Origin of the sequence: Oenococcus kitaharae DSM 17330, assembly GCF_000241055.1 — a bacterium.
Lineage (GTDB): Bacteria > Bacillota > Bacilli > Lactobacillales > Lactobacillaceae > Oenococcus > Oenococcus kitaharae.
On record NZ_CM001398.1, the window covers coordinates 1613055 to 1728397 of the forward strand.

111 protein-coding genes, 4 tRNA genes, 3 rRNA genes, 1 riboswitch and 1 other annotated feature (2 of these 120 cut by a window edge) are annotated in these 115343 nt (G+C 43.5%); of the genes, 27 read left to right on the forward strand and 91 right to left on the reverse strand.

The genetic code is table 11. The annotated features are described in order from the left end of the window. The 4 genes in view from fmt to OKIT_RS08150 are tightly spaced (at most 2 nt apart) and all read right to left on the reverse strand, a layout consistent with a single transcriptional unit that may run on beyond the window. Window positions 1-706, reverse strand: the 5' portion of a protein-coding gene (gene fmt / locus OKIT_RS08135) for a methionyl-tRNA formyltransferase (RefSeq protein ID WP_007746825.1). The gene continues 245 nt to the left of window position 1, outside the view; only the first 706 of its 951 coding nucleotides appear in the window; it begins with the start codon at window positions 704-706; its stop codon lies off the left edge, out of view. Continuing rightward, window positions 706-3117 carry a primosomal protein N' gene (gene priA / locus OKIT_RS08140; protein WP_007746826.1) on the reverse strand — a complete coding sequence of 804 codons (2412 nt, stop codon included), beginning with the start codon at window positions 3115-3117 and terminating at the stop codon, window positions 706-708. The genes fmt and priA overlap by 1 nt, the downstream gene beginning before the upstream one ends. Beyond that, complete coding sequence (locus OKIT_RS08145) at window positions 3114-4454, reverse strand: bifunctional metallophosphatase/5'-nucleotidase (protein WP_007746827.1); 1341 nt, start codon at window positions 4452-4454, stop codon at window positions 3114-3116. Before OKIT_RS08145 ends, priA begins: the two co-directional genes overlap by 4 nt. Window positions 4455-4456: 2 nt before the next feature. Next, a complete protein-coding gene (locus tag OKIT_RS08150; RefSeq protein WP_007746828.1) occupies window positions 4457-5071 on the reverse strand; it encodes a metallophosphoesterase in 615 nt (204 codons plus the stop codon). A 111-nt stretch (window positions 5072-5182) separates the two neighbouring features. Here OKIT_RS08150 and OKIT_RS08155 point away from each other — a divergent pair, with 111 nt between their 5' ends. The 4 genes from OKIT_RS08155 (at window position 5183) to OKIT_RS08170 (ending at window position 8583) form a co-directional block, all read left to right on the forward strand. Further along, entirely contained in the window at window positions 5183-6481 is a 1299-nt protein-coding gene (locus OKIT_RS08155) for an NCS2 family permease (RefSeq protein WP_007746829.1), read from the forward strand. Between the two features lie 134 nt (window positions 6482-6615). Then, window positions 6616-7575 carry a thymidylate synthase gene (locus OKIT_RS08160; protein WP_007746830.1) on the forward strand — a complete coding sequence of 320 codons (960 nt, stop codon included), beginning with the start codon at window positions 6616-6618 and terminating at the stop codon, window positions 7573-7575. Window positions 7576-7599: 24 nt separating this feature from the next. Then, window positions 7600-7671, forward strand: a tRNA-Gly gene (locus OKIT_RS08165). A 30-nt stretch (window positions 7672-7701) separates the two neighbouring features. Further along, the gene (locus OKIT_RS08170) at window positions 7702-8583 is read left to right on the forward strand and encodes a YitT family protein (RefSeq protein ID WP_007746831.1); all 882 of its coding nucleotides are present in this window, start codon (window positions 7702-7704) and stop codon (window positions 8581-8583) included. Here OKIT_RS08170 and OKIT_RS08175 read toward each other — a convergent pair. The 9 genes from OKIT_RS08175 to lysA all read right to left on the reverse strand — a co-directional run bounded on the left by OKIT_RS08175 (window position 8566) and on the right by lysA (window position 17486). Beyond that, window positions 8566-9114, reverse strand: coding sequence for a 5-formyltetrahydrofolate cyclo-ligase (locus tag OKIT_RS08175; protein WP_007746836.1), 549 nt, complete (start codon window positions 9112-9114; stop codon window positions 8566-8568). The two genes, OKIT_RS08170 and OKIT_RS08175, sit on opposite strands and share 18 nt — an antisense overlap. Window positions 9115-9119: 5 nt before the next feature. Next, window positions 9120-10364: a serine hydroxymethyltransferase gene (glyA, locus tag OKIT_RS08180; RefSeq protein ID WP_007746837.1), complete on the reverse strand. Its 1245-nt coding sequence runs from the start codon at window positions 10362-10364 to the stop codon at window positions 9120-9122. A 69-nt stretch (window positions 10365-10433) separates the two neighbouring features. Beyond that, window positions 10434-11618 carry an aminotransferase class I/II-fold pyridoxal phosphate-dependent enzyme gene (locus tag OKIT_RS08185; RefSeq protein WP_007746838.1) on the reverse strand — a complete coding sequence of 395 codons (1185 nt, stop codon included), beginning with the start codon at window positions 11616-11618 and terminating at the stop codon, window positions 10434-10436. Beyond that, window positions 11618-12718, reverse strand: a complete 1101-nt coding sequence (locus OKIT_RS08190) for an aspartate-semialdehyde dehydrogenase (RefSeq protein WP_007746839.1) — start codon at window positions 12716-12718, stop codon at window positions 11618-11620. The genes OKIT_RS08185 and OKIT_RS08190 overlap by 1 nt, the downstream gene beginning before the upstream one ends. Continuing rightward, the gene (gene dapB, locus OKIT_RS08195) at window positions 12719-13489 is read right to left on the reverse strand and encodes a 4-hydroxy-tetrahydrodipicolinate reductase (RefSeq protein WP_007746840.1); all 771 of its coding nucleotides are present in this window, start codon (window positions 13487-13489) and stop codon (window positions 12719-12721) included. Beyond that, complete coding sequence (gene dapA, locus OKIT_RS08200; protein WP_007746841.1) at window positions 13486-14364, reverse strand: 4-hydroxy-tetrahydrodipicolinate synthase; 879 nt, start codon at window positions 14362-14364, stop codon at window positions 13486-13488. The genes dapB and dapA overlap by 4 nt, the downstream gene beginning before the upstream one ends. After that, window positions 14361-15509, reverse strand: a complete 1149-nt coding sequence (locus tag OKIT_RS08205; protein ID WP_007746842.1) for an N-acetyldiaminopimelate deacetylase — start codon at window positions 15507-15509, stop codon at window positions 14361-14363. Before OKIT_RS08205 ends, dapA begins: the two co-directional genes overlap by 4 nt. Then, window positions 15509-16210, reverse strand: coding sequence for a 2,3,4,5-tetrahydropyridine-2,6-dicarboxylate N-acetyltransferase (dapD, locus tag OKIT_RS08210; RefSeq protein WP_007746843.1), 702 nt, complete (start codon window positions 16208-16210; stop codon window positions 15509-15511). The genes OKIT_RS08205 and dapD overlap by 1 nt, the downstream gene beginning before the upstream one ends. Further along, window positions 16203-17486, reverse strand: a complete 1284-nt coding sequence (gene lysA / locus OKIT_RS08215; protein ID WP_007746847.1) for a diaminopimelate decarboxylase — start codon at window positions 17484-17486, stop codon at window positions 16203-16205. The genes dapD and lysA overlap by 8 nt, the downstream gene beginning before the upstream one ends. Before the next feature lie 55 nt (window positions 17487-17541). Next, window positions 17542-17715, reverse strand: a riboswitch (Lysine riboswitch). 120 nt (window positions 17716-17835) lie between these two features. On the opposite strand from lysA, the gene rpmF reads away from it, so the two are divergent. After that, window positions 17836-18018, forward strand: coding sequence for a 50S ribosomal protein L32 (gene rpmF, locus OKIT_RS08220; RefSeq protein ID WP_007746851.1), 183 nt, complete (start codon window positions 17836-17838; stop codon window positions 18016-18018). Between the two features lie 73 nt (window positions 18019-18091). Here rpmF and OKIT_RS08225 read toward each other — a convergent pair whose 3' ends face one another. From OKIT_RS08225 to OKIT_RS08245, 5 genes are all read right to left on the reverse strand, one after another. Then, window positions 18092-19753, reverse strand: a complete 1662-nt coding sequence (locus OKIT_RS08225) for a formate--tetrahydrofolate ligase (RefSeq protein WP_007746852.1) — start codon at window positions 19751-19753, stop codon at window positions 18092-18094. A gap of 80 nt (window positions 19754-19833) precedes the next feature. Continuing rightward, window positions 19834-20556 (reverse strand): YebC/PmpR family DNA-binding transcriptional regulator, encoded by a 723-nt coding sequence (locus tag OKIT_RS08230; RefSeq protein ID WP_007746853.1) that lies wholly within the window; start codon window positions 20554-20556, stop codon window positions 19834-19836. 99 nt (window positions 20557-20655) lie between these two features. Beyond that, window positions 20656-21459 carry a YitT family protein gene (locus OKIT_RS08235; RefSeq protein ID WP_050804108.1) on the reverse strand — a complete coding sequence of 268 codons (804 nt, stop codon included), beginning with the start codon at window positions 21457-21459 and terminating at the stop codon, window positions 20656-20658. Window positions 21460-21549: 90 nt separating this feature from the next. Further along, the gene (locus OKIT_RS08240) at window positions 21550-23169 is read right to left on the reverse strand and encodes an ATP-binding cassette domain-containing protein (RefSeq protein ID WP_148126033.1); all 1620 of its coding nucleotides are present in this window, start codon (window positions 23167-23169) and stop codon (window positions 21550-21552) included. 230 nt (window positions 23170-23399) lie between these two features. After that, the gene (locus OKIT_RS08245; protein ID WP_007746856.1) at window positions 23400-25082 is read right to left on the reverse strand and encodes a glycoside hydrolase family 13 protein; all 1683 of its coding nucleotides are present in this window, start codon (window positions 25080-25082) and stop codon (window positions 23400-23402) included. Window positions 25083-25261: 179 nt separating this feature from the next. On the opposite strand from OKIT_RS08245, the gene OKIT_RS08250 reads away from it, so the two are divergent. Together OKIT_RS08250 and OKIT_RS08255 are read left to right on the forward strand one after the other, a co-directional pair. Then, a complete protein-coding gene (locus OKIT_RS08250; RefSeq protein ID WP_007746857.1) occupies window positions 25262-25744 on the forward strand; it encodes a GNAT family N-acetyltransferase in 483 nt (160 codons plus the stop codon). A 48-nt stretch (window positions 25745-25792) separates the two neighbouring features. Beyond that, window positions 25793-27016 (forward strand): MFS transporter, encoded by a 1224-nt coding sequence (locus OKIT_RS08255; protein ID WP_007746858.1) that lies wholly within the window; start codon window positions 25793-25795, stop codon window positions 27014-27016. Window positions 27017-27037: 21 nt separating this feature from the next. Here OKIT_RS08255 and OKIT_RS08260 read toward each other — a convergent pair whose 3' ends face one another. Then, window positions 27038-27649: a LysM peptidoglycan-binding domain-containing protein gene (locus OKIT_RS08260; protein WP_007746861.1), complete on the reverse strand. Its 612-nt coding sequence runs from the start codon at window positions 27647-27649 to the stop codon at window positions 27038-27040. 272 nt (window positions 27650-27921) lie between these two features. Here OKIT_RS08260 and OKIT_RS08265 point away from each other — a divergent pair, with 272 nt between their 5' ends. Together OKIT_RS08265 and OKIT_RS08270 are read left to right on the forward strand one after the other, a co-directional pair. After that, window positions 27922-28395: a PH domain-containing protein gene (locus tag OKIT_RS08265; protein WP_007746863.1), complete on the forward strand. Its 474-nt coding sequence runs from the start codon at window positions 27922-27924 to the stop codon at window positions 28393-28395. Further along, window positions 28385-29842: a PH domain-containing protein gene (locus OKIT_RS08270; protein WP_007746865.1), complete on the forward strand. Its 1458-nt coding sequence runs from the start codon at window positions 28385-28387 to the stop codon at window positions 29840-29842. The genes OKIT_RS08265 and OKIT_RS08270 overlap by 11 nt, the downstream gene beginning before the upstream one ends. Here OKIT_RS08270 and OKIT_RS08275 read toward each other — a convergent pair. Then, a complete protein-coding gene (locus OKIT_RS08275; protein WP_007746867.1) occupies window positions 29829-30797 on the reverse strand; it encodes a S66 family peptidase in 969 nt (322 codons plus the stop codon). The two genes, OKIT_RS08270 and OKIT_RS08275, sit on opposite strands and share 14 nt — an antisense overlap. A 270-nt stretch (window positions 30798-31067) precedes the next feature. Between OKIT_RS08275 and OKIT_RS08280 the strand changes: the two genes are divergently transcribed. Together OKIT_RS08280 and OKIT_RS08285 are read left to right on the forward strand one after the other, a co-directional pair. Further along, window positions 31068-31727 (forward strand): metallophosphoesterase family protein, encoded by a 660-nt coding sequence (locus OKIT_RS08280; RefSeq protein ID WP_007746869.1) that lies wholly within the window; start codon window positions 31068-31070, stop codon window positions 31725-31727. Between the two features lie 135 nt (window positions 31728-31862). Continuing rightward, window positions 31863-33047: an MFS transporter gene (locus tag OKIT_RS08285; RefSeq protein ID WP_007746870.1), complete on the forward strand. Its 1185-nt coding sequence runs from the start codon at window positions 31863-31865 to the stop codon at window positions 33045-33047. Window positions 33048-33059: 12 nt separating this feature from the next. Here the strand turns inward: OKIT_RS08285 and OKIT_RS08290 are convergent, their stop codons facing one another. The 12 genes from OKIT_RS08290 to hisJ all read right to left on the reverse strand — a co-directional run bounded on the left by OKIT_RS08290 (window position 33060) and on the right by hisJ (window position 42544). Then, window positions 33060-33863, reverse strand: coding sequence for an alpha/beta hydrolase (locus tag OKIT_RS08290; RefSeq protein ID WP_007746871.1), 804 nt, complete (start codon window positions 33861-33863; stop codon window positions 33060-33062). 7 nt (window positions 33864-33870) lie between these two features. Then, window positions 33871-34959 (reverse strand): histidinol-phosphate transaminase, encoded by a 1089-nt coding sequence (gene hisC / locus OKIT_RS08295; RefSeq protein ID WP_007746879.1) that lies wholly within the window; start codon window positions 34957-34959, stop codon window positions 33871-33873. A gap of 15 nt (window positions 34960-34974) precedes the next feature. Next, window positions 34975-35295, reverse strand: a complete 321-nt coding sequence (hisE, locus tag OKIT_RS08300) for a phosphoribosyl-ATP diphosphatase (protein WP_007746887.1) — start codon at window positions 35293-35295, stop codon at window positions 34975-34977. Then, window positions 35279-35617: a phosphoribosyl-AMP cyclohydrolase gene (hisI, locus tag OKIT_RS08305; RefSeq protein ID WP_007746888.1), complete on the reverse strand. Its 339-nt coding sequence runs from the start codon at window positions 35615-35617 to the stop codon at window positions 35279-35281. Before hisI ends, hisE begins: the two co-directional genes overlap by 17 nt. Beyond that, window positions 35614-36375, reverse strand: coding sequence for an imidazole glycerol phosphate synthase subunit HisF (gene hisF, locus OKIT_RS08310; protein ID WP_007746890.1), 762 nt, complete (start codon window positions 36373-36375; stop codon window positions 35614-35616). The genes hisI and hisF overlap by 4 nt, the downstream gene beginning before the upstream one ends. Continuing rightward, complete coding sequence (gene hisA, locus OKIT_RS08315; protein WP_007746892.1) at window positions 36365-37090, reverse strand: 1-(5-phosphoribosyl)-5-[(5-phosphoribosylamino)methylideneamino]imidazole-4-carboxamide isomerase; 726 nt, start codon at window positions 37088-37090, stop codon at window positions 36365-36367. Before hisA ends, hisF begins: the two co-directional genes overlap by 11 nt. After that, complete coding sequence (hisH, locus tag OKIT_RS08320; protein ID WP_007746895.1) at window positions 37090-37698, reverse strand: imidazole glycerol phosphate synthase subunit HisH; 609 nt, start codon at window positions 37696-37698, stop codon at window positions 37090-37092. Before hisH ends, hisA begins: the two co-directional genes overlap by 1 nt. Then, entirely contained in the window at window positions 37699-38283 is a 585-nt protein-coding gene (gene hisB / locus OKIT_RS08325; protein ID WP_007746897.1) for an imidazoleglycerol-phosphate dehydratase HisB, read from the reverse strand. It lies immediately after the preceding gene. Further along, a complete protein-coding gene (gene hisD / locus OKIT_RS08330; RefSeq protein ID WP_007746899.1) occupies window positions 38270-39568 on the reverse strand; it encodes a histidinol dehydrogenase in 1299 nt (432 codons plus the stop codon). The genes hisB and hisD overlap by 14 nt, the downstream gene beginning before the upstream one ends. Beyond that, window positions 39565-40221 carry an ATP phosphoribosyltransferase gene (gene hisG / locus OKIT_RS08335; protein ID WP_007746901.1) on the reverse strand — a complete coding sequence of 219 codons (657 nt, stop codon included), beginning with the start codon at window positions 40219-40221 and terminating at the stop codon, window positions 39565-39567. The genes hisD and hisG overlap by 4 nt, the downstream gene beginning before the upstream one ends. Then, complete coding sequence (locus OKIT_RS08340) at window positions 40196-41368, reverse strand: ATP phosphoribosyltransferase regulatory subunit (protein WP_007746903.1); 1173 nt, start codon at window positions 41366-41368, stop codon at window positions 40196-40198. Before OKIT_RS08340 ends, hisG begins: the two co-directional genes overlap by 26 nt. A gap of 45 nt (window positions 41369-41413) precedes the next feature. Beyond that, window positions 41414-41646: a binding site (T-box leader), on the reverse strand. A 67-nt stretch (window positions 41647-41713) separates the two neighbouring features. Next, window positions 41714-42544: a histidinol-phosphatase HisJ gene (gene hisJ, locus OKIT_RS08345; RefSeq protein WP_007746905.1), complete on the reverse strand. Its 831-nt coding sequence runs from the start codon at window positions 42542-42544 to the stop codon at window positions 41714-41716. A gap of 76 nt (window positions 42545-42620) precedes the next feature. Between hisJ and OKIT_RS08350 the strand changes: the two genes are divergently transcribed. Then, window positions 42621-43061: an iron chaperone gene (locus OKIT_RS08350; RefSeq protein ID WP_007746906.1), complete on the forward strand. Its 441-nt coding sequence runs from the start codon at window positions 42621-42623 to the stop codon at window positions 43059-43061. On the opposite strand, the gene OKIT_RS08355 is transcribed toward OKIT_RS08350, so the two are convergent. The 3 genes from OKIT_RS08355 to OKIT_RS08365 form a co-directional block, all read right to left on the reverse strand. Continuing rightward, entirely contained in the window at window positions 43054-43710 is a 657-nt protein-coding gene (locus OKIT_RS08355; RefSeq protein WP_028291680.1) for an NAD(P)H-hydrate epimerase, read from the reverse strand. The genes OKIT_RS08350 and OKIT_RS08355 overlap by 8 nt on opposite strands. Before the next feature lie 68 nt (window positions 43711-43778). Next, window positions 43779-44462, reverse strand: a complete 684-nt coding sequence (locus tag OKIT_RS08360) for a DUF975 family protein (protein WP_007746909.1) — start codon at window positions 44460-44462, stop codon at window positions 43779-43781. Window positions 44463-44568: 106 nt separating this feature from the next. Beyond that, window positions 44569-45387 (reverse strand): 2-keto-4-pentenoate hydratase, encoded by an 819-nt coding sequence (locus OKIT_RS08365; RefSeq protein ID WP_007746911.1) that lies wholly within the window; start codon window positions 45385-45387, stop codon window positions 44569-44571. 766 nt (window positions 45388-46153) lie between these two features. Between OKIT_RS08365 and OKIT_RS08370 the strand changes: the two genes are divergently transcribed. Continuing rightward, complete coding sequence (locus OKIT_RS08370) at window positions 46154-46894, forward strand: M15 family metallopeptidase (RefSeq protein WP_007746913.1); 741 nt, start codon at window positions 46154-46156, stop codon at window positions 46892-46894. On the opposite strand, the gene OKIT_RS08375 is transcribed toward OKIT_RS08370, so the two are convergent. Continuing rightward, window positions 46891-48186, reverse strand: coding sequence for a threonine/serine exporter family protein (locus OKIT_RS08375; protein ID WP_050804110.1), 1296 nt, complete (start codon window positions 48184-48186; stop codon window positions 46891-46893). The two genes, OKIT_RS08370 and OKIT_RS08375, sit on opposite strands and share 4 nt — an antisense overlap. Window positions 48187-48462: 276 nt before the next feature. Between OKIT_RS08375 and OKIT_RS08380 the strand changes: the two genes are divergently transcribed. Continuing rightward, on the forward strand, window positions 48463-48873 hold the full coding sequence (locus OKIT_RS08380; RefSeq protein WP_007746916.1) for a hypothetical protein: 411 nt from the start codon (window positions 48463-48465) through the stop codon (window positions 48871-48873). A gap of 4 nt (window positions 48874-48877) precedes the next feature. On the opposite strand, the gene OKIT_RS08385 is transcribed toward OKIT_RS08380, so the two are convergent. Then, window positions 48878-49645, reverse strand: a complete 768-nt coding sequence (locus tag OKIT_RS08385; RefSeq protein ID WP_007746918.1) for an NrtR DNA-binding winged helix domain-containing protein — start codon at window positions 49643-49645, stop codon at window positions 48878-48880. Between the two features lie 145 nt (window positions 49646-49790). Between OKIT_RS08385 and OKIT_RS08390 the strand changes: the two genes are divergently transcribed. Continuing rightward, on the forward strand, window positions 49791-51023 hold the full coding sequence (locus OKIT_RS08390; RefSeq protein ID WP_036593756.1) for a type II restriction enzyme NmeDI-related protein: 1233 nt from the start codon (window positions 49791-49793) through the stop codon (window positions 51021-51023). 6 nt (window positions 51024-51029) lie between these two features. Here the strand turns inward: OKIT_RS08390 and OKIT_RS08395 are convergent, their stop codons facing one another. The 4 genes from OKIT_RS08395 to OKIT_RS08410 all read right to left on the reverse strand — a co-directional run bounded on the left by OKIT_RS08395 (window position 51030) and on the right by OKIT_RS08410 (window position 55814). Continuing rightward, window positions 51030-52031, reverse strand: a complete 1002-nt coding sequence (locus OKIT_RS08395; protein ID WP_007746921.1) for a LacI family DNA-binding transcriptional regulator — start codon at window positions 52029-52031, stop codon at window positions 51030-51032. Between the two features lie 93 nt (window positions 52032-52124). Next, a complete protein-coding gene (gene gntK / locus OKIT_RS08400) occupies window positions 52125-53657 on the reverse strand; it encodes a gluconokinase (protein WP_007746923.1) in 1533 nt (510 codons plus the stop codon). A 24-nt stretch (window positions 53658-53681) separates the two neighbouring features. Beyond that, window positions 53682-55016, reverse strand: a complete 1335-nt coding sequence (locus tag OKIT_RS08405; RefSeq protein ID WP_007746930.1) for a gluconate:H+ symporter — start codon at window positions 55014-55016, stop codon at window positions 53682-53684. Window positions 55017-55040: 24 nt separating this feature from the next. After that, window positions 55041-55814, reverse strand: coding sequence for a glucose 1-dehydrogenase (locus tag OKIT_RS08410; protein ID WP_007746936.1), 774 nt, complete (start codon window positions 55812-55814; stop codon window positions 55041-55043). 215 nt (window positions 55815-56029) lie between these two features. Here OKIT_RS08410 and OKIT_RS08415 point away from each other — a divergent pair, with 215 nt between their 5' ends. Both OKIT_RS08415 and OKIT_RS08420 read left to right on the forward strand, forming a co-directional pair. Beyond that, window positions 56030-56296, forward strand: coding sequence for a CsbD family protein (locus OKIT_RS08415; protein WP_007746938.1), 267 nt, complete (start codon window positions 56030-56032; stop codon window positions 56294-56296). 106 nt (window positions 56297-56402) lie between these two features. Then, window positions 56403-57251, forward strand: a complete 849-nt coding sequence (locus OKIT_RS08420) for a glycosyltransferase family 8 protein (RefSeq protein WP_007746939.1) — start codon at window positions 56403-56405, stop codon at window positions 57249-57251. A gap of 8 nt (window positions 57252-57259) precedes the next feature. Here OKIT_RS08420 and OKIT_RS08425 read toward each other — a convergent pair whose 3' ends face one another. Genes OKIT_RS08425 through OKIT_RS08435 form a run of 3 tightly spaced genes read right to left on the reverse strand, consistent with a single transcriptional unit; the run spans window position 57260 to window position 58877 of the window. Beyond that, window positions 57260-57757 (reverse strand): GNAT family N-acetyltransferase, encoded by a 498-nt coding sequence (locus OKIT_RS08425; RefSeq protein WP_007746940.1) that lies wholly within the window; start codon window positions 57755-57757, stop codon window positions 57260-57262. A gap of 36 nt (window positions 57758-57793) precedes the next feature. Continuing rightward, on the reverse strand, window positions 57794-58243 hold the full coding sequence (locus OKIT_RS08430) for a GNAT family N-acetyltransferase (protein ID WP_007746941.1): 450 nt from the start codon (window positions 58241-58243) through the stop codon (window positions 57794-57796). A 16-nt stretch (window positions 58244-58259) separates the two neighbouring features. Continuing rightward, window positions 58260-58877: a sugar O-acetyltransferase gene (locus OKIT_RS08435; protein WP_007746943.1), complete on the reverse strand. Its 618-nt coding sequence runs from the start codon at window positions 58875-58877 to the stop codon at window positions 58260-58262. A gap of 127 nt (window positions 58878-59004) precedes the next feature. Between OKIT_RS08435 and OKIT_RS08440 the strand changes: the two genes are divergently transcribed. Both OKIT_RS08440 and OKIT_RS08445 read left to right on the forward strand, forming a co-directional pair. Continuing rightward, window positions 59005-59565 carry a hypothetical protein gene (locus OKIT_RS08440; protein WP_007746945.1) on the forward strand — a complete coding sequence of 187 codons (561 nt, stop codon included), beginning with the start codon at window positions 59005-59007 and terminating at the stop codon, window positions 59563-59565. Window positions 59566-59662: 97 nt separating this feature from the next. Then, window positions 59663-60061 carry a pyridoxamine 5'-phosphate oxidase family protein gene (locus OKIT_RS08445; protein WP_007746947.1) on the forward strand — a complete coding sequence of 133 codons (399 nt, stop codon included), beginning with the start codon at window positions 59663-59665 and terminating at the stop codon, window positions 60059-60061. 54 nt (window positions 60062-60115) lie between these two features. Here OKIT_RS08445 and OKIT_RS08450 read toward each other — a convergent pair whose 3' ends face one another. The 10 genes from OKIT_RS08450 to OKIT_RS08495 form a co-directional block, all read right to left on the reverse strand. Further along, entirely contained in the window at window positions 60116-60619 is a 504-nt protein-coding gene (locus OKIT_RS08450) for a GNAT family N-acetyltransferase (protein WP_007746949.1), read from the reverse strand. 69 nt (window positions 60620-60688) lie between these two features. Continuing rightward, complete coding sequence (locus tag OKIT_RS08455; protein ID WP_007746951.1) at window positions 60689-61627, reverse strand: sensor histidine kinase; 939 nt, start codon at window positions 61625-61627, stop codon at window positions 60689-60691. Next, entirely contained in the window at window positions 61614-62291 is a 678-nt protein-coding gene (locus tag OKIT_RS08460) for a response regulator transcription factor (RefSeq protein WP_422385578.1), read from the reverse strand. Before OKIT_RS08460 ends, OKIT_RS08455 begins: the two co-directional genes overlap by 14 nt. 71 nt (window positions 62292-62362) lie before the next feature. Next, the gene (locus tag OKIT_RS08465; RefSeq protein WP_007746953.1) at window positions 62363-64366 is read right to left on the reverse strand and encodes an FtsX-like permease family protein; all 2004 of its coding nucleotides are present in this window, start codon (window positions 64364-64366) and stop codon (window positions 62363-62365) included. Next, the gene (locus tag OKIT_RS08470; RefSeq protein WP_007746954.1) at window positions 64367-65125 is read right to left on the reverse strand and encodes an ABC transporter ATP-binding protein; all 759 of its coding nucleotides are present in this window, start codon (window positions 65123-65125) and stop codon (window positions 64367-64369) included. 115 nt (window positions 65126-65240) lie between these two features. Further along, window positions 65241-66899, reverse strand: coding sequence for a putative glycosyltransferase family protein (locus OKIT_RS08475; RefSeq protein WP_007746961.1), 1659 nt, complete (start codon window positions 66897-66899; stop codon window positions 65241-65243). Window positions 66900-67138: 239 nt separating this feature from the next. Continuing rightward, window positions 67139-67210: transfer RNA gene (locus OKIT_RS08480), tRNA-Glu, on the reverse strand. 58 nt (window positions 67211-67268) lie between these two features. Then, entirely contained in the window at window positions 67269-68564 is a 1296-nt protein-coding gene (locus OKIT_RS08485; RefSeq protein WP_007746962.1) for an MFS transporter, read from the reverse strand. After that, window positions 68533-69837 (reverse strand): alkaline phosphatase family protein, encoded by a 1305-nt coding sequence (locus tag OKIT_RS08490; RefSeq protein ID WP_007746966.1) that lies wholly within the window; start codon window positions 69835-69837, stop codon window positions 68533-68535. Before OKIT_RS08490 ends, OKIT_RS08485 begins: the two co-directional genes overlap by 32 nt. A gap of 60 nt (window positions 69838-69897) precedes the next feature. After that, on the reverse strand, window positions 69898-70521 hold the full coding sequence (locus OKIT_RS08495; RefSeq protein ID WP_050804075.1) for an aggregation-promoting factor C-terminal-like domain-containing protein: 624 nt from the start codon (window positions 70519-70521) through the stop codon (window positions 69898-69900). A gap of 318 nt (window positions 70522-70839) precedes the next feature. Between OKIT_RS08495 and OKIT_RS08500 the strand changes: the two genes are divergently transcribed. Next, on the forward strand, window positions 70840-71853 hold the full coding sequence (locus OKIT_RS08500) for a diacylglycerol/lipid kinase family protein (RefSeq protein ID WP_241778132.1): 1014 nt from the start codon (window positions 70840-70842) through the stop codon (window positions 71851-71853). A gap of 30 nt (window positions 71854-71883) precedes the next feature. On the opposite strand, the gene OKIT_RS08505 is transcribed toward OKIT_RS08500, so the two are convergent. After that, a complete protein-coding gene (locus OKIT_RS08505; protein ID WP_007746978.1) occupies window positions 71884-72714 on the reverse strand; it encodes an aldo/keto reductase in 831 nt (276 codons plus the stop codon). Between the two features lie 79 nt (window positions 72715-72793). Further along, entirely contained in the window at window positions 72794-73402 is a 609-nt protein-coding gene (locus OKIT_RS08510) for a nitroreductase family protein (protein ID WP_007746981.1), read from the reverse strand. A 163-nt stretch (window positions 73403-73565) separates the two neighbouring features. Here OKIT_RS08510 and OKIT_RS08515 point away from each other — a divergent pair, with 163 nt between their 5' ends. The 5 genes from OKIT_RS08515 (at window position 73566) to OKIT_RS08535 (ending at window position 76515) form a co-directional block, all read left to right on the forward strand. Further along, window positions 73566-74006 carry an Rrf2 family transcriptional regulator gene (locus OKIT_RS08515; protein ID WP_007746984.1) on the forward strand — a complete coding sequence of 147 codons (441 nt, stop codon included), beginning with the start codon at window positions 73566-73568 and terminating at the stop codon, window positions 74004-74006. A gap of 108 nt (window positions 74007-74114) precedes the next feature. Continuing rightward, the gene (locus tag OKIT_RS08520; protein ID WP_007746985.1) at window positions 74115-74894 is read left to right on the forward strand and encodes a (S)-acetoin forming diacetyl reductase; all 780 of its coding nucleotides are present in this window, start codon (window positions 74115-74117) and stop codon (window positions 74892-74894) included. Window positions 74895-74995: 101 nt separating this feature from the next. After that, window positions 74996-75487, forward strand: a complete 492-nt coding sequence (locus OKIT_RS08525; RefSeq protein WP_007746987.1) for a GNAT family N-acetyltransferase — start codon at window positions 74996-74998, stop codon at window positions 75485-75487. 360 nt (window positions 75488-75847) lie between these two features. Then, window positions 75848-76069, forward strand: a complete 222-nt coding sequence (locus OKIT_RS08530; protein WP_007746989.1) for a hypothetical protein — start codon at window positions 75848-75850, stop codon at window positions 76067-76069. Window positions 76070-76200: 131 nt separating this feature from the next. Next, window positions 76201-76515, forward strand: a complete 315-nt coding sequence (locus OKIT_RS08535; RefSeq protein WP_007746991.1) for a PQ-loop repeat-containing protein — start codon at window positions 76201-76203, stop codon at window positions 76513-76515. Window positions 76516-76672: 157 nt separating this feature from the next. Here the strand turns inward: OKIT_RS08535 and OKIT_RS08540 are convergent, their stop codons facing one another. From OKIT_RS08540 to murI, 8 genes are all read right to left on the reverse strand, one after another. Further along, window positions 76673-77350 (reverse strand): NADPH-dependent F420 reductase, encoded by a 678-nt coding sequence (locus OKIT_RS08540; protein ID WP_007746995.1) that lies wholly within the window; start codon window positions 77348-77350, stop codon window positions 76673-76675. After that, window positions 77350-78396, reverse strand: a complete 1047-nt coding sequence (locus OKIT_RS08545; RefSeq protein WP_007746998.1) for an Atu2307/SP_0267 family LLM class monooxygenase — start codon at window positions 78394-78396, stop codon at window positions 77350-77352. Before OKIT_RS08545 ends, OKIT_RS08540 begins: the two co-directional genes overlap by 1 nt. Window positions 78397-78652: 256 nt before the next feature. Further along, a tRNA-Lys gene (locus tag OKIT_RS08550) sits at window positions 78653-78726 on the reverse strand. Window positions 78727-78785: 59 nt separating this feature from the next. Further along, window positions 78786-79769 (reverse strand): LacI family DNA-binding transcriptional regulator, encoded by a 984-nt coding sequence (locus tag OKIT_RS08555; protein ID WP_007747002.1) that lies wholly within the window; start codon window positions 79767-79769, stop codon window positions 78786-78788. Window positions 79770-79885: 116 nt separating this feature from the next. Continuing rightward, window positions 79886-80422, reverse strand: coding sequence for a hypothetical protein (locus tag OKIT_RS08560; RefSeq protein ID WP_007747004.1), 537 nt, complete (start codon window positions 80420-80422; stop codon window positions 79886-79888). Between the two features lie 3 nt (window positions 80423-80425). Then, entirely contained in the window at window positions 80426-80845 is a 420-nt protein-coding gene (locus tag OKIT_RS08565; protein WP_007747009.1) for a DUF948 domain-containing protein, read from the reverse strand. 45 nt (window positions 80846-80890) lie between these two features. After that, window positions 80891-81421, reverse strand: a complete 531-nt coding sequence (locus OKIT_RS08570) for a YfcE family phosphodiesterase (protein WP_007747011.1) — start codon at window positions 81419-81421, stop codon at window positions 80891-80893. Then, window positions 81418-82263: a glutamate racemase gene (murI, locus tag OKIT_RS08575; protein WP_007747021.1), complete on the reverse strand. Its 846-nt coding sequence runs from the start codon at window positions 82261-82263 to the stop codon at window positions 81418-81420. The genes OKIT_RS08570 and murI overlap by 4 nt, the downstream gene beginning before the upstream one ends. A 63-nt stretch (window positions 82264-82326) precedes the next feature. Between murI and OKIT_RS08580 the strand changes: the two genes are divergently transcribed. After that, window positions 82327-82752 (forward strand): YslB family protein, encoded by a 426-nt coding sequence (locus OKIT_RS08580; protein ID WP_007747023.1) that lies wholly within the window; start codon window positions 82327-82329, stop codon window positions 82750-82752. Window positions 82753-82764: 12 nt separating this feature from the next. Here OKIT_RS08580 and zapE read toward each other — a convergent pair whose 3' ends face one another. The 20 genes from zapE to atpB all read right to left on the reverse strand — a co-directional run bounded on the left by zapE (window position 82765) and on the right by atpB (window position 101156). Next, window positions 82765-83568 carry an AFG1/ZapE family ATPase gene (zapE, locus tag OKIT_RS08585; RefSeq protein WP_007747028.1) on the reverse strand — a complete coding sequence of 268 codons (804 nt, stop codon included), beginning with the start codon at window positions 83566-83568 and terminating at the stop codon, window positions 82765-82767. After that, window positions 83565-84833 (reverse strand): DnaD domain protein, encoded by a 1269-nt coding sequence (locus OKIT_RS08590; protein WP_007747032.1) that lies wholly within the window; start codon window positions 84831-84833, stop codon window positions 83565-83567. The genes zapE and OKIT_RS08590 overlap by 4 nt, the downstream gene beginning before the upstream one ends. Then, on the reverse strand, window positions 84830-85435 hold the full coding sequence (gene coaE, locus OKIT_RS08595) for a dephospho-CoA kinase (protein WP_036593532.1): 606 nt from the start codon (window positions 85433-85435) through the stop codon (window positions 84830-84832). Before coaE ends, OKIT_RS08590 begins: the two co-directional genes overlap by 4 nt. Continuing rightward, a complete protein-coding gene (mutM, locus tag OKIT_RS08600) occupies window positions 85432-86256 on the reverse strand; it encodes a bifunctional DNA-formamidopyrimidine glycosylase/DNA-(apurinic or apyrimidinic site) lyase (protein WP_007747057.1) in 825 nt (274 codons plus the stop codon). Before mutM ends, coaE begins: the two co-directional genes overlap by 4 nt. Then, complete coding sequence (locus tag OKIT_RS08605; RefSeq protein WP_007747062.1) at window positions 86249-86782, reverse strand: NUDIX hydrolase; 534 nt, start codon at window positions 86780-86782, stop codon at window positions 86249-86251. The genes mutM and OKIT_RS08605 overlap by 8 nt, the downstream gene beginning before the upstream one ends. After that, a complete protein-coding gene (gene polA, locus OKIT_RS08610; protein ID WP_028291673.1) occupies window positions 86769-89450 on the reverse strand; it encodes a DNA polymerase I in 2682 nt (893 codons plus the stop codon). The genes OKIT_RS08605 and polA overlap by 14 nt, the downstream gene beginning before the upstream one ends. A 95-nt stretch (window positions 89451-89545) precedes the next feature. Further along, on the reverse strand, window positions 89546-90679 hold the full coding sequence (locus OKIT_RS08615; protein ID WP_007747065.1) for a D-alanine--D-alanine ligase family protein: 1134 nt from the start codon (window positions 90677-90679) through the stop codon (window positions 89546-89548). An 82-nt stretch (window positions 90680-90761) separates the two neighbouring features. Further along, window positions 90762-91739 carry a DUF2785 domain-containing protein gene (locus tag OKIT_RS08620; protein ID WP_007747068.1) on the reverse strand — a complete coding sequence of 326 codons (978 nt, stop codon included), beginning with the start codon at window positions 91737-91739 and terminating at the stop codon, window positions 90762-90764. Further along, window positions 91736-92959: an FtsW/RodA/SpoVE family cell cycle protein gene (locus OKIT_RS08625; RefSeq protein WP_007747071.1), complete on the reverse strand. Its 1224-nt coding sequence runs from the start codon at window positions 92957-92959 to the stop codon at window positions 91736-91738. Before OKIT_RS08625 ends, OKIT_RS08620 begins: the two co-directional genes overlap by 4 nt. Before the next feature lie 7 nt (window positions 92960-92966). Next, on the reverse strand, window positions 92967-93191 hold the full coding sequence (locus OKIT_RS08630) for a DUF2969 domain-containing protein (protein WP_241778133.1): 225 nt from the start codon (window positions 93189-93191) through the stop codon (window positions 92967-92969). Further along, on the reverse strand, window positions 93188-94312 hold the full coding sequence (mreB, locus tag OKIT_RS08635; protein ID WP_007747077.1) for a rod shape-determining protein: 1125 nt from the start codon (window positions 94310-94312) through the stop codon (window positions 93188-93190). The genes OKIT_RS08630 and mreB overlap by 4 nt, the downstream gene beginning before the upstream one ends. A gap of 36 nt (window positions 94313-94348) precedes the next feature. Next, window positions 94349-94708, reverse strand: coding sequence for a DUF1146 domain-containing protein (locus tag OKIT_RS09840; protein ID WP_338417516.1), 360 nt, complete (start codon window positions 94706-94708; stop codon window positions 94349-94351). Next, window positions 94623-95051, reverse strand: a complete 429-nt coding sequence (locus tag OKIT_RS08645) for a F0F1 ATP synthase subunit epsilon (protein ID WP_007747079.1) — start codon at window positions 95049-95051, stop codon at window positions 94623-94625. The genes OKIT_RS09840 and OKIT_RS08645 overlap by 86 nt, the downstream gene beginning before the upstream one ends. 3 nt (window positions 95052-95054) lie before the next feature. After that, window positions 95055-96587 (reverse strand): F0F1 ATP synthase subunit beta, encoded by a 1533-nt coding sequence (gene atpD / locus OKIT_RS08650; RefSeq protein ID WP_007747081.1) that lies wholly within the window; start codon window positions 96585-96587, stop codon window positions 95055-95057. An 18-nt stretch (window positions 96588-96605) separates the two neighbouring features. Further along, window positions 96606-97517, reverse strand: coding sequence for an ATP synthase F1 subunit gamma (gene atpG, locus OKIT_RS08655; protein ID WP_007747083.1), 912 nt, complete (start codon window positions 97515-97517; stop codon window positions 96606-96608). Continuing rightward, a complete protein-coding gene (gene atpA / locus OKIT_RS08660) occupies window positions 97517-99079 on the reverse strand; it encodes a F0F1 ATP synthase subunit alpha (protein ID WP_007747086.1) in 1563 nt (520 codons plus the stop codon). Before atpA ends, atpG begins: the two co-directional genes overlap by 1 nt. Continuing rightward, entirely contained in the window at window positions 99080-99634 is a 555-nt protein-coding gene (gene atpH, locus OKIT_RS08665) for an ATP synthase F1 subunit delta (RefSeq protein WP_007747088.1), read from the reverse strand. It lies immediately after the preceding gene. Continuing rightward, window positions 99634-100164 carry a F0F1 ATP synthase subunit B gene (atpF, locus tag OKIT_RS08670; protein ID WP_007747090.1) on the reverse strand — a complete coding sequence of 177 codons (531 nt, stop codon included), beginning with the start codon at window positions 100162-100164 and terminating at the stop codon, window positions 99634-99636. Before atpF ends, atpH begins: the two co-directional genes overlap by 1 nt. 23 nt (window positions 100165-100187) lie before the next feature. Next, window positions 100188-100400: a F0F1 ATP synthase subunit C gene (gene atpE / locus OKIT_RS08675; protein ID WP_007747092.1), complete on the reverse strand. Its 213-nt coding sequence runs from the start codon at window positions 100398-100400 to the stop codon at window positions 100188-100190. A 30-nt stretch (window positions 100401-100430) separates the two neighbouring features. Continuing rightward, window positions 100431-101156 (reverse strand): F0F1 ATP synthase subunit A, encoded by a 726-nt coding sequence (gene atpB, locus OKIT_RS08680; protein WP_007747094.1) that lies wholly within the window; start codon window positions 101154-101156, stop codon window positions 100431-100433. A 129-nt stretch (window positions 101157-101285) separates the two neighbouring features. Here atpB and OKIT_RS08685 point away from each other — a divergent pair, with 129 nt between their 5' ends. Further along, window positions 101286-102152, forward strand: coding sequence for an NAD(P)H-hydrate dehydratase (locus tag OKIT_RS08685; protein WP_007747096.1), 867 nt, complete (start codon window positions 101286-101288; stop codon window positions 102150-102152). On the opposite strand, the gene OKIT_RS08690 is transcribed toward OKIT_RS08685, so the two are convergent. The 7 genes from OKIT_RS08690 to rpoB all read right to left on the reverse strand — a co-directional run. Continuing rightward, a complete protein-coding gene (locus OKIT_RS08690; protein ID WP_007747099.1) occupies window positions 102124-103425 on the reverse strand; it encodes a D-serine ammonia-lyase in 1302 nt (433 codons plus the stop codon). The two genes, OKIT_RS08685 and OKIT_RS08690, sit on opposite strands and share 29 nt — an antisense overlap. A gap of 136 nt (window positions 103426-103561) precedes the next feature. Beyond that, window positions 103562-103678, reverse strand: a 5S ribosomal RNA gene (gene rrf, locus OKIT_RS08695). Window positions 103679-103751: 73 nt separating this feature from the next. Further along, window positions 103752-106639, reverse strand: a 23S ribosomal RNA gene (locus OKIT_RS08700). Between the two features lie 212 nt (window positions 106640-106851). After that, a tRNA-Ala gene (locus OKIT_RS08705) sits at window positions 106852-106924 on the reverse strand. Window positions 106925-107019: 95 nt separating this feature from the next. Next, window positions 107020-108585 (reverse strand): 16S ribosomal RNA (locus tag OKIT_RS08710). Together the 16S, 23S and 5S rRNA genes with 1 tRNA gene alongside form the textbook arrangement of a ribosomal RNA operon. Window positions 108586-108990: 405 nt before the next feature. Next, entirely contained in the window at window positions 108991-112662 is a 3672-nt protein-coding gene (gene rpoC, locus OKIT_RS08715; RefSeq protein WP_007747102.1) for a DNA-directed RNA polymerase subunit beta', read from the reverse strand. An 11-nt stretch (window positions 112663-112673) separates the two neighbouring features. Then, window positions 112674-115343 carry the 3' portion of a DNA-directed RNA polymerase subunit beta gene (rpoB, locus tag OKIT_RS08720; RefSeq protein WP_007747103.1) on the reverse strand. It continues 924 nt past the right edge of the window, so only the last 2670 of its 3594 coding nucleotides appear in the window; its start codon lies off the right edge, out of view; its stop codon occupies window positions 112674-112676.

Below are 115343 nucleotides of genomic sequence, written 5' to 3' on the forward strand. Positions count from 1 at the left end.
CCGGGTGTGGTGAAAGCCCGCGAACCAGATTAACGACTTGGTCAGCGGATTGCTGATAAAAATTAATTCGCATCAGCTGCTGATCGATTTTAGGCGCCAAAGTGGCCAGTGAATCGTCTTGAGGCTGCCCTTTTGCTTCGCCTGTCGCTAATTTAGGCATGGTTTTTAATAATAAATTACGTCCCACAACAGCCATCTTGGCAAACAGGCTCCCAGCATCATCAGACGCTTCAATCGTGATCCGGTCAGTTGCGATCACATCCCCAGCATCCATTGCTTTAACCATATACATAATCGACACACCAGTCTCTTTATCGCCATTGATTAATGCCCAATTGATCGGAGCCGCACCACGATAACGTGGAAGCAAGCTGGCATGAACATTGATAGCAGCGATTTTGGCTGATTTCAATAATTTCGTCGGGATAAACTGCCCAAAGGCGGCCGTAACGAGAAAATCGGCCTGTAACGCAATCAGCTCGGCCATCTCTGGAGAACCTGACAACTTTTCCGGCTGAAAGACCGGTAATTCATGAGCCAAAGCCAGTTGTTTGGTCTGTGTCTGCAATTTGACCTTTTTTCGGCCTACAGGCCGATCAGGCTGGCTGACAACGGCAACAACATCAAATGCTGGATCGTCGATTAAACCTGCCAACACGCTCTTACTAAAATCTGAAGTTCCAAAAAAAATTACTGAATTAGCCATTAGATAAATGATACCGGATCTCGATCAATACTTAAATAAATATCATGCGGCAAACGCTCGGAAAATACTGATTGCAGGTCTCTCAAAGTCCCTTCTAAATTATCGTCCTTCTTGTATTTTAGGATAATTTGGAAATAGTAGCGATTACGTAATTTCGCAATGGCTTTTGGTGTCGGCCCCAGCATAATTGTCTGTTGTGCCAACCTACCCTTAATAAAATCGGCTACGGCATCGATTGCCTGGCTGGCCATAAATTGATCCGGCCCGTCCACGGCAATTTGCAGCGTATAGAAATAAGGAGAATAATCAGCCAAATGGCGTAAGGACATCTCCTTTCTATAGAAACCTTCATAATCCTGTTTGGCAGCATATTGTATTGCATAGTTATCAGGATTAAAAGTCTGGATGATAACATCACCTTTTTTCCCAGAGCGGCCAGACCGGCCGGCAACCTGAGTTAGCAGATCAAATGTCTTTTCGCCCGAACGATAATCAGGAAGATTCAAGCCGGTATCAGCATTGAGTACGCCGACTAAAGTCACTTCAGGAAAATCCAGTCCCTTGGCTACCATTTGCGTACCCAACAGCACATCGTATTTCTGCTGGCCAAAATCACGCAGAATCTTTTCCAGGCTGCCTTTTTTCCGAGTCGTATCCTGGTCCAGACGAGCGATCCGAACATTGGGAATCAAAGCCTGAAGTTTGGCTTCAATCTTTTCTGTCCCGCTGCCTACATAACGAATTTGAGAACTGCCGCAGACCGGACACTTTGTCGGAATTGCAGTCTCATAGCCGCAATAATGGCATTTTAAAGCATGGCTGTCCATGTGAAGCGTCAACGAGAGATTGCAGTTCGGGCAATGCGGTACGTAACCACAATTGCGGCACATCACAAAGGAGGAATAGCCACGGCGGTTTAACAGCAGAATTGTCTGTTCTTGGGCAGCAATCCGCTGTTTGACAGCATCAAGTAAATCTGGACTGAAGTCACTGTCCGCGTGTTCTTTTTGCCATACCTCGCGCATATCGACAATCGACACTGTTGGCAGCATCGCACCGCTGACAGCACGATGATCCATGCGTAATAGTGTAAACAGCCCCCGTTGGGCACGTGCTCGCGACTCCAAACTGGGCGTAGCCGAACCAAGCAAAGTCACAGCACCATGAAAACGAGCCCGCCACAAAGCGACATCACGTGCGTGATAACGAGGATTATCTTCTTGTTTGTAATTGCTTTCGTGCTCTTCATCAATAATAATCAAGCCGATATTATCTAATGGCGCAAAAATAGCAGAACGCGTCCCAATCACAATTTTAATTTGGCCCTGCCGTATCTCCTCCCATTGATCCAGGCGCTGCCCATCAGAAAGGCCTGAGTGAATCAAAGCCACTGCATCAGAAAAACGCGCTTTTACTCGGCGAATCATTTGCGGCGTCAAAGCAATTTCCGGTACCAAAAGAATGGCATTGCGTCCCTGAGCAATAGTCCGTTCAATTAACTGCAAATAGACTTCAGTCTTGCCTGAACCGGTAATCCCTTCTAGAAGAAAAGTCTCCTGCTTTTGGTTATCAATCGCTTGAGCCACTTGCTGGAAAACTTTTTCCTGATCCGGATTAAGAGCAATCGCCTGGCTTTTGGCGACTGAAATCGCGTGAACAGGGTTGCGCGTCACTGGCATCTGTTTGGCTGTCAGCCAGCCTTTTTTCTCAGCGGTCGTCAGACTAGCCGGTGAAATATCAAGGATTTCGGCCAGCTCTTTGGTCTGAAAATGATCGTCTGTATGCTGCTGCAAAAAAGCCAATATCTTTTTTTGCGCCTCGCGATGCCCTTTTTCATTGAGCAAATCGGTCAATTGCTGTTCACTTAGTGCATTTGACAGGACTTTGACTGTCTTGGCTCTATTTTTTTTAGCGATGGTCGTTGTCTGCACGACTTTGCCTTGGCTAATTAATTGATTTAATAGCTGCAACTGCCTGCTGTCATATTGTTCAGGCAGAAAATTAATTTCATCCTTATCTAAGAAGAACTGTTTTTTTATATCATCCGATAACTGGCCGACTATTTTCAATCCCTTTAGATATTTGGCTTTAAAAGCGTTAGGCAGCATAGCTTGGATGACTTGGATACGATAAGAGAAAACATAACGGGCCAGCCAATCCGAAAGTGCCAGCATTTCTTTGTTCAATAACGGTTTCTCATCGATAATTGACTGAACTTCCTTCAATTCAAAGTCGCTGTGGGATATATCCTGAACCGCAACCACAAAGCCCATCAAATCACGTTTGCCAAAAGGAACCCGAACACGATGCCCGAGCAGATCAAAATCAATTAAATCTTGCGGAATTAAATATGTAAAAGGCTGATTTGTCTGTTTTGTCGGCAAATCGACGATCACAGAAACAGTTTTCAATATATCTCCTTGAACGCATAATGAGCCCAGTAATAGTCGGCCATCAATTCGCGCAAAATACCATGAAAATCAAAGGATACCTCGGCTGATTGCAAGGAATGAAACCAAGGCAGAAAATAATAATGGTCCAAACTGGCAATTTCATAATGTGCATCAGGATCGACATCTGCTTTTTGAATGCCGAAAAATAGCATCTCGCCAAAGGTATCGCCGCGAAAGCCCGATCCATTTATATGCAGATTAAAAAGATGATCGCGCTGAGACTGGACCTCATCAAACAATTTTAACAGGACGCTGCCGTCAATGTCGATTTTCATCGGGTTGATCGTATGCGGCATATCGGTTAAGAGCGAAAAGGCATTCAAAGGCCCTTCAGCAAGATCCTCAAGGAACATACCAGTTGACAGCATCGCAATTTGAGTATGAAAATTAACCATTAAAGCCTCAGCGCAGTCATTTACCTGCTGCTTGCGGCTGCGTTCGGCCGGCAAAAATGCCATGGCTTGATCCGTCAATAACTCCCGCCCAGTGCGCTGCCAATTACTAATAAAGCTGCCTTCTGAAGCAACTTCCGGCAAATCTTCGAATTTAATCGTGTGTGCATCTTGTGCAACAATGGCGTGATTATCAATTTCCAGCGTGACCTCGCCAACATTTTCACCATATTTCCCCGCAGCGGCGAGTATAGACTGATTAACACGCTGGCCATGCGGCAACAAATGATGCGTATGGGCACCCAAAATGACAGAAAGCTCATTAAAATGATCAGCTAATGCCTGATCAGTTGGGAGCCCCAAATGCGAAAGCAGGATACGAATGTCTGATTGAGCAATCACCCGCTGCATCAGTGAAGGCAGCACATCAAGCGGCTGAACAGGCAGCCAATCGTTTAACGGATAAGTAGATTCATAGGCAGCTGTCAAGCCGAAGGCCGAAATACGTGTACCGGCCGGCGTGACAAAAATCCGATAAGCTTCTGCCCAGTCCGGTAATTGGCGATTATTCTCCAAAATATTATCCAGTAAAACGGCAAACTTGCGCTGTGAATACAGATCTTCCATACGATCATGCGGTAAGGCCAACCCTTCGTTATTGCCAATCGTCACAGCATCATAACCCGCATCATTTAATAAGTCAGTATTGGCCTTGCCCCAGCTAGCCTGAGTATTGGCATCGGACCGGTCGATAAAATCACCGATATCGAATGTCAACACAAAGTGGCCCTGCGCCTGCAAAAAAGCCCGTCGCGTTTTTAGCCAGTTGGCAATCCTAGGCCAATGTTCAATATGGCTATGCAAATCGTTTGTGTGCAGAATTGTAATGAATTCATGAGCCAAAATTATCGCCTTTTTGCAAAATCATCGGATTTCGCCTTGATCAAATATTCAATCTTCTCCATAGAAAGAGGCGCACCGAAGATTGGTTTCATTTCTTTGGGAAAATAATCAAAATCTGCCGAGTCGATGCCGACATTGATGTTTTCTTTAATATCAATCGAACTGTGATGAATGTGCCCGTGAAGATTGATACTATTTTTCGTGATACCGAAAATCAGAGGATAATGTGTCAAAAAGTATTGTCGATGGTCATATTTGAAGTAGGCGCCGACATCCTCGAAGGCAAATTTATCTGCACCATTTTCGGATTTAAAATTATGGCTATTCAGATACTTGAAGAAATCATGGCTGTCGTGGTTGCCTTTGACAAAAATCAGATTGCCATGCAGGTTTGTCAATAGATCCAGCATCTCCTCTTTGCTGCCTTGCCGATAGAAAACGCCGATATCGCCGCAATGATAAACCGTATCTTCCGGCTGAACAGTCTGATTCCAAGCGTCGACAATGGCATCATTCATTTCATTGACCGAAAGAAAGTGCTGCCGTTCAGGAGCAAAGTGGGGATGTCCCAATAGAGCAGTGTCAAAAAAATGTGTATCCGAGGTCACAAAGATCATAAACTAATCTTATCAATTTTCAGAAATATTCGAAATTTTCCTTCTTGAATGTGAATAAATTAATTTAAATGTTCGTGTTTTCATGATTAATAATCTCCTCGTGGAGGAAAAATGGATCAATATTTCGAACTAAAAAAGAACAATACGACAATTGGTCGGGAATTCGTTGCCGGACTGACCACTTTCGTATCGATGGCCTATATTCTTTTTGTGAATCCGAGTGTGCTCGGTGCTGCTGGAATGAATAAAGGCGCCGTCTTTGTTGCGACTGGCCTGATTACTGCCATCGCAACTATTTTTATGGGGGTTGTGGCCAAGTATCCCTTCGCCATTGCACCAGGTTTGGGCATCAACGCTTTCTTTGCCTATTCAGTTGTTATTGGTATGAAGGTGCCATGGCAGACAGCTTTGGCCGCTGTGTTTATCGCTGGTATTTTGTTTTTTATTCTCACGATTTTCAAAATTCGTGAAATCGTCATCAATTCAATTCCAAAAGATTTAAAAGCCGCAATTGCAGCCGGAATCGGATTGTTTATTACTTTTATCGGATTTGAGGATGGCGGTATTGTCGCTGCATCCAAAGATACGATGGTCACTTTGGGAAACTTCGGTACCCCAACGACTCTGTTAACCATTTTTGGAATCATCTTGACTTTTATCTTGTATGCACGCCACGTACCGGCTGCCATCTTCCTTGGCATGATCGGTACAACGATTGTCGGCATGCTGACAGGCTTGATTGGGCTGCCAACGGGGGTTATTTCCGCAGCACCATCACTTGCACCGACCTTTGGAAGAGCACTTGTTCATTTGGGAGATATTAATACACCTCAATTGTGGGTCGCTGTGTTTACCTTCCTATTGGTTACTTTCTTTGATACAGCCGGAACTTTGGTTGGCTTGGCCAAAAATGCCGGTTTTCTAAATGAAAAAGGTGAAATCCCGCGTGTCGGCGAAGCTCTGATGTCTGATTCTGTCGGCATGCTGATTGCGCCTGTCCTTGGAACATCACCAACATCAGCCTACATTGAGTCATCTGCTGGTATTGCCGTTGGCGGCCGTACAGGTCTAACAGCTATTTTTACCGGCATTTTGTTCCTGTTTTCACTGATTTTCAGTCCTTTGCTTTCGATCGTAACTTCTCAGGTAACCGCACCAGCCTTGATTTTGGTTGGTGTCTTGATGGCTTCCAACCTGGCTGATATCGACTGGAAAGATTTCCCAGTTGCTGCTTCAGCTTTGCTTGTCGCAATCGGAATGCCTTTGACTTACAGTATCTCTGACGGTATCGCATTCGGTTTTGTGACATACCCGATTTTGATGCTCCTGACTGGCCAAGGCAAAAAAGTAACGCCTGTTATGTACGCTCTTGGAATTATCTTCATTGCCTTTTTGATTCTTGTCAGATAAAAATCTGATAACGTTAAATTGTTAAAAGTTCGTCAATAGATGGACTTTTTTTGTTTTTCCAATCATCGGGTCCATGTCATTGTTGATTTCCGAACTAACTTGCGAAAGTTTCAGAAAATTATTAACATAAATGCATGAGCCAAAACGAAGCGCAATACCTCAATCTCGCTAAAAAAATTCTCACAGAAGGCCATGAAAAAATGGACCGGACCAAGACAGGCACGCGGTCTTTATTCGGCGCTCAGATGCGTTTTGACTTGAATGAAGGTTTTCCTTTATTGACAACTAAAAAAGTCTTTTTCGGCTTGATTAAATCAGAACTATTATGGTTTTTACGCGGAGATAATAATATCCGCTTTCTGCTGCAGCACCATAACCACATCTGGGACGAATGGCCCTTTAAAAAATGGGTCCAAAGCAGCGACTACACGGGTCCGGACATGACAGATTTTGGTCTTAGGGCTCAAAATGACCCTATTTTTGCCGCACAATATAACGAACAAAAACAAATTTTCACAGATCGCATTCTCAATGACGATGCTTTCAACCAAAAATTCGGAAACATCGGTGATGTATACGGCAAACTCTGGCGCAGCTGGCCTGATAACCAAGATGACGGCGTTGTTGACCAAATTAGCCGTTTGATGAGTGAGATCAAAAACAACCCCAATTCTCGACGCCTGATCCTGACAGCCTGGAACCCCGAAACAACACCATTTGCAGCTCTGCCATCCTGTCACGTTCTTAGCCAATTTTATGTCGCAGATGGCAAACTAAGCCTGCAGATGTATCAACGGTCCGGTGATTTCTTCCTCGGCGTTCCCTTTAACATTGCCAGCTATTCCCTGCTGCTTTCTATGGTCGCAGCACAAACCGGCCTGCAAGTGGGCGAATTTATCCACACAATCGGTGATGCGCATATTTACAGCAATCACATTGAACAAATCAGCGAGCAGCTTACCCGGCCAATGCATGAGCTGCCAACCTTGAAATTAAATCCGCAGGTCAAATCAATTTTTGATTATCACATGGCCGACATTAAAATCGAAAATTATATTCATGAAGATCCAATCAAAGCTCCGGTAGCAGTTTGATATAATAGTCAGCGGAGCTTTTTTGCGAACATAGTTCAGTGGTAGAACGCCACCTTCCCAAGGTGGAGGTCACGGGTCCGATCCCCGCTGTTCGCTTTATCGGTTAGGCTTATTTATACTGGATACATGACCTCATCTTTGAAACAAATTAAGGCGCTGAACCTGCTCGCCTATACAGTCGGTTGTGCTTTTTATGCGCTCTCGCTGATTTATGTCAACATTCCCAATCGTTTGGCTGAAGGCGGCGTCACCGGTGTGACATTAATATTTCGAGCGCTTTTCTCGATTGATCCAGCGATTACGAACATTCTCTTTAATTTACCAATTCTGGTTATTGGCTATCTGAAATTAGGCAAACGGCAGATTATCTCAACCCTTTACTGCATTTTGATGTTGTCCTTTTGGCTCTGGCTGTTTCAGCGATACCCGATCACGATTAATTTAAACCACGATCCGCTCATTTCGGCTCTGCTCGCTGGACTCCTGATCGGCTTAGGTTTGGGCCTTGTTTTTCGTTTTGGTGCTACGACTGGCGGATCCGATGTAATTGCTCGTATTATTGAGCAGAAATTCGGCGTGACAATGGGAAAATCCTTATTTGCCATTGATGCCATCGTTCTGGCAATGTCGTTGATTTACCTGGATTTAACGCAAATGATGTACACGCTGATCATGTCATTCGTTTCGGCTAATGTGATTAACTTTATTCAGGACGGCGGTTATTCAGCTCGAGAATTCTTGATCTTTTCAAAATACCCAACCGAAATCGCTGAACGAATTATGTCAGAATTAGAGCGCGGCAGCACCTATATCAGTATCGAAGGCGGATATAAAAAAACAGCCACTAAGGCTGTTTACGTGGTTGTGGATCCCTCAGAAGTGCGTCAGGTCAAGGAAATTATTAATGAAATTGATGCAAAAGCCTTCGTATCGATTCGTGTGGTCACTGAACAAGTTGGTGAAGGATTTACCTTCCTAAGAAAAAAGCGCTCAATTTTCGGGCGCTAAAACTTGTTGAACTCTGACGTCCAGCTTATCAGTCGGGATAGCTGCTAGTAACTGATCATTTAAAGCCAAAGAAAGCGTTTTTCCGCTATAGTCCGACAAGTAACGGTCATAGTAACCGGCCCCAAATCCCAAGCGTTTACCAGTCTTTGTGAAGGCCAAACCCGGTACGATCATGAGATCAATATCATTCTTTGGAAAAGCTGCGGCCCCCTCTGGTTCGGAAATTGACATTTTGCCCTTGATGATTTTTGTTGTTTCTGTAAATTCAACAAAGATCATTTTTTTGTCAACGATTTTTGGTACAAAAACATGTTTATCCAATTCCCAAGCCTGCTGAATGATCGGACGCGTGGATAATTCGAGCGGAAGACTCAAGGTAATCGCGACACGATCGCTCGACTGCCAATCAAGATTTTCAAAAAGCTGGCGATATAAAGACAGAGATTGTTCTTTTTTTTCCGCGGGATCAATTGCTGCTAAACGTGTTTTTTGCTGATCGCGCAATGCTTGTTTGTCATCTATTATTGTCATGGCATTCAGAAAGGATCCGAATCGAAAGGAAATTTGTCCATGAAGTCGAAAACTTCCTGCTTGATTTGAGCCAAAGCTGCTGTATCACCGGCATGATGAATGGCACGCATAATAAACTGCTCGATTTGCAGCATATCCGCTTCCTTCATACCCTTGGTAGTCATTGCTGGCGTACCAATCCGGACACCAGAAGTAACAAATGGCGACAGCTTCTCATTAGGCAGTGCTTCTCGATTCAACGTAATCGAAACTGAATCTAATAATTCCTGCGCTTTTTTACCAGTCAGGCCAGTCTTAGTCAGATCCAAAGTGAACATATGATTATCCGTACCGCCTGAAACAACACGTATATCATCTTCCTTAGAAAACGCATCAGCCATTGCCTTGGCATTCTTAATAATCTGGGCCGAATAAGTCTTGAATTCCGGCTGCAAATCTTCATAAAAAGCAGCTGCCTTAGCTGCGACAACGTGATCCAGGGGGCCGCCTTGAGAACCAGGGAAGACAGCTGAATTAATTTTCCTTGCATACTTCTCATCAGCCAAAATCATGCCGCCTCGAGGACCGCGTAATGTCTTATGCGTCGTGGTAGTAATGACATCTGCCAAACCGACAGGGCTAGGATGCAGGCCAGCTGCGATCAGGCCAGCAATATGGGCAATATCAACCATCAAATAGGCACCGACTTCATCGGCAATATCGCGAAAAGCCTGAAAATCAATCGTCCGCGAATAAGCTGAAGCACCAGCAATAATCAATTTCGGCTGGAATTCTTTAGCTTGTTTTAAGATAGTATCGTAATCCAGCAATTCAGTTTCTGGATTGACTTTATATGATTCGGCTTGATAAAGTTTGCCTGAAAAACTCACACTGGCACCGTGTGTCAAGTGGCCGCCAGAATCCAAATTCATGCCGAGAATCTTATCTCCCGGATGCAGAAAGGCCATGTAGGCCTCAAAATTAGCAGTCGAACCTGAATGCGGCTGAACATTAGCATAAGAAATACCAAAGAGTTCCTTAGCACGTTCGATTGCCAGGTTCTCAGCAATATCGATGTACTCATTGCCGCCATAATAGCGTTTGCCAGGATACCCTTCGGAATACTTATTCGTCAGAACGCTCCCTTGCGCCTGACGGACTGCTTTAGAAACAAAATTTTCAGAAGCAACCAACTCGATATTGTGCTTCTGCCTCTCTTCTTCGCCTAATACGGCTTTTGATAACTCAGGATCTAAAAAATTTTTTGCCATCTGTACTCCTCAAAACTTTTTTCAGTCTAACATGCTTAAAATTATCGTGTCACTAATTGGTTAAGAAAACTAACAAGGGCTTTTAGCCAAATATTTTTGCAATCGTGCCAAAGCTTCTTTTAAATTGTTTTCTGAAGCCGCATAGCTCAAACGCAGGTAGCCTTCGCCGCCAGGACCGAAACAAGAACCGGGAATCAAGCCAACCAAAGCTTTATGCGCTAATTCACGCGCAAAAGCCACATCATCTTGATTTTGGTCAGCTGGAATTTTAAGAAAAAGATAAAAAGCACCATCTGGGGCTGCAACATCAAAGCCTAATTTTTTAAATTCAGGAATTAAATAGTCACGCCGCTGCTGATATTCGGCGCGCATCTGTTCGGTGACAGCATCACCTTCGTTCAATGCTGCTGTCGCACCTGCCATAGCAGGATTAGAAACGGCCGTAATCGCAAATTGATGAATCTTCACGATTTCTGAAATCAGTTCTTTGGGAGCTGCAACAAAGCCGATTCGGTCACCGGTCATCGCATGCGATTTAGAAACACCATTTAATACAACCGTCTGTTCAGGCAGAATGGTGCCAATTGAAATATGCGGGCTGACATAATTCAATGTCGAGTAGATTTCATCTGAAACAACCAGCAAATTCGTTTTCGCGATTACATCGGCAAGCTGCTGCAGCTGCTCACGGGAATAGTCGACACCAGTCGGGTTGTTGGGATAAGTCAGCACAATCGCACGGGCATTAGGATGCTGAGCGATTGTTTCCTGCAAACGTTGTGGTGTCAGGACAAAATCAGTATCGTTTGTCGGGATATAAACCATTTTTGTATGGTTGACATGTGCCAGCTGCTCATAAAGCGGATAGGCTGGTGACGGTACCAGCAGCTCATCCCCTTCTTTTAAAATCGTCGATAAAGTAGCAAAAATCGCTTCAGTTGATCCAACGGTTGTCAAAATCTCCGTATCCGGATCAAAATCCAACTGATAGTTCCGCTTCAAGAAGTTGGCGGCTGCCTGACGGAATTCTTCCGAGCCTCGTGCAGTCGAATAATGCGAATGGTTTTTCTCGATAGAATCCACCATTGCCTTTTTAACCAATTCCGGCGCATTAAAATCCGGTTCTCCCAAAGTCAAACGCAGCAGGCCGTCAATCTGACGAAATTCCGTGTCGATAGCACGAATCTGGTTCACTTTGATGTTTCTAATATCTGGACGGACGTTTTCAATCAATCCTTTTTTTAATTCTGGCATCAGTTCTCCTTAAATAATTCATATGAAGCTTTAGGATCATCCACATGAAGCAAATCTCTTTTAACTAACTCTTCGGCAATCTGTACAGCGTTCCAAGCAGCGCCCTTCAGCAGGTTATCAGACACGACCCACATCCAGTAACTGCCAGGATTTTCATTGTCGGCACGAACTCGGCCAACAAAAGTCTCTCGTTTGCCGGCGGCATTAATCGGCTGGGGATAAAGCTGTTGTGACGGATCATCTTGTAAAACAAGGCCAGCACCATCTGCAATTGCTTTTTGAATCTCTGAAACAGAAGCTTCAGCTCCATCAGCTACCTGAAAGTAAACTGATTCGCCATGGCTGACCGGTACCGGAACACGCACACTGGTTGCGGTCACCTTAATTTTATCGGAATTCATATCGTCAAAGAAAATTTTCTTTGTTTCATGAATCATTTTCCACTCTTCATGCGTATAACCGTCATCCTCAAAAACATCAATCTGTGGAAGCAAGTTAAAGGCTAGCGGGTAATGTTTGGCTGCTGACTTGACTGGCAGAATATTCGCCTGCATCTCTTTTTTGTCCAGATAGTCGGCGGCCTCTTTCTCCAATTCATTCCATCCGGATTGGCCAGCGCCGGATGCTGCCTGATAAGTGGAAACAATTACCTTATCAACTCCAAACTTATCAAAGACAGGCTTTAAAGCCACCACCATTTGAATTGTTGAACAATTCGGATCCGAAACAATCCCTTTGTGGTAACTCAGTGCTTGTGGATTTACCTCAGGGACAACCAATGGCACAGATGGATTCATGCGAAAATAGGACGTATTGTCAACACAGACCGCTCCGCGTTTAACAGCTTCTGGCAAAAAATGCTTGGAAACTGAACCACCAGCAGAAGACAGAACTAAATCAATGCCTTCAAAAGATTCAGGCTTGGCTTCTTCAACTATGTATGTCTGTCCTCGAAAAGTCTGCTTTTGGCCAGCTGACCGTGAAGTTGCCAACAGCTTCAACGATTTAACTGGAATATTCGATAATGCCAGCTGTTCTCTCATACGGTTGCCGACAGCGCCCGTAGCGCCTAAAATTGCAACATTATATTCTTTTGCCATTTATTTTAACCCCATCATTTTATCCAAACCGACTAGCAAAGTTGTTTGCTGATCGGCGTTTTTAATTGCTAATTGTACGCCTGACATAAAGGATTTGCGATCCAAGCTATTTTGTGCAATCGACAAAGTTTCATAGTCATTAGCGAAATTAACTGATTGGTAGGCAACGTAACCTGCCTGACGTTTGGAAATAATTTGAATGCCGTCAACCAAATTGCTTTGTGATTGACCATCTAGGCGGCGATCGTCAGGCTTGGCTGTCGCTGCGCCTGCTTGAGCGAGTATCGCAGCTGTCATTTTAGCCGTGCCGCTGGGGGCATCGACTTTGTCCGGATGATGAATTTCTTCAATGCTGGCATTGGACATAAATTTCGCTGCCAAGCCGGAAAAATACATCATCAAGACAGCTGAAATACTGAAATTCGGCGCAATAATACCGCCGGTCTTTGCCTTTAATGCTGCCTGCTGGAGCGTTTGGATTTGATCATCAGTCAATCCGCTCGTACCAATAATCGGATGGATGTGATGTTCAATTGCCCAAGCAGCGTTTTGAAACACGGTTTCCGGCCGTGTCACATCCAGCCACACATCATAATCGCCTTGGATTTCATCTAATTTGTAAAAGATTTTTGTCTCGGCAGGAAAGGCTGATTGCGCCGACGGATGGTGCAGTAAAACGGCCGACAGCTGCCAATCATCGTGTTTTGCGATTACCTGTTGAATGGCCTGACCCATTTTTCCTGCCGCACCGGCTAATAGAATGGTTTTCATGCCTGCAGTACCTGCATAATTTCATCAGTCTGCGCTGTAGTTAAAGGTACAATCGGTAAACGCGGCTTACCCACATGGATACCCATCCGCTCATAGACGGCTTTGACTGGCGATGGCGACGGATGACTGAATAAAGCTTTGACTCTTGGATTGATATAACGGAAATCAGCTGCTGCTTGTTTCATATCACCGCGGTCAACCGCTGCAAACATATCAACGAACTGCTTTGCATAAAAATGCGAGACAACTGAAATTGTCCCAGCACCGCCCAGCACGTAATTTAACAGTGCCTGACCGTCCTCGCCCGTAAAAATCAGAAAATCTTTCGGTGCGTGTTCGATTAATTCCGACATATCATAGTCAGAATTGCACTGTTTGACTGCGATAATATTCGGATTCTTGGCTAGTGTCAGCAAAGAGTCGACAGTTAGGCCGGAAATGCTGCGGCCGGGAATATTGTAAATAATCACAGGCAGAAGACTGGCATCAGCAACGGCTGTAAAATGAGCAATCATACCATCCTGATCAGGTTTGTTGTAATAAGGCGTCACGACCAAAGCGGCATCGATTCCCTTAATCTGCCCGACTTCCTGCGTAAACTTGATTGTCTCGGCCGTATTATTTGATCCCGTCCCGACAATTACCTTGGCTCGTCCGGCGACAAAGTCGACAGTTTTTTTAAATAACGCAATCTTTTCATCATGTGTCAGTGTTGGTGCTTCGCCAGTCGTCCCTGAAACGACAAAGCCTTGCACGCCATCGGCCAATTGCGAATCAATCAATTTCTTATAAACTGAAAAATCAATTTCATTCTCCTTATTAAAAGGCGTGATAATCGCGGTCAATAATTTTGTATCTGCTAAAATATTCGTCATTTTTCCATTCTTGCTGTCAGAAAACCAGTGATAGCTGTAATCCCCTTTTCAATAGCTGATTCATCCGGTGTTAAATGATCGGAATGCAGTGTATGCTTTGGATCGTTCACACCTAGCCAGCACATCGTCCCTTTGAACTGGTTGGACAAAAAACCAAAATCTTCTGCGATCATTGCTGGCTCGACAATTTTAAAGTCAACGTCATCAGCGTGTTCCATATAATTAATAAAAAAACTGCTGCTTGCTTCATCGTTGACGACAGGCATATAGCCGCCCTGTCGAAAATTGATTTTCAATTCCTGGCCAAAAGCGTCAGCAACCCCTTGTGCGATCATGCGAATATGTTTTGTCATAACCTCCATGCCCTGCTGCGTGAAGCTGCGGATAGTTCCTTCGATGTCAGTCTGTCCAGCAATAATATTCATCGCTTGGCCGGCATTGAATTTGCCAATCGTGACCACGCCGCCTTCAATTGGATCGATATTACGGGAAACGACCGTCTGGACACTGGTAACGAAATTAGCCGCTGCCACAATTGAATCATTGGCTTTTTGCGGATAAGCTGCATGACCGGACTTGCCGATAAAACTGATCCGTAATTCATTAGATCCGGCAAACAGTGTCCCTTGACGGCTGCCGATTTGACCGGCTGGCAATTGTGGATTCACATGTAAAGCATAAAATTCATCCGGCTTATAATCACCCTGAAAACCGCCGGCATCAAAGAAACGTTTACCGCCGAATTCATTTTCTTCAGCCGGTTGGAAGAAAATCAAGAGATTATCAAGCGGCTGATGTTCAGCAAAATAAGACAGAATCCCAAGAGCAACCGTCATGTGAAAATCATGGCCGCAAGCATGCATCACGCCATCGTTTTGACTGGCAAAGGGCAGCCCCGTCGCCTCTTTAATCGGCAAAGCGTCAATGTCAGTCCGCCAGCCCAGAGTCCGCTTGGGATTAGATCCTGCGATACGGACAAGTATTGCAGTCGGCACTTCCGGAATCGTCTTGATTGAGAGATGGTCCTGAGGCAAACGGGCAATTTGTTTTAATAAGAAATCATGCGTATGAAATTCCTGCATGCCGATTTCCGGATTCTGATGCAAATGACGGCGAATCTGAATTAACTCCTCTTCACTTAACATCAAAGCCGCCTCAAAGCATCGACCAGTGCAGTCTTTTGCTCAGTCTTGGCATCAATCTCTTTAATCACACGCGCAGGCACGCCTGCGACGACTGTATGAGCGGCAACATCTTTAATCACAACTGCGCCAGCACCGACAACGGCCCCTTCGCCAATTTGCACACCTTCGATGACAACGGCATTGGCTCCGATCAGGACATTATCAGCAACACGGACAGGCTGAGCTGATGCTGGTTCAACAACACCGGCCAAGACGGTGCCAGCTCCGATATGGCAATGTTTGCCGACAATAGCACGGCCGCCAAGCACTGCACCCATATCAATCATGCTGCCCTCACCGATTTCAGCACCGATATTAATCACGGCACCCATCATAATCACAGCATGATCACCAATTTTCACCTGGTCGCGAATAAAGGTGCCAGGTTCGATACGGGCATTGATATTTTTCTTGTCCAGCATTGGAACGCCTGTATTGCGGCCATCGTTTTCTACAACATAATTCTGAGGATCCAAGGCAGACAGCAGCGGTTTGATATCCTGCCAATCACCAAACAGCAAACCAAATCCATCGCCGGCAAATTGCTTGACATCCTTAGGCAGTTTGCCAGTCAGCTCACCTTTATAAGTCACTTTAACCGGTGTCTTTTTCGGTGCGTTCGCTATAAAACTAATAATTTTTTCTGCATCTAATTCAGTCATTTCCTACCTCGTAATCTAAATCCAAATGAGTAATGTCAGCCATGCTTTCGCGCTTGACCACCAGCTTTGCCTGGCCATTTTCGGCAAAAACAACGGCCGGGCGCGGGTTGCGGTTATAGTTGGATGCCATGGAATAGCCATAGGCACCAGTTGCCAGAATTGCCAGCAAATCACCAGGCTTGGTCTTAGGCAGCTTCTGCTGCCAAACGAGAACATCACCGGACTCGCAATATTTACCCGCAATCCGTACAACTTGTTCGCTGGGCAGGTCTGCCTGATCAGCTAATAAAGCTTCATATTCAGCTTGATAAAGAGCCGGGCGGATATTGTCACCCATGCCGCCATCAACTGATAAATAAGAACGAATGCCGGGAATATCTTTGCGGCCGCCGATTGTGTATAAAGAATAACCGGCTGGGCCAACAATTGAACGGCCAGGCTCGATCCAAATCTCCGGCAGCTGGATGTTATAGGCCTTTGCCGCCTGCTTGACTGACTGACAGATCAGATGAATAAAGTCAGAATTGGGAATTGGGTCATCTTTTTCGTTATATTTAATGCCAAAACCGCCGCCTAAATCGATGATATCAGGCTGAAAATGCCAATCACTGGCTGTTTTGACCAATAAATCAGCCAATTTCGAATAACCATTTGTCTCAAATATCTGTGAACCAATATGGGCGTGCAGACCGCGAAGATGCAGGTGCGGCGAAGCCATAATCAGATCAAAAGCCTGCTTAGCCTGACCGGAAATCAAATCAAAACCAAACTTGCTATCCTGCTGGCCCGTCGAAATAAATTCATGTGTGTGTGCTGAAATACCAGGGCTGATTCGCATGAGGACATCTTGCATCTGATTTTTAGCACTGAGAATTTCTTCTAATAATTCGATCTCATGGAAATTATCGACAATCACAGTTCCGATATGATGATCAATGGCAGTCGACAGCTCATCGAAAGACTTGTTATTGCCATTAAAAGCCACCTTTTGCAAGGGGAAACCGGCTTTCATGACAGTGGCTAACTCACCGCCAGAAACCACGTCACAGTGGATTTTTTCAGCCGCCAGCACATCATACATGGCGACGACCGAAAAAGCTTTACTAGCGTAGCTGATTTCATAGGCAACATTTTCGGCTTGAAAGGCTTCTTTCATTTCGCGAATGGTTTTTCGGATCTGACCGACATCATAGACATACAAGGGTGTTTGAAAACGTTTGGCGATCTCGCTTGCGGGTAAACCGCCGATATAAAGTTGATTATTTTGAATTTGCATAATAAAAACCTCCGTTTGCTAAACTAAACAAACGAAGGCTTACGCTGAGTCGTTTGTCCGTCCTAGCACTCCACATTACTGTGACAATCCGTGGCCTATTGAGCCGCGTCTCAATCATGCAGTGCCCGCTAACGCTGATGACTTCGGCAAAGTCCCTTTTCATTATCCGATCCCTAGCGGGGAATTTCCCGGAAAACTACTCGTGTCCTCTGCAACCTCTATTACGGATGATAGGTTAAGTGTATCATAAGAATAAAAGCGCGGAAAGTTATTCCTGAGATTGATTAGAGCTTGACTTTCGTGTGTTTTTTTGGGAAACTAAGATAGTTATTCAGTAAAGGAGCACTTCATGGCTGTTATCTCAAATAAAAATTCTAAGTCACATAAGCGCAACCGCCGCGGCCACATCGCTTTGGAAATTCCTAATATCGTTTTAGATAAGACGACTGGCGAATACACAGTAGCACACCGTGTATCACCAAAGGGACTTTACAAGGGCCGCCAAGTGATTGCTGCAGCAAAACAAAAGTGATTTTATAACAACCCTATCGGGTTGTTTTTTGTACAAAAAAGAGCTTGCCTTTTTGAGACAAGCTCTTTTTTAATTAACTTAGGCCTGTAATTTGGCCATTTTCATCAACATCGATTTTTTCAGCCGCTGGTACTTTGCCCAGACCCGGCATCATCAGGACTTTCCCGGCCATGGCCACAACGAATCCTGCACCAATTTTCGGAATAAAACGGCGAATATGAATCGTAAATCCGCTTGGTGCACCATGAATTTTACTGTCATCAGTCAAACTGTTAGGTGTCTTAGCAATCACGACTGGCAATTTGTCCCAGCCGTTAGCCTTCAATTCAGCTAAATCAGAGACAGCACGGTCAGACAATTCATAATTCTTGCCGCCATAAATCTTTTCGATAATCGTCGTCATCTTGTCTTCAATGGTGTCGTCAGCGTGATATAAAGGCATAAAGAAATGATGATTATCAGCCGCAGCTATGACGGTTTTGGCTAATTCCAGCGAGCCTTCAAAACCATCGACAAAGCTTGTGGCAATTTCCATTTTCAAACCTTTTTCATTCTCGACAAAATTCTTAACAGCTCGGATCTCTTCCATGTCGTCGCTGGCAAATTTATTTAATGCCACCACAACCGGCTTGCCATAACGTGTCATTGCATTCAAATGACGATCCAAATTAGCCATTCCCTTTTTAACTGCTGCGACATCTTTTTGCCCAAGGTCTGCCAAAGCGACCCCGGCATGGAACTTCAAAGCTTTAATCGTCGCAACTAGTACAACAGCATCGGGTTCTTTGCCCAACACAGGTACTTTTACATCCATGAACTTTTCGCCGCCCAGATCAGAACCGAAACCAGCCTCGGTCACAGCGTAATCAGCTAGTTTCAAAGCCGTATCCGTGGCAATCACGGAATTGGTTCCTTGAGCAATGTTAGCAAATGGTCCGCCATGAATGATAAAGGGCGAATGTTCCAAAGACTGGACTAAATTCGGATTAATCGCGTCTTTTAAGACAGCTGTCAGTGCACCAGCAACTTTCAAATCAGCCACAGTCACAGGTTCTCCTTTAACATTTAAAGCAACAACAATCCGGCCCAGGCGCTTCTTCAAATCAGAAAGATTCTTGGACAGCGTCAAAATCGCCATTATCTCAGAACTAGCCGTAATATCAAAACCGGAATCTCGCTCAGGGCCGTTAATTCTACCTTTGCCCAAGGTGACTTGGCGTAAAGCACGGTCGTTCATATCCAACACTCGGCGCCAAAAAATATTATCCGGATCAATCTGCAAAGCATTGCCTTGATGCAAATGATTATCCAAAACTGCCGCCAGCAAATTGTGGGCTGCAGAGACAGCGTGAATATCTCCGGTAAAGTGTAAATTAATATCATCCATTGGAATAACTTGGGCAAAACCACCGCCGGTTGCACCACCCTTTAAACCAAAAACAGGTCCCATTGAAGGTTCACGCAATGCTCCGATTGCGGATTTTCCTAAACGATTAATCGCATCAACAAGGCCAATCGTGACAGTGGTTTTTCCTTCCCCAGCAGGTGTCGGGTTGATTGACGTAACGAGGATCAATTTGCCTTGGCGGGGTGCATTTGCAAGGCTGGCAGCATCGATTTTCGCTTTGTCGTGACCGTAAGGGATCAGCTGTTTTTCAGATAAACCAATTTGCTGAGCAATTTCTGTGATCGGCAATTCCGTGGTATCATGAGCTATTTCAATATCTGACTTCATGAGTCCTATTTTAGCAAATTGTTAAAAGAGAACATAGGCGAACAAAAAAAATACCTGCTTATGCAAGTATTTTTTAGTCTTTAATCAGCTGTTGTATAGACAGCCAGCACATCATCATTATCTTCTAATTCATCGACAAGTTTTTCGAACTTTTCCTGGTCTGCTTCCGGTACATCCATTGGATTCTGCGGGATCATCGTAATTTCAGCTTCAGCCAAATCGTAGCCTTTTTTGACTAACGAATCTTCGACTGCAGCAAAATCAGTCGGATCTGAATAAATTTCAAAAGCCTCATCGGAAGTCTGAACATCTTCAGCACCGGCATCGATGGCATCTTCCATGACTTGATCTTCCGTAATTTCCGGATGTTCCTCACGATCAATCACAAAGTGCCCGCGACGATCGAATTGAAAGCTGACAGATCCCGTTGTTCCAAGCGCGCCGCCGTGATGACTGAATGAATTTCTCACAGTCGAGACAGTACGATTAATATTATCTGTCGAAGTCTCTACCAAGACTGCAATACCGCCTGGGGCATACCCTTCATAAGTAGCTTCTTCGAATTTGATATCCCCTGCACCAGTGGCTTTGTCTAAAGCACGCTGGACGTTATCTTTTGGCATATTGGCCGCTTTAGCCTTGTCCATGACAAGACGCAGACTAGCATTAGCAGATGGATCAGCACCGCCAGCCTTGGCTGCAACATACAAATCGTGACTTATTTTCTGGAAAATTTTTCCACGTTTAGCATCCTGAGCATTTTTACGGCCTTGGATGTTGTGCCATTTACTATGACCTGACATATGAACTCCTTTTTATCAACGTAACGATTTTATTATTTTTCGCGTTAAAAGGCAAGTTTAGCGCACTGATTGTATTATACAGCTATTTGAAACGGACGCTTAACCATAAATACCTGTAATCCCGCCGTGGACTTCGGTGATATTGCTGCTGGTAATAAAGGCATTTGGATCGATCCGTTTGACCTCGCGGATAAAAGTCCGATAGTCAGCATTCTTGACAACCACAATCAACATTTCTTTATCATCTTTGCTTTTCCCGCCAACTACCTGCAGGATCGTAAAACCATGATCAAATTCGTGCTCAATTAATTGCTTGATTTCCAATAGATGTGTCTCGCTCATAATCGAGAACATTTTTTTATGGTCAAAACCGCTTTCGATATAACGCATAACAATCGTCGTAATCACTTGAGAAAAAATCGCGAGAAAAAAAGCATTTGATCCGCTGACAAAAATATTGCAGATAATAATCAAACCATCAATAATTAACAGGCCGACTGACGTATTTAGATTAAAAAACTTTTTTAGAATCATCGGCGGTACGGTCGACCCGCCTGAAGAGGCACCGACGTGATAAAGCAGCGCAATACCAAGGCCAAAAACACTGCCCGCAATCACCATGGCCAGCAACGGATCGTCAACTAGTTTAGCGGTCGGTGTCAGCCACATAAGCAAAGGAATCGCAAATGACCCAAATGCAATTTTAGCGATCACCTGCCGTTTCAAAAATATAAAAGCCAAGCCGATCATCAGAAGATTAATCACTAAAACCGACAAGGCCCGGTTAAAATGAAAAGCCTCATCCAGCAGAATTGAAATACCTGTCGAACCACCGGCTGCAATCCCTGCCGGCACGTAGAAAAAATTCAGGCTGAGGACGATAATCTCTAAAGCTGCCAGCATCACGAGCCACTGCAGCCATTTGTGCTTTTCGAGCAAATTCACTCCTTAAGCATAACAAGAAAAACATTTTCAGGCAGAGAGCCTGATTTGCTAGTTGGCCGGGCTGATTTTACCAGCTGACAATTGCAGATGCTGAACGTGATTAGCCTGAATTTGATCTGTATCATAATGATGCGCAATTTCGATAATTGTCTGTGGCAAACGATAAATGAGATCGCGCAATTTTTCAGAATTTTTTTCATCCAAAGCGGCTGTAACTTCATCTAACAGTAATAAAGGCCGTTTTCTTAGAAGCGCCCGCGCAATCGCAATCCGCTGTTTTTGGCCGCCAGAAAGATTCTTGCCGCCTTCCCCACACTGATAATTCAAAGGATCATCACCCAATTCGTTAGCCAAATTCACTTCCTTAAGGCTAGCCAGTAAGGCCGCATTGGAAAAATTCTGTCCCAAAGTAAGATTTTCTTTGACAGTATCATTGAAAACCCAATTCGTCTGGGTAATATAAGCAAAGTCGTTTTCATGAATCTGCTGGCCGCCCAAGGTAATTGAGCCGGTTTGGACGTCCAATTTGTTCGTTAGCAGATTCAAAAAAGTTGATTTGCCGCTGCCGGAATCACCGCTCAAAAGCAGTTTGCCGCCATAAGGCAGCGATAAGGAAACATCTTTTAAAATGGGATGGTTTTTATAGGAAAAAGAAACATCAGCAACCGACAAAAGTGGTTTATCGGGCAGGTTCGCCGCTGAATTCTCTTCCGGCGTAGGATCAGGAATAACACTCTGGCGCAAAGCGCGCGTCGTTTTCATGCCGGCATAATACTGAATCCCCGTGCGGACTTGTGTGGCAACATTGCCGCCAGACAAGGCCAGAGTTACGATCGCACTGATTGTCACACCAAAGAGCTGGTATTGGCGGAAAAGCAGGCCGATCAAAACAGGCCCGAGAAAAGAAATAATAATCATGAGCCAGGAAAAATACTGCGTGAAAAATTGACGATTGTTTAAAGCTAAGTAACGGTTTTCACTCTCATTCAGTTTGGCGTCGTTTGCCGCCAGCATCGTCTTTTCGGCCCGAAAATTTTTGATGATATCAATGCCGGCAAATATTTCTTTGACTTGGCCCAGATAATGCTGATTAGCCATTGACCAATCAGACGAATACTGATCGAGTTTCTTATTATCAAATAAAGTCGGAATCATAATCGAAAAGCTCAAGATCACATCAATCAGGCCTAGCATAGGATTGATCGCAATAACAAAGACTGAGGAAGTAATGATCGCAATGACGGAAAGGAGCAGATTTACCAAATTACTAAAGTAGCGCTGTTCGATCTGTTTGGCGTCAGCTGTGACCTGATTTAACAGCTTGTCAGCATCTTGGTGAACATAATCAGTCTGAAAAGCGTTTTTCATGAAAGCCTGTTTCAGCGCCACATTCAGGTATTTAATCGCGCGGTTCTGCAGGAGAATGAAAATATATAAGCCCGTGTAGACCGCGAAATAAATCAAGACAAAACGCAGAACGAAGAGCGCTGGGCTGGCAACATGTGTCGTCGCAATTGCTGTAATCTGCCCGATCGCATAGCCGGAAATAACGCCTTCCAAAGAAGCGATAATCGCAAAGATGATAATCAAGATCAGCAGTGAAACAGGCAGCTGAGCAAGTACCCACTTCAAACCAAGATTTTTATTAGGATTCCCTTTATTTTCCATAATTGCTTTAATTATATGCTTCAGTCGTGTGTATCGATCAACAAAAGCAAAAATTAGTTGAGAATCGCCAGCAGAAGCAGTCACAACCAGTTATGTTTTTTAGCAATCTGAATGGCTGCGATCCGGTTAGCCGCTTGCAGTTTATCTAAAATGTGTTCCTAGTACCCTTTGTCAGCAATCAACATGACATTTGTCACAAAAAAGCTCCCAATCACGGGAGCCTTTCGTATTTATTCATATAGGAAAACTTTACTTTCGTAGGGGCGAAACAGTGCTGAGTCCTGACCACTATCAGCGTAATTGCCAATCAGCATTTTTTTCGCGACTTGCTGATTGTAATCACGCCGAATATTTTGCTTGGTGAAATTGCTGACCACAAGCAGCCGTTGTCCTTGTAACTGACGGAAATAAGCAAAAGCCTTGTCATCATGCGGATCCAATTCCTGAAAACTGCCTAGTGAAATCACATCAAAGTCATGTCTTAAAGCAATTAATTTCTGATAGTAGTAGAAAACAGAATCCGGATCAGTCAAGGCTGATTGCACATTGATCTCAGGGTAATTCGCATTCAAGGCGTACCAAGGATGCCCATTGGTAAAGCCGGCATTATCAGAATTGTCCCACTGCATGGGTGTTCTGGCATTGTCACGCGACATGTTTGCCAAATAAGCCAGCATCGTTTTACCGTCGACCAATCCCTCTTTATCGACGAATTCATGATAGGCATTAAGAGATTCCAGATCCTCGTACTGTGATAATGCCGTTAAGTGCGCGTTAGTCATGCCTAATTCTTCGCCTTCGTAAACATAAGGCGTGCCCTGCATCATGTGCAAAGTCGTTGCCAGCATTTTAGCAGCCCTGACGCGATACTTAGGATCATCTGTTGCAAAACGCGAAACCGCACGCGGCTGATCATGATTATTCCAATAAAGACTGTTCCAGCCTTTGCCGTCCAAATCCGTCTGCCAGTGCGAGAGAGTCTTCTTTAAATCAAGCAGTTTAACTGGCTGATCATTCCATTTGCCTAAACGCCGGTCAGGATTGGCTGATAAACCAACATGTTCAAATTGAAACACCATATTCAGTTTCTTAGCATCCAATCCAGCATACTTAATTGCCGATGCTGGCGTCGCGCCGGGCATTTCGCCGACAGTCATGATGTCATAATGCGAGAGAACCTGATCATTCATTTCCTGCAGAAATTCCTGCAGCCGCAGGCCGTTAGCAACCAAGGCACCTGCAGACCCGAAAGCTGCCCCATCTGCCTGAGGCGCATCCGGCAGGCCTTGCGGCTTGGAAATCAGATTAATCACATCCATGCGAAAACCGTCAATCCCTTTGTCCAGCCAAAAACGCATGACTTCCCAGACACTTTGGCGCACGGCTGGATTTTCCCAATTCAAATCCGGCTGGCCGGATGCAAATAAATGCAGATAATACTGCTTCGTCTGAGCATCAAAGGACCAAGCTGATCCGCTGAAAAAAGATCCCCAATTATTTGGTTCGCCACCATTCTTAGGATCCCGCCAAATGTAATAGTCGCGATAAGGATTATCCTTGGACTTCCGACTCTCTTGAAACCAGCGATGCTGATCAGAAGTATGATTCACGACCAGATCCATTAAAATTTTCAATCCAAGTTCATGAGCCCGATCCAATAATGTTTGAAAATCCGCCATCGTCCCATAGACTGGCTGGATTTTGCGATAATCGCTGATATCATAACCATTATCTTGATCTGGCGACTCGTATATCGGATTCAGCCAAATCACATCGGCCCCTAATTGTTTGATATAAGGCAGCCTGCTCGTCAAACCTGGTAAATCACCAACACCGTCACCATTACTATCCTGATAGCTGCGCGGATAGACCTGGTAAACAACCGATTTTTGCCACCATTTTGTCTCTGCCATCGCATCCTCTTTTCTGATTCTGGCCTCAGCCAGTGTCCTCGGTAACCGTAATCGCTTACATTTTCAAGTATAAAATAGCCTAAAAACCATTGCAAGAAAGACTGACAGCTATTTCAGATTCCCTCTGTCTACCATTCTTTTCTTGCACCTGTTGGACTATTTCTTGTTATGATATCCGCATGACAGAAGAAATGACAGAAAAACCAGCTTTGAGATTGATGAACAGTCCAGAATTTGATCATTTTGTTTCCCACGCAATTAAAGACTACGCCGCTGACAAAGTCCAAGCAGGCAGCTGGCTGGCTGATGAAGCAATGAAAAAATCTGAAGAAAGCTTTAATTCGCTTCTGCCGCAAGGCATTAACAGCCCAGACAATTATCTATACAGCATCATTTACCAAAAACAAAAGATTGGCATTCTTTGGATGGCCAAGCTCAAAGACCAGCCGGACACGATTTTTATTTACGACTTTGCAATTGATGAAGCTTTTCAAAATCAAGGATTCGGAAGCCGGGCACTCGTCTTGGCTGATGAAGAAGCCAGAAAATTATCTTTCAAACACATCGCCTTACACGTTTTCGGCCGAAATGCACGTGCTTTGCACGTTTATCGAAAAAGTGGTTACGGCATTACGGATATCAACATGCAAAAGGACCTGTAACCGCATAGGCTTGCCTAAAAGGCTTATATCATGCATGATTAAATCATATTGTCTCAAAGTTCCAAAAATAAAAATCACCAGCTGCCCTTAATGTTGAGCCCCGCCGTTTCGCAATTGGGTTCGGCGCTCTATATTTTAGGACAGAACTGGCTTGTCGTGCGATCTACAGGAACCACGAGCCTGCTTGGTATTATCGAAGCCGTCGGCGGTGTCGGCTTCTTTTTGGGTGACCTTTTTATCGGTGAACTCGTTGATCACCACAATCGAAAAAAAGTTCTCCTGTGGACGGATCTCTTGTCTGCTGTCATTTGTTTTTTTGGAAGTTTCCTTATTAATAATGAAAATCCGCAGGCATGGCTGTTAATTCTAATCACCTTTACTTTGAATTTTCTCTTCACGATTAACTACCCTGCTGCCAAATCAATGGCACCGGAAATTATGGCCGGCAGCAAATTACAGCGTTTTAATGCCTTGGCAAACATGGTTTTTAACTTTGCCAATATTATCTCACCACTAATTGGCGGTTTGTTATTGTCAATTAAAAGCATTAATTTTAGCGAGTTCGTTTTGATAAACGCAGCTTCTTTTCTTGTGGCTGCTTTTTTAAATTTTTTGATCCGTTATTCTTGGCCGCAGGATAACACCGACCGCAGCAGCACAAGCTTTGTTCAGGACATTGCCAACGGATTCAGATATGTCTTTAAAAATAAAAATCTGTTTCAATTTATTCTTTCTATGGCGATCTTCAATTTCTGCAGTGCCGGGTGCCTGTTGATCGCACCTTATATCGGTAATCATTTTTTTGGCGGCCATGCTGCCAATTACAGTATCTTTTTGGCCGTTAGCGCCATTGGCGGATTGATCGGCGGCAGTCTTTTAGCCATCCAAAAACAAGCTGTTTCTAGTCAAACATTGTACCGGGAAATTATATTTGAAGGATTTTCTCTTCTGATTGCAGGCATTTTCCTGCCGGACAGTTTTATCGTTTGGTTCATTTTAGCTTTCATCATTGGTTTAATTCAGTCGAGATTCTTCAGTATCTCAATTACGCTGATTCAAAAAGAGACGGAAATCGCTTATTTAGGGCGCATTTTCGGTTTGACTTTTCTATTTTTTGATGGTATCCAACCTTTAGGAAGCTTGATTTTCGGCTATTTGATCAACAGCTGGCGGCAATATACGTATAGTTTCATCGGTGTGATGCTGCTCCTGTTTTTCGGGCCTTTTCTGCTGCACAACAAAAACAAGCAAAATAAAAACGCAGCCATTTGACTGCGTTTAGGCAACTTATTATTACCAGCCGCCAGTGGTTGGAACATTCTGCCAGCCGCCGTAACGGTTGTTAGCATACCAGTTAGCAACTGCATCTTGATGAGCTGGGCTGAAATCAGAAACAGACCCGCCAACTGCAGCAACGCCGGCTGCCCATGTGCCGCGAGCAAATTGATAGGCACCAAGGTAACCATTACCGGTAAAGGTATTGTAATTGTTACCTGATTCTACCTGACGACGGCGCAATGCATTTGAACCAGTCACTGCAGGCTGATAACTCCGAACAGGTGCAGCCGGTACATAAGCTTCTTGAGCTGGCGCCTGATAACGAGGAGCAGGTGCAGCCGTTTTAGCTGCCGGAGCCGCTGGTGCCTGATACGTTGCAGGAGCTGCCGGAGCGGCAGGTGCGCCGATAGAAAGGCGGTTGCCAGTATATATTAAGTTAACGTTTGCAATGTTATTTGCTTGAGCGATTGTCGAAACGCTTGTATTAAATTCCCTGGCAATCTTAGATAAAGTATCGCCAGATTTAATTGTGTAGATCGTGTCAGCATTGGCACTAATCACTGAAAATGAAAGCGCAGCTGCTGATGTAAGAATAATTGTTGTGAGTTTTGCTTTAAGATTTGGCATATATTCAATGTAACTGAGTCAGTTTGCGAGAGCTTTTTGCTGGTATTAAATTAATTACTCTTTTTTTACATCACTAAAGCCACAGTAATTAGTGAGACTTTGTTGCAACATAGTCATTGATATTTAACGTAATTGCAATCTAATAAGGAATCATTGTTGAAAACTGTTTCGCGATCCAAACACGCCAATTCTATTTGTTATCGTTTACATACATAAATGATAATCGTTTGTATGCTAATATTATTACAAACAAACGCTTAAGAGGTACTAGCATGAACGAAACACAGCAGCTTCCAAAGAAAATCCAAATCACTTGGTTCGTGCACGCCTGCGCTAATTTAATCCTTTCTCTTATTATTCTTGCCGCCATCTACCTAGCTGGACACATTTGGCATTGGCCGATCTGGTTTGTGTACGTAATCGCTGCTGCAATTGTAATAGGAATGATAAGCGAACTGATCTCTATTCCCTATCGTTATCGTTTTTGGCAATACCGTATTACTGAAGATGCCGTGGAAATGCAGTCGGGCTTTATTTTTCGCAAACGTATTGCTATCCCAATCTCGCGTGTTCAAAATGTGACGCTTTCTGCCGGCCCGCTATTGCAATGGCAGAAAATGCAGAAAGTGGCTGTTGCGACTGCCTCAAGCACGCATACCATTGATGGTTTGGAAAATACTAAAGCTGAGAAACTTCGTGACCAAATTATGGCACTCGCATTGGGGGCTTTAGATCATGAAATCTGAGCACCTTCATCCCCTGTCAATTGTCATTTTCATTGGACGGGTGATTAAACAGCTGTATATTTTGTTGGGTCTGCTTGTGTGGGATGTAATCTCGAAAAACAACATCAGTCCCTGGGTCTATTTAGGCATCGTATTATTGATTATCGGATGGGGAATCGTTCGTTATATTTGTTTTACTTTCGCTTTTGATGAAAATGGCCTTACGATCAATTCAGGTCTTTTCATACGCCGCCACGATCACATCCCCTTCGGCCGAATCCAGACAACCCAGCATAAACAGTGGTTTTTCCTGCGGCCATTTGGTATTGAGTCACTGTTAATCCAGACTGCCGGCCATGAGGATAAGGAATCTCAGACAGAATTACCGGCTGTTTCCATTAAAATTTCCAATTTAATTGATCAGCTTTATCAAAACAAAGAAAAGACTGGTTCGGATCTTCCTATTGCTAATCAATCCGATCAGGCAAACCAGATACCTGATAACTATGCGACCAGCACACGAGATTTATCAAAATATGCACTGACTTCCTTTACGATTTTTCCGATACTGGGTGCCTTAATGACCTTGTATTCGCAACTGAACCAATTTCTGCCGAATCGTTTTTTAAAACCTTTTGAAACAGCCTTGGACCACTTGCGCCTTAACGACTGGCTGATCGTTGTGACCAGTCTTTTGCTGCTTGGCGCCATTTTATCCTATTTATTAATTCTTCAGCGTTACTATCATTTCGTCCTGATCAAGAAAAATAACAAGCTGACAACAGTTCGCGGTTTGTTTCAACGCCAGACACTTGGATCGTCTCTAAAAAAACTCCAGGCAGTGATGATCGAACAAAATATCCTGCGCCAATGGCTTCACTTAGCAACAATTAAAGCAGTTGTCGCATCTGAAGCAGGCAGCAAAAACCGCGATGATAATAATTTCATTATTACGCCTGTGATTTCTGAAAAAGTTGTGCCATCTCATCTGCACCATTTCGTTAACTGGATTCCAGACAGTTTTCCTAAATTAGATTATCTGCCAAAGATCTGCAGCTGGTATTTCGTTCGTAATGCTGTCTGCTTATCACTTATTCCGATAGCACTCTCCATCTTTTTTTGGCATCAATGGGGTCTTATATCATTGTTACTGCTGCCAATCGCCGTATCGCTCGGTATCTATAAAGGCCAGAGCACAGCTCTGGTACTGCTTGCAGATAACCAAAGTCTGGTCCTGCAGACTGGCCGTTTATGGACCAAACAAATCACAATCCTGCAACGGAAAAATATTCAGTCGCTGGTCTGCAGGCAAACCATCTGGATGGCCGGCCGGAATTTAACGCACTTATGTGTGAATATCCGCCAAGGAGACGGCAACCAAGAAGTTCAAATTCGTTACTTATCAGATGAAAAATCGCTGGCTATTTACCGCTGGTATTTACAAAAAACTGATTTTAAAAATCAGTGAAAGTCACCTTTCCTGCAAGGGCGTCAATGCTGACGTTGGCCATTAGCGGCGTGGTCAGCATCGGTACTGTGTGACAGGAATCATAATCATAAATAATCGGCAGCGAGCGGTCTGCTAGTACTTCTAATAGGATATCGATCGGCCGTCGGCCAGATCCGCAGTCGTCAAAAGCAGCATGTTTGCCAAGAATAATGCCGCTAACTAAGTCAAAAATACCGGCGTTTTTCAACATTGCAAAATTCTTTTCGACGGTGGCTGCGTCTTTTTCTGCATCTTCGATAAAAAGAATATCTCCCGATTGAATCTTGGGAAAAAATTTTGAAGACAAAATCCCGTACATCGTATTTAAATTACCGCCGATCAGACGGCCTTTTAAAACTGGTGATCCAATATAAGACCAATGATTTGGCCTTCTTTGTTTGGGTTTTTGAAATTCATTCCAATTCAAAGCCTCGTCACTCCAAAATGTGGGTGCTGACAAGCTCACACTTTCGTCTCTTTTAGCGAAGGCAATTTTAGCAAATGCCTCCCAAGTCTCATCGACATAAGGCGGCCATTCGCCAAAAGACGCTACTAAAGCAGGACCATAAAGTACGCGACAATTAGGTGCTTGACTGGCGACTGCCAATAAGAGTGACGTTGCATCAGAATATCCGACAAAAGTTTTTGGATGACTGCGCAGATAATCAAAATCAATATCAGACAAAATTGAGTTCGTATTGCTGCCACCAATGGTTGACATGATGATATCAACATCATCCCGATGGATCAATTGATTAATTTCCGCTGCCCGTGCCTGAATTGATCCCGACCGGTAGAAATCTGATTTTCCAGTTAAAGACCCGGCAACAAGCGAAATCCCTTTATTTTCAAGATATGTTTTTGCTCGCTGAAATCTGATTGGCGATAAAGCTGTAATCGCTGTTGATGGCGAAAAATAACCAAAAGTTGTCATGACCACTCCCTGAAATTATATTCAGCATAGCGCAGAAGAGTTGTGAAAACTATTTTATAATCGAACTAATCGGAGGACTTACACATGAAATATAAAATCGCTGTATTATCCGGACAGCCATGGCAATGCCAGTGCTTTAAAAGCAGTTCTTGACGATGCTAAAGAGGCTGGTGCAGATGAATTTTGGTCCTTAGGTGATATCGCATTTGGCGGACCAGGTCTGAAGAATGTTTTCAATTATTAGAAAGCGTTAATACCACCCAATATCTCATGGGCAATTGGGAAGCAAGCTACAACGAAGTGATGGATAAGTCGCAAATAGATTTGTCAGATCCAGGCGACGTTTATTTCTTGATGCTGGCACGCTATGATTACCAGCGTTTTTCCAAGGAACGCAATGACCAGCTGAGGGCTCTGCCTATGACGGCTCGCAAGCATGTCTTGGATCGTGTTTTTGCACTTTCTCATAATCTTCCCAACAAAAATTTTGGTCATGAATTACTGGCAACCGCTGATCAGAAAAACTTTGATCAGATCGTGACAGACCCAACTGTAGATGCGGCGCTCTTTGCACATATTCATATGCCTTTATGGCGATACACAAGCAGCGGCCAGCTTGTCTTGAATCCTGGTTCTGTGGGGCAAACGTGGTTCACGCGGCCGCATTTTCTAAGAAATCGTGATGCCAGCTATCTGCTGCTGACAGTTACTGAGAAAGGAATTGTTGATTTTGATTTTCGCCGCATTCCCTTCGATATTGATAAAGAACTGGCCTTTGCAAGAGCTAATGACTATCCATATGTAGACTTATATCAGAAATTGTTGACAACTGGTTACGCTTCAACTCATGATCAAGAATTATTGGCCAAAGTTAATCAGGAACGGGGTTACAAAAAATTAGCCGCTGAGTTTGTTCATAATCTGCCCTGATTTTTTGTGTGAAAATCTTTTCAAGAATCCTCAAATGAACTATCATGCAATATATAACTAATTTTTCATCTATCAAACGACATAAGCCGTTTGAAAATTTGCTGATAGTTTTTTGACATAATTGAAAGGATTTTTTTGGCCAAACGAACCTTTAAGATAAATTTAATCGTACTTTGGATCGGCTGTTTTATTACCAATTTGGGAAATTCAATGACAATGCCTTTTTTGCCGCTTTTTTTCCGTCAGTTGGACCCTGTGAATACGAAAACTTTAACATTGCTAAGCGGCATCGCTTTTTCAATCACATTTCTCGCCAAGGCAATTGTTTCCCCTTTTTGGGGCCGTTTGTCCGACAAAAAAGGACGTAAGCTCATGTGTATCCGGGCTTCCGGCGTCATGGCCTTAACAATTACAACGATTGGTTTTGCCGGCAGCATTTGGCAAGTCATTGTCCTTCGTGCGATTCAAGGTGCCTTTTCAGGCTATATCAATAACGCAACAGCCCTGCTGGCTGGCATCACTTCTGAAGACCATCGTGGGCATGCCTTAGGGATGCTAGCGACAGGCGGCGTTTCCGGGACTTTGGTCGGACCGCTGATCGGCGGTGTCATCGCTGAGTTTTGGGGATATCGTCTATCTTTTTACATCATTGGTTTTTGCATGTTCGCAATCACAATTTTGACCTTGATTTTTGTCAAAGAAAATTTTCATGCTAATACCAGCAGCAAGCAATTAGGCATCCTGCAAACAATCAAATCAATTCCGCATCCAAAATATATCCTCGCCATTATGATCACAACAATGTTTATTCAAGTAGCGGTTACAACCATCACCCCAATTATCAGCTTAATCATCGGCCACATGATGACCAGCAGCAGCGGCGTCTCTTTGATGAGCGGTATTGTGGCAGCTGCACCCGGTATTGCGACTTTGATTGTTGCTGAGCGCTTCGGCCGTTTAATTGACCACGTCGGCCCATACAAAGTTTTAATATTCGGACTTATTTTTGCCATGATCTGTTTTATTCCAATGGGGTTTGCTCGCAGCGTCTGGCTGTTGGCCTTTTTGCGTTTTCTAGTTGGCATATCCGATGCCGCTCTACTGCCTTCAGTGCAGACGGCAATGGCACAGGTTCCTAAAGAGATTTATGGCCGCGTATTCAGCTACAGCCAATCATTTGAAGCCAGTGGTGATATTGTTGGGCCGATGCTGGGATCATTCTTCGCCAACCAATTCGGTTACAGCAGTATTTTCTTTGCCGCAGCCGCTGTCATGCTGCTGAATTTCGTCATCGTTCGTGCTAATCGCCGACAGGCTTAGCAGCAGCCGGATTCAAGATAGACGTTTTTCTGCTTGATAATTAATCGGCAGCCACTTCAGTACATCTTCAATCCGCCGGCTCCAGTAGTACCACTCGTGTTCGCCGGGGTTCGTGTGATAATCGATATCGTAGCCTAATTTTTTCAAACGGCTGACAGCTTTTTGGTTAGCTTCGTAGAGAAAATCTTCTTGGCCGACCCAATTGAATAATTTTGGCAACGTTTCTTTTTTAGCAGCTTGTTTTTCCGCTAAAGCAAAAATATCATTTTCTGATCCTGGAAAACGGCTCAAATCCCCGAAAATTCCTCGCCAATAGCTGGGTTTTTCCATCTCTAGAAATCCAGGATAATTCGTATCCTCGATTAAAGCACCCGATAATGAAGCCGCATAAGCAAAGTAATCAGTCGCAAAAGCTAATTTGTAGGCACCGTATCCGCCCATCGAAACGCCGGCAACGAAATGTTTCTCGCGTTTTTTAGAAATTTGTGGAAACAAGCTAGCGACTTTGACTGGCAGTTCCTTAGCGAATTCATCAAAATAATTTAAACCATAAGTCGTATTTGTATACCAGGCCAGGCTCGTAGTTGGCATGATAACTGCCAATTTAGTCTGACGCAGCAGACGCTCAATTTCAGTCTTCCTCTGCCAATCCAACTGATTGCCTGACATACCATGCAGCAGGTATAAGACAGGCAGATCTTGTAATTGATCATTGGTCCAATCAGGCGTATAGCCGGACTGTTCAGGCAGAATCGCAGCCATCGGCTGGTTCATACCAAGTACCTGAGAATAATAATTCAACTCCAAAAAAGCCATGTTTCTCCTAACGCGGTTGATTGACTGCTAATTCCTTCTTTATTATATTCTGAATAGCTTGATTGTCCGATCGTGTGCCGATGGTCACACGCAGCCAGCCCTTTTGTAGGCCTTGACGGATTTGAAAACCGGCCAGCAGAAGCGTTTGAGCCAGTTTGTCAGCTTGAGGGTATTGGAAAAAGATGAAATTGGCCTGACTGGCATAAAAAGAAATCTGGCATCCGCGCAAAAAGTGTTCCCAATTTATCCGTTCTTGTTGATTTTTTCGCACAGTTTCAGCGACAAAATCCTGATCTTTAAATGCGGCTAAAGCGGCCAGCTGTGAGAGGCTGCTGAGGTTATAAGGCAGACGAACAGCCTGCATGTAAGCAGCGTTTTGCAAAGACATCGCAGCATAGCCAACTCGAAAATTAGCCAACCCGTATGCTTTAGAAAAAGTCCGCAGAACGGCCAGGTTTTCAAACTGAGAGAGGAGTCCTATTGCACTGGCGACTGCCTCTTTTGTCACGTAATCAATATAAGCTTCGTCAATCAGAATTAAGATATTTTTCGGAACTTGTTTGATAAACGCGGTCAGATCCGCAAGTGTTTCAAAACTGCCAGTTGGATTATTCGGATTGCAGATCCAGATGAGCTTTGTTTTTTCATTAATGTTTTTAAGGAAAGCCGGGAAATCGTAAGCGCCATTATCTGTGCGGCATGGGATACTAACAACTTTGGCACCTTCAATCTGTGCCTGAAGGGCATATTCTGAAAAAGTTGGTTCCGTCAGCAAGACTTCATCCCCAGGTTCTAAAAAGACGCGGGAAAACATGAGAATCATCTCGTCTAAACCAGCCGTAAACACCAGTTGTTTCGGATCGAGAGAAAATTTATCAGCCACAGCAGCCCGCAACTGACTGGCATTGCCATCTGGATAACGATTGCTCTGCTCAAACTGCCAGTGGAGGATCGCATCTTTGACTTTCGGCGAACTGCCGTAAGGATTTTCGTTAGCTGATAAAAGTGCCAATTTGTCGATGCCGAACTTCTCTTTCAATTGTTCTAAGGCAATTGGCGGCGTGTAATTTTCAAGAGACTGGATTTGTTTTTTCATGATTTTTCTCCTATATTACAAGTCTTTAATTTCTGGCCGGTCCTGTGTTTTGCTCAATAACCCCTCGCGTTTGGCCAATTCAGCTTTAATGTCGTCCATAGATACTTGTTTCTCTACAAGCAGAACCGTCAAGTGATAGAGCAAATCAGCCGTTTCATAAATTAGTTCGTCACGCTTGGGGTTCTTTGCGGCCACAATCACCTCTGTCGATTCCTCACCGACTTTTTTAAGAATCTTGTCCAAACCCTTGTCGAACAAATAATCCGTATAGGAGCCTGCCTTAGGCGCCTGTTTTCTTTTTAAAATTGATGCGTATAGCTCATCCAAGTCCTGCATGTTCTTCTCCTTTATCTAAATCAACTTGATTGAAAAAACAACTCATGTGTCCCGTATGGCAAGCTGGGCCATTGGGTGTTACTTCGACTAATAAAGTATCTTGGTCACAATCCAAAGTCATTTTATTGACCTGCTGGGTGTGTCCGCTTTCTTCGCCTTTGTGCCACAGTTTCTGGCGAGACCGCGACCAGAACCAAGTCTGGCGGCTTTTTAAAGTCAGCTGGTAACTTTCTTCGTTCATCCAAGCTACCATCAGAACCGCACGTGTTTTGGAATCGATGACGACGGTTGTTAATAAGCCTTTTTTAAAATCTGGTTTCATGATCGTATTGCTACCCCCGCTGCGGTTAATTGCCGCTTAACTTCCGGAATCGTTAATTGTCCATAATGGAAAACAGACGCTGCTAAGGCCGCGGCGACATCCGTCTGCCTAAAGATTTGTTTAAAATCTTCAATGCTGCCGGCACCACCTGAAGCGATAATCGGTACATTAACCAACGCACTGATTTTCTGATATAAGGCAATATCAAAGCCTTTTTTTGTGCCGTCCTGGTCCATACTTGTGATTAATAATTCGCCAGCACCTAAAGCGACCGCTTTTTTTGCCCAATCCACCGCTTTAAGGCTGGTTCTTTCTTTACCGCCGCGGCTGTAAACCATTTTTTCGCCGCTATCAGGATCCTTTTTAACATCAATCGCCACAACAACACATTGTCGGCCGAATTTTTCAGCGGCCTGCTGAATTAATTCCGGATGAGCGATAGCCGCTGAGTTCAAAGAAATTTTATCAGCACCGGCTTTTAGCAAAGCCTGCATTTGCGCCAAATTAGAAATACCGCCGCCAACAGTTAAAGGCATAAAAACCTGGCTGGAAACGCGCTGGACAACGTCGATCATCGTACCGCGTTTTTCATTGGTCGCTGTGATATCCAAAAAGACCAATTCATCGGCGCCTTGCCGTTCATATTCAGCTGCGATTTCAGCCGGATCACCGACATCTTTTAAATTTAAAAAGTTAACGCCCTTTTTCACGCGGTTATCATCAATATCCAAGCAAGGGATAATTCGTTTAGCTAACATTTTTTTCCGCCTCCGCAATTTCCTGTAAGGTTAGAGCACCCTCAAATAAGGCTTTTCCAATAATCATGTCTGTCAGGTCCTTTGCAAACAAATCTTGAATATCTGCCAAATTCCGGATACCGCCCGACACAATCATGCTGCAGTCCGGAAACGCTGCCTGTAATTTCAGCAATAACGCCGAATTAGGACCCTGCATCGTACCATCTTTGGTCACATCAGTCACAATAAACTGTCTAGCTCCCGCGGCACGCATGGTTGCAATCAAGTCAACCATAAGAACCTTCGATTGTTCCAGCCAGCCTTCAGTCGCCACGCGCCCCTGGCTGCCATCAACGCCGATCACAATTTTGTCAGGGCCGAATTTTGCCAAAGCTTCTTTAACAAACGCAGGATTCTCGACCGTAGCCGAACCAATGATGATGCGATCGATGCCGAGCTGCAGATATTTTTCCAATTGTGCCATGCTGCGAATACCACCACCTAGCTCAATGCGTCCATTAAAAGCCGCTCGGATGGATTGAATCATGGCTAAATTCTTGGGCTGCCCCTCTTTAGCACCATCTAAATCCACCAAATGCAGCTGTCGGATACCTGCTTGATTGATGTTTTCTGCCTGCCTAACAGGATCGTTTGCGACTAGCACCTGTTGTTTGAAATCGCCTTGGTACAAGCGGACACTTTGACCGTTCTGTAAATCAATTGCCGGATAAATCATCAGCCAGCCACCTTTTCATTAAAGATTTCCAGAAGCGACAAACCGACTTGACCGCTTTTTTCCGGATGAAACTGCATCCCATAGACGTTATCTTTTTCAACCAGCGCCGGCACAGCAACCGAATAATCAACTTGCGACAGAACATACTCGTCCGCACATTGTACATAATAAGAATGAACAAAATAGGTATATGCCTGATCCAAAATCTGAAAGTCTTGATTCGCCTGTGTCAGATAGTTTTGATTCCAGCCCATTTGCGGGATTTTGAAACTGGGTTTTTCCGGTAATTGAACCACTTTGCCAGGAATTAAGTGCAGGCCTTGGCTAAAACCGTATTCGCTGGAACTATCGAACAACAATTGCATGCCCAAGCAAATACCTAAGATCGGCATCCCCTGACTAGCGGCTTTTTGCAAAACAGCTGTCAGGCCTTTTTTGTTTAAAACAGCCATAGCAGCTTTAAAGGCACCAACGCCAGGCAGGATTAAAGCCTGACTGGCGAGGATCTTTTTTGGATCATCAGTTAGTTCAGTCTGGATACCTAAATAGCGGAAGGCTTTTTGCAAATTGTAGGTGTTGCCGGCATCGTAATCAATGATCGTCAGCATTCAGATTACTCCTTTCGTTGAATTGACACCTTGAATCTCCGGATTGATCGTGACAGCTTGGCGCATGGCTCTTCCAAAAGCTTTAAACAGGCTTTCAATCTTATGGTGACTGTTGCGCCCGTATAAAATTTCTGCGTGAAGATTCATTTCAGCGCTGAAAGCAGCTGCTTGGAAGAAATCCTCGACAACTTCCGTTTCAAAACTGCCTAAACGCGGATTGTCAAATTCTGCTTTAAAGACGAGATAGGACCGGCCGCTCAGATCAACACTGACGCGTCCCAAGGTCTCATCCATCGGAACAAAAGCGGTACCGTATCTTTCAATCTGTTCCTTATTGCCCAAAGCCTTTTTAAAACATTCGCCCAAGACAATTCCTGTATCTTCGACTGTATGGTGTGCGTCCACTTGTAAATCACCAATTGCTTTGACCTGCAGGCCAAAGCGGCCGTGTTTGGCAAACAGTGTCAGCATATGATCGAAAAAACCAATCCCAGTATCAATCACAATCCCAGTCTGCTGATCAAGATTCAATGCAATCGTGATGTTAGTTTCGCCTGTTTTACGAGTTATTTCAGCTGTTCTCATTGGCTGTTACCCCTCTAAACCGTGACTCGACCGCACGGGCGTGGGCCTCTAGGCCTTCGGCACGCGCTAAGGCTGTAATGGCTGCCAAGTCTTCTTGCAAGGCTTCTTTAGAAAATTGGACAAAGGAACTGGTCTTCACAAAATCATAAACACCTAGCGGTGAGGAGAACTTAGCTGTCCCGCCTGTTGGCAGCACGTGATTGGGACCAGCTACGTAATCGCCCAAGGGTTCAGAAGCATATTTGCCTAAGAAAATCGATCCCGCATTCCGGATGTCGCTGAGATACTGCATCGGGTTTTCCAGCTGAACTTCCAAATGTTCTGGTGCTAAATCATTCATCAAGGCAAACATATCCGGAATGGATGGCATCACAGCAATAAAACCGCGATCTTCAATAGCTGCCTGTGCAATAGCTTTTCTTGGCAGCGTCTCTAACTGCCGGCCGACTTCTTGGCTGACAGCCAAAGCCAAATCTTTACTGTCGGTGACCAGCATGGCACGTGCACGCCGATCATGTTCGGCTTGTGACAACAAGTCAGCAGCCAGGTCTACCGGATCAGCTGTATCATCAGCCAGGATCCCAATTTCCGAAGGGCCGGCCACCATATCAATGGCGACTTGGCCAAAGACTTGTTTTTTAGCCGTTGCCACATAAATATTGCCTGGACCGACAATCTTATTAACCGCTTCAATTGACTCCGTACCAAAGGCCAGAGCTGCGATAGCTTGAGCACCGCCGACTTGGAAAATGGCACTGACACCGGCAATCTTGGCAGCTGCCAGGACGACCGGCGACAAGCCCTCCTTTTGCGGTGGTGTTACCATGACAATTTCATCAACCCCGGCGATCTTGGCCGGCAGCGCATTCATGAGAATCGTCGATGGATAAGCAGCCGTGCCGCCAGGAACATATAGGCCGACTCTTTGCAGCGGCGTCACTTTTTGGCCGCGAATAATACCGCTTTTGCTGCTGTCGATAAAGCCGTTTTGTACTTCCATCGACTGATAGCTGATAATGTTTTTCTTAGCTAATTCCAAAGCCGATTTCAGATCATCTGAGAGGCCATCGTAAGCCGCATCAATTTGTGCTTGAGAAACACGCAAATTGTCCAGTGCTACACCATCGAAGGCTTTAGCATACTCTTTTAGAGCGGCATCACCGCGTTCTTTCACGTTCGCAATAATGTCTGCCACTCTTTTTTCAACCTGCGGATCACTAGCTTGTTTTGTGTAGCTTTTAGCAATCTGTTTCATTTCTGCCAGTGATTTTTCATAAATTTTCATCTGATAATCTCCTTTTGTTGTTCTCTTTTTGCTGCCACGGCTGCTTTTAGGCGGTCGACTAAATCAAATATTTCCTGGGGATGCTGTTTTAAAGACATGCGGTTCACAACCAATCGTGTCGAAACTTTGTCCAAATAATCAAATACCTTCAGATGGTTGTCCCGCAATGTCCGGCCGCTTTCACGAATATCGACAATCGCATCGGCTAGGCCAATCAAAGGTGCCAGTTCAACTGATCCTTCAATCTTGACAATTTCTACATCTTGGCCGATTGACTGAAAATATTTTTTCGTGATCATCGGGTATTTGCTGCCGATGATTTTTCTCTTTGGACTGTCTGCATTAAAATCAGCAGTTGATGCCAAGACGAACTGACATTTCCCGACTTCTAAATCCAGCAGCTCATATTGATCATTCTGCTGTTCAACGAGAATGTCGCTGCCGACGATGCCAATGTCCACGGCGCCAGCGTTTAAATAAGTTGTCACATCTGGTCCTTTAGCTAAAACGAATTCAAATCGCTGATCCGGTGTATGGACAATCAGGCGACGCTGCTTATTCTTTAAGGGCTGACAATCAATGCCGGCACTCTCCAGTAGTGGTATCACACTGCTTTCAACGCGCCCTTTAGTCAAAGCTATTTTCAAAGACATGTTCTACCTCTCCCTTTTCATTTATTTTCAGCAAATCAGCACCAATTGCATGGGCCTTGCGTGCCGCTGTCTGCCAATCATCTTCCAGGGAAAGAACAAGGTCATTGTGTTCAGCTAATATTTTGGCAGCTTGCGCCGCTTGATCAGCTTGGAAAAATAAATAAGTTTTCCGCTGCTGTTTTTCCGGCAGTTTAATGCGCTCAGCTAGCAGATCAATATCAATTCCCATGCCGACTGCAGCCTCAGCTTGTGATTGAAAATCCGCCAGCAGTTGATCATAACGGCCGCCGCTGAAGAGATAATCTGGCAGGTCATCGACAAAACCTTTGAAAGTCAGGCCTGTATAATATTGCTGAGGCGGTGCAGCGCTTAAATCGATCATGACTTCTTGACCGGGAATCTTGGCGATCAAATCTGCCACAGTCATGACTTTTGTTAAGGCACGTTTGGCTGAGGGCGTCAAATCAATACCTTTAAGCATTTGCGCAACAGCTTGGATGCTGCCGAATAGACGCGGCCATTTTTGTAAGAAAGGATAGACTGGACGATCTGCAAAGAGAGCAATCAAGTTTTCATATTCAGGAATTTTTTTATGAAACAGAGTTTGCTTGATCTGCTGTTTTAAATCTTCGTCAATTGTCAGGCTTGACAGCAGGTCGTCAGCAAAACGTGCATGGCCGATCTCGATTTTCACGCGGCCATCGAGCCACTTACGGCTAATCCGATTAATCAGCAGCAGGCATTCTAACTCAGCTTTAATCGAGGTATAGCCAACCAGTTCAATACCAGCTTGCGTCATCTGATTATTTCTGCCAGAGAGTTCTTTGGCAATTTTGAAAAGATCGCCAACATAATAAAACTTTTCCGGTAATTTGATATTCGTTGTTGCTAATAGGCGTGCAATCGGCAAAGTCAGATCCGGCCGCAAAACGACCGTCTGATTATTTTTGTCCAGCAGCTGATAAGTCCGCATTTGTTTCAGATCAAAATTAGCAAAAACTTCTTGATACTCCAGCAAAGGCGTATCGACCTTCATAAAATTTCTTGCTTGAAGGCAGCGATGCAAATCAGCAATCACTGTCTGTTTTTTTAACGCGCCTTCACCAAATTCTGCGCGTGTGCCTAATGGCAAATTGATTTTGTGCATCCTCTGCCTCCTTTTAGATATAAAAAAATCCTCTTAGCAAAATGCTAAGAGGACGAATAACCGTGGTTCCACCTCAATTCGTTTATTTCTCGCGAAATAAACCTCATGTTGAATAAATCAACGGGATAACGACCCGATCGAATAAACTTAATCGAACAGCTGCTCTTTCAGTCTATTAATTCATAGATGTGTTTCGTTATCCACGTCAATCCCCTTTCCAGCGGCGGGAACTCTCTTTGTGAGCGGTCGATAACTACTCTTCTAATCATTATTTTTGTGCAAATTCAATTGTCTTACTTAAGTGATTGCAAGTAGCTTAACGTCATTAATTTAAAATGTCAAGGGTTAATTCAACATTTGTGTTAAATGATAGCCGCGGCCAACTTCACTGATGGCATGTGCGTCAGAACCGAAGACCAGTGGAATGCCTTTTTTCTGGGCTAATTGACAGATTTGCCGGCCGGGATAAAAGTCATTGCAATAGGTTTTATAGAGGCCAGCGGTGTTGAAATCCAATTCCCGACCCTGTTTGGCTAATAAATCCAGCGTTCGGTTAATCAAGGCTAAGCTGTCTGCACCAAAATCATCAGGCAGTTTAAAAAAATCAGCATACTTTTTAATTAAGCTCATATGGCCAATCCGCTGCGGTCGATAAGGGCCCAGATCAGCCGCTGCAGAACCGTAGACCAACTGAAAATAACGTGCATAAAGCTTTTGCGGATCCGATAGCAATGACGAAAAGGCTGCCTGAAAATCATCGGTATCAAAATCCAGGCACCACATGGCGTCATCAGTTCCAGCCATAAAATGAACCGATAAAATATTCTGCTGTGTCCGCGGGCCGTATTGGTTTAAAAAGGCCCGTGTTTCTTTTTCAAAACCCGGCAGATAATCTACCTCGAAGCCAACAGAAATCTGAATCTGATCGGCGTACTTCTTTTGCAGCCCTTCGGCTAAATCGAAATAAGCATCTAAATCTTCCCAAGCGAGCGACGCTGTTGACAGGCCCAGCGGATTGCCTTTATAACGTTGGGAAAAAGCCAGCGGCAATGGCGCGTGCTCCGTAATGCAATAGTGGTCAAAACCCAGTTGAATCGCTTTTTGAATCATTTTTTCTGTCGATTCTCGGCTTCCGTGAGGACATAATTCTGTATGTGTGTGACCGTCAATTTTCATGATCTCCCCTTTAAGTAATTTATTCTACGTCAAGCGGACTATAATTAATCTATTAAATTTGCAGGAGCGAGAATAAATGGCTGAGAAAACAGGTTTTTCTGATTTTGAAAAAGAAGCAATGCGCGACCGGATTGAAGAGCTGCGGCGTGAGCAAAGCAACAATAAAGACCCGAAAAAAGGCGAAGCTGATGTCTTGGAAAAAATTTCTGAAATGACAGACTCAGAAGCTGATATTGCTTTAAAACTGCATCATTTAGTGAAAAAGATCGCCCCACAGCTGCAAGCCAAGACTTGGTACAGCATGCCGGCTTACTGTAATCCGGATGGTAAGGTTCTGCTCTTTTTTCAGTGCGCAACCAAATTCAAATCACGTTATAACACGCTGGGTTTTAGTGACCAAGCACATTTGGATCAAGGCACATTGTGGCCGAGTTCTTTTGCTTTAACAGCATGGAACGATGCAACAGAAGCACAAGTCACCAGTCTGATCAAGCAGGCACTACAACCCTTTAATTAGCTGGCAAACAATTCGGGTCGTAGATACCAATATCTGCCACTGTAACCAGTCCAGCTAACTGGCGTCCCTGTTCTGTTGCCATGGCCATCTTGTTATATGACATTGTCACCGTTTCATCTGCTTGGACAGACGTCCCTAAAACCTTGCCATCATCAGCGTGCAGACCGCTCGGTATATCAACTGCCATCACGGCCGCTGTACTAGCATTAATTCTGTTAACTGCTTGGGCGTAATTACCTTCAATTTCCCTAGACAGACCCACACCAAAAATAGCATCAACCAAACAAGTATATTTAGAAAAATTCTCTTCATCAATTTGGTTTTCAATCGGTAAACCATAATTTTTAACGATCTTCAGTTGCAGTTGTGTTTGTACGGAGGCTTTATCCTGTTGGCCCAATAGCCAAATAGTCACGGGAATGCCCCTTAGATAAAGCAGCCGAGCCACAGCGATGCCATCACCACCGTTATTCCCCGATCCGGCTATAACCAGTACCTTTTTTAGATTAAATGCCGGACTTTTAAGCAGCCTGTCATAAACGGCCAGAGCCGCTTTTTCCATTAAAACAGCCGATGGAACACCAATCTGATTAATTGTAAAATCATCAAAAGCTGAAGCCTGTTCAGCAGAAATATATTGTCCTGTCATCAATAACTTATTGTATATCTGGCTAGGCAAAATAAAAACGCCCCAACAACTCTGGGACGTTTTTAATGTCAGGCCTCATGCGGCAAAACGGTGTTCTCATCAGTCTTAGTTGATCCTGTCTGGCCAGATAAATGATTATAAAAATTGGCCAATGTCAGGTTAATATATGGAGCTACCCAGATCGATGCAATTCCAAGAGTCACCAGAACCAGCATTCCCCATAAAATAAAACTCAAGTACAGAACAAAGTAATCTGCCTTATAACCATTCATCAATTTCCGGCTCTCAGTGATCGCCTCAAGATAACCAATCGGGTCATTATTATCCAAATGATCACGATATATATAAAAGGCTTGCGAATAAGAAATTGATTTGATGAGGCCAGGAACGATGAACAAAAGCATCCACAGCAAAGTAAACATCAATTGCAGAAGCGAAATACAGATAAAGCCAATAAAATATTGACCGTTTTCAAAAATACGAAAGGCCTTCTTAAAGGACTCGGTAAATTCAATCGGTTTGCGCAGGCTGTCCATAGCAGTCAGCATCGCACCCGTAAGCAGAAAACCGCTTAAAATACCAAACAAGCTGGAAATACTGTCCCAATTCGTCCATATATACATCGGTGATTGAACATTCGATCCTGCTGATAGCCAGCTGAAAATCAAAGCGGGTAAAAATAATAGCAAAAAGAATGAAAAGTGTTGATTGAGTAATGTCTTAGCCTCTTGTTTTAAAACGCGTCTTTCCAAAATAGCCTCCCGCGTGTCTTATTCATTTATTTTAACGTATCTCAGTCAAAAAATGGTCAACATAAAAAGTTCTCGACTCGCGAGAACTTTTCAAGGCTTAAAGGAATCAATTTTCCGAAACAGTCACGGATACTTCACCCAATCCCTGGTCAAATGTCGCTTGCCAATGTCCAGCTTTCAATGATTCTGGCAGCAGGAAGGTTCCGCTTGAAACGCGCTGACCAGCTTTTAACTGCATTCCCTGCTCTGCTAATTTGCTTGTCAACCAGTGCAAAGAATTCAAAGGATTGCCAAGTACTTCTGAAGATGCCCCATCCTTGACTTTTTTGTCATTAAAGAACAACTGGCATTTTACATGAGCCAAGTCATCAACCTGCTTAAACAACTGATTCGTATCAACTTCCTGGCCATAGACGACATATCCGCCAACAGCTGCATCTGCCATAACCATGTGCTTGGACAAGCTAGGGAACCAGTCTGCGAAACGAGAGTCCGGTACTTCAACAGCCGGTGCGACTTGCGTCTTACGCATCAAATCTTCTAGTGAATCTTGACTGGACAAATCCTCTTTAGCAGTAAAAAGCATCTCCACTTCCGCCAACGGTGCCATTAGCTGTTTCTGTGTCAAATGTGCTGGCGACTTCAAAAAGTGGCTGGCTACTTGAGCACCATAAAGTGGTGAATCCGCGTCAAACATATCCTGTGTCTGCTTGCTGGTCAATGAAACTTTGTATCCGCCAACTTTTTCATTTTTCAATTCTGTTAACTGTCTTTGAACACGATAGGCACTCTGGTCATCAGTGACAAATCCTTTAAAATCTGATTCTTTCAATGCTTGATGTGATTGGTAAGCCTGAAATAAAGCGTCTACCATTTTTGTTTCGTTAACAGATAATCCTTGATAATTTTCTACTTCTTCGGTCATAATTTTTTCTCCTAATTTTTAAATGTTTTAATTTTTTTAATTATGCCTGCTCGATGAGAGGCATTTGCTAATAATTCGAATCAGACTCCTTCTAATATCAGCTTTATCTTGATCTTCACTTGAACCCGTAATGTCAGATTCCATATGCCTCACCACCTTTAGAAAAATTATCGTAAATAATAAAAAAACGCCCTCAATCGTACACGAATGTACAATTAAGGACGCAATAGCGCGATACCACCTTATAATCACAATCCTGTCACCAGAATTGCCTCACGCGTACAGCAAAATGCGATACGCTGGCACGATAATGGGTGCACCCAATGACACCTAATACGCAATTGCGATTCGGCACATAACTCAGAGACGATAATCAGAAATGATTCGGTACTGCTTTTCATCGACCAGCAGCTTTCTAATACCGAAATCAAACCCGAAAGTTCTCTTCAACGCTTTAACTATTTAACGATTGACATTAGCTTACACATGAAATTTTTCCTTGTCAACAAAAAAAATCAAAAAAATAAATGTTTCACATAATCACAAGGATGCCATCGCAATCGCAATTGTATTTGCAATTGATAAAATAGACTTGTTAGATGAATTTTTAACGAGGTTTGTTAATGACAAAAAAAGGAATTAAAACAGCTTCGGCCGAAATAATTGAAAAAGTCAAAAACAGAATTAAGAAAAAACCCAAGCAGCGGCAGCAAAGTAAAAATACAAAACATAATTGACGATTTTAAAAAGAAAAGAAGGACCGAATATGGTACTTAATGCCCAAGAAGCGCAAATGACACCAATTAAAAAACTTGTTGACCTTTGGGACAATGAGCAAGTCAGACAAATTAGAATTATCCCAGAAAATGATCCCCTTGTATCACTGAATTATTTTCCCGAAAGAATCATCATCAGCCCCCAATATTTTATTCAAGGATTAGACGGCGCCCTGCCCGACCTTTATGCACGCCAACAGGTCTATCAACAATTATTAAAAGCCGCTGACTTATTGCCAGAGGGCTATAAATTTGTCATTTTCGATGCCTGGCGCAGCATCGCGACTCAAATGGCTCTCTTTGATAAAATGAAGGGCTTTGTCCTCAGGGACCATCCCGATTTCGATGACAAACAAGTCACGACAGCAGCTAGACGGATTGTAGCTTTGCCAGCCACAGATATCGAAAAACCATCTCCGCATAATACTGGTGCTTCTTTAGACCTGAGTGTTGCAGATGCTTCCGGTCAGCTTTTAGATATGGGCGGCAGTTTTGATGATGCTGGTGCATATAGTAGAACAGATTTTTACGAAGACCATGCCGATACGCCAAGAGATCATCGCGCACAACAAAACCGTCGGCTGCTCTATCAGCTGATGATTACTGCTGGTTTTAGCAACTACATCGAAGAATGGTGGCATTTTGATTATGGTAATCAAAACTGGGCTTATGCCTTAGGCAAGGATCACGCTCTGTTTGGTGCAACCTCGCCAAAGTTTCCTTGGATCTAATCTGAATAACGCCATCTTTTGTCCATGATCAGCCGTGCAACAAAAAGACCCATTGGCAGAAACATAATAATTAAAATTGCCTGCGTCAGCCAGGTGGCACCGGCTGAAATATGATTCAGCCCGATATAATACATGGCACGATAGATATAAAGGCCCGGCACCATGATTACGATTGCCGGCACAGTCAAGCTGATTCGAGGGAAGCCAGTCTTGCGATTGATTAAAGAAGCCAGCATGCCGGCTGTCAGGGCACCGGCAAACGCCGCCGCTGCTGCTGGTATATTTGTCAAATCAACCAATTCCAGCCGCAGTGTATTTGCGACAGCACCAATGCAGCCAGCTAAAAAGGCCATTCTCCAAGGGCTGTTGAACATCATTGAAAAGCCGTAGACACCACAAAAACTAGCTGGAATCCGCAGCAGCATCAATTGCCAATCATTGAGACCCAAAGGCAGAAAATTGCCCGGCGCGAAGTGGACTAGCAAGGCAACCAGCCAGCCGACCAAGGTGGCCACTAAAGTGATCATTAAGGCATAAGTTAATCGTTCCAGGCCAGACCGCATATCAGATTTGGACATATCCAGCATGCTCGTAATAAATGGGAATCCTGGAACCACAAAGAGCATGGCGCCAATATAGCCGACTTCATGCTGGGGTGAAATCATAAAAAAGATACCAAGCAGTTTAAAAATACCCAGATATGACAAGCTGGCCAAAGCGACACCGGCAGCCGTGCAGGCCAATGTCGTAATGTGATGGTCGATGAGTTTTCGGCGCAGCAAATTTCCCATGCCAGCGCCAATAAAAGAGCAGATCATCTCGACAATACCGCCACCAAGCAGGAAAACGAAGCCGCTGCAGGCTAAAGCTGCGGCAAAAGCAGCCTGCCAATATGAATAGTTACCAGGTTTTCTTTGAATCGCATCCAGTTGTTCATGAATTTCGCGGACAGATAGGGGCAGACTTTTTTCTTCAAAATGGTCGACAAATCGTTCCATCTGATCCAATTTGTCTGTATTCACGCCAGTTGTCGGCAAAGACAGTACCTGTGTATAGCTGAGGTTTTCGCTAAAACAAGTGTATTCAATCGAAATGAGTCCGATATCCGCCGAACATGTCAGCCCTAAACTACGCGCGATCGTATTCATGGCCTCACGCACCCGCCAGGCACCAGTTCCGCAAGCCAGCATCAAAATACCGACACGTCCAACAAGCGATGATTTATCTTCAAGCACAGCTGAAGCTGATAAAGTATCTCGATTTGCAACAAAACGCCCCCAATGAATCGTCATATGGTGGTTGGGCAGATTACCAGTATTTTTACGTATAATTTTATTTCTTTTATTAAACATTTCTCTCCGTTAAACGCGCTGAAAATCAAAAGGCAACACCCGAAAAAAATCAGGCTACTCACAAGACCTCATTTTAATGCCAATTTCAACGAATAATTACGACAAAACATGAAAAAATGCCTGTTTTTGCCTGCCTTTTGATGGTTGGAATATTAAAAAAGCATAAAATGGAAAAAATAAATATAATGAACACTAAGACCTCAAAGGAGCTCATTCATGTATAACGGCAGACCGTTTCTGCAGATTTTTATTTTCTTAAAAAAATTTTTAATCGCGACTGTTGCCCTACAATTGGTCTTTTCACTGATCGTTACAAATATTCAAGAGTTCCCTATCAGTGATAACCGTAATCTGATTTCGACTATCTCGATTTACACAGCTATTTTCATTGCACTGCTAAATACTTTCCAAGGCATCTGTGTCTTCGTCGATGTTAACCGCCTTTTCAGAATTATTTATGTGATTAGCTGTTATCTAAGCAACGCCTTAATTGTCACTGTCTGTGTAGTTAATCTTCAGATCTCAAACTTCATGTATGCTGGTATTATTGCCGGCGCGATTGGCTTGGCCCTACTGTCTTATGAATTTTATACAAAGAGATCTGCGATGTTTGACGAAAGCAACTAGGCAGCTACTCGATCAAATAAGATAAATGATAGAGTTTGGCTGGGCGGCCCTTATATTTGCTATTGCTGATACCGACTTCCTCAAATAAATGCTGATGAGTTTTTTTGAAGTTCGAATTATCAATCTTATCAATCGGCAGCTGCAAAAAAGCGGCAAACACTGACCGTGCTTTTTTAAGCGTAAACGTATCACCTAAAACCAGCAAGATATTCGGCTGGTAATCCAGCTTGTTTTTAATTCTCTGGCAAGCAGCTTTGACGATCCATTCGTGGTCAAAAGCCAAGTCTGTTTGCGGCGACAAAGCATTTAAATGCTCGTAATAGACAGCTTCATCATCTTCTGCAGCGGTGTAAAAACGTGATTGGCCGTGTGTCAGGCAAAAACGGCCTTTCTGTGATGAAAACGAGAACCAATGGGCATCCAAAGCACCATAGCCCGCCTTCAGCTTAGGCATTTCCGGCAGAAAAGTCATATAGGCCAAAGACAAGACACGCCGGTCAGGGGCACGCAATTTATTCGTAAAAGTACCTAATTGTTCTGTATGGACACTGGATAGATTTAAACCGATTTTCTCTTTGATCAGACGCAAAACGGCAGTCTCGCCACTTTCCTGTGTCCGCATAAAAGTCTCTGGCAGCGCCCAAAAGTTCTTGTAGGGCTCATCGGCCCTTTTAACTAATAATAACTGCAGCTGGTCATTTTTCTGATCGTAACTCCAAATCACATTTGTAATCGTGATATATGGACGTTCGAGAATTGTCGCTTCTAGCACAAAACACCTCTTAGTAACTAATTTAATACAATCTCAGGCGAAAATGTCAAAAAATTAGTCTATCAGATCAGATCAAATAACTGTAAAATGGCTCCTTGGAGAGAAAATGAATACAACATATTTACGCGACATTATTGATCAATACATGCAAAAGGACGGCTTGCTGTATGCAAACTGGTTTATTCATAGTGAAGAACGTCTAAAAGCCTTCAATCAGGTCAGAAAAGGTACGAAAAAAATCATCAAAAGCATTCGCGACGGCAGTTTCCCCAGAGATCTGCATGGGTCTGCTTTAGAAGAAGTCATGGATGTCATTGCCAGTCAGCAGGAAATATTTAAAGGTGCCAAACATGCTTTTATGTGGAAACCAAAAATGCGCATTCCGGATATTTACGAAAATAAGACGAACCAATTGGCTTTTGCTGATATGCTGGACGAGATTCTCCACACAAATAACGAGATGAAGATGCTGATGGCTGTTGAAACACTTGATCAAAAAAAGATCAAAGGCTTAGGGCCGGCTGTTGCTAATATCTTGTATTTTCTCGAGCCCACTATTTTCTGCCCTTTTAATACAAAAATTGTCGAAGGCTTCAATTATTTAACGCATTCAAAGATCAAATTGGGCAAGTGGTCGGAATATTTCAAATTACGTGACGGTATCATTGAATTAAATCAGGCCGCCGGCCTGTTTTCTAAAGACTTAGGTGCTTTTTCTGGTTTTCTTTTTGACATTGGCAAACTGAATTATTTAATCAAAGAAACCGAATCGCTTGATTTAAGCAGCTACAGTCATACTCAGGCCAAAGTCGATATGCAGATTGAAACACAAGACTTAAAGAGCCTGCACTACAAAATTCAGTATCTATTAGCAGATATTGGCAATCACATCGGTTATCGTGCCTGGATTGCAGCCAATGATCATGGCCGCTTGTATCAAGGCCGGCGTTTGGGCGATTTATCCTTACCTGCGCTTCCAAAAACAATGGCCGACCTACCGGCCGAACTGAAAGAGACGGTTTCTTTAATTGATGTCATTTGGTTTGCTAAAGACGGCACTCCGGTCGCATCTTTTGAGGTAGAAAAGTCGACATCAATTATGTCCGGCATGAATCGCATGGATGATCTTTATCAGATCAACAGCGATGGCATGATGCTCTATATTGTGGCCCCGAATAAAAGAGAAAAAGAAGTCTTGATACAGTTCAATCGGCCGCACTATATGTACAACCATGATCTGCATGACCATATCCGCTACATTTTGTTTGATGATCTGATCAAACAAGCTGAAGCGATTAAAACATTCGGCCGAGATTTTTCTATCCTGGCATTTATTTCTCATTTTGCTGACGGCAAGCTTGTCGAACAGAATATGTAGCAAGCATCAAAAAGATCCGCCGTAGACACGTTTAGCCGCAACCACGACTGCCTTGCCTTTTTTATCCGGCCCATCCAGCAAGGATTGATGTAAATTCATCGCGGACTGCCGACCCATTTCCATCGGATCCTGTTCCATTAAATCAATGCCATCGGCGACAAAACGCGACCAATTCCAGTCATCAAAACTTAGCAATCCAACATCTTGAGGAAAAGCAACCTTAAACTCCCGGCAAAAAGATAAAATTTTAAACAGAATCGGCCCCATTAAAGCCACCAACAGCGTTCGCTGTGTTTTATCGGCCGTCATGGCCAAAAGTTCCTTTTGCAGCCAAAGATCATCATGGCCAAAAATATTAATCATACTGACCTGCTCATGGAAATCTGCTGCTGCCGAGCGAAAACCTGCTATTCGCGGACTTTGAGCCGAAATATTTTTGATGCGACAGACAAGAATCAAGCGCGTATAGCCTCGTTTAGCGGCTTCACTGCCTAAATTATAGCTAGACGCAAAATTATTCGTGACAACCTTGCTGATATAAGCCGGTTGGCCGTCAACTTCGCGATCCGCAAAAACTAGAGCTGTCCCGGCATCAACAATATTTTTATAAGATCGAAAGTGGCGGCGGCTGGCCTGAATAATAAAGCCATCTACCCTTTGCGATAGCAAACGGTCAATGCCCACACCTTCTTCCCGACCGGAATTATTCGCGTTCAGCAAGAGCACACTATAGCCCAGTGGCTGAAAAAAATTATAAATACCCGTAAAGAGCAGAGAAGAGAACATATTTGTCGTATCGGCAACTATAACACCAATCATTTTTGTATGCTGCTGGCGCATATCCCTAGCTGAGGAAAAAGGCCGATACTGCAGCCTTTTAATGGCTTGTTTAACCGCCTCTTTTGTCTCAGGGCTCATTTTATTAAAACGGCCATTTAAATAATGAGAAATCGTTGTTGCTGAAACGCCCACTTCTTTAGCGACATCTGAAATTGTGGCGCGTTTCATACAGGCCTCCTTTGATCCCATTCTTGACTTATCATAATAAAAAAAGAGATAAGAGGCATCTCTTTTAAGTATACAAGTCCGACTATGCGTTTTTTAAGCCTGCTTTTTTTGAAAATCAGCAATGTTTTTGTATTCATCTTTTAATTGGCGGCTCAAGCGAATATAAATCGGCATCAATTCGCGATAGGCCCGAAAGTTCTTCGGATCTGGTGCGTAGGTCTTAGTTGGACCGACAAATTGTTTGACAACATTTAAATTATCCACTAAGCCAGTAGAAACCATGCCCATCACAGCAGCACCCAAGCAGGAAGACTCAAAATTTTCCGGGATCGTAATCGGCTGTTCAAAAACATCCGCAAGAATCTGACGACAGAAAGGCGATTGCGTAAAACCGCCAGTCGCCAGAATTGTCTTGCCTTTTCCAACAACCTCTTCTAGAGCCAGCAGGACTGTATAAAGATTATAAACAATCCCTTCAAGAACAGCTCGAATCATGTTAGCACGCGTATGCATCTGTGTTAAGCCAAAAAATGCGCCACGAGCATTAGCGTCCCAGATAGGTGCGCGCTCACCACCCAAAAAAGGCAGGAATAGCAAACCGCCAGCCCCAGCCGGCACCGTTTGAGCAATATCAGTCAAAAGCGTATAAGCGTCTTTTTTTAAAAGCGCCGCCGTGCTTTGTTCAGCATCAAATAGATTATCGCGCGCCCAGCGGAAAACGACGCCGCCATTATTAACCGGTCCGCCGACGACCCACATCTTGCGCGTCAGAGCATAGCAAAAGACACGTTCTTTAGGATCGATCACAGGATGATCTGTCACAACACGAATCCCGCCAGAAGTACCGATCGTGACGGCCATTTCCCCTTTTTCAATTGCACCAACGCCCAAATTAGATAAAGCACCGTCAAAAGCGCCTTGAACAAAGGGCGTCTCTGTTGGATAACCCAGCCGTTTGGCAAAATCAGGATTCATGCCCTTGGTCTGCTGATAACCATCAACAATTTTTGGCAGCTGACTGCGTTTTGCACCCGTCAAAGCCAGGGCTTGTGCATCCCAATCCAACTTGAAGATATTAAAAATACCTGTGCAGCTGGCAACGGAAATGTCCATCTGCCAAACGCCGAATAAACGATAAAAAACGTATTCTTTAATGCCGCCAAAATAGGCAGCTTGATCGTAAATGTCCTTTTTTTCGGTTTTCAGCCATAACAGCTTGCATAACAGCGACATAGGATGAATCGGCGTGCCTGTATGTTCATAAAGACTTTTCCCGCGCCCATCGGCTTTCAGTTGGTCGGCATACTTAGCGGCTCGCGTATCTGCCCAAGTAATCACGCGCGTTAAAGGCCGATGCTGATCATCAAGCACAATCAGGCTTTGATTGACGCTGGAAAAAGAAACAGCCGCTAAATGGTTCTTCTTCAAATCTGCGTGACGCAAAATATCCTGCAGACAAGCCAGCACGGCTTCAAAAATCTCCTCTGGATCTTCCTCGGCCATACCGCTGGCATCGCGGTATAAAGGATAAAGTTTTTCGGCCTGCAAAATCACTTTGCCGTTTGTATCATACAAAACACCTTTCGTACTGGTTGTACCAATATCCATTCCAATGACATAATTCATTATTTGATAACTCCTTTCTAAAAATTACATAAACATCGATAGTGCCAAGATTGACAGCAATCCTGCCACAGAAATGACGCTGGTCAAAGTTGTCCAAGACAAGAAGGTCTCTTTTAAACTGAGTCCGAAATATTCCTTAATCATCCAGAAACCAGCATCATTAACGTGATCAGCAAAGACAGAGCCGGCACCAATCGCCAGAACAATCAAAGCTGGATTGACCCCAGAGTTCGTCACCACTGAAGTCACAAGACTGGCAGCTGTAATAGAAGCAACCGTAGAGGACCCTAAACTGACACGTAGCAAAGCCGCGATCAGCCAAGCGACAAAAATGGGCGACAAACTCGTCTGGCTAAATAGCTGACCGATGTATTTGGATACGCCGCCATCGACAAGCACTTGCCTGAAAGCACCACCCCCACCGATAATTAACAGCATCATTGAAATTTGCTGAACGGCAGCTGTCATTGAGTTGCCAATCTCTTTGATTTTCTTTCCGCGCAGCAGCCCCATTGTAAAGATGGCAATCAGCAGCGAGATCAGCATGGCTGCGTCAGGTGCGCCGATGAATTGAATGGTTTCATTAATGACATTCGTTTTTGGCAGGATAAATGAGAAAATTGTTGCGACACTAATCAAAATGACCGGCAGCAAAGCCGTGATAACGCTAATGGTAAAACCCGGCGTCTCCGCCAATTTGAATTCCTTATAGTGCCCAAGCACCGAGACATCAACATCCTTGTGATAAGCGCTCGGATAAAAACGGTGCAGAAAATAATTAAAAATCGGTCCTGAAATAATAATCGTCGGAATTGAGACGATGATGCCTAGCAGCAGCACATTGCCTAAAGGCGCGTTTAATGCTTGCGCAACGGCAGTTGGTGCTGGATGAGGAGGCAGAAAGCCATGAGCGACATTCAGCGTTGCCGCCATGGGGATGCCAAGATACAAAAGCGGCATGTCAACTTCTCTGGCAATCACAAAAATGATTGGCAGCAGGACAACTAACCCGACTTCAAAGAAAAGTGCCAGGCCAATGATAAAAGAAGTTAAAATCACGGCTATTTGAATCCGTTTTTTGCCAAAAGTACTAATTAATTTATTGGCAATACGGAAACCGCCGCCCGAATCGGAAATAAGTTTTCCTAGCATAGAACCGAATCCGAAGATAACGGCCAAATGTCCTAATTGACCGCCAATACCAGTTTCAATACTGGTCGGAATGTTGGCGACAGGAATACCTAAGGTCAATCCAACGATAAAAGCAACGATGACAAGAGAAACAAAAGTGTTTAACTTCAATTTGGTAATTAATAAGATCAATACAATCACACCGATGAGAACAATTAAAAGCGGCATTGTGTTTCCTCTTTTCTAATATTTTTAACGCAGCAGATAACCGCCGTCGACAGGGATCGTGGCACCTGTGACGTAATTTGACGCATCACTGGACAAATAAATGACCGTCCCCATGAGTTCGGATGGTTGTGCCCAATGGCCGGCAGGAATGTGCGACAAAATTTCTTGGCTGCGGTTTGGATCCTGCTGCAAGGCCTTTGTCATGGCTGTGTCGATATAACCCGGAGCAATGGCATTGACTTGAATATTGTCAGCAGCCAAGGCATCTGCATAGGCTTTCGTTAACCCGATCACACCATGTTTACTAGCCGTATAAGGAAAAATATACTTGCCGGCGCGGAAGGATTGCATGGACCCAATATTGATGATCTTTCCCTTGTGCTGTTTGACCATAATTTTGGCTGCCTCGTGCGACAAGAAATAAAGCGCGTTCAAATTAATATCAATCACCTTTTTCCAGTCCGCGTCTTTGAAATCCAGCAGCGAATTGCGAATCTGTACACCCGCATTGTTTATGAGAATATCCAGTCGACCATAAGCCTTCACACAGGTGGCAATAACTTTGGCTGCCACGCCTTCCTCGGTAATATCCTGCTGCAGGAAAAGAGCTTTCCGACCTATTTTTGAAGCCTTTTCTTTTAAATCTTCCCAACCCTTTTGGCTGCGGCTGACCACGAAAATATCAGCGCCAGCTGACAAGAGCGCTTGAGAATAATAAGCGCCTAGACCCGAAGCGCCTCCAGTGATGACAGCGATTTTGCCCTCCAAATTAAATAAATTATCTGTCTGTAAATCCATCCAATTCTCCTTTTTTAGGTTTATCGATAAACCTTTGGAAACGCTTTCATATTAGGATAAGAAGGATTAAAAGTCAAATAAAATGATTGCTTTGGTCGAGAAAAAGCTAATCATCTATATTCAGGGTAAGCGCTTAATCTTTATTTAAAGCTCCTTTGATAGGATTGAGTCATCGGCAATTAACCGATAACTACTATTTTCCAGGAGGAGAAGCAATGTCATTGAAAGATAAAGCAAATTCACTCAAGGAACAAATCGCGGGAAAAGCTAAAGAAGCTGAAGGCAGAATCACCGGCGACAAAGCTAGAGAGGCCCAAGGAAAGGCCCAAAGCACAGTCGGTGATCTCAAAAGCAAGCTGTCCGATGCAAAAGATGCCGTGAAAGACAAAGTCGATGATGTCAAAGATGATTGGTCCAAGACCAAGGATCAGACGATGAAAGAAGTCGACAAAGCCGAAAGGCATCAGAAAAAACAAGATTAGTCACAAGGCCTTCGGGCCTTTTTATTTTGTCCATTAATAGCCTATGTATTTGGGGACGCGGTCAAATATTTTAGACTTAAACTTATCACAGAGGCTTAATCAAACTATGAATCTGCTTTTTTCAATTACAGATAATTACATCCATCAATTGGAAACAACGCTCTTTTCGATCAAGTGCAATAACACAGAACAACAGTTTGACGTTTATGTGCTTCTGGCTAATACTGAAAATTCCGATAATCTAATTAATCTGAAAATTTTTTGTCGAAAACTCGGCATGATCCTGCATCTGATTCAAGTACCTAGCAGCGCTTTTGCAGCGGCGCCAAAAAGCAGCCGTTATCCGCAGACGATTTATTATCGTTTAATTGCACAAAATTTCCTGCCCAAGCAAATAGACCGTATTCTTTATCTTGATTGCGATCTGCTGTGTCTAAACCCCTTCAAGGATTTTTATGAATCTGCCTTCCAAGATAACTTGTATACCGCAGCCAGCCACACAGAAAATATCAAAATCGGCCGTACTTTCAATAAAATCCGTCTGGGCAATTATGATGTCGATAACTATTTTAATTCCGGCGTGTTGTTGATGAACCTGAAATTGATTCGTCAACAAGTCAATTTGGCTGATATTTATCATTACATTGACAGCAAAAGTCTGCAGCTGTTTTTACCGGATCAAGATATTTTGAATGCTCTGTACGGCGATAAAATCAAAGCCGTGGCCGATGTGCTTTACAATTACGACACACGTTATTTCAGTGCCTATAAATTGTTAAACGGCGGTACGACAGATCTAGATTGGGTTGTGCAAAACACAGTTTTCCTGCACTTTTGCGGTCAGGGAAAACCTTGGCACAAATCCTATTCCGGCAAATTTGCGGCTCTTTACAAATATTATCAATGGCTGGTGCAAAGAGATGTACTGGCATTTCCTAATCCCGTGACAGATTAATGTGCCTGCTATAGTTGCTTATACATCAGTTTCCCGGGCTGGTTACGACCATCGATCGTCAATAGCAGCGGATAGTCACCGGATATTTTAAATCCAAATTTTTCATACAATCTAATCGCTCGTATATTATTGGCTAAAACATCCAAATAGATCACGGACAACTGCCAGTTTTGCTGGCCATCATCAATCACAGTCGTCATCAACGAGCTGCCGATTCCCTGTCCCCAGTAATCTTCATCGGCACTGATGGCCAATTCGCCTCTTTTCAAATACCTGGGCAGCAAGCTTCGGCTGATAGATGCTAGACCAACAATTTTCTCATCGACAATGGCCACAAAAGAAACATTGCTGTCGCTGTTGCCCAAACGGCCTCGCATTTTGTCAGGGCGAAAACACTGCTTCACATCTGCCGCACTAAAACTAATGTTGGTTGTCTGCCCAGCAACCTTATGCAAATACTCATACCAATCGTCAACATCGTCTGCATTTAACGGCCTGATCAGCATCTCGCACCTCGAATGTCTCAATCCCGTTTTTGGCTATTATAAGTCCAAGGACATCTCATAGTCATCAATATTCAAGCGCGAATCGTGATGACGCGGCCCGAGATCTTTAAATGCATTTTTTAAATAAAAGTCATGTGCGCTGGCACGCGCCGTCAGCGTGACACTTGTGTAGCCAGCTGTTTTTAAATCCGTTAAGACAAATTTCAGCAGCTCAGTACCCAATCCTTGTTTTTGAAAATCTGGACGAACTGCAAAGGCAACGAGGCAAGCCTTGGTTGGCGAAAGTGCGTAAACACTCAATGTGGCCAGCAATTCGTCTTTAAGCAAAAGACCGTAAAATTGATTATCTTTCTCAATCGTCAGCGCCGATCGATTAAGCGTTTTGCCAATCGGTTTGCGTAAAACATCATTTCGCAAAACTAAATTCTCGTCATAATACTGCTTGTCGCTGCTGTGAAATTTGATTTTTCTGAACGCAACTGCCACTACTTCTGTCTCTCCTTTAAATTGTCTTCCCCTGCAGTTCTAAGCGGTCCTGATCAGTAATCTCCCTGATCGGCCGGCAGGGGTTACCGAACGCTAAATAGTTGGCTGGGATATCTTTGGTCACAACACTGCCGGCACCAATCACGCAGCCTTCCCCGATATGCACGCCAGCTGTCACAATCACATTGCTGGCCAGCCAGCAATTATCACCAATCGTAATGCTTTTTCCGTATTCGTAGTCGTAAAGCTGCCCCTTTGCGTTGACCTGCTGGTTCCGTTCCTGAAATCTCAGCGGATGCATCGGTGTCGCGATCGTAATATTCGGTCCTAAAAAGACATCGTTGCCAATTTTAACCGGGCAGGTATCTAAAATAGTCAGATTAAAATTTGAGAAGAAACGATCACCGATTTCCGTAAAGACACCATAATCGAAATGAATCGGGCTTTGCAAGTAGGCACCGGAACCCATTTTCGGGACCAGTTTCGCTAATAAGGCCTTTCTTTTCTCAACCTCATCTTCAAAAGTTTCGTTATATTCATGATTAATTTTATGTGCAGTCAAACGCAAAGCAGCCAGATCTTCGTCACTGGCATCATACAGTTTGCCTGATAGCATCTTTGTTTGTTCACTCATTTATTCTGCTGCTCCTTTTCATCTGTTTTTGGGACAATGCCTACTATTGTAACAAAACTCCTCAATCCGCCCGGCAAACAAATCCCATTAAGGATATAATCTGCATTATCTAGGCAATGGAGGCCCAATGAATTCTTCATCCATCACTCTTTATATCCAACTATTTGGCTTGCTGCAAATTTTTTTCTTGTTCCTAGGCGCATTGAATATCATCTGGATATTCAAAATTAGTGCCCGATTCAAAAAAGTCCGTTCCCAATTCAAAGAAGCGGGCAAAGAAATACCCAACGCTGCCAACAGCCCAATTGTCGGTACGATTGTCTTAAGCTACAAGCGGAAATTAAAAATCACCAAACTTATCACGATGGTTGGAGGCCTCATATTTCTCTGGGTCATGTTAACGTCCCCTGCTAAAACCTCGCCAACATTCCTCATCTGGCCCTTAGGTTTTTTCAACTTTGCTTTGATTATGAGCTGCATCTCTTCCTGGATAAATCTCAGTTTTCTGCATGTGACAGAAATCTCGACTCAGCAGTCAAAAGAAAATGCGTTTGGGCTGAAAGATTTAATCCTGAATAATCGTAAGCGTATGAAACGTGTGGCCATCATCACACCGATTTGTCTGCTGATTGATTTGCTTCTCTACGCTGGTCTGATTTATTATTTTTTGGCTTTGTTCGGTAAATAGACGCGAAATTGCCTTTCTCATATCGCCAATTTTGCTGGATAGATTTCAATCGTTATAATAGGACTAGTTACTTATTAAATGTTAGGAGATCATGACGATGGCAATTTTAACCGAAGCAATGAAAGAGATGGTCAAAAATCAGTTTTGTTTCTTAGCTACAGCTGATGCACAAGGAAATCCACAGGTAGGGCCAAAGGGGTCGATGCACGTCTTAGACGATAGCCACCTGATTTATTTTGAGCATACCTTCCGGCAGGCTTTTGATAATTTGACCTTAAACGGCCGCGCGGCTGTCGCTGTCGCTGACCGTCCAGCACAAAAAGGTTTTCGTTTCGAAGGAACGGCTCATATCCACGAAGGCGATGACTACGCTAACAGCATCCTATCGAAGACAAAAATATTTGAACGTTTTCCACGTGCAGCTGTTGTTGTGATTGATGTCGAGCGCATCTACAAGCTAGACAACACCTTGGAAGCCGGTATCCAGATCGCCTGATTGAAAAAGAGTAAAGAAAAACCGCCATTTGGCGGTTTTTATTATGGCTTAAAATCAATCTTTAATTTCTTGTTTGAAAATACCCATGATAAAGCTGTCATGGTACTGCCCGTTAGCAAAGAAATGTTTGCGCAGCCTGCCTTCTTCGACAAAACCGAGCTTTTTGTAAACATGCAGGCCACGGGCATTATCAACATCAACGAATAAATAGACTTTGAACATGTTGATCATATTGAAGGCATAATCCAAACCCTTTCTCATTGCGACGGTTGCCAGCCCTCTGCCGCGAAAAGACCGGTCAATGATAATCTGAATTTCAGTCGTCCGATGCAGAAAATCAATGTCGACTAATTCAAGAATGCCAGCGAACTCGTCATCGACATCAACGACAAAACGCCTTTCGCGCTCATCGTGAATATGTTTGTCATACAAAGTGGTTAATTCATCCAAAGATTCATAAGGCTCTTCGAACCAAAAAGCCATCGTAGCTCTTTCATTATCCAGCTGATGAATAAAGCCTAAGTCTTTTCGTTCCAGCGGCCGTAATTTGGTGACCATACTATCTCCCTTTAACGTTTATAAACATATTCTAAGCATAATTTGCCTGATAAAACGAGCCATTCCCCTTTAACTGCTTTTCTTCTGCCCGATCGTGACCGACGTCCCTTGATCAATTGTGGAATCGACATGTACAGTCAACGATAGGCGGTCAGCCACTTCTTTCACCAAAAAGAAGCCAAGTCCAGTTGCTTTTTGAAAACGGCGGCCGTTATAACCTGTAAAACCATGATCGAACAAACGCGGCAGATCCTCTTTTAAAATACCGATCCCTGTATCCTTGATTTGAATTCCATCCGGCCTTATCGTGATCACAACACCACCGCGTTTCGTATATTTAACGCTATTACTGATAATCTGTTCCAACACTAAAGCCAGCCATTTTTCATCAGTCGTCCATACAGCATCCCCATCAATTTGGACACGCAGATTCTTTCTAATAAACACGGGTGCAAATTTACGTACCACGCTCTGTACCAAGACTTTTAACGGGACCTTAGTAAAACGGTAATCTGTCTGCTGATGGTTCAAGCGCAGATGGTTCAACAATAAATCCAAATAATTTTCTAATTGAAAAGTCTGCTCTTTGACATCATCGGTTGTGAAATCGCCCGTCTGCCCCATCAAATCCAGCACAGACAACGGCACTTTCATTTGGTGGCTCCAGATACTGACAACATCGGTTAGCTCCTCATCAAATTGTTTGACACGCGCAAGCTTGTTTTCGTAATAATTTTTTTGTTCATTCAGAAGCTGCAGCATATCCGCTTCAGCCGACGACTCAGCTTTCAAATCAACTTCCGGCACCAGTTGGTGCATTCTTTCTGCGTGCCGGCGACGAAATTGGCAGTAACGATAAAGTGTAAACACAATTAGAACGGTCATGCCGAACAGCAAGGCTGACCAAAGTATCTCAAGCGGCACATGGCGCAGATAAAATGTCACACACATGACCGCTATAAAAGCCAGGATACTGGAAAATACCAAACGGTTTTCACGCCAAAACATAGCCAACTCCGCGAACTGTTCCGATGTAATCAAAACCAATTGTCAGCAGTTTCTTGCGCATACGGGCAATATTAACCTGCAAAGTATTAGCGTCAACATATTCATCAGATTCCCACAGTTTTTCCAGGAGCGTTTCCTTGGTCACAGTTCGATTAGGATGTTCAAACAAAGTGCGCAATAATTTGCTTTCAGTCGGTGTCAGCTCAACGCGGTCACTGCCCTTTTTGAGTTCTGACCCTGCCAGCACGAACTCTTGAAAAGTCAGCTGCGTTTGTGAAAATTGATAAGTCCGCCGAAGCAGTGCATTGATTTTTGCCTGCAGTAAGTCAATCGAAAAGGGCTTGGTCACATAACCATCAGCACCCATATTCATGGCCATGACTTGATTCATTTCATCGTCTGCCGAGCTGAGAAACAGAATCGGCGTCGTTGCCTGTTTACGGATTTCCGCGGTCCAATAAAAACCGTTAAAATACGGCAGCTTGATATCCATCAAAATCAGGTCAGGCCCCGCGGCAGCAATTTCCTGGGCAACACTGCGAAAATCCTGCACGGAAAGCACCTGATAATCGTTAAAAGCAGCCTTGATCTGTTTGACGATTGCTGCATCATCTTCCACGACGAATACGATAGCCATTATTGTTCTCCCCTGTGTGTTGAATATATTTATTCTAATGATTTTCAGCTGATCGGACAAATAAAAAAGCTAGGCCGAATACGGGATAGCTTTTAAGATCACCTCTCAACAAGCCGGTAATAAACTCTGCTCGTCTGTTTGAAAATCAGATAATAGACGATCGCCACGATCGCAATTGTGGCAATGCTCGTCCCCAACAACAGGCCTAATTGAGTTGTGCCGAAGAGACTGATTAATTTTTGGATCATCACAAAGGCAAAAGCAAAGTGGCAGACAGCGACAACAATCGGCATAAAGAAGACAAGCAGAACTTGTGATCGAATCGTCTGACGGACTTCTTGTTTGCTTAGACCGACCTCCTGAAGAATTTCAAAACTCCGTTTGTCTTGCTCTCCTTCGGAAATCTGCTTGTAGTAAATGATCAGAGCAGTACCCAAAATGAAAGTGAAGCCAAGAATCAAACCGATAAAGAGAAAACCACCGGCAAAAGACATAAACTGCTGATGCATCTGATCATAACGCATCATGCTTGGAGGTATACCCATGCCGCTTTCCAGCTGCGATTGATCAGAAATCTTACGGATCGGCTTGTCACTGCCATTCAGACGATAGTTTGATAGTGCCTCGTCCAATTTGCTTGCGTTTTTTGCAGATAAATCCGTGCTGATCGTACTTTGGAAATGCAAATCCGAAGTCATGCCGCCTCCGTTTTTTCCGGCTTGGTCTAAGATTGGCTGGACTTGTTTTTCAGAATTGACAATTAAAATCAGCCAATTAGAAGCCGTCATACTGATAGTCGGAAAATTGCGCATACTGCTGATTTTTCCTTTGATATTAAAACGATGCTGCCAGAAAGTAATCTGTTTGGCGTCAAAATTGCCAATCAGCGGAAACACAATTGCCTGATTATTGGATAACTGGACCTTCTTGCCAGTTAACTTCGTATACATATCAGCCGTCATGAAATTGATTGCAGTCAAAGTCGTAAAACGTTGGGTGGCCTCAAATTTTCCTTGCTTCACGGTTCCGTACAAACCGTCCGACATATTGTAGCCAATACTGTTTTTCAACGGAATATTATTTTCCTTGGCAGCTTGCTGGATTAAAGACTGGCTCTTAGGCAAGGTCGTATTGAAATTAATCATTGTGTTTCGAATAAAATAGCCGTGCAGAAAACCATTAATACTTGTGTATAAGCCAATTGTCGTCGCCAAAGTGACAAAAGTCATCGTGACTAAAATCGTAATATTAGCCAGTCCGGCGGCGTTTTGCTTCATGCGATAAAGCATGCTGGAAACGGTAATAAAATGTTTCGGCTGATAATAATACTTTTTGTTTTTCTTGCGCCGCTTTAATAGCCAAATCGTAAAACTCATATAGAACAAGAAAGTACCAGCAATCACAAATAGAACTGCTATAAAAAATTTGAACAACGCGTCCAGCGGCGAGGCAACTGTAACAGCCATATAATAACCGATCGCCAAAAAGATAATGCCTAAGCATGCCAGGATGACACGTGCCTTGGGTTCTTTTTCCCCCCGGTTCTCATTCTTCAGCAGCTCCAAGCTTGACTGTCTTTTAATCGTCAAGATGCTGATCATCATGAGCAGCAGATAAATAAAAATAAATGCGACCGCCACAACTATGATCGCTGTCGGACTCCACTGCAGATTAAAGTAATTGGTACCCAGCATATTTACCAAAATCAGATACAGGAATTTAGCCAAAATAACGCCAAGAATGCTGCCGATAATAGCAGTGGCAATCAGCATCATGAAAAGTTCCAAAACGGCGATGCGGATAATCTGCTGTTTTTTCAAGCCCAAAATATTGTAAAGACCGAATTCCTTTGTGCGCCGTTTCAATAAGAAACGATAACTGTAAATCATGAAAATCGTAGCGAAAATCAGCAGAACAATCAGTCCTAAAGCAAGCATCATTGCGGCATTCGGTGCACCTGGTACTTTTCTCAAACTGGGACTGAACAAAATACTGGCAATTGTCAGATTCATGACAAACATGACTATACTCGAAAGGCCGAAAGGTAAAAAAGTACTCAGCGATTGACGAATATTGCGGCTAGCAAGTTTTAAATAAAACATTTACTGCACCTCGGTTCCGAGAATATTTGTCATCGTCAGACTGATTTCCTGCATGAAGGCAGGCACTTCCCGATCAGCACGGTAGAGTTGATGAAAAATACGGCCGTCTTTAATGAATAAGACGCGTTTGGCATGTGCGGCTGCCATCGCCGAGTGTGTCACCATTAAAATGGTCTGGCCAGCCTGATTAATTGATTCCAGCAGCGATAGTAGTGCTTCGCTGTTTTTAAAGTCCAACGCCGCAGTCGGTTCGTCAGCTAGGACGAGTTCCGGTTGTGTGATTAAAGCACGTGCAATTGCCACGCGTTGTTTTTGGCCACCGGATAATTCAAAGGGCTGCTTATTTAATAGGTCGGCGATATTTAATTTTGGCGCCAGCTGTGCCAGGCGCTGCTCCATTATGGCAGTTTTCTGTCTGCCTAAAACCAGCGGCAGAAAAATATTATCGCGTACAGACAAGGTATCCAGCAAATTAAAATCCTGAAAAATAAAGCCTAAGTGTTCGCGCCGATAGACAGCTAACTGGTTTTCTTTGATTTTTGTAATGTCCTGATCGTTTAGAATCACAGAACCTGAGGTTGGTTTTTCCAAAGTTGCTAGTATGTTCAGCAGTGTCGTTTTCCCAGATCCGCTCTCGCCCATGATGGCAATATATTCACCTTTGTCAACGCCAAAGGCCACGTCTTGTAACGCAGTCGTCTTCTCTTTGCTAAAACGCGTCTGAAAAATTTTCTGTAAATGATTTACTTGCAGCAGCATATTTTTAATTCCCCTTATCGCTTAGTTGCCAATAAAACGAGTATACAAGGCTGGTTGACGGCTGCTCTGACATTTTTGCGGGAGAATCTGACAATTTCGTCAGCTAAGCGAGCGACTAGTTGCGAAAGCTCTTAAAAATGCGATGCTTTATGATCAGCAAGATGCCAAAAGCGGTAAGCAGCCAGGCAAAACTAGCAAGTAGGATAGAAAAGTTTTGCAGAGGCGTTTTCTCATAAGCGAGCAGATAGGTACCCTGGCCTTTGGGAATTCTGGCAGCTGCATAGCCTTGATGCGAGAACACCTTAGCCCTTTGTCCGCTGCTAAGCGTCACACGATAACCGTAATAATAATATTTAGGGAAAATAACGGTCGTTGCTTTCGGAAAATGATATGACTGATAGATTGTGTCCCCCATCTCGGTGGGTATGATGATTGTTTTACCAGCAGTGATTTGTCTGGTCTGAAAATGTTTTGGCGGTTTATCATAATTAATCCCATTTGGTACGAACTCTTCGCCGCCGCCGATAATTTCATTGCCATAACTGGAGAACTGCTGATCAGTTGTCGCGTGTATGCCCATATTCTGAAAATTTGTTAAAGTTCTAAAATTAAATGTCATAGTCAACAGGACTGATAAGACCATCAATCCGACTTGATACTTTGTTTTACCGACTAGCATCGTCAGCAGAATCACTGCAAATAAAGTTGCAAAAGTTAGGAGACGCCATTCGAATTGGATCTTGGCAAGCGGCGTCTTATCGGCAAACGACCAAAATAACAAGTTACTGGATAAGACGAAAAAAGATGATGCAATTAAGAATAATTGACGAGTTTTGGCAGCCATCCTTCCAAAACGCAGCCCAGCATAAATTAGCGTAATGACCAGAATCGGCCCAATATTAGGGGCCAAATTTTGCCAAACGCCAGCATTGTTTGAAAAAGAATTGCTTATTAGCGAGCCCAATAAATAAGTCAGGCCTTGAGGAGCCATGCGATCTTCACCCATAAAGCGGTAACTACCATGTATCATCTGCTCTAGGATCGGCAGAATAACAGATGCTGACAAGATAACTGCCAGCGAATAAGCAGCCGTTTGCCGATATAAAAAACGCAGTGAATATTTTCTTTGAATCAGCAGCAGCAGATTAAAAATAATCACGATACCCACAATCATGTAGACGGATAAAAAATGGATGTTGGCAATAGTACCAAGCGCAATTCCTGTGATAAGAACACCATATTTTTGATTCGTGACGAGTCGGTAAAAGCCTAAAAAGAACAGCGGCACAAAGGAATAGACCATCGCTTCACCGAGTGCGCCGCGGACAAATAAATCAATCGCATAATAGCTGCTCGTCGTGTATAACACTGCCGCAAATAGTGCCTGCTGCCGTTTTTTAAAGAAGCTTAGCCCGCAATAATAACTAATCACTGCCGTCGCAATCACGTAAACAAGAAGCAGCCCATAGTATGAGGCAATGAATCCAAAGCCGAAATAGTAAAAAATAACAAAGGGCAGCGTCCACAAAGATGGATAAAACAAATCAGCTGCGTAGCCGTATCCTCTCGCCATCGTATCGAAGACCATGGGATGAAAATCAAAATGGGTCGCGACTGCTTGATAAAACATAAGCAGCCGATTCTTATGGAATAGAAAATCGTCCTGGTTATAGATTTGGCGGGCAAACAAATAAGGCAGCAGGACCGATACAGCCACAGCCACCAAAATCAAAATATCATGCCGGCGGCAGACAAAAGTTCTGATTTTTGCCATTACTCAATACTATAAGTCCTCAACACCACTAATGTCCTACAATGGGCTCCAATTGATTACTAATGTTGTATTTAAATCCTGCTGGCGCGTTGAAAATACTTCATCGTTATCAACATAGGCCGTATTTAAAGCGAACATTTTTGAGTCGCGGCAAAACTTCGAACACCTATATACACCTATATATCAGCCTTTATGTACAAAAAAGGCTTCATACCAACAACTGGTACAAAGCCTATTAGTAGCTCGATCGGGAATCGAACCCGAGATTTCGCCGTGAAAGGGCGACGTCTTAGCCGCTTGACCATCGAGCCAAATGGTCAGTGTCGCAATGAAGCAACGTAAATATAGTACGGGAAAACGAGCCGAAGGTCAAGCCTTTTCTGAATTTTCTTTGACGGCAACTAAAAGAATCAGTCCCAGCAGGAATAAAATAACCATACTGAAGGCCCCAATTTGCACATGCCCAGACAACTGAGCTGCCACGCCAAAGAGAAATGGGCCGATAATCGCGGAAAATTTTCCAAAAATATTGAAAAAACCAAAAAACTCTGAAGCATGTTCTTTGGGCAGCAGTTTACCAAAATAGGAACGGCTCAAAGCCTGAATACCGCCTTGAGAAGTGCCCACCAGTACCGCTAAAATCCAAAATTCCAAAGCAGAATTAATAAATAAAGCGTAGCAGACAATCAATAAGTAGACGCAGACGCCAACAATCAGCATACGTTTTGTCCCCACCCTTTTGCCTAAATAACCATATAGAATCGAGAATGGAAATGCCAGAAGCTGGACGACCAGTAAAACAATCAATAACTGCGATGCTTGAATCCCAACCGCTAAACCAAAGGGCGAAGCGACCGTAAAAATTGTGTTGACACCATCAATATAGAAAAAATAAGCCAGCAGGAAGATGGCCAGCTGCCGATACTCTTTTTCTTTGAAATGCTTGATGGTTCCTGAAATTTCTGCAATAGCCGAGCGCAAGGCGTGTTGAGGCAGCGGTAGACTGCTTCTTTGCTTGACATTCCGCCAAAATGGCAGTGTCCAGACCAGCCACCAGATTGCAGCAATCAAAAAAGCCGCATAATAGGCTCTATTGCCCTTTAAAATCCCGCTGACTACCATGCCATAAAAAACTGAAAAAGGCACAAGGCCGCCCATATATCCCCAGCCATAGCCAGCCGAGCTCACCTTATCCATGCGATCATTGCTCGTGACATCAATTAAGTACGAATCATAAAAAATATTGCCGGCTGAATAACCGATATTAGCAATCACGAAAATTCCCAGCAGCAGCCAGAAATGCCGATCCCCCGCCAGAACCAGCGCAGCTGTGGCCGCGATACCAATGATTGTAAAACTGCTGAATAATTTGCGTTTCATGCCCGCAAAATCTGCCAAAGCCCCCAGAAAAGGTGCCGAAAAAGCAACCAATAATGTTGAGAAGGAATTTGCATATGACCAAAAGGCCGCTGAAGATGCTTGCGAATAGCCGCTGTTTTGGCCGACCGACATCAAAAATATCGGCAGGACGGCCGTGACAACGATAATCCCAAAACTGGAATTAGCCCAATCATATAAAATCCAGGACCATTCACTTTTATTTAAGTGTCTGTTTTGGACTGCTGAATCCTGCTTATTTGAAGACGTCATCGATTGTTCTGCCATCAATTGCCTCCTTGAACTTGAGCCCGAGTATATGGGCAAATGTCGGCGCCTCATCAATCAGACGCGCTTGTTTGACGGTATGTCCCTTTTTAATGCCAGGCCCGGATAAAATCAGTGTTGTCTGATAATCTCTTTTCGTCGGCAAAAAACCATGAACAGCCCGATAACGATCTGTGTGGCCCATCATGTCGGGAGTCACCTCTTCAATCAAACTACCCACAGCTGCTTCATCTGTAAAATAATAGCCCGCTTTGGCTTCAACCATTAAATCAGCATTGGCATCAGCGCCCATTTTGACCAATTCATCATGTGTATAGACTTTTTCAACACCCTCACCGGCATGATCTTTAATCAAATGTGCGATTCCGGCGGCCTTTTTTGAATCTTTCAGATAGATATATGTCGACCCGTCTGTTGTCTTAGCCAGCACCTGCCAGTCTGTAATAATACCTTTATCGCTGTCATAATCCAGCCAAGAATTTTGTTTGAACAAATAATTCAAATGGATCATACGGCTGACATTAATTTGATAGTGGTCGCCTAGGACAACAATATTTGTCTGGTCAAAGCGGCCGTCTTCTTTGAGTGCATCGATCATCAAACCAAGATGCGTATCCAAGCGTGATAAGGCTGCCAATGCTTCCGGTGATTCAACGCCATAATGGTGACGCATCGAGTCCAAATCTACCAAATGAATCAGGGTAAGATTCGGAAATTTGTGCCTTAGTGTCCAGACAGCTGATGCCGTGACAAAATCATCCAATTGCGGTTGTGAAATACCATTGCGCATTTTGCCAAACAGCGAATTCATGTGGATCGTAAAAAAAGGTGAACTAGCTCGAAAAGACTGCGTATATTGGTTCTGCCAAATTCGATTAGGAAAGATTTCAGCAATATTATATTTAATTGCTGGGCTGCCAGCTGTGACAGGCCACAAAAAAGCTGCCACAGTCATATTATTTTCATGAGCCAATTGATACAGTGTCGGTTTTTTAATATACTTGGCCCACCAGTACCAATCAGGCGAAAGCCCGCGGGATAATTGTGTCAGCGTGTTATTCACAATGCCATGCCGGCTGGGATAATCACCCGTCACAATTGTCGTATGGCTCGGATAAGTCAGTGTCGGATAGATACCAAATACTTTCTCAACATGTGTCCCACTGTCAATTAGGGCTTTTAAATTAGGCATCAAATTCAGATGGTTCTTTGTATCCAGTTCTCCCAAAGCGTCAAAAGAAACTACCAGTAAGTGTTTCTGATCATTTAGCATAGTCATATTCTAAAACAGGACGAAAAAAAATGCTTCAATTGACGAAGCATTTCACATTATTTAATACCAGCCGTAAATACGATGGTGCTCAGCTGCAGCTTCCCAAGATCCGTAACGGGCAGCAACGTAACGATCTGCTGCCGAACCTGAATAGCCGCCATAACTGGCTGCAGCCTGTGAACCCATTTGGAACAATCCTTGGTATTGGCCATTAGCCGCATTAGGGTTGCCGCCAGACTCGATAGATTTAATCCACTCTTTAGAGGCATTACCCGTAACGCCATAGCTGCCGCTTGATGCAGCAGAATTGACCTGATAGCTGGTTGGTCGAACTTGGGCGGCACGTTGATCAGCTGCTCTCTGGTCAGCAGCACGTTGTGCTTCTGCCTTTGCTTCAGCTGCTTGTTTAGCCTCTTCAGCTTTTTTCTGTTCAGCTGCTTTCTTCGCTGCTTCTTGTGCAGCTATTTTTTTATCGGCCTCAGCTCTAATGGCAAATTGATCGTTAATCGAATTTTGCTCGACAACATGAGCTGAAGATAAGCTATTTATTTGTTTTTGGAATTTGCTCTGACCATTTAAAACTCCCTGTGCAGTGGTTATTGTTGAAGCTTGAAAATGCCCAGACATGACAACTGCTGCTAAGATCATCGATCTGGCAACAGTATTTACAGTTATCTGTTTCATTGCAAGAATAATGTTCTCGCCTGAAAATTACTACAAAATATCATTTAGATTGTCATTTTGTAACAGAGGTTTTTAGTTGTATATAGCAATAAGCCTTAAATATGGGATAAACTTTTGTAATATTTGGACTTACGACTATTTTTCACTTTAACTTTTTTTAATAAGTTGAGAAAAACGGTGAATTCTCACCCACTTGTAATATACAAATTTATAAAAAAGCGGCAAAAATATGTTTTTTTCTTCAAAAAAACGGGTCTTTTTTTAACTAAAAAAACACGATTTTCGTCCTTTAGTCCTTCGCTCAATATGGATGTAGCAATGTCAGTATGTAAAAGCATACAATTAAGAATTATGCATGCACATTTTTATGCCATTGTTAATCAGCATGCCGGTAATTATCGGGGTTATAAAATCTGGCAGCAGATTCAGGAATACATGATCCAAAAAGACGTTCGTCTGTCCGTCCTGCTTTCTGCTTATCCAGGCGCACCCGAGGATCTGGCTTACGATTTAGCCAGCAGTCTGCCGGACAAAGAATCTGATGTCGTCGTCTTGGCTTTTGGCGGGGACGGCACATTGCATGAAGTTCTGAATGGTTTGATTGAGGCTAAACGCCATTTTCCCTTGCCGCTGGCATATATTCCTGCAGGTTCTGGCAACGACTTTGCCCGTGGTGCTGGGCTTAAATCAGCAAGTCATTGGAAACAAGGCCTTTTGGATCTCTTGCAGACAACACATGCTCAAGTGATTAATATCGGCAGTTATCAGCTTCAGGAAAACCAGCCTAGGCGTTTTTTTATGAACAGTTTTGGTATCGGTTTTGATGGTTCGGTTTTAAAAAGAGCCAATCAGTCGTCCTACAAAAATCTACTGAATCATGTTGGCCTAGGTGCGATTAGCTATTTAATTGCGGCTGTATTTACCATTTTTCAAACAAAGGGTTTCCCAGCCAAAATCCACGGACTGGACTTAACAAAAAGCTATGCTAAAGCCTATCTGATGATTGTCACTAATCATCCCTACTTTGGCGGCGGCATTAAAGTGGCTCCAGACGCAAAACTGCATGAAAGTAATCTCAAATTTGTATTGTTTCAAAGACATCATCTGGGCCAAATTATTTTCGATATGCTGGCAATCATTTTCGGCGGTTTTCAATATCATATGAAGGCTGTTGATAATACTCTGCTCACACACGATTTCACGATTGAAGTCAACAGCGGGCAAACGGCACAAGTAGACGGCAAATCAATCGATCAAGAAAATTATCGAGTTCATTTTTCCAAAAGCAGCTACCCTTTCTGGCTTCCGGAGACAATCAATAAAAAGCGTTGACAGTTTTCTGCCAACGCTTTTAATAAGTGTTTAAAATTCTTCATACTCAGCTGGATCCTGATCATTGTTTCGGCCATTGGGTTTTGTCAGGCTATTAATCATGGCCATATCACCATCCGAAATCACAAAGTCGAACAGATCCATGTTGCCGGCCTGGCGAGTTGGTGATGATGCCTTAGGAATCGGCAAGGTTCCCAACTGGACTTCCCAACGGAGAATTAGCTGACCGACATTTTTATTGTATTTAGCTGCTAATTTGATGAGCGTATCGTTTTTCAGCATTTGGCTGGCACGTCCCAATGGACTCCAATCTTCAGTCAAAATATTGTGCTTTGCGTCATAATCACGCTGTGCTTGCTGATTGAAGTACGGATGCAGCTCTATTTGGTTGATCACAGGCATAACACCTGTCTCTTTTTCCAACTTGTCCAAATGTTCAGGCAGAAAATTGCAGACCCCAATAGAACGGATCAGGCCAAATTTCTGTGCTTGAATCAGTGCCTGCCAGGCTTCAACATATTGGCCGCGTTTAGGGTTGGGCCAATGCAGCAGATAGAGATCGTAATAATCCAGTCCTGCTCGATAAAGCGATTCCTGAATGGTGCTGATTGCATCCTGAAAACCGTAGTGCCTGCCCGGTAATTTAGAAGTAATAATCAAATCGGAACGATTAACGCCAGCGCGTTTGACAGCTCGGCCTAAAGCGCCCTCATTTTCGTAATTAAAAGCAGAATCCAGCAAACGGTATCCAGTCTGAATGCCGGAAACAATCGTATTAACACCTTGCGCACCATTCAACAGATAGGTACCAAAACCAACTTTCGGCAAACGCAATCCGTCACTTAATACATAATTTTCCATGAATTTAATGCCTCCATGGTACATATTTTAGTTGAAGGATCACGCAATTGACAAAAATCACAAATAATTGGTCTGGTTTTTAGTTGTAGCGGACTTTAAAACGCAGATCATCTGCCAGGTAATCTTTATCATCGGCCGGCCCTTCGATTGATCCAAAAGGCATTTGGGCCCTTAAGACCCAACCATCCGGTACTTGAAAAGCTTGTTTAATCTGGTCATCAATTAAAGGATTATAGTGCTGTAGATTCGCCCCAAGCCCAACATTAGCCAAGGCAGTCCAGACATTGATTTCAGCTCCGCCAAGGCCTTGTTCGGACCAGTCGCAGAAATTATCTTTATAAAGCGCAAATTGTGCCATATCTTTTTCAATCGTCGGCCGATCTGAGAAATAAAGAATCGTGCCAAATCCAGCCTCAAAACTGTCAATCTTGGCTTTTGTCCGATCATATGCCTCTGGACTAGGCACTTCCGCCTTCAATCGCTCAGCGATAATTTCCCAGACAAGATCAGACGATTTTCCAAATAAAATGATTGACCGAACGGTTTGGTTATTAAAAGCCGTTGGCGATTCTTTAATGACCTGCTCGACTAAATCTGTAATTTCTTCTTTACTGTAATCGACGTTTTTTCCAATAGTTCGAATGGAACGCCGGCTTTTCAATAATTCAAGGTAACTGTGATCAATCATGTTGATAAAATCTCCCATATTTTTAAATTAAGTTGTTACTTTTTTTATAACATGTTAGATTCTATGCTTGCCCATATCACTTGTCAATAAAATCCAAGCTCCCTTTGTTCTCAATAAATGTGTTATATAATAAGTGACAACTATTAAGGTGAAAGAAAGGATTATGGCTAATACACAGCTTTGCGATGCCACTCATGTGCTGGCATATATCGCAATTAACAACAACTCTCAAGTTAAAAGTGCTCAAATTGCAGAAAGCCTCCAGACTGCCCCTAGTTTGGTGAGGCGCATCATGAGCCGTTTGTCCAAAGCTGGGCTGATCAATACGGTACAAGGTGCGACTCAGCCTATGCTTTCCAAACCGGCAAACGAAATTTCGCTGCTGGATATCTATTTGGCTTTGGATGAACACCCTGAGCTTCTTAAAATTGACCAGCATACCTCGCCGGATTGCCCGATCGGAAAACAAATTCCGACGGTAGTCCATCACTATTATGACGAAATACAAGATGCTGCACAGGCCAAAATGGCTGTAATTTCACTGCAGGATATTGTTTCCGACATCAAATCGTCTCAAGAAAAATCAGTGGCAGATATTAAATAACAGCTTTGCGAAACCTTCATTTAGTACATTGTGAATTTTTGTCTTTTTTGCTATAATTGCACTTGTGATTTATTGTACATTAAGGATTTAGAGGGAGCTAAAGGAAAAATGTCGGATAAAGTTGCAATTGTTACAGGTGCCGGTCAAGGTATCGGTGAAGCCATCGCTAAGCGCTTGGCAAAAGATGGTTTTAAGGTTGGTTTGGTCGGCCGCCACGTTGAAAAAGTCGACGCAGTCGCCGAGAGTATCAACGCTGAATTCGGCGCTGATACAGCCTTTGCAGTCAAAGGCGATGTTTCCAAGCGCGATGAAGTCTTCACTGCTGTTGAAAAGATCAGCGACAAATTCGGCGATCTGAATGTGATTGTGAATAATGCCGGTGTTGCACCTACGACACCGATTATGGAAGTCACCGAAGACGACATGGAGTGGACATGGAAAATCAACGTTGATGGTGTTATTTGGGGCACACAAGCTGCCGTAACAGCCTTCAAAAAGTTTAACCACGGGGGCAAAATTATCAACGCCACTTCACAAGCAGGCGTTCAGGGGAATCCTAGTTTGACTGTTTACGGTTCAACAAAATTTGCAATTCGTGGTATCACTCAGACGACTGCCAAAGAACTTGCAGCTTCCAATATCACGGTTAATGCTTATGCGCCTGGTATCGTAAAGACGCCTATGATGATGGATATTGCCCATGAAGTTGGTCAAAATGCTGGTAAAGACGACGAATGGGGCATGGCACAATTCGCCAAGGGAATTGCTTTAGGCAAACTTTCCGAACCAGAAGATGTTGCTAGTGTTGCTTCATTTTTGGCAGGTCCTGATTCAAATTACATCACCGGTCAGACAATCATTGTCGATGGCGGTATGGTATTTAATTAATTTTCTGACAGAAAAAGCCTGCATTCGCAGGCTTTTTTGTTACGTTCCTTTTTTGGATGCGGTAAGCTTTTATCAACTAGAAAATCAGAAACAGAGGAACCATGCAAATAAGAGAGATCCAAGCTAAAGACGATGCGCCTTTAAAAGCAATCATTCAAAATAACTTAAAACATTTCGCACTAGACATTCCGGGAACTGCATACTTTGACCCGGAATTAGCCCATTTAAGCCGCTTTTATGATGCAGCCCAAAATCGAGCCTACTTCGTATTAAGCGACGACCACGATCATGCAGTTGGCGGCTGCGGCATCGCCGAATTCGATAGCACACATCATATCGCCGAACTTCAAAAACTCTATTTATCCGATCAGGCTAAGGGCCAGCACTATAGTTACGATCTGCTGCGTCAGGCTTTGGTTTTTGCAAAGCATGCCGGTTATGTGTCAGTCTATTTGGAAACACATCATCGTTTAAAAGCAGCCATACACATCTATGAAAAGCTTGCCTTTAAAAAATTACCCGCCGCATTATCGGGCTCGTTGCACAACAGCATGGATCTGTTTTACATCAAAGATTTGACAACGTTTTCATAATAAAAAACAACCCCACCAGCAGTGACGAATCATATGGTTTTACCCAACTCTTCAAGACTGTGAACATTTAACGAACAACTGATTCTAAAGCAATGACGCTCCATTGATCACGTCGCTAAATGCTGATGAGATTGCTCCCGGGTCCTTTGAGATCCAACTTTGCTCATTCGCGAAATCTTTAACAGTGAATCCAATCACCGCTTGTGATCTCCTTGACCCTGATTTAATTATAACAGCTTCTGTTTCTAAATGGAAGCGCTTTCCAAAAATTAATTGTCCCTCAACCTTTAATATTCCTTTAGGATGCCTTTGATAAAATAAGCCAAGTAGACTATCTAATCAAATATAGAGGAGTGCGATATGTTTAATCTCATCAAGGACCTATTAAAGGACAACGACCACGTACTTGTGACTTTTATCAATGGCCAATCTCGTGAAATAAAGGAAATCGATCAGCTGCCCGATAACACGAATATTTTCAAAAGCACCGATACAGCGGATTACGAAGTTTATTTTCGTGAAACCAACATCGTGACAATTGTGCCGGAAGCCAAACCAACTCAAATCGATCCGTTAATCTAAAAAGCCAAATTTTGAATGGCTTTTTTTATTGCTTTCTTTGAATTTGACCATTACGCGGTATGTTTATAAACAGTTAATTTTCACTTTGTATGCTGAAATTCGAGTATTTTTCTTTTAAAAATGGAGGTTTTATGAAAATTGATAATTATGTCGCAGAAAACGAAAGGAAACGGACAACGCCTAAACGGATTAAGCATCTCAAAATGATGAGCAAATTTGCGATTTTAGCCTGTTCGCTCATGTATATTTCCTATATTCCGCAGATTATGTCCAATTTCTCTTGGAATCCTGTTTCACCCATTCAACCGGCTATGGCCACGATTAACGCAACTCTTTGGGTTGCCTACGGCTGGTTAAAAACTTACAAAGATTGGCCGGTCATCATTTCAAACGCGCCAGGAATCCTTTTCGGCTTAGTCACTTTTGTAACTGTCTATGTACACTAATAGTTATTCTAAAGTGGGAGGATTAGACAGTTTTTTTGTTATTTTTATTCTTTTTTAATCTAAATTTAAGATTTTTTTACCACTTTTAGCCTAATAATTCAGAAAATAGACAAATATTCCAATCTATACTCTTACGAAATGAATTGGCGGCACCCTATCAAAGATGTTTTTTTATGCTCTGAAAAATTTCATTGCCAAAATCCGTTTCAAAATAGTGATTAATGGCGTTTAGCAATTCTGCCCGATTAAAATCAGCGCCAAACACGTTTGTTCCGGGTTCTAATTTGATACCTTGGGCAAGCGAATCCAATATCACTGGCTGAAAACCAAACTGTTTTACAATCCCTGCAGTAATTGTCCGGCTTGGTACATCATCAGCGGCCACTGCGATAGCTTTTTTCGGATCCGACTGGTCAGCATAATCAAGCAAATCATGATAACCCATATGATTAAAAGCTTTTACGACATGGCTTTGGCTTAAATGAGCCTGCACCATTTCGCTCGTCGACACGGCTGGATCTTGGAATTCGGGATGTCGGCCGTCAGTTTCCCACCAATAATTCATGGCGTCGATCACAATTTTATTTTTGAACAGCAAGGGGTCCAGTTCTCTATACTTGCCCAGAGGAAATGCGAGAATCACGATATCGACTTGTGTAAGCACCTCTTTTGCCAGCATTAAATGCGCCTGGGGCAGCAATATATCGGCAGTCAGCGCAATTTTATCTGTCGCGCCGGGTCCAGCAATGTAGACATCATAGCCAGCATTCACAGCTAATTGGCCCAGGACTGTACCCAATTTGCCAAAACCTAAAATGCCTAATTTATCCGTCATTAATAGACTTCCTTTTCATCTTTTAACAGAGATTTCACCCTCGGGACCACTTCGTTGGCATATAAAGTAATCGTTTGCAAACGCTCGGCAATCGTCTGCTGTCCGGCACTATAAACTAAATCAAAACGCTGCAAATGCAGATTTTTAATCACACGGGCAATTTTTGCGGCTACGATTTCAGGTGTTCCAACATACAAGGAGCCGTTCAAAATTTCTTGTTGGAACTTCTCTTCTGACATGGCAGCCCAGCCTCTTTCTCTACCTACTCGATCCAGCATGGCGCGGATTGTGCGCCAGGCCCCATTGACGGCTTCTTCGTTATTATCAGAAATAAATCCGTGCGAGTGGATAGCAACAGGGCCGGCCGTTGTGCCTAATTTTTCCGCAGCACGATGGTACAGATCAACATAGGGCTTGAACCTTTCAGGTGCCCCGCCGATAACAGCGAGAACCACCGGAAAACTGTATCTGGCAGCTCGGATGATTGATTCAGGAGAACCGCCGACACCGATCCATGTTTTTATATGCCCGCCTTCCGTTTTTGGGAACACATCAGCATTTTTTAACGGCGCACGCATTTTGCCCTGCCAAGTTACAGCTTTTTCTGACAAAAGTTGTTTAAATAGAGCTGCCTTTTCTTCAAACAGCTCATTGTAATCGGTCAAATCATAGCCAAAAAGTGGAAAGGATTCTGTAAAAGAACCACGGCCCAAAATAATTTCCGCCCGGCCATTGGAGACGGCATCTAATGTGGCAAAACGTTCAAAAACTCTTACCGGGTCGTCAGAACTCAGTACAGTGACGCCTGAAGACAGCTTAATGTGCTTGGTCTGACTGGCAATCGCGGCCAGAACCATTTCTGGACTTGAAATCGCATAATCCGGACGATGGTGTTCGCCCAAAGAAAAAGTATCAACACCTAGCCGATCCGCTAATACACCCTCCTTTTCGACTTGTCTAATGGCCTGCGCGTAGTTTGTTAATTGGCCATCATCATCAAAAGCTAAGTCACCGAATGTCTCTAAACCAAAAGTGATTTTATCCATTGCTAGAGCTCCTTTTTATCTTACTTTTAGTAAGTAAAACATATATCAGCACTGAATTCAATACACGCAGTATTTTGGTTTGTGGTGATTGTGCATTTGTTGTGCATTTTAATCGAGTTGTCCACAAAATTGTGTACTCTCTGTCTGCTGATTGTCCGTTACAGTCGTTAGTTTGAACCGTTGCTATACAGGCATTTAAGCACAAAAAAACCGCCATGACGGCGGTTATTCCCAAGGACACCAGATTTGCATCTAGTGCCCCCTCCCGGATTCGAACCGGGGACCTTGGGATTAAAAATCCCCTACTCTAACCAGCTGAGTTAAAGGGGCATTGCTTAACAGCAACAAGAAATATTTTATAGGAATCGAAATAAATTTGCAAGCATTTTTTAAAGAGTTGTATCTTTAAGAACAAATTCATGAGGCAGAATGACCGTGGGATCATCGACAGGGTCACCAGACATGAGCTTAGTCAGCAAACGCATCGACACGGCACCAATATCAAATTCCGGCTGTGTGACCGATGAAATAGCCGGCCGCGTCATTTTGACCAGTTTCGTATCGTTGGATGAGATAATTTGGAAATCAGCCGGTACTTTCACATGATTGTCCAGCATATAATTCAAAATACCAATCGCAGGTTCATCCTCGCCGACGATAACGCCCTTTATGCCGTCTTCCAACAAATGATGGGCAAGATTATAGCCCGAACGGTAATCGTCCTCTGATTCATATATTTTGCCCTTGCTGACAGCTTTTAGGAAACCTTGCTGCCTCAAAGCAGACAAGCCGCTTTCTCCAGGATTATCGACAAGCGCAATTTGCGTGTCTGACAGATGCTGTTTCAAAATATCACCGGCCTGCTGAAAAGCCTGAACATAATCGATATTAACTGATGGCAATTTGCCATCTTGTGCAACCGACCCAGCAAAAACAACCGGTACGGGCGAGCTCTTCAACAAATCGAACATCTCTTGGGAAGTCTTGTTGCCAATATATACTATTCCGTCGACATGCTGAGACATCAAAGTCTCAAAAGCCTCTTTCCCAGCGGTGGGATTATTGTCCGAAACAGACAACGAAACTGAATAATCATAAATTTTGGCCACAGCATCAATGCCTTGTGCCAATTCAGCAAAATACAAATCCGTCAAATCAGGTACCATCATGCCCACCATTGTTGTCTTGGAACTAGCCAATCCCTTTGCCATGGCATTTGGGCGGTAATTCAACTCTTTGATTGCTTTAAGAACTTTTCTTTTTGTTTCTTCTTTAACTTTGCCGTTATTATTAACGACACGACTAACCGTAGCTAAGCTGACACCTGCCCTTTCGGATACGTCGTAAATTGTTGGTTGCTTATTTTCTGACATCACTTCTACCTAGTATAAATAATCATAACGATAATTAAAAGAGATTACAAACGCTTACAATTCTTATTTAGTTTTCGTTACAAAAAAACTAGGATCAAGTCCTAGCTGCCAAATCATTATTTGTCTTTGGTATCGTCATCGCTTTCATCGGATGCTGGCGTATCTTTTGTGAGATCATCCTTCAAAGCATCATCTTCTTCTAGATCGATATCCTCTTTAGAAAAATGCTGACGCAGGTCGTCAACGGTTGCCTTGGCTTTTTCAACATATGGCGTCATAGCTTCTCTGGCCTTTTCTGTATAAGGCGCAGCTTTGTCTATTAAATCACCCGCTGTATCTTTCGCTCTTTCAAGATACGGAGAAGCCTTTTCAGCGAAGTCGCTGGCCTTATCTTTCAGGTCTTGATAACTGTCGGCATATTTGGAGTTCTTCAACTGCTCATCTAATTCGCCGACCTTGCTTTTGGCTTTTTCTGTCAGATCACCGGCCAAATCCGCACCAGCGTAAGCGGCATCGTAGCTCAAATCTTTCAATTTGCTGCCGGCCTCTTTAGCTTTGCGTGTTAACTCTTCCTGCTTCTCTTTTGGCAGTGCCTTAAAAGCTGCAAAGGCGGCTGCTCCTGCCAATATTCCTGCAATTAATCCTTTTGCCATCTTTTATCCTTTCCTTGCACGACTTTTTTTGAAACGATTCAGGGCTGCTTGGCCGACCGTGAAAAGCACACCTGATTTGATTGCCGAATCTGCAAGTCCGCTTACCATTTTTTTGACTTTAGTCTTTTTATCGACGACTTCGGTTTTCTTTTTATTAATCTTGTCTGTAAAATGGCTAACGGTTGAACCTAAATCTGCTGTTGCCTGCACAACTGGATCCAAACGAGCAACTTTGCTGGTCATATCCTTAAGCAGCGACTTTGTGGTCGATGTCATCTGGTCGACGTCGCTTGCGATTGGTTCGATGTGCTTTTTTAAAATTAACACAGTCCGATTAATTGAAATTAAAACGACCACAATCGCGATGACCAAAACTGCAAAAGCAATTGCAGCAATCAATGCCGCTATTTGACCAAGTTCCATGTTTCCTCCTCTTGTTGCTTTTATTATACCTAGTTTTTTGGCCGATTATCTTGCAAATCTACGAGCCCAGCCGGTAATTTTCTGAAAATCCTGCGTGTAAAAATCGAGTTGGAAAAAAGTTGGGCTGACTTTCAATATGGCAAATGTACCGCCTATTTTGCGTTGCGGCCCTCTCGGAAAACTCGTTGAACCCGGATTGATAAACAGCTTATTATCATGCATCTGTGCAAAAGGGATGTGCGTATGTCCAAAAAGAACAATGTCCGCATGAACTTTACCAGCTGCCTTATTCAAAGTTGACAAACCGTACGTAACCCGTTGCAAATGTCCATGCGTCTGATAAATCCGAATGTGGTCTTGCGGATTTTCGTAAACCTGTTCGACAGGATATCGCGAGTCATAATCCATGTTTCCTAAGACAACGTGAATACCCTGCCAAATGGGATCTGATGCGTCAAATTCTGAGTCGCCATTATAAAAAACGGCCGCCAGCTGAGGATCTCTGCGACCGTAATCTAAAATAGATTGGAAAGTGCCCCGATCACCATGGCTGTCGCTAAAAATTAAATAATTCATTCAAAAAGGCCCTGATCGCTGATTTTCAGCTCTTTAACAGTTAACTGATCGTCGCCTAGCCAGCGTTTGGCAAATTTAGCAAAACGATCAATGCTGCCTGTGGTATAAATGGTATCCCCAGTATGCGAATTGATTTTTGTCGAATCGTACAAAGCGTCATCAGCTTTTAAAATCTCGAACGTCTGACCAATTTCGGCAATGGCAGGGTCCACAATCGTCACGTCCGGGCCGCAAGCTTCACTAATTTCTTTGGTCAAAATCGGAAAATGGGTGCAGCCCAAAACCAAGGCATCAGCTTTTTGGCCGTCTACCGTTTCGCTAACCCAGTCATGAAGCTGTGCGTATACAGCCGCCTGAGCCTGTTTGGTCCCAGCTAAATCATGTTCGACCATTTGAACAAAATCCGGCAAGGCCTTTTGCCTGACGATTAGGTTGGCATTTAAGGATTTAAGGGTATTGTAATAAGCTTTTGAATCCACGGTGGACTGAGTCCCAACAATATCAATATGCAGGTTTCTCGTTGCGTTGATCCCGCTGATAGCGCCGGCATAAATCACGCCAATGACCGGAATCGACAAGTGCGCTCTTAAATCCGGTAAAGCCTGTGCCGTAGCAGTATTACAAGCAACAACTAAGATTTTAATATCATGTTTTTTAACCAAAAAATCCGCCATTTGCAGACTGAATTTAACAATCTCGGCATGTGGACGCGGGCCATAGGGCAGGCGTGCTTCATCCCCGACAAAGTAGACCGATTCGTTCGGTATTTGTTTTAAAGCTTCAGCAACAACGGTTAATCCGCCTAAGCCTGAGTCAATATATCCAATTCCACGATTATCCATATCTACAGTATAGAATGTTTCAAAATCTTTTATGCTAAGCGTCAAAAAGCTATACTGAATGATGTGAAAAAAGACGCGTTTAAAAATCTATCAGAAATTGAAAATAATCAAACGGCCTTCTCACTGGCTTTGCTCCGGGACGGCATCCTTAATGACATCCTAAGCGACGATGCCAACGATATTCTATATTACGCCGGCAAGGAAGTGGCTCGCCAATTCTATACCAAGACGCTGAACGGTATTCAAGAATTTTTTAACGCTGCCGGTTGGGGCACCATCGAGATTTCGTCTCAAAAAGAAGATAAAGAGACTTGGCTTCTCAGTGGTGAGGTTGTCAAAATCAGGCATTTAGCTACCGAAGATCCTGCTTTTTTTCTTGAAGCCGGTTTTTTGGCACAGGAAATCCAGCAGCAGACACACCGTTCGACAGAATGCTCATATCAAACAGACGATAAAACACGTGTGATTTTTACAGTTTATATTGATTGATTGACTCAATCGTTATCGACGGCTTTTGCCGCCCATTTCAATCGGATTCGATAAAAACTTAATTCTTTCGATAATGCGCGCCGCTTTGATTGGCTCAGAGACGCCGCGTGCAACAGCCAAATACTGTTCTTCAAGTGATTTCATATCAAAATTGGACGTGAAAAATGTTGGCCTCAAATCATTCATTCGGCTGTCAAGAATAGTTGCCAACACATTATCTCTCACCCAAGTAGTTAAATCACCGGCACCGATATCGTCAATCACCAACACCTCGGCTTGTGAAATTCGTCGAATCAGCCGCTGTTTTTCCAGCATCTGCAAATCGTTTAGTCGTGTAATCAAAGCAGAGAAATTTACAAAAGCTGTTTTAATATTTTTCATGGCAAGTTCATTGAGCAGTGCAGACATTAAATAACTTTTCCCCACACCAAAATTGCCCCACAAGTAGATGCCCTTGTGGAATTTTTTTGTCTTACTGTATGTTTCTGCAAAATTTATGGCTGCAATCAAAGCCTGATTACGCTGTTCATCAATTTCAAAATCCGAAAAAGAGACTTTGAACAAGCTGGCCGATTGGCCGATACGCAGACTGTTTTCCTGAGGGTTCGCAGTGGTCTTCTGATAAAAAATATCAATTCTGCCATCCAGCAAGACAAGCTCCGGCCGGTAATCAGGAAATAAAGGGTGCGCTAATTGATCCACAAAATCGGAAAGAACACTGCTGTTATTCTCCAATAACCCACGATCAGCCGATAAGTGATGTGCTGCAACAAACTGCGCAACTTGGGGATTTTTTAAAAGGTCTTCGAGAGTCATTTATCCTTCTTTTCCTGCTGGTACTTGGCCAAAGCCTCCGAAGCCAACTGATTATCTGTTTTCTGGGTGTTGCCGTAGCTAATCTTTTTTTCCTTCTGCAGGGGCCCTTTTTTATGATAACTGCGTTTTTGCAGCTGTTTTTGTTGACGGCTTTTAATTGATAAAACGGCATCCTGAGCCGTTTTAACCTTGCTCTGCAGAAATGAATCCGCAATGGCTTGTGAGAGCGGACCAGGCAGATTACTGGATTCTAATCCAATCAGGACCTGATGAATGAGAATATTGATCACTTCTGGTGCAAGACCCAGATCCAAAAGCTGCTGCAGAATTTTTTGCTCTGAGCTTGTGATGATGCCGCCCTTATCAGCTTTAAGCTGTCCCAAAAAATCATAAGGCCGCAGTTCCTTGGCCGCTCGAATTAAAGCCTGCTCATCGGCAGACAGCTGGATTGTGTCTTCTGCTGGACGCGATGATGACGGCAAAACACCTATTGGCTGTATTTGGCCAGCCTGTCTGTACTGATTAAGCTGCTGGAAAAACAGACCGTGGTCGATTGTTTTATCATCAATTAGCAGCGATTTGGCTAATAATCCCAACAATTGTTCTTCGTTGAAGCCATAAATCAAATGCTGAGCCAGGATAAAATTATGTTCTTTGGTGACTTCCTGCTCGGAAACACCGTATTTCTTTAGGTTTTGTTCGATTAAAGAAAAATTGAAATCGGCCGCCTGCAGCGGTGCCTGGTCAACTTGTTTAGCCCGACTCAATCGATCCTGATCGGGAACATTTTGCAAATGCAGGCTGCCAAATGCTTCATAAAAATTAGCATTGCTCTTCAACCCGCGAGGAGATAAATTATCCTGTTTTGTTTTTTCCAATAATTGAGAAAAAGTTTCCTGTCCGACAAGACTATAAAAGAAACTGACCAGCAGATCATCACTGAAAAACGCCGCTTCCGATAGCGGCAATTTGACATCAAAAGTGAGCGAAGCCCCTTGAAGATAGCTGTCAAGCAGTCCGCAAGCCTCCAATTTTTTTTTCGCATTATCGAAATCAGCCAGGGAAATATTCTGGCGATCCAGCAGATCGTTTAGTTGGCCCTTTTGCTGGTCATTAACGGCCAGCTGCAGGTACAAAGCCAGCGCATCACTGCCGATTAAGGGCAGATATAGCGTAGTTAAGCGCTGCAAAGATTGTTGGCTTAGCGATACAGGCCGGCTGTTAAAATCCCAATAAGCCTTTAATTGTGTCGTATTCTCGATCATGCTTGTAAACTATTTTCAGAAATAAATTGTAGCACGCATTTTTTCAAGGCATTCTTGTCGCCAGTGTTTTCGATCACAAAATCTGCTAAAGCGGCCTTTTCCGATAGAGGCATTTGAGAAGCAATACGATTCACAGCGTCCTGTTGGGAAAGATGGTCCCGCTGCATGATGCGGTCAATGCGCGTTTTTTTATCAGCGTTAACAACAATAACTGCGTCCAGATCCTTTTCCCAATGACGTTCGTACAACAAAGGAATATCGACGATCAGTGTATGAACGCGTCCTTCGTTTTCCAAGAATTCCATGCGCATCTGTATCAGCTGCTTAATTGACGGCTGCAGAATGGCATTCAATTGCTTCAAAGCACGCGGATCAGAAAAGACTATTTGGCCTAATTTTTTTCTGTCCAGTGATGCGCCTTTCATGACAGAAATGCCAAATGCATTCTTAATTTCTTCCAGTTCAAAACGACCAGGCATCACAACCTCATGCGCAACTTGATCAGCATCAATAATCGTATAACCTAATTCAGCAAAAATTTTTGCGACAGTTGTTTTACCACTGCCGATGCCGCCGGTTAAACCTATTTTTTTAATTTTCATTTCTGACAATGTGGACAATATGTCGTTCCTCTTTGTGCAACTTTTATTTTGACCAGTTCATACCCATCCCGCTCACATGGCTGGCCAACACGGCCATATGCGTGCAGCTTATCCTGCATATGTCCGGCATGCCCGGACGCATCAATAAAGGAGTGGACAGTGGAACCACCCTGATCAATGGCAAAAGCCAGCTCCTGAATGATATTCTCACGCAATAGCTCTGCTTCTTCCCGGTTGATTCGACAAGCCGGCCGCAATGGGTTGATTTTACTCATCCAAAGGACTTCATCAGCATAAATATTACCTAAACCAGCAAGGTTATTCTGATCCAAAAGCCAGCCTTTGATAGCCTTTTTTGATTTTTGCAAACGAGCAAATAAGTAATCCAAGGTCAAAGTGGCCTCGGTCGGTTCCGGTCCCATCGTAGCTAAAGATCTGACCTCTTCGGTCTCTTGGCCAGTGACCACCAGCTGCATTTTACCGAATTTTCTCGTATCATCATAAAATATCTGTGAGCCGTTTGCCAGCTTGAAGATCGCCTCGGTATGCTTTCTCGGTTGAGCACTGCCATCCTCAATCGCATAGCGCCCTTCCATACGCATATGAGAAACAATCGTCTGCCGATTATTTAACCGTAAAAGAAGAAACTTACCACGTCGATCTACTTCCCGAACGGTACTGCCAGTCACCTGCTGGATAAATTCTTCCGGATCGCCAAGCAATAATTTGCGATACAGAACTTGTACAGCAACAATCTTTTCATTAGCAAAATATTTACTCAGGCCGCGACGAACTGTTTCCACTTCAGGCAGTTCAGGCATTGTTTCCTCCAAATATTATCGACTCGGCTTTCTTGATATAGGGCAGATTGTCAGCAGCGATAAACTGTGTCAGCTCAGTAATTGGGACGAATCGAATCTGTTCGATTTCAGATTTTTGAATTTGAAAAGCCGATAGAGGCAGGTCAACTTTAATGGCATACCAGTCATCAAAAACCGGCCAATGACGAAAACTTTCCACAAAATTTTCTGTTTTAAATGCATAGTTCAAATTAATTTCTTCTTTAACCTCGCGCCGGATCGCAGTCAATGACGTTTCACCAGCCAAAGCTGAGCCGCCAGTTTCCAAATCCCATTCTCCGGGACGCCCGATTTTATTAAACGAGCGCTGCTGCAAAAGGACTTCGTGTTCAAAATTAAAAATTGTAGCGTTGACGACTAAATGCCATTCACCTGCAGAAAACGCTTGGCCACGCCTTTTTTGGCCAATGATTTCTCGACGTTTGTTTAACAGGTCCCAGTGTTCGCCTAATTTGTCGGCACGCTGATCCAATTCATTTTTCGTCATACCAATTCGCTCCATAATGTGCCTCAACCCGTAAAGGAACATTCAGTTTGACGGCTGAGTCCATCACAGCAGGTACAAGTTTCTCTAATATTTCAATCTCGCTGTCAGGTGCCTCAAAAATCAATTCATCGTGAACCTGCAGCAGCATGCGAGCCTGCAGATTTTTCGATGTTAATGCCTCCTGCATCTTGATCATGGCAATTTTAATAATGTCAGCCGCCGAACCCTGAATCGGCGTATTTGTAGCGGTTCTCTCGGCAAATGAACGCAGATTGAAATTTTTACTGTGAATATCCGGCAGGTAACGACGACGATGTGCGATTGTTTCAACAAAGCCTTGCTTATGCGCCAGTGCGATGATGGCATCAATCCAGACTTTCACGCTTGGAAATTCGCGAAAATAGGTTTCAATAATTTCTTTTCCGGCCTGTCGCGAGATACCCAAACGCTGGGCCAGGCCGAAATCCGAAATACCATAAACAATTCCAAAGTTAACGGCTTTGGCCATCCGCCGCTGATCAAAACTAATTTCAGCCTTCGGATCAAGGCCGAAAATCGATCTAGCAGTTGCTGCGTGAATATCCTCACCAGTCTCAAAAGCTTTTTTTAAATTAGCATCCCCTGTCACATGCGCTAAGACACGCAATTCAATCTGGGAATAATCAGCACCAAAAATTTTCCAACCAGGCTGGCTTGGCACAAAAGCCTTGCGAATCCGTTTGCCCTCTTCATCACGATCAGGAATATTCTGCATATTCGGATCGACCGAAGAAAGACGTCCTGTCTGAGTCAGCGTTTGCAGATACCGTGTGTGAATTTTGCTGTCCTTTGGATTAACAACTTCCAAGAGTCCTTTGACATATGTCGAATTCAATTTGGCTAATTGCCGGTACTGCAAGATCAGCTGGACAAAAGGATAGTGCTCAGCCAATTCATCCAAAACGCCTGCAGCCGTCGAATAACCCGTCTTCGTTTTCTTGATCGGCGGGACACCCATTTTCACAAATAGCAGATCAGCCAGTTGTTTAGGAGAATTAATATTAAACTCCTCACCGGCTTCCTCATAAATCTGTTTTTCCAGCTCAGCAATACGCTGTTTGAATTCTCGGCCCAGTGCTGCCAGCTCTGATTGGTCGAGCTTGATACCAGTAAATTCCATTTTCGCAAGTACATCTGAAAGCGGCAGTTCGATTTGCCGGTAGAGGTCTACTTGCTGATTTTCAGCTAATTTTTTCATCGCTGGTTCATGCAATTTGCTAATTGTCGCTGCCTTCTCGGCCAGATGATTGAATAACGTCTCATCATCATCTGGGATCTGGAATTTAGCGCCGGTACCGTATACATCATCATCAGATTCGAGAAAGAAATTAAAACGGCTGGACAGAGTGGACAACTGATTATCATTATCAGTCGTATCCAACAGATAAGCGACCAGTAGAAAGTCAAAATCGATATTGTGAACAGTCAAATCAAGCCGTTTTAATAATATCGTCAATTCTTTTGCATTAAAAACATATTTCGGCAGTTCGCTTTTGAACAAATCTTGAACTACCGGCTCCTGCAGCAGTGCCAGATTTCGAGAAGCGAAATAGCCTTCCCGCTGATTGCCGATCACAAAGGCAACAATATTTGCTACATGATAGTTATCCGAATCAGTTTCAAAATAAATCGTCAAATAGTCCTTGATTGAAGCCAAATGATCAAGATTAGCTGCAGTGAGTTCAACCATTTTATCGGCCTGGTCATTCTGCGGCTGTTTTTCTTCAATCATTCCAGCCTTTTGCATGGCATGAATTTTTGCTAACTGTACCTTGAAATCTAGTTCCTCATAAAAAGGGACCAATTCTTTGTAATTAATTTCCTTGTTCGTCAAATCGGTTAAATCGAATTCAACCGGCACGTCTGTCTTAATTGTCGCTAGTTCGTGCGCTCGGTAGGCAACTGCTTTATCGTTCAGAAGATTTTCCTTTAGTTTGGAAGCCTTCATGCCGTCAATGTTGGCATAAATACCGTCAAGACTGCCATATTCATTAATCAGCTTAATGGCAGTTTTTTCGCCCACTTTCGTAACACCAGGATAATGATCGGAAGTATCGCCTGTCAGAGCCTTCATTTCAATCACCTGCGCCGGTGTGATGCCGCCCCATTTTTCAGCTAAAAACTTCGGCGTGTAGACATCTAAATCCGTGACGCCTTTTTTAGTGACATTAACTGCAACATTATCCGTTGTTAATTGTGTCAAATCCCGATCACCGGTAATAATTGTCGTTTTCAGGCCTGCTTTTTCAGCTAATTTGGCATATGTCCCGATAATGTCATCAGCCTCGTAACCCGGCAATTCATAAGAATGAATACCATGCAAATCGACCATTTTTCTAAGATAAGGAAACTGCTCGGATAATTCCGGCGGTGTTGTCTGACGGTCGCCTTTATAATCCTGAAAAATTTTCCCGCGAAAAGTCGTGGATCCTTTGCCAGCATCCCAAGCGACCAGCGCGTAATCAGGTTCCATTTTTTCGACAATTTGATCAAAAAAATTGTTGAAAGCTACCAGCGCATTCGTATGGAGCCCGCTATGAGCAACCATACGGTCTATTTGATTGTACATTGCATAGAAGGCCCGAAAGGCTAATGAGTTACCATCGATTAATAAAAGTGTTTTTGCCATTAATTTCATTTTAACAGTCGTATTCCCGCTCCGAATAAATGCCCTAATAAAAAACTCTGAATCAGCAGCAAGTCGCGTTTTCAGAGTTAAATATGTTACTTCTTAATATCAAATTCGCCGAGTTTCTCAGAACCTAGTTCTGTAAACGAATAACTAATTTGTTTTTGACGGTCAAACTCCTCAAATGCCAGCTGAATCAGTTTTTCAGCTTGAGCTTTGCGGTCCATACCAGCTGATTCAAACAAAATCGGGAAAAGACTCATGTTCGTGTTACCGGGCAGAGTATTGGGCTCGCCAAGGAAGATTTCCCCATCCTCGCTCATCAAAAAATCAATCCGGGCAAAACCTTTGATACCTAAAATCCGATAGGCTTTAATGGCCATATCTGTTAATTCTCGGCTCTTTTCATCCCCAATCTGAGCTGGGATCTGATACTTCATCTTTGAGTTATCGATAAACTTATTATCATAATCAAACCAGCCATTACCATCATTCTGTCCAGGTGCCCAATGTGCACCAATGGGACTAGCCACCACTTTATCATTGCCAATTAAACCAATTTCCAACTCAGTTGGATTCTTAACCGCTGCCTCAACAATTACCTTTTCATCATATTGGAATGAATCTGCTAAAGCACGCTGATACTCCGCAGCACTGGTCACACGCGAGATACCCACAGAAGAACCTTGGTTAGCAGCTTTGACAAAAACAGTTTTGCCTAATTTTGCAGCCAATTCTTCCCAGCTTGGATGATCACTGTCTGACTTAAATAGGACAACATAAGCCGTGTTTCGGACGTGATTAACCGTCATCAGTTCTTTTGTAATAACCTTGTCAAAGCTGATTGCATGTGCCTTTAAATTTGCACCCACATATGGTATTTTCAGCAATCGAAAAAGTCCAGCCAAAGTTCCATCTTCACCTAAATTGCCGTGTACCGAGGGAAATAACACATCCAGTTTTAAATCTTTAATCGCATTGATTGAGGATAAAATACCCGAATCCTTCTGTGGCTTTGCTTTAAGCAGCTGGTCCTCATCTTCACCAAACAATACTTTTTTGGAAGTTTCGGTATCAACCATGTCGCCATTTTTAGAAATCAGGACAGGAAACACCTGATATTTTTCAGGATCCAGCGCATCGTAATAATTTTTTGCCGATCTCTTGCTGACATCGTGTTCAGAAGAATTTCCGCCAAAAAAAAGACCAACTCGTACCTTTTCAGTCATAACTGCTCCTAATGATTATTTAAAAATTAAAAAAACGAATTCCTAGAAACTTAAGAATCTCACATCTTTATTCACTTGTCAATTAGTTTAAATAATCGCGGGTACTTTCAATATAATCAACAATTGAACCCGGAAAAGCGTCTTTTTGCAGCAAAAGCTGCTGCAGCAAACGGTTACGATTATAAATTTTATTCCATCCGGCTTCGGTCGTGACAGCCATTTGAGCAGTCAACCCTTGATGCCAAAATTTTAAGACTCGCAGAAAATAATCTTCGTAAATTTCGTTAAGATTTGTGATCTCCGCCAAATAAGCCGCAATACGGGCATCTTCACCAGCAACGAATGGCACCGGCGCATTATGGTAGCCCACCAGCAGCGTTGCCAGGAGCAAAATCTTATCCGCTCGGCGAACTTTAGGACTGCTGCAAAGGTTGCTGCAAACATTCCCCAAATGAGTGAAGGCATGCGCCCAACCTTTTTCACCGACAAAACCGCGACCATCTTGTTCTAGCAAAGCATAGGCAGCAACTTGATTAATGATCCGGTCGCGCAGTTGCGTATCGATGAAATTCTGCTGGACATCTGCACTTAATAGCTGGCCCAAGACGAGCAGCGAAAAAGACCTTTGAAAGACACCGTCATTTAATGGCTCTAAAATATGCCCAAACAAGCGCTCATCAGCTACCAGATAATTCGCAATCCAGCGCATCTGTTCTGGACTCAAGGCTTTATTAGAAATAAGATCAGAAAGAAAATAAAAGGCACCACGATCACGGTAAGCTGGATTGGTCGAAGCCAGCTGTCTTAAGATTTCAAATAATTGATCATCAGTCAGCAAGACTTTTTTGACTTGGATAAACTTCTCTGACGTTTTTTGCATTAAAGCCAAAGCAGAGTCGCCGCCATCGACAGGTTTAACAATTGTCTTCGATCTTTTTGACAGGCTGCCAACCAAATTTTCTAGTTGCCCATTTAAGGACTGATAAATCTGGCCATTCGCCAATTTTTTTCGAGCTTGGATAACCGTATCTTTAATTAATGCAATCTGGTCATCAATCATTTAAAACTAGTCTCCTTTTTGGCAAACTCACTGGTAAAGTTATGATACTGCATACTCAAAGTCAAACCAATTCCGATCATATTAGCCATTAATGCCGACCCGCCTTGGCTGATAAAGGGCAGCGGAATACCCGTTAATGGCACCAGTCCGATACTCATACCAATATTTTCAAATACATGGAAAAGCACCATTAAGACAACGCCAGAGACAACGTAGGCATAGAAAGAATTTTTCGTATCAAATACACGGCGTATCAGACTGTAAATGAGTAGAAAATAAAGCAGAATCACGACGAAACCGCCAACAAAGCCCAGCCCCTCACCAATCACAGAAAAAATCATATCTGACTCACGAACCGGCACATAGACAGAAATATTATTGACACCGTTACCAAAAATACGGCCGGAACCAATCGCCTTAATCGACTGAAACAGCTGAAAGCCGCTTTGCGAGCTTGCAGCACCGCCAGGATTTAACCAATCGTCCACACGAGCAAATTGGTAGGCCTGAAATCCTAAATTAGTCAGAATCGTCCGGCCAGCTGTCGTGGTCACGGCAAATATCGCTAGGGCACCAATCGTACTAACAGTCGCAGTAATAGGCACCAAGATACGGTTCAAGATACCGGAAACCAAGAAAATACCACCAAAAATGGCAACAAATACTAGCGTGGAACCAAAATCATGCTGCAGCTGCATCAAAATGATAACCGGCAAGGTTAGAGCAATCATCTTCACTATCAACAAAAAATCTGATGATACCGTATGGACCGCATAATTCTGGTTATGGGTATACACCATTCGCGACAGCATCAAAATCAAGGCTGGTTTCATCACCTCGGAAGGTTGGAAAGTTAAACTGCCAATTGCGAGCCAAGACTTTGCATTCGTTGATGCTGCTAAGGACCGGCTATAGGCAAAAAGTACAAAAACCAATAATGCAATACCTAAAGCATAAGCTATCGGCGCAAAGCGAAAAAGCTGATCAGCATCCAAGTGCATCAGCAGGATGGCTATTCCCCAACCGAAAAGCCACCATAAACACTGGATCAGCATTGAATGAACGATAGAGACTGACGAGTCAGCCCTCAACGCTAAAAATAGCGCACCAAAACCCACTGCCATCAGTGCAAGTACAACAAAAATGATCCGCCAATCAATTTGCGAATCATCTTTACGACGAAAAGTCGCGGCTCTATTTTTCAAATTCGGATTTTGCATTTTTAAATTAAGCTTGACGCAAATTAAAGTTAGAAATGACAGCCATCACTGCCTGATCTTGTTTTTTGAAATCTCCCAAAAAATTATCCCAAACATTCTTCGCCAAATACAGGCCATCTTTTTGAGTCACATCACCAATGGTCTCACCGGCAATTTGAACGTGTAAGGTAGTACCTTCTTCAACTAATTCCACCTGATAATTTTTCTCTCGATTAGACATTTGATCAATCACTTTTCTATTTTATTAATATGAATATTATTAGACTCGATCTGTGTCTCCTTATCGAGCTTTTTCTTGTAGGCTGGATTACCAATCCCTAAAATTTGATGTGCATTGTGCCGCTCGCGTTTTGCATATTCCAGCAGGGTGCCAGCTCCTTTTGCAACATTGTCCAAAGGCGCATCCGAAATATTAACCGGAACGTGTAATTCCTGCTGAAGCAGCGTGTCAATACCGCCGCCTTTGACTTTAGAGCCCAATAAAGCACCACCACCAGTCAGCATAATGCCGCGATCGATAATATCTCCTGCTAGCCCCGGCTGAATCTGTCCCAAAATTTCCTTGGCTGAACGAACAATCGTCGTTAAAGTAGCATGCATCGCTTCTTCAATGTCGTTTGAATCAATGGTAACTTGTTTAGGCAAGCCCTTCACAGAATTAGCATCATTAAGATCCTGTCCACGAATAGTCATCTCAATCGGATTGGTAACTTGTAAGGCAGATCCGACATCCTGCTTAATACGTTCGGCCATAGGTGTTCCGATCAAAATACCAAACTGTTGACGCAAATAACGAATAATATCCTGCGTTAATTGATCACCGGCCATACGTAAAGACTGGCTAGCTACGATGTCCCCGCCTGATAAGACGGCAATATCCGAGGTACCGCCGCCAATATCAATCACCATGCTTCCAACAAAGTCAAAAATATCAAGTCCAGCACCAACAGCAGCAACTTTCGGCTCATACTCAAGGTAGACGTTTGCACCACCAGCAGATTGAGCAGCCTGAATAATCGCTTTACGTTCAATCTCGGTAATATTTGTCGGCGCACAAATCATAATGTTCGGTCGACTCATCCAACCCTTGACACGTAATTGGTTGACAAAAGTCGTCAGCATTGCCTCAGTCGCATCAAAATCCGAGATCACACCATCTTTTAATGGACGAACAACACGAATATCCTGATTGCCTCGATCAATCCATTTATAAGCATCCGAGCCGATTGCTAAAACCTGATCAGTCTTTGCATCGATTGCGACGACTGATGGCTCATTTAGCGCAATCCCCTGACCTTCAACGTAGATCAAGACATTCGCTGTTCCTAAATCAATACCAATATCTTTTGCCATAAAACCTCGCAGTCAATTATAACACGGCAATTTTTCCTACCGTTGAAAACTTTGGCTAAAACTAATTATCAAATTCCCCATTGTTAAGAAAAAATTAGCAACAAAATATCCAATAACAATTGCCAAAAAAGCCCTCAAAATAAGTATTTGCCGTCTAGCACTATGCAATACAATTTTCTCGAATTCAACATTTTGCAGGCTCCAAAACGAAATGTAGACACAAACCAGGGTAAACATAAATTGAAATAAACTCTGCATGCTTTTGATTGTATACAAAAAAGACACATAAACTGTGTCTTTTAAGAAATTATTATCGAACTTTAGAAGCATTGATACGATTAATTGCTCTGGCCAGTGCAACACGCGCACGCGCACTTTCATCCGTTGTTTGTGCATTCCTGGCACGAATTTTAGCTCGTTCCTCGGCCGCCTGAGCTCGACTGACATCAATATCTTTTGCATTTTCCGCTGAATCCGCCACAACGGTCAACGTATTATTAGAAAATTCAGCAAAACCACCGTTAACCGTATACAGATCCTCATCTTTCCCACGATGAATGCGCATCTGCGAAATCTTCAGCGCGACGACAATTGGAATATGGTTTGCCATGATCCCAATCTCGCCCTCAAGCGTATCAAGCACCGCCAAACTCACATCGGATTGATTATAGACCGTCCCATCAGGGGTTACGATACTCGCCGTCAGCTGATTTTCATTTGTCGAAAGATTCTCTGCCATAGTTTAGCTCTTCATCGACTTTGCTTTTTCAATTGCTTGATCAATTGTGCCCACATTTCTGAAGGCTTCTTCTGGCAAATCATCATGTTTGCCCTCTAGAATCTCCTTAAAACCACGGACCGTCTCAGCTACGGGCACATATTGACCGGGAACACCGGTAAACTGCTCAGCAACTGAGAAAGGCTGGCTCAAGAAGAATTGAATACGGCGAGCACGATTAACGATTGTCTTCTCTTCGTCTGATAACTCATCCATTCCTAAAATAGAAATGATGTCCTGTAGTTCCTTGTATCGCTGCAAAACATGCTGTACCTGCATGGCAACTTCATAATGTTCATTACCAACAATTTCAGGGGTCAGAGCACTTGAAGTTGATTCCAAAGGATCGACAGCTGGATAAATGCCCTGTTGTGTCAGAGATCTCTCCAAGTTAGTCGTTGCATCCAAATGAGCGAAAGTCGTGGCAGGAGCAGGGTCAGTGTAGTCATCGGCTGGCACATAGACAGCTTGAATAGATGTAACAGAACCCTTCTTAGTGGAAGTAATTCTTTCTTGCAGTTGGCCCATTTCCGTTGCTAAAGTTGGTTGATAACCAACGGCTGAAGGGATACGCCCCAACAAAGCTGAAACTTCAGAACCCGCTTGAGTAAAGCGGAAGATGTTATCAATGAATAGCAAAACATCTTTACCTTCTTGATCACGAAAATCTTCAGCCATGGTCAAACCAGTCAAAGCCACACGCATACGTGCTCCAGGCGGCTCATTCATTTGTCCATACACCATGGCGGTATTTTTCAGAACGCCGCTTGCTTTCATTTCATAATACATGTCATTTCCTTCACGGGTACGTTCACCGACACCTGTGAAAACGGAAATACCATTATGGCCTTGCGCGATGTTATGAATCAACTCCTGAATCAGCACTGTCTTACCAACACCAGCGCCACCAAAGAGCCCAGTCTTGCCACCACGAAGATAAGGCTCCAATAAATCAATAACCTTAATCCCTGTTTCAAGAACCTCTGCCGAAGTTGTTAACTCATCAAATTTAGGCGCTGAACGGTGAATTGGATGGCGTGGTACGCTAGCATCAATCGGGTCACCTTCATCCACTGGTTCGCCAAGAACATTAAAAACACGTCCCAAAGTTTTGTCGCCGACTGGTACTTCGATTGGTGCACCAGTATCGGATACTTTCATACCACGGGTCAAACCGTCGGTCGAATCCATGGCGATCGTCCGAACAACATTATCACCAAGATCGATAGATACTTCGATTGTCAGCTCTGTGTCATCAGTCTTCTGCACTTTTAAGGCATTGTTAATATCAGGAAGTTTCGCATCATCTGGAAACTGCACATCAACAATCGGGCCGATAATTTGAATAATCGTACCTACAGCTAATTTCTTCTCATTCGAAACAGACGCCGTACTGTCAGTTGTTTTTGAAACTGGATCATTTGCAGACTCAGTATTCTTAACAGCACTAGCAGCTTTGTCAGTTTTAGCTTTCGCTGTTGTTTTCTTTTCTGCCATCTATTTCTCCTTTCTGTTCTATTGTAGAGCAGCCATACCACCAGTGATCTCGGTAATCTCAGTGGTAATCGCTGCTTGTCGTGCTCGATTATATTTCAATCCAAGGGTAGAAATCAAATCTTTTGCATTATCTGTTGCTGTTTGCATTGCATTAGCCGAAGCGGCATGCTCAGCTGTTTTAGAGTCAAGCACGGCACCGTACAGTAATGATTGTGCAAATTGAGGCAGTACCGCTTTCAGTAGAGTCTCAGGTGCTGGTTCAAAATCATAATCCCTGGCTCTACTTTTATACTTATCCGCCGATAAGTTGCCTTCAGAGTCCCGTTTAAAATTTTCCGCTCTGATTGGCAGCACGAATTGGTCCACAACTTGATTCCGAAGGCGGTTTATAAAGTGATTATACACAATCTCGAGCGCATCAAACTTATGAGCTGAATATTGTTTTGTAATCTCTTTTACTAAGGGTGAGACTTCCCAGAACTTTGGAACATCGGTAATATCACGGTCCTCAAAGGCAATGGTAAAACCTTTTTTGGCATAATAATCAGATCCCTTGCCACCGACAGCGAAAACGACCGTATTTTTTGTAGTCAATTTCTGATCAGCCATAATTTGGTCAGCCTGTTTTAAGACCTGGTTATTATAGCCGCCAACTAATCCACGATCCGACGTGATGACCAATAGAGCTGTATTTTTAACAGGTCTTTGCGTGATAAACGGAATCGTACCTTCGGCCTGAGAATCCAGCAAATGAGTTGCAGCCAAATGCGCAACAATTGCCTCAACGTGGTTTGCATAATCAAGATAACCAGAAGTATGCTTTTGGATTTGGCTCAGTTTACTCGAACTGACCATTTGCATCGCACTCGTAATTTGACTGGTTTTCTTTGTCGAGTCAATACGTCTGCGGATATCTTGAAGGCCAGCCATTATTCAGCAGCTCCTTGTTTTTCAGCAGGCGCATTGTAGTCGCTTGGCTCAACAGATTTAGCAAAATGCTTCTTGAAATCTTCGATTGCAGCATTAATATCCTTTTCAGCTGGCAAATTACCAGTCTTTTTAATGGCATCGAATAATTTAGAATAAGTCTTGTTATTGCCAACGAATTCGACAAATTCTTTTTGGAATCTTTGAATGTCGGTAACATCAATATCATCCAAATATCCATGAGTCAGGGCATATAATACCAAAACCTGTTGCTCAACCGGCATCGGCTGATGCAGAGGCTGATTCAATACTTCAACTGTGCGTCGCCCACGAGCAAGCTTGGCCTGTGTCGGCGCATCAAGATCAGAACCGAACTGCGCAAAGGCCTCTAGTTCATGATATGATGCCAAATCCAAACGCAAAGTACCAGAAACTTTTTTCATCGCCTTAATCTGAGCATCCCCGCCAACACGAGACACCGAAGTCCCGGCATCAATCGCTGGACGATTACCTGCATAAAACTGATCTGCGTCCAAAAAGATCTGGCCATCAGTAATTGAAATAACATTCGTCGGGATATAAGCTGAAACATCTCCAGCTTGTGTTTCAATAATCGGTAAAGCAGTCATTGATCCGCCGCCTAATTCATCACTCAATTTGGCTGCACGTTCCAATAGGCGGCTATGAAGATAGAACACATCTCCAGGATAAGCTTCACGTCCTGGCGGCCTTCTCAATATCAGAGAAAGCTCACGATAAGCCGTCGCCTGCTTGGACAAGTCATCATACACAATCAAGACATTCTTGCCGTTATACATGAAGTATTCGCCAATAGCTGCGCCAACATAAGGTGCTAAATAAAGCATAGGCGCAGGTTCCGAAGGACCAGCTGAGACAACAATTGTATAATCCAACGCGCCCATGGCACGTAATGTTTCAACCTGAGTTCGAACAGTGGAGTCTTTTTGTCCAATCGCGACATAGACAACAATCATGTCCTGTCCTTTTTGATTCAAGATCGTATCAATAGCTAGTGATGTCTTACCGGTCTTACGGTCTCCGATAATCAATTCTCGTTGTCCACGACCAATCGGTACCAAGGCATCGATAACTTTAATACCAGTTTGGAGAGGTTCAGAAACGGACTTTCTTTGCATAACTCCTGGTGCTTTAAACTCAACCGGGCGTGTATGCGTTGTCTTAATTGCACCATTACCGTCAATTGATTCTCCCAAGGAATTAACAACTCGGCCAATCAGCTCATCGCCAACAGGCACTTCCATGACTCTGCCGGTACGCTTAACCGTATCGCCTTGACTAATACCATCAAAATCTCCGAGCACAATAATACCAACTTCGGATTCTTCAAGGTTTTGAGCCATACCATAGACACCATTTTCAAATTGAACCAACTCGCCTGACATTGCGTTAGCTAAACCACTAGCACGCGCAACACCATCACCGACATAGGTGACGGTTCCGACTTCATCAATTTTTAAAGTAGCATCGTATTTTTCCAACTGCTGCTTAATTAAAGAACTAATTTGATCTGATTTAATTGCCATTTATTGCTCCTTTCCAGCAGCTGCTTTAATTTGATTATTTAACTGCGTTAACTTATTTTTTATTGATCCATCAATTGTTTTTGATCCAGCTGTTAGGATAACGCCACCAATAATGGCAGGATCGATGATATTCTTAATTTCGACGTGTTCGTAATTAAACTTAGTTTGTGCGATCCTGCTCAGTTTGTCGACCTGAGACTTCGTCAGCGCGACGGCTGTCGTAGCCAAGACCAAAGATTGATTTTCAGAAACATTGACCAGCTTTTCTAGCTGGTTAACAATTTCCTCTAACAATGAGAAATGGCGATTATCAGCTAACGTTTCTAATAAATTTTGAGTGACATGGGAAGTACCCTTGCTAAGAGTTTTAATAAAGACTTCCTGCTGGGCATTCGGCACCGAAACATCATCCAAAGTTGGCGCTAATTTCTTATTCTGTTCAAAAACCAATTCAATTGTCTGTAATTCAGAAAGAACCTTTGCTGTCTGATCTTTGGAAACCTCGTACAAAGCTTGTGCATAATTGCTGACAATCCTGTTTTCGTTGAAAGCCATTAGACCTTCTCCTTGACCGATGTCGGATTATCTTGCTTCTCCAAATCTGAAATAAAATCATCGATGAGCGCTTTATGATCCTTGGCTGAAATTTCTTTACCAATAATCTTAGAAGCAATTGAAACAGACAAATCAGCAATCTGATCCTTAGCCGACTCTAGAGCGGCTGTTTTAATCTGCCGTGCATCAACTTGAGCTTGTCGATTAATCGAATCAGCATGAGCCTGAGCCAGATCAGCAACTTTCTTGCCTTGCGTTTCAGCAGATTTGCGAGTGCTTTCCATCAATTCGGTTGCCTGTGCTTGGCTTTCCTTTAAATTTTGGTCTGCAATCTTTTGAAGTTTCTCCGCTTCACTTCTAGACTTGGCAGCGGAATCCAAATCATCACTGATCCGGTTGGCTCTTTCGTCCATAATCTTTGTAACCGGCCCCCAGGCCAGCTTCTTCAAACCATACATGAGCAAGATGAATGTGAGCAACACATAAACTGCTGAACCACCTGGTATTTGAATTGCAATCGTTGTGAGCATACTACCCATCCTTTCTTACTTTTTTATGCATTGATCAATAGGAATGACATCGCAATAACGATGATTGGCATGGCTTCAACCAAAGCCATTGAAATAAACATGTTCGTACGTAAAGTACCTTCTAGTTCAGGCTGGCGTGCGATAGATTCAATCAGTTTAGCCATTAATAGGCCATTTCCAATACCACCACCAATGGCTGATCCCAATAATGCAATACCTGCAGCAATATAATTCATTAATTTTCTCCTCTTTCTTAAATTAAACTATCATTCTTTTGTAATCATCTGCGAGATATAAACACTTGTCAAAGTCGCGAAAACAAAGGCCTGAATTGCACCAATCAAAAGACTGAATGCTTGCCAAACCAACTCGAGTGGAATGGACAAAATGAAGCTAACTGGCGAATTAAAAGTATTATTTGGTAAGGCGAAGCCTGCAATTAAATTAAGCAGAATTTCCCCAGCAAATATATTACCGTAAATTCGTAAACCTAACGTCAACAAGTTTGTAATCTGATCAATAATTTTAACCGGAAACAAAGCCGCGGTCGGTGCCAAGAAAGTATTTTTTAAATATCCGACAAAACCGAACTTCATAACTCCGGCAAAATGAGCGACCATCAAACTCATTAAAGCCAACGTCAACGTGATCAAAGGAATCGAAGTCGGGCTCCTGACCTGCATCGAATCATTGCCAAATTCAAGAAATAGGCCTAATTGATTTGATACAAATACAAAGAGAAACAGTGCAAAAATGTAGAGCCTATATGTTGATCCGCTTCGATCCGGTAGTTGATTCTTAACGATGCCGTTAGTGAAATCAATAATCCATTCCAGTAAATTTTGCCGTTTACCAGGCCGAATACTCAACCTTCTAGAAAGAAAAATTCCAAGTGCCAGAACTATGACAAAAGCCGTCGAAGTTGAAATAATCGTCGTCCAATCAAATGTCAAGCCTAGGAATTGGAAGGTCTTCAGTGTACCACTGGGCATACCCCATCACCTCTTTTCCATAAACCACATTGTAACGCTTTTGTTTTTAAAAACGATCAAAATTGATATATGTAAACGCTTAACGCCAAAATTGTTATGTTTTTCTCTTTATGTTACTCTTTGATCGAAATGCAAAAAAAAATCCTAAAATCTGACATATTAAAAGAAGTTATCAAAGAACGTCCATCACATTCTAACAAGACTAATTACGGCCGTATTCTGTTGATTTGTGGGAGTAAACCATTCGGTGGTGCTGCGATTATGGCAACTAAATCAGTGGTAAATACCGGCGCTGGTTTAGTTACTCTTGCTTCTGACCCGATTAACCGCACCGCAATGCTATCCACTATTCCTGAAGCTATGTTTGCTGATTATTATGATCGGAAAAATTTGTCGAACATGACCAAAAAAGCCGACGTCATTTTGATCGGCTCAGGCTTGGAAGATTCAGATTTTTCAGAGGAACTCATACAAGAAACCTTCAGTATTTTAACAGCGAATCAATTTTTAGTCATCGATGGCACAGCACTATCAATGATCGGTAAACGGCATCTTCGTATACCACAGAAGCCGACAAGTGTTCTGACGCCGCACCAAGGAGAATGGGAACGTATGACAGGGCTAAAGGTGTCAGAGCAGACCGCTGATGCCAATTTTTTGGAGATGCAAAAAATTGGAGCAGACTACCTAATTTTAAAAAGCAATGCAAGTGAGATCTACGCCCAAAAAAATCCTGACCAATATAATCAGCTCACGATTGGTGGTCCCTTTCAAGCTGTCGGAGGAATGGGAGACACGCTAGCCGGTATCGTTGCCGGATTTCTTGGGCAGTTTCGACACGACCCCTTTTTGACCATTCAAGCGGCTGCTTATTTACATAGTTGGATTGCAAAACAATTAAGCAAACAAAACTATATTGCCTTGCCCACACGCATTTCCGATCAGATCCCGTCAGCTATGAGACAAATCACGCTTGCCAGCGAGCAAAATAATTGAGTGCATTTCTTTCATATTGATCCATCGTTGCTCGAGGAACCATTGAACCACCAGTAGACCAGATCATATGTGTCGCTTGCGATGGGATAGTCTTGATCTTCTGAGAGGCTAATAACCCACGTATACCAACAACCGCAGAAGGTTCAGCCTCAATATTTTCTAATTTTTTCAACATGCCTTGGAAAGCAAACATGTGCTCATCAGAAACAGTTGCAATTCCAAATAACTTATTCCGCATATATTTGCCAGCAATAAGAGAAGGACGTCCAACTGCTAATCCATCAGCTGCAGTTTTGCCATCAATGCCTACATCGTAAACTGAAATATCATGGTTAAGTCCGCTGGCCATACCAAGCAAAACCGAAGGCATATGTGTCGGTTCTACAAAAATAGGTAAAACGCTATCACCAAATTGAATCTTTAGGCCGAAAGCAACACCGCTTGGCGAGCCACCAACACCAGCAGGCAAATACACGACCAAGGGTTTCTCTTTTGATACCTCGATGCCTAAATCAGAAATTTGTTGTTTAACTCGTTCACCCGCTGTTGCATAACCAGCAAATAAAATTTTTGATCCTTCGTCATCAACGAAATAGCTATGATCATCTTTCTCGGATGCAGCCCTGGCCATAGTCACTGAATTTGAAAAATTATCGTTATAAATGACGACTTCCACACCATTTTGCCGAAGTTTATTGATCTTCCATTGAGTGGCGTCATGCGACATATGTACGCGTGCCTTGAATCCTAACGTACTTGCCATTAAACCGACGCTAAGACCCAGGTTCCCAGTGCTAGCTACTTCAATTTTCCATTGTCCAAAAATTTTTTTAAATCGGTCTTGAGCTAAATCCCGATAATCATCAGTGTCAGGATTAAAGCCGTTTTGCGCAGCTAATTTTTCTGCAAAGACCAGTACTTCGTAAATTCCCCCGCGGCTCTTAATTGACCCACTGACAGGCATTAAATCATCTCTCTTAATCAAAACACGACCAGGAATAGACAAATATTCTTTAATATTTTGTATTTCTTGTATAGGCGACTCAATAATTCCCTTGCTAACTTTTGTTTCTGGAAAGACAGTTTCCAAATAAGGGGCAAATCGTTCAAGCAAGCGATTTGCCCGAAATACCGTTTCCTTATTAACCTCACTAGTAGATAATGAATTTTTACCGTAATCTGGGTTGAGCCAGAAGGTTTCCTGATAATCACACAGCTTTTTCAATAAACCTTCATCCATGTTTAATTTAATATGTGATAAAATTTCAGCCATCTCGTTACTCCTTGTTCACTCTCAAAAAGTATACCTATCTCACCTTTTTATTTCTCCTCTTTTGTCAGCCTTGCTGACAAGGAGGCGGGAAAAAAGGCAAAAGCAGACACAAAAAAACACCCTCTCGGGTGCTTTGGCATCGCAKCGACCTAATCTTGCAACAGGCGTTCCTGTAACTACTTTGGGCCCTGGCAAGCTTAACGACTGTGTTCGGAATGGGAACAGGTGTGGCCTTGCCGGAATCAACACGACACTCAGTACTTGCGCACTGATAACCGAATAGTAATTTATCTCTGTTAAAAAAGCAATTGAACCAAACCACTTACTTGGTTAAGTCCTCGACCTATTAGTACTAGTCCGCTCCGCACATCGCTGCACTTCCACTTCTAGCCTATCTACCTGATCGTCTCTCAGGGGTCTTACTTCAAAGAATGGGAAATCTCATCTCGAGGTTAGTTTCTCACTTAGATGCTTTCAGCGATTATCTAATCCATACGTAGCTACCCAGCAGTGCTCTTGGCAGAACAACTGGTACACCAGAGGTATGTCCATCCCGGTCCTCTCGTACTAAGGACAGATCCTCTCAAATTTCCTGCGCCCACGACGGATAGGGACCGAACTGTCTCACGACGTTCTGAACCCAGCTCGCGTACCGCTTTAATGGGCGAACAGCCCAACCCTTGGGACCGACTACAGCCCCAGGATGCGATGAGCCGACATCGAGGTGCCAAACCTCCCCGTCGATGTGGACTCTTGGGGGAGATGAGCCTGTTATCCCCGGGGTAGCTTTTGTCCGTTGAGCGATGGCCCTTCCATACGGAACCACCGGATCACTAAGTCCTACTTTCGTACCTGCTCGACTTGTCAGTCTCACAGTCAAGCTTGCTTATGCCTTTACACGCTACGAATGATTTCCAACCATTCTGAGCAAACCTTTGAGCGCCTCCGTTATCTTTTAGGAGGCGACCGCCCCAGTCAAACTGCCTGCCAGACACTGTCTTCGATCAGGATAACTGATCAGAGTTAGAACGTTCATACAACAAGGGTAGTATCTCAAGGGTGACTCAATCGAAACTAGCGTTCCGACGTCAAAGTCTCCTACCTATCCTGCACATGCAGCACAAACATTCAATATCAAGCTACAGTAAAGCTCCACGGGGTCTTTCCGTCCTGTCGCGGGTACCCAGCATCTTCACTGGAATTTAAATTTCACCGAGTCTATTGTTGAGACAGCGCCCAAATCATTACACCTTTCATGCGGGTCGGAACTTACCCGACAAGGAATTTCGCTACCTTAGGACCGTTATAGTTACGGCCGCCGTTCACTGGGGCTTCAATTCAGACCTTCGCCGAAGCTAAGTCCTCCTTTTAACCTTCCAGCACTGGGCAGGTGTCAGCCCCTATACTTCATCTTACGATTTTGCAGAAACCTGTGTTTTTGATAAACAGTTGTTTGGGCCTATTCGCTGCGGCTGATATAAAATCAGCAGTCCTTCTTCCGAAGTTACGGACTCATTTTGCAGAGTTCCTTAACAATAGTTCACTCGCTCACCTTAGTGTTCTCCACTCGAGTACCTGTGTCGGTTTGCGGTACGGGCAATATTTTCTTCCTACGAAACTTTTTTCAGCAGCGTGAACTCACACAATTTCCAAGTAAACTTGGTACCTTCACAGCTTATCCTCAGTACAAAAGCATTTGACTCTCATACAGACTAACTGCTTAAAACCACAATCCAATCGTGGCCTGTGTTATCCTTCTGCGTCCTTCCTTCGGCAATTCAATATTGGTACAGGAATATCAACCTGTTGGCCATCGACTACGCTTTTCAGCCTCGCCTTAGGTCCCGACTAACCCCCCGCGGACGAGCCTTCCGGGGGAAACCTTACTCATTCGGTGGATAGGATTCTCACCTATCTTTCGCTACTCATACCGGAATTCTCACTAGTTAACGCTCCACATGTCCTCACGATCATGCTTCATCGCCTTAACTACGCTATCCTACCATGCTTACGCATCCACAGTTTCGGTAATATGCTTAGCCCCGGTACATTATCCGCGCAAGAGCACTCGACTAGTGAGCTATTACGCACTCTTTAAAGGGTGGCTGCTTCTGAGCCAACCTCCTAGTTGTCTATGCACCTTCACAACGTTTTCCACTTAGCATATATTTAGGGACCTTAACTGGTGATCTGGGCTGTTCCCCTTTTGACGATGGATCTTATCACTCACCGTCTGACTCCTGCACATACTTATCTGGCATTCGGAGTTTATCTGATTTTGGTAACCCTTGAAGGGCCCCTAGACCAAATAGTGCTCTACCTCCAGTAAGCTCATTGCAAGGCTACACCTAAATGTATTTCGGATAGAACCAGCTATCTCCGAGTTCGATTGGAATTTCACCGCTATCCACAGTTCATCGAAGGGTTTTTTAACACCCACTCGTTCGGTCCTCCAGTAGGTATTACCCCACCTTCAACCTGACCATGGATAGGTCACTCGGTTTCGGGTCTACAACTACGTACTGATTCGCCCTATTCAGACTCGCTTTCGCTACGGCTCCGGTCTTTGCACCTTAACCTTGCACGCAATCGTAMCTCTCCGGTTCATTCTACAAAMAGMACGCTCTCAGCCATTAACGGCCTCGAACTTCTTGTAAGCACACGGTTTCAAGAACTATTTCACTCCCCTTCCGGGGTTCTTTTCACCTTTCCCTCACGGTACTTGTCCACTATCGGTCACTAGTTAGTATTTAGCCTTGGGAGATGGTCCTCCCAGATTCCGACCCAATTTCACGTGCTGGGCCGTACTCAGGATCCTGATTAGAGAGCTACAGATTTCGCCTACAGGACTATCACCTGCTATGGTGCAGTTTCCCAACTGCTTCGGCTATCTGCAGCCTTTGTAACTCAACATCAGTCCTACAACCCCTGGATGCAAGCATCCAGGTTTGGGCTCTTCCGCGTTCGCTCGCCGCTACTGACGGAATCGAAATTTCTTTATTTTCCTGCTGCTAATGAGATGTTTCAGTTCACAGCGTTTTGCTTCAAATAACCTATGAATTCAGTTAAATGATGATCATTAAGACCAGGTTGCCCCATTCGGAAATCCTCGGGTAAGCTTACTTACAGCTAACCGAGGCATATCGTAGTTAGTCACGTCCTTCATCGCCTTCTAGTGCCAAGGTATCCACCATGCGCCCTTATTAACTTAACCTGGAATCTTTCGATTCGCGATTAACCAATAAAAATTATGAGATCTGTCTCCAGATTTTATTAGCGGTCATTTTAAAAATGACATTTTTATCGAAGTGAATTTCTCGGTTCAATTTACCTCGTGTCGATGTCGATAGACACGAGGATTTTAATTAACAAGAAATTAAATTACTATTCAGTTATCAATGTACAATTGACGGCTAAAGCCGCCAATGGAGAATATCGGGTTCGAACCGATGACCCCCTGCTTGCAAAGCAGGTGCTCTCCCAGCTGAGCTAATTCCCCAGTTGCTTAGTTTCAGGGCGGCGCTCTGAAAACCGAACAGAACTCAAACAAATAAATCTGATATCTAAATCAGTGTAGTTTCCGATTATCCTTAGAAAGGAGGTGATCCAGCCGCAGGTTCTCCTACGGCTACCTTGTTACGACTTAATCCCAGTCATCGATCTTACCTTAGGCACCGGCCTCTAAAAGTTAGCCAAGCGACTTTGGGTACTTCCGACTCCCATGATTTGACGGGCGGTGTGTACAAGACCCGGGAACGTATTCACCGCGACATGCTGATTCGCGATTACTAGCGATTCCGCCTTCGTGGAGTCGAGTTGCAGACTCCAGTCCGAACTGAGAGAAGTTTTAAGAGATTAGCTTGCCGTCACCGGTTCGCAACTCGTTGTACTTCCCATTGTAGCACGTGTGTTGCCCAGGCCATAAGGGGCATGATGATCTGACGTCGTCCCCACCTTCCTCCGGTTTATCACCGGCAGTCTCATTAGAGTGCCCAACTGAATGCTGGCAACTAATAACAAGGGTTGCGCTCGTTGCGGGACTTAACCCAACATCTCACGACACGAGCTGACGACGACCATGCACCACCTGTATCCAATGTTCCGAAGAAAAGCTTTCATTACAAAAGCGGTCACTGGTATGTCAAGGCCTGGTAAGGTTTTTCGCGTATCTTCGAATTAAACCACATGCTCCACCGCTTGTGCGGGTCCCCGTCAATTCCTTTAAGTTTTAGCCTTGCGGCCGTACTCCTCAGGCGGGGTGCTTAATGCGTTAGCTACGTCACTAGGAGGCGGAAACCTCTTAACAACTAGCACCCATCGTTTACGGTATGGACTACCGGGGTATCTAATCCCGTTTGCTACCCATACTTTCGAGCCTCAACGTCAGTTACGATCTAGCAAGCCGCCTTCGCCACTGGTGTTCTTCCACATATCTACGCATTTCACCGCTACACATGGAGTTCCACTTGCCTCTATCGCACTCAAGTAAACCAGTTTCCAATGCAGTTCCGGAGTTAGGCTCCGGGATTTCACATCAGACTTAATCAACCGTCTGCGCTCGCTTTACGCCCAATAAATCCGGATAACGCTCGGGACATACGTATTACCGCGGCTGCTGGCACGTATTTAGCCATCCCTTTCTGGTAAGGTACCGTCAAGCCGGAAACTTTCTCTGAATCCGGTCATTCTTCCCTTACAACAGTGCTTTACGACCCGAAAGCCTTCATCACACACGCGGCGTCGCTCCGTCACACTTTCGTGCATTGCGGAAAATTCCCTACTGCAGCCTCCCGTAGGAGTTTGGGCAGTGTCTCAGTCCCAATGTGGCCGGCCAGTCTCTCAACTCGGCTACGCATCATGGCCTTGGTAGGCCATTACCCTACCAACTAGCTAATACGCCGCAAGACCATCCTTTAGCGATCCAAAAGGACCTTTTAAACTAAGAACATGAGTTCAAAGTTGTTACGCGGTATTAGCATCTGTTTCCAAATGTTATCCCCCACTAAAGGGCAGGTTTCTTACGTGTTACTCACCCGTTCGCCACTCTAGTCATTGTCAGCCGTCACTCCGAAGAGATCAGGTTAACGGCTAGCGTACGACTTGCATGTATTAGGCACGCCGCCAGCGTTCATCCTGAGCCAGGATCAAACTCTCATTTTAAAAGTTTGAACTTAGCGTTCACATGAATTACTGACTGTTTGTTTTACCAAACGTTAAATAATTTATTGTTGTTACTTACGAATTGACTTCGCAAATTAATTAATTTTGTTTGTTCTTACATAGTAAGAACAAAACCCTACACAATTTGTTTGTCTTTGTTCTGTTCAGTTTTCAAAGTGCTGCGTCACTTACAAAAGCAACTTTTATATCATGCCAGAGAATCAAACGAATGTCAAGCTTTTTTTCAATCAATCTTGATCGTTTCAAGCAGCCAAACGCTCACTCCCGAGCTGACTTAAATATCTTACAACCCCTGCACGCGAAGGTCAAGGGAATTCTTCAAAAAAATAAAAAACCCGCTTTTCAGCGAGTCAAAAGGCTGAAAAACGGGGGGGGTGGAGAGTGTTATTTGGCAGGGGCTTTTTTATCAAAATTCTTCTGGAGTTCATCAAGAGTCGGGATTTTCTCTAAAGGTTCCACTGGTGCAGCCACCACTTCGTCTTTAATATGACGATATGCGGCAACACCGGTTCCTGCAGGGATAACCTTACCAATGATGACATTTTCCTTCAAACCTACTAGAGGATCATTTTTGCCACGGATAGCAGCATCTGTCAGGACACGTGTAGTCTCCTGGAATGATGCGGCCGACAAGAAGGAATTAGTTTCCAAAGATGCCTTGGTAATACCAAGCAAAACTGGACGAGAAGTTGCGGCCGTTTGGCCAGATAAGATTGCTTTACTATTGGCACGACGGAAATCGGCAATATCAAGCAATTCTCCTGGGAGCAAATCTGTCTGGCCTGGATCCATGACCCGGACCTTTCTGAGCATCTGCCGAACCATAACCTCGACATGTTTGTCAGCAATACCAACACCTTGCATACGATAAACTTTTTGGACTTCGGCTAACATATAGTTTTCAGTCTTCAAAGCACTAGAAACCTTGATTAATTCCTTAGGATCCAAAGGTCCTTCATTGATCGCTTCAGAACGGTGAATTTCATCACCTTCAGCAACGCGCAGACGAGCAGAGATTGGCAGCACATATTGACGTGTATCAGTCTCTCCTTCAATCGTAATCGTCTTGCTGCGATCAGCAGGGTTCTCTTCAATACTAGTGACTTTTCCAGTTACTTCAGAAATTTCAGCACGTCCTTTTGGATTACGGGCCTCAAAAATTTCTTGGACACGAGGAAGACCTTGCGTAATATCTTCAGACATGGCAACACCACCAGTATGGAATGTACGCATAGTCAATTGAGTACCGGGTTCGCCAATAGATTGAGCAGCAACAGTACCCACAGCTTCACCAACTTCGACGATGTCGCCAGTGGCCATGTTGCGGCCGTAACATTTGACACAGACACCATGTTCCGTACGGCATGTAAAGATGGAACGAATAGTAACTGTTTGAACACCAGCATCAATAATTTTGTTGGCGACGGCTTCATCGATCATCTCGTTTTTATCAACGATGACTTCACCAGTCTTTTCGTCAATAACGGCCTTCATTGCATAACGACCCAGAATTCGGTCGTACAGTGGCTCAATTACTTCATTGCCATCCATGATCGCCGAGACATCCAAGCCACGGTCCGTGCCGCAGTCTTCCTCACGAACAATCACTTCTTGAGCAACATCAACCAAACGACGTGTCAGATAACCAGAGTTAGCAGTCTTCAAAGCTGTATCAGTCATTCCTTTACGAGCACCATGAGTTGAAATAAACATTTCCAAAACAGAGAGACCCTCACGGAAGTTAGCTGTAACAGGAAGTTCAATAACTTTACCGTTTGGTGCGGCCATTAAGCCACGCATACCAGCAAGCTGCACGAAGTTAGAAATGTTACCACGGGCACCAGAATCACTCATCATAAAGATTGGGTTCTTCTTATCGAAAGATGCGATCAGCATAGATTTGATCTTATCCTGCGCATCTGACCAAGTCTGTGTCACTTGAATATAACGTTCATCATCAGTTAACAAACCGCGACGGAACTGTTTTGTAATGGCAGCTACTTTCTCGTGAGCTTCTTTAATAACCTGGGCTTTCTGAGGCAGTTCTGTAACATCTGACATCGCAACTGTCAGGCCGGAACGTGTCGAAATGTCATAACCCAAGTCCTTCATATCATCCAGCAAAACAGATGTGCGGGTCACTTGATAACGAGCGTAAATCTGAGCAATGATATCAGACAAGAAACCAGACTTGAACGGATCATTGAGAGCTTCATTCTTCAGCCATTCGTGAATATCGGTACCAGGTTCGAGGAAGAAACGATCATCAATAGCATCAAAGTTTGCAGCTTTTGGTTCATTAACAAACGGAAAATCTTTCGGCAGAATTTCATTAAAAAGGACTTTACCAACAGAGGTTACCATGATTCTAGAACGTTGCTGATCAGAGAAAGGTTTGTCCGGGCCAAAACTCGAAGTAGCAATACCTATACGTGTGTGCAATTCAACTTCGTGATTCTGTAAAGCAATCTTTACTTCATCAGATGAAGTAAAGACCATGCCTTCACCCTTGATACCGGCTTCTTCAGTCGTCAAGTAATAATTACCAATCGTCATATCTTGAGACGGAGCCACAATTGGTTTTCCATCCTTAGGTGCCAAGATATGTGAAGCAGCCAGCATCAGCAAACGTGCTTCAGCTTGTGCTTCATCGGACAAAGGCACATGAATCGCCATTTGATCGCCATCGAAATCGGCGTTATAAGCAGTTGTTACCAAAGGATGCAAACGCATCGCTTTACCAGAAACCAGGACTGGCTCAAAAGCTTGAATGCCAAGACGATGCAAAGTTGGTGCACGGTTCAACAAAACTGGATGTTCCTTAACAACTTGTTCCAAAACATCTTGAACAACATCTTCGTGCCGCTCAACCAAACGACGTGCAGAACGCAAGTTGTTTGCGCCACCATTGTCAGTGCCTAATTCAATCAAGCGATTATAGATAAAGGGCTTGAATAATTCAACAGCCATCTGGCGAGGAAGACCCATCTGGTTCATCTTCAAGAAGGGACCAACATCGATAACAGAACGGCCGGAATAATCAACACGCTTTCCTAACAAGTTCTGGCGGAAACGTCCTTGCTTGCCCTTCAGCAAATGAGAAAGCGATTTCAAAGGACGATTTCCGGGACCAGCGACTGGACGTCCGCGACGGCCATTATCAATCAAGGCATCAACAGCTTCTTGCAGCATACGTTTTTCGTTTTGCACAATAATACCAGGTGCATTCAAATCGAGCAGCCGCTTCAAACGATTGTTACGGTTAATGACACGACGGTAGAGATCATTCAAGTCAGAAGTGGCAAAACGGCCGCCTTCCAACTGAACCATTGGGCGCAAATCTGGTGGAATAACTGGAATAACATCCAAAACCATCCATTCAGGTTTGTTGCCAGACTGCAAGAAGGCTTCAACAATGTCCAAACGACGAACTGCACGAGTCCGCTTTTGACCAGTTGCTTCCTTTAATTCAGCCTTTAATTCTTTAGCCTGTTTAGCCAAATCTACTTCAGCCAACAATTCCTTGATAGCCTCAGCACCCATCTTGGCATCAAAAGCATCTGCACCGTATTGGTCAACGTACTGACGATACTCGGCTTCAGTGATCAGCTGCTTTTTCTCCAACGGTGTACTGCCAGGATTTATGACAACATAGCTAGCGAAGTAAATGATTTCTTCAAGGGAGCGCGGGCTCATATCAAGAATCAAGCCCATACGGCTAGGAATACCCTTGAAGTACCAGATGTGTGTCACTGGTGCAGCAAGTTCGATATGCCCCATACGCTCACGACGTACTTTGGAACTTGTCACTTCAACACCACAACGATCACAAACGATTCCCTTATAACGGATTCGCTTGTATTTACCACAGGCACATTCATAGTCTTTGATCGGTCCGAAAATTCTTTCGTCAAAAAGACCATCACGTTCAGCTTTTAACGTACGATAGTTAATCGTTTCCGGCTTTTTCACTTCACCATAAGACCATTCACGGATCTTAGCAGGTGAAGCGAGACCGATTTGCATAGATTCAAATTTATTAACGTCTATTGCCAAGTCATTTCTCCTTATATATTTTCTTCATCGAGATTTTTTGCTGCAATGCGAGGTTTGTCATCGTCATCGCCTTTAAACAAGTCAGGTTTTTCTTTAGCGATTTGTTCAAGAGCATCAACCGTGGCAACATTATCGTCCTCGTCCATCTGCGCCATACGAACTTCTTGACCCTTGCCGTCCAGCACTTTGGTATCAAGACCTAAGGCTTGTAATTCTTTAACAAGGACACGGAAAGATTCGGGAACGCCGGGCTTTGGAATAGCTTGTCCTTTAACAATGGACTCAAATACCTTATTACGACCGCGCACATCATCAGACTTATAGGTCATGATTTCCTGCAAAGTATAGGCAGCACCATAAGCTTCAAGTGCCCAAACTTCCATTTCGCCGAAACGCTGGCCGCCAAACTGGGCTTTACCACCCAAAGGCTGTTGTGTAACCAACGAATAAGGTCCGATTGAACGTGCATGGATTTTATCATCAACCATGTGGGCCAGCTTCATATAGTGCATAACACCGACGGAAATACGATTATCAAAAGCTTCGCCAGTCTGACCGTCATAAAGAACGGTCTTACCGTCTTCATCTAGACCAGCCTCTTTTAAGGCATCAATAATTTCATCATCAGAGGCACCATCAAAGACCGGTGTCATAACTTTAATACCCAATTTTCTGGCTGCCATGCCAAGATGCAGTTCCAAAATTTGTCCAATGTTCATACGAGATGGCACACCCATTGGTGAAAGCAGAATATCAATCGGCGTACCGTCAGGCATGAACGGCATGTCTTCTTCAGGAACAACAACTGAAACAGTTCCCTTATTTCCATGACGTCCGGCCATCTTATCACCAACTTGAATCTTGCGTTTCTGGGCAATAAAGACACGAACCATCATGTTAACACCGGGTGCTAATTCATCACCATTATCACGTGTGAAGATTTCAACATCTTGGACAATTCCGCCGCCGCCATGAGGAACACGCAAAGAAGTATCACGAACTTCGCGGGCTTTTTCACCAAAGATAGCATGCAGCAGGCGCTCTTCAGCCGATAATTCGGTCACACCCTTTGGTGTAATTTTACCAACCAGAATATCGCCGTCTTCGACTTCGGCACCAATACGAATGATTCCGGAATCATCAAGATCTTTAAGCTGATCTTCACCAACGTTAGGAATCTCGCGAGTAATCTCTTCAGGTCCTAACTTTGTATCACGTGCCTCTGATTCATGTTCTTCAATATGGATAGAAGTATAAACATCATCACGAACGAGGCGTTCGTTTAAGACGATCGCATCTTCGAAGTTGTAGCCATGCCAAGTCATAAAGGCAATAATTGGGTTCTGGCCAAGAGCCAGTTCGCCATTTTCCATCGAAGGCCCATCAGCTAAGACATCGCCTTTTTCGACAGTCTCGCCAACTTTGACGATAGGTGTTTGGTTATAATTTTTGCCGCCATTAGAGCGCTGGAACTTCATCAATGGATATTCGTGCAGATTGCCATCATCCTCACGAACTTTGATATCACGGCCATCGACATATTCAACAGTTCCTTTGGCTTCATCGATCTGAGCTAATCCTGAATCGACAGCGGCACGGTATTCAATACCAGTACCGACGATCGGCGAATGCGGTGCAACCAACGGAACAGCCTGACGCTGCATATTAGCACCCATCAAAGCACGGTTGGAATCATCGTTTTCCAAGAAAGGAATCGCAGCAGTCGAAACGGCTACAACCTGTTTAGGAGAAACATCCATATAATCAACATCTTCGATTGGCGTTTCAATGTTGTTGTCACCATGACGTGCAGTAACGGTCGCATTAACGAAAGAACCATCATCATTTAATTCCGAGTTCGCTTGTGCAATCGTGTAATTATCTTCGACATCGGCCGTCAAATAATCGATCTTGTCTGTGACTTTATGTGTATCCCAGTCAACACGACGGTAAGGTGTCTCAATAAAACCGTATTCATTAATCCGGCCATAGACAGCCAGTGACGTAATCAAACCGATGTTCGGACCTTCTGGCGTTTCAATCGGGTCAATTCGGCCATAGTGTGAATAATGAACATCACGAACTTCATAACCAGCACGATCACGTGTCAATCCACCAGGTCCCAAGGCTGACAAACGACGCTTATGGTTCAACTCACCAAGTGGGTTGGTCTGATCCATAAATTGTGAAAGCTGAGAAGAACCAAAGAATTCTTTGACAGCCGCCACAACAGGGCGGATGTTGATTAACTGCTGAGGTGTCACAGTATCAGAATCCTGGATAGACATACGCTCGCGAACCACACGCTCCATACGTGTCAAGCCAATTCTAAATTGGTTCTCCAATAACTCGCCAACAGAACGGATACGGCGATTGCCCAAATGGTCAATATCATCGGTCGCACCGATACCTTCTTGCAAGTTAAAGAAATAATTCATACCAGCCAAAATATCGGCAGGCAGAATGTGATGAATTGATTCGTCAATATGGCCGTTTCCGATTAATTTAACTGCTTTAGTTGGATCATTCTTACTAAAAATCTTAATAACCTGCAATTTGATCGGATCAGGCAGAACACCTTCTTCGTCAGGCTGCAAAACAGTCATCTTAAAATCGTCTTTATCTAATAACGGCGAAAGCAGTTTCATGGCTTTTTTATCGATCTCTGTATTCTTGGCAAC

Excerpts from the sequence above, each read along its gene's own strand:
- OKIT_RS08690 (WP_007747099.1), bottom strand. The coding sequence starts at position 103,425 with ATGGCTGAAATTTTATCACATATTAAATTAAACATGGATGAAGGTTTA.
- OKIT_RS08540 (WP_007746995.1), bottom strand. The coding sequence starts at position 77,350 with ATGACGGATAAATTAGGCATTTTAGGTTTTGGCAAATTGGGTACAGTC.
- lysA (WP_007746847.1), bottom strand. The coding sequence starts at position 17,486 with ATGCAAATTCAAAATAATCAACTTTATATCGGCGGTTTACCCGCAAGC.
- OKIT_RS08280 (WP_007746869.1), top strand. The coding sequence starts at position 31,068 with ATGGGCAATTGGGAAGCAAGCTACAACGAAGTGATGGATAAGTCGCAA.
- OKIT_RS08420 (WP_007746939.1), top strand. The coding sequence starts at position 56,403 with ATGAATCTGCTTTTTTCAATTACAGATAATTACATCCATCAATTGGAA.
- OKIT_RS08355 (WP_028291680.1), bottom strand. The coding sequence starts at position 43,710 with ATGACAGGACAATATATTTCTGCTGAACAGGCTTCAGCTTTTGATGAT.
- hisC (WP_007746879.1), bottom strand. The coding sequence starts at position 34,959 with ATGAAAAAACAAATCCAGTCTCTTGAAAATTACACGCCGCCAATTGCC.
- OKIT_RS08395 (WP_007746921.1), bottom strand. The coding sequence starts at position 52,031 with ATGAAACGCGCCACAATTTCAGATGTCGCTAAAGAAGTGGGCGTTTCA.
- OKIT_RS08260 (WP_007746861.1), bottom strand. The coding sequence starts at position 27,649 with ATGCCAAATCTTAAAGCAAAACTCACAACAATTATTCTTACATCAGCA.
- OKIT_RS08625 (WP_007747071.1), bottom strand. The coding sequence starts at position 92,959 with ATGCAAAATCCGAATTTGAAAAATAGAGCCGCGACTTTTCGTCGTAAA.
- hisB (WP_007746897.1), bottom strand. The coding sequence starts at position 38,283 with ATGAGAACAGCTGAAATAACTCGTAAAACAGGCGAAACTAACATCACG.
- atpG (WP_007747083.1), bottom strand. The coding sequence starts at position 97,517 with ATGGCTGGCCTTCAAGATATCCGCAGACGTATTGACTCGACAAAGAAA.
- OKIT_RS08545 (WP_007746998.1), bottom strand. The coding sequence starts at position 78,396 with ATGGATAAAATCACTTTTGGTTTAGAGACATTCGGTGACTTAGCTTTT.
- OKIT_RS08530 (WP_007746989.1), top strand. The coding sequence starts at position 75,848 with ATGTTTAATCTCATCAAGGACCTATTAAAGGACAACGACCACGTACTT.
- coaE (WP_036593532.1), bottom strand. The coding sequence starts at position 85,435 with ATGAAAATTAAAAAAATAGGTTTAACCGGCGGCATCGGCAGTGGTAAA.
- mreB (WP_007747077.1), bottom strand. The coding sequence starts at position 94,312 with ATGGCAAAAGATATTGGTATTGATTTAGGAACAGCGAATGTCTTGATC.
- atpH (WP_007747088.1), bottom strand. The coding sequence starts at position 99,634 with ATGGCTTTCAACGAAAACAGGATTGTCAGCAATTATGCACAAGCTTTG.
- OKIT_RS08490 (WP_007746966.1), bottom strand. The coding sequence starts at position 69,837 with ATGCTAAATGATCAGAAACACTTACTGGTAGTTTCTTTTGACGCTTTG.
- OKIT_RS08450 (WP_007746949.1), bottom strand. The coding sequence starts at position 60,619 with ATGGTCACCAAATTACGGCCGCTGGAACGAAAAGACTTAGGCTTTATT.
- rpmF (WP_007746851.1), top strand. The coding sequence starts at position 17,836 with ATGGCTGTTATCTCAAATAAAAATTCTAAGTCACATAAGCGCAACCGC.
- OKIT_RS08150 (WP_007746828.1), bottom strand. The coding sequence starts at position 5,071 with ATGATCTTTGTGACCTCGGATACACATTTTTTTGACACTGCTCTATTG.
- hisF (WP_007746890.1), bottom strand. The coding sequence starts at position 36,375 with ATGTTAGCTAAACGAATTATCCCTTGCTTGGATATTGATGATAACCGC.
- atpF (WP_007747090.1), bottom strand. The coding sequence starts at position 100,164 with ATGCTCACAACGATTGCAATTCAAATACCAGGTGGTTCAGCAGTTTAT.
- hisE (WP_007746887.1), bottom strand. The coding sequence starts at position 35,295 with ATGCAGGACTTGGATGAGCTATACGCATCAATTTTAAAAAGAAAACAG.
- gntK (WP_007746923.1), bottom strand. The coding sequence starts at position 53,657 with ATGAATTATGTCATTGGAATGGATATTGGTACAACCAGTACGAAAGGT.
- atpE (WP_007747092.1), bottom strand. The coding sequence starts at position 100,400 with ATGAATTATATTGCTGCAGGTATTGCATTATTGGGATCAGCCATTGGT.
- OKIT_RS08485 (WP_007746962.1), bottom strand. The coding sequence starts at position 68,564 with ATGGCAGAACAATCGATGACGTCTTCAAATAAGCAGGATTCAGCAGTC.
- OKIT_RS08190 (WP_007746839.1), bottom strand. The coding sequence starts at position 12,718 with ATGGCAAAAGAATATAATGTTGCAATTTTAGGCGCTACGGGCGCTGTC.
- OKIT_RS08515 (WP_007746984.1), top strand. The coding sequence starts at position 73,566 with ATGGCTAATACACAGCTTTGCGATGCCACTCATGTGCTGGCATATATC.
- hisG (WP_007746901.1), bottom strand. The coding sequence starts at position 40,221 with ATGTCTTTGAAAATAGCTTTGACTAAAGGGCGCGTTGAAAGCAGTGTG.
- OKIT_RS08500 (WP_241778132.1), top strand. The coding sequence starts at position 70,840 with ATGTCAGTATGTAAAAGCATACAATTAAGAATTATGCATGCACATTTT.
- atpD (WP_007747081.1), bottom strand. The coding sequence starts at position 96,587 with ATGGCAGAAAAGAAAACAACAGCGAAAGCTAAAACTGACAAAGCTGCT.
- OKIT_RS08520 (WP_007746985.1), top strand. The coding sequence starts at position 74,115 with ATGTCGGATAAAGTTGCAATTGTTACAGGTGCCGGTCAAGGTATCGGT.
- OKIT_RS08590 (WP_007747032.1), bottom strand. The coding sequence starts at position 84,833 with ATGATCGAGAATACGACACAATTAAAGGCTTATTGGGATTTTAACAGC.
- OKIT_RS08685 (WP_007747096.1), top strand. The coding sequence starts at position 101,286 with ATGCAAAAAAAAATCCTAAAATCTGACATATTAAAAGAAGTTATCAAA.
- OKIT_RS08495 (WP_050804075.1), bottom strand. The coding sequence starts at position 70,521 with ATGAAACAGATAACTGTAAATACTGTTGCCAGATCGATGATCTTAGCA.
- dapD (WP_007746843.1), bottom strand. The coding sequence starts at position 16,210 with ATGACTGAATTAGATGCAGAAAAAATTATTAGTTTTATAGCGAACGCA.
- OKIT_RS08440 (WP_007746945.1), top strand. The coding sequence starts at position 59,005 with ATGAATTCTTCATCCATCACTCTTTATATCCAACTATTTGGCTTGCTG.
- OKIT_RS08230 (WP_007746853.1), bottom strand. The coding sequence starts at position 20,556 with ATGTCAGGTCATAGTAAATGGCACAACATCCAAGGCCGTAAAAATGCT.
- polA (WP_028291673.1), bottom strand. The coding sequence starts at position 89,450 with ATGGCAAAAACACTTTTATTAATCGATGGTAACTCATTAGCCTTTCGG.
- atpB (WP_007747094.1), bottom strand. The coding sequence starts at position 101,156 with ATGCCCAGTGGTACACTGAAGACCTTCCAATTCCTAGGCTTGACATTT.
- murI (WP_007747021.1), bottom strand. The coding sequence starts at position 82,263 with ATGGATAATCGTGGAATTGGATATATTGACTCAGGCTTAGGCGGATTA.
- glyA (WP_007746837.1), bottom strand. The coding sequence starts at position 10,364 with ATGGCAAAAAATTTTTTAGATCCTGAGTTATCAAAAGCCGTATTAGGC.
- OKIT_RS08410 (WP_007746936.1), bottom strand. The coding sequence starts at position 55,814 with ATGGATTTACAGACAGATAATTTATTTAATTTGGAGGGCAAAATCGCT.
- OKIT_RS08505 (WP_007746978.1), bottom strand. The coding sequence starts at position 72,714 with ATGGAAAATTATGTATTAAGTGACGGATTGCGTTTGCCGAAAGTTGGT.
- OKIT_RS08565 (WP_007747009.1), bottom strand. The coding sequence starts at position 80,845 with ATGGAACTTGGTCAAATAGCGGCATTGATTGCTGCAATTGCTTTTGCA.
- OKIT_RS08365 (WP_007746911.1), bottom strand. The coding sequence starts at position 45,387 with ATGACCGAAGAAGTAGAAAATTATCAAGGATTATCTGTTAACGAAACA.
- OKIT_RS08270 (WP_007746865.1), top strand. The coding sequence starts at position 28,385 with ATGAAATCTGAGCACCTTCATCCCCTGTCAATTGTCATTTTCATTGGA.
- mutM (WP_007747057.1), bottom strand. The coding sequence starts at position 86,256 with ATGCCTGAACTGCCTGAAGTGGAAACAGTTCGTCGCGGCCTGAGTAAA.
- OKIT_RS08265 (WP_007746863.1), top strand. The coding sequence starts at position 27,922 with ATGAACGAAACACAGCAGCTTCCAAAGAAAATCCAAATCACTTGGTTC.
- OKIT_RS08435 (WP_007746943.1), bottom strand. The coding sequence starts at position 58,877 with ATGAGTGAACAAACAAAGATGCTATCAGGCAAACTGTATGATGCCAGT.
- OKIT_RS08525 (WP_007746987.1), top strand. The coding sequence starts at position 74,996 with ATGCAAATAAGAGAGATCCAAGCTAAAGACGATGCGCCTTTAAAAGCA.
- OKIT_RS08470 (WP_007746954.1), bottom strand. The coding sequence starts at position 65,125 with ATGCTGCTGCAAGTAAATCATTTACAGAAAATTTTTCAGACGCGTTTT.
- OKIT_RS08380 (WP_007746916.1), top strand. The coding sequence starts at position 48,463 with ATGTATAACGGCAGACCGTTTCTGCAGATTTTTATTTTCTTAAAAAAA.
- OKIT_RS08405 (WP_007746930.1), bottom strand. The coding sequence starts at position 55,016 with ATGCCGCTTTTAATTGTTCTCATCGGTGTGATTGTATTGATCTTATTA.
- OKIT_RS08170 (WP_007746831.1), top strand. The coding sequence starts at position 7,702 with ATGACCTCATCTTTGAAACAAATTAAGGCGCTGAACCTGCTCGCCTAT.
- OKIT_RS08185 (WP_007746838.1), bottom strand. The coding sequence starts at position 11,618 with ATGCCAGAATTAAAAAAAGGATTGATTGAAAACGTCCGTCCAGATATT.
- OKIT_RS08560 (WP_007747004.1), bottom strand. The coding sequence starts at position 80,422 with ATGGCAAAAGGATTAATTGCAGGAATATTGGCAGGAGCAGCCGCCTTT.
- hisD (WP_007746899.1), bottom strand. The coding sequence starts at position 39,568 with ATGAAAATTTATGAAAAATCACTGGCAGAAATGAAACAGATTGCTAAA.
- OKIT_RS08250 (WP_007746857.1), top strand. The coding sequence starts at position 25,262 with ATGACAGAAGAAATGACAGAAAAACCAGCTTTGAGATTGATGAACAGT.
- OKIT_RS08245 (WP_007746856.1), bottom strand. The coding sequence starts at position 25,082 with ATGGCAGAGACAAAATGGTGGCAAAAATCGGTTGTTTACCAGGTCTAT.
- OKIT_RS08225 (WP_007746852.1), bottom strand. The coding sequence starts at position 19,753 with ATGAAGTCAGATATTGAAATAGCTCATGATACCACGGAATTGCCGATC.
- OKIT_RS08290 (WP_007746871.1), bottom strand. The coding sequence starts at position 33,863 with ATGGCTTTTTTGGAGTTGAATTATTATTCTCAGGTACTTGGTATGAAC.
- OKIT_RS08390 (WP_036593756.1), top strand. The coding sequence starts at position 49,791 with ATGCAAAAGGACGGCTTGCTGTATGCAAACTGGTTTATTCATAGTGAA.
- OKIT_RS08605 (WP_007747062.1), bottom strand. The coding sequence starts at position 86,782 with ATGACGAAAAATGAATTGGATCAGCGTGCCGACAAATTAGGCGAACAC.
- OKIT_RS08465 (WP_007746953.1), bottom strand. The coding sequence starts at position 64,366 with ATGTTTTATTTAAAACTTGCTAGCCGCAATATTCGTCAATCGCTGAGT.
- OKIT_RS08615 (WP_007747065.1), bottom strand. The coding sequence starts at position 90,679 with ATGACTGAAAAGGTACGAGTTGGTCTTTTTTTTGGCGGAAATTCTTCT.
- OKIT_RS08645 (WP_007747079.1), bottom strand. The coding sequence starts at position 95,051 with ATGGCAGAGAATCTTTCGACAAATGAAAATCAGCTGACGGCGAGTATC.
- OKIT_RS08570 (WP_007747011.1), bottom strand. The coding sequence starts at position 81,421 with ATGAATTATTTAATTTTTAGCGACAGCCATGGTGATCGGGGCACTTTC.
- hisI (WP_007746888.1), bottom strand. The coding sequence starts at position 35,617 with ATGAAACCAGATTTTAAAAAAGGCTTATTAACAACCGTCGTCATCGAT.
- OKIT_RS08415 (WP_007746938.1), top strand. The coding sequence starts at position 56,030 with ATGTCATTGAAAGATAAAGCAAATTCACTCAAGGAACAAATCGCGGGA.
- hisH (WP_007746895.1), bottom strand. The coding sequence starts at position 37,698 with ATGCTGACGATCATTGATTACGATGCCGGCAACACCTACAATTTGCAA.
- OKIT_RS08445 (WP_007746947.1), top strand. The coding sequence starts at position 59,663 with ATGGCAATTTTAACCGAAGCAATGAAAGAGATGGTCAAAAATCAGTTT.
- OKIT_RS08475 (WP_007746961.1), bottom strand. The coding sequence starts at position 66,899 with ATGGCAAAAATCAGAACTTTTGTCTGCCGCCGGCATGATATTTTGATT.
- hisJ (WP_007746905.1), bottom strand. The coding sequence starts at position 42,544 with ATGAAAATTGACGGTCACACACATACAGAATTATGTCCTCACGGAAGC.
- OKIT_RS08155 (WP_007746829.1), top strand. The coding sequence starts at position 5,183 with ATGGATCAATATTTCGAACTAAAAAAGAACAATACGACAATTGGTCGG.
- OKIT_RS08175 (WP_007746836.1), bottom strand. The coding sequence starts at position 9,114 with ATGACAATAATAGATGACAAACAAGCATTGCGCGATCAGCAAAAAACA.
- zapE (WP_007747028.1), bottom strand. The coding sequence starts at position 83,568 with ATGACTCTCGAAGACCTTTTAAAAAATCCCCAAGTTGCGCAGTTTGTT.
- OKIT_RS08375 (WP_050804110.1), bottom strand. The coding sequence starts at position 48,186 with ATGACGATTCATTGGGGGCGTTTTGTTGCAAATCGAGATACTTTATCA.
- OKIT_RS08535 (WP_007746991.1), top strand. The coding sequence starts at position 76,201 with ATGAAAATTGATAATTATGTCGCAGAAAACGAAAGGAAACGGACAACG.
- hisA (WP_007746892.1), bottom strand. The coding sequence starts at position 37,090 with ATGATTTATCCGGCAATTGATTTACAGAACGGTCAAAGTGTCCGCTTG.
- OKIT_RS08205 (WP_007746842.1), bottom strand. The coding sequence starts at position 15,509 with ATGTTAAGTGAAGAGGAGTTAATTCAGATTCGCCGTCATTTGCATCAG.
- OKIT_RS08370 (WP_007746913.1), top strand. The coding sequence starts at position 46,154 with ATGGTACTTAATGCCCAAGAAGCGCAAATGACACCAATTAAAAAACTT.
- OKIT_RS08160 (WP_007746830.1), top strand. The coding sequence starts at position 6,616 with ATGAGCCAAAACGAAGCGCAATACCTCAATCTCGCTAAAAAAATTCTC.
- dapB (WP_007746840.1), bottom strand. The coding sequence starts at position 13,489 with ATGAAAACCATTCTATTAGCCGGTGCGGCAGGAAAAATGGGTCAGGCC.
- OKIT_RS08350 (WP_007746906.1), top strand. The coding sequence starts at position 42,621 with ATGGCTGAGAAAACAGGTTTTTCTGATTTTGAAAAAGAAGCAATGCGC.
- OKIT_RS08455 (WP_007746951.1), bottom strand. The coding sequence starts at position 61,627 with ATGTTTTGGCGTGAAAACCGTTTGGTATTTTCCAGTATCCTGGCTTTT.
- OKIT_RS09840 (WP_338417516.1), bottom strand. The coding sequence starts at position 94,708 with ATGCACAAACAACGGATGAAAGTGCGCGTGCGCGTGTTGCACTGGCCA.
- OKIT_RS08340 (WP_007746903.1), bottom strand. The coding sequence starts at position 41,368 with ATGCACAAAATCAATTTGCCATTAGGCACACGCGCAGAATTTGGTGAA.
- OKIT_RS08235 (WP_050804108.1), bottom strand. The coding sequence starts at position 21,459 with ATGCTGGCAGCTTTAGAGATTATCGTCCTCAGCCTGAATTTTTTCTAC.
- OKIT_RS08275 (WP_007746867.1), bottom strand. The coding sequence starts at position 30,797 with ATGACAACTTTTGGTTATTTTTCGCCATCAACAGCGATTACAGCTTTA.
- OKIT_RS08510 (WP_007746981.1), bottom strand. The coding sequence starts at position 73,402 with ATGATTGATCACAGTTACCTTGAATTATTGAAAAGCCGGCGTTCCATT.
- OKIT_RS08240 (WP_148126033.1), bottom strand. The coding sequence starts at position 23,169 with ATGGAAAATAAAGGGAATCCTAATAAAAATCTTGGTTTGAAGTGGGTA.
- atpA (WP_007747086.1), bottom strand. The coding sequence starts at position 99,079 with ATGGCAATTAAATCAGATCAAATTAGTTCTTTAATTAAGCAGCAGTTG.
- OKIT_RS08555 (WP_007747002.1), bottom strand. The coding sequence starts at position 79,769 with ATGTCAGAAAATAAGCAACCAACAATTTACGACGTATCCGAAAGGGCA.
- OKIT_RS08620 (WP_007747068.1), bottom strand. The coding sequence starts at position 91,739 with ATGATTGATGACCAGATTGCATTAATTAAAGATACGGTTATCCAAGCT.
- dapA (WP_007746841.1), bottom strand. The coding sequence starts at position 14,364 with ATGACGAATATTTTAGCAGATACAAAATTATTGACCGCGATTATCACG.
- OKIT_RS08425 (WP_007746940.1), bottom strand. The coding sequence starts at position 57,757 with ATGCTGATCAGGCCGTTAAATGCAGACGATGTTGACGATTGGTATGAG.